This window comes from Stenotrophomonas sp. YJH_SMC_57 (genome assembly GCF_059369755.1).
On sequence record NZ_JCAFSZ010000008.1, the window covers coordinates 1 to 113,381 of the forward strand.

At 67.4% G+C, this 113,381-nt stretch carries 95 protein-coding genes, 1 other RNA gene, 1 pseudogene and 2 riboswitches (1 of these 99 running past the window's edge); of the genes and pseudogenes, 35 read left to right on the plus strand and 62 right to left on the minus strand.

Annotated elements, in window-relative coordinates; all coding sequences use genetic code 11:
* Nucleotides 1-518 precede the first annotated feature (518 nt).
* From AC5P7U_RS11980 to AC5P7U_RS11990, 3 genes are all read right to left on the minus strand, one after another.
* Nucleotides 519-1,679 (minus strand): MFS transporter, encoded by a 1,161-nt coding sequence (locus AC5P7U_RS11980; RefSeq protein ID WP_414554980.1) that lies wholly within the window; start codon nucleotides 1,677-1,679, stop codon nucleotides 519-521.
* Nucleotides 1,680-1,875: 196 nt separating this feature from the next.
* Nucleotides 1,876-2,625 (minus strand): TerC family protein, encoded by a 750-nt coding sequence (locus AC5P7U_RS11985; RefSeq protein WP_004154280.1) that lies wholly within the window; start codon nucleotides 2,623-2,625, stop codon nucleotides 1,876-1,878.
* A 33-nt stretch (nucleotides 2,626-2,658) separates the two neighbouring features.
* Nucleotides 2,659-3,054 carry a diacylglycerol kinase gene (locus AC5P7U_RS11990; protein ID WP_197564380.1) on the minus strand — a complete coding sequence of 132 codons (396 nt, stop codon included), beginning with the start codon at nucleotides 3,052-3,054 and terminating at the stop codon, nucleotides 2,659-2,661.
* 214 nt (nucleotides 3,055-3,268) lie between these two features.
* On the opposite strand from AC5P7U_RS11990, the gene AC5P7U_RS11995 reads away from it, so the two are divergent.
* A complete protein-coding gene (locus AC5P7U_RS11995) occupies nucleotides 3,269-3,970 on the plus strand; it encodes an SGNH/GDSL hydrolase family protein (protein ID WP_004154277.1) in 702 nt (233 codons plus the stop codon).
* 116 nt (nucleotides 3,971-4,086) lie between these two features.
* On the opposite strand, the gene AC5P7U_RS12000 is transcribed toward AC5P7U_RS11995, so the two are convergent.
* From AC5P7U_RS12000 to AC5P7U_RS12010, 3 genes are all read right to left on the minus strand, one after another.
* Complete coding sequence (locus AC5P7U_RS12000) at nucleotides 4,087-5,358, minus strand: sensor histidine kinase (RefSeq protein ID WP_004154275.1); 1,272 nt, start codon at nucleotides 5,356-5,358, stop codon at nucleotides 4,087-4,089.
* Nucleotides 5,359-5,514: 156 nt separating this feature from the next.
* On the minus strand, nucleotides 5,515-6,228 hold the full coding sequence (locus AC5P7U_RS12005; protein ID WP_002811889.1) for a response regulator transcription factor: 714 nt from the start codon (nucleotides 6,226-6,228) through the stop codon (nucleotides 5,515-5,517).
* A gap of 87 nt (nucleotides 6,229-6,315) precedes the next feature.
* Nucleotides 6,316-6,975, minus strand: coding sequence for an arylesterase (locus tag AC5P7U_RS12010; protein WP_308308959.1), 660 nt, complete (start codon nucleotides 6,973-6,975; stop codon nucleotides 6,316-6,318).
* A gap of 61 nt (nucleotides 6,976-7,036) precedes the next feature.
* On the opposite strand from AC5P7U_RS12010, the gene AC5P7U_RS12015 reads away from it, so the two are divergent.
* On the plus strand, nucleotides 7,037-7,684 hold the full coding sequence (locus AC5P7U_RS12015; RefSeq protein WP_414555003.1) for an ABC transporter ATP-binding protein: 648 nt from the start codon (nucleotides 7,037-7,039) through the stop codon (nucleotides 7,682-7,684).
* Nucleotides 7,681-10,197, plus strand: coding sequence for an ABC transporter permease (locus AC5P7U_RS12020; protein ID WP_495221144.1), 2,517 nt, complete (start codon nucleotides 7,681-7,683; stop codon nucleotides 10,195-10,197). Before AC5P7U_RS12015 ends, AC5P7U_RS12020 begins: the two co-directional genes overlap by 4 nt.
* Nucleotides 10,198-10,547: 350 nt before the next feature.
* Here the strand turns inward: AC5P7U_RS12020 and AC5P7U_RS12025 are convergent, their stop codons facing one another.
* From AC5P7U_RS12025 to AC5P7U_RS12045, 5 genes are all read right to left on the minus strand, one after another.
* Nucleotides 10,548-11,483 carry a DUF6607 family protein gene (locus AC5P7U_RS12025; protein ID WP_414554982.1) on the minus strand — a complete coding sequence of 312 codons (936 nt, stop codon included), beginning with the start codon at nucleotides 11,481-11,483 and terminating at the stop codon, nucleotides 10,548-10,550.
* Between the two features lie 68 nt (nucleotides 11,484-11,551).
* A complete protein-coding gene (locus tag AC5P7U_RS12030) occupies nucleotides 11,552-12,151 on the minus strand; it encodes a ChuX/HutX family heme-like substrate-binding protein (protein WP_004154268.1) in 600 nt (199 codons plus the stop codon).
* Nucleotides 12,152-12,155: 4 nt separating this feature from the next.
* Nucleotides 12,156-14,348 (minus strand): TonB-dependent hemoglobin/transferrin/lactoferrin family receptor, encoded by a 2,193-nt coding sequence (locus tag AC5P7U_RS12035; protein WP_414554983.1) that lies wholly within the window; start codon nucleotides 14,346-14,348, stop codon nucleotides 12,156-12,158.
* A gap of 153 nt (nucleotides 14,349-14,501) precedes the next feature.
* Nucleotides 14,502-14,696 (minus strand): hemin uptake protein HemP, encoded by a 195-nt coding sequence (gene hemP / locus AC5P7U_RS12040; protein ID WP_005412278.1) that lies wholly within the window; start codon nucleotides 14,694-14,696, stop codon nucleotides 14,502-14,504.
* A 217-nt stretch (nucleotides 14,697-14,913) separates the two neighbouring features.
* On the minus strand, nucleotides 14,914-15,885 hold the full coding sequence (locus AC5P7U_RS12045; RefSeq protein WP_414554984.1) for a potassium channel beta subunit family protein: 972 nt from the start codon (nucleotides 15,883-15,885) through the stop codon (nucleotides 14,914-14,916).
* 193 nt (nucleotides 15,886-16,078) lie between these two features.
* Here AC5P7U_RS12045 and AC5P7U_RS12050 point away from each other — a divergent pair, with 193 nt between their 5' ends.
* The 5 genes from AC5P7U_RS12050 to AC5P7U_RS12070 all read left to right on the plus strand — a co-directional run bounded on the left by AC5P7U_RS12050 (nucleotide 16,079) and on the right by AC5P7U_RS12070 (nucleotide 21,060).
* Complete coding sequence (locus AC5P7U_RS12050; RefSeq protein WP_004154263.1) at nucleotides 16,079-17,377, plus strand: NupC/NupG family nucleoside CNT transporter; 1,299 nt, start codon at nucleotides 16,079-16,081, stop codon at nucleotides 17,375-17,377.
* Between the two features lie 25 nt (nucleotides 17,378-17,402).
* Nucleotides 17,403-18,368, plus strand: a complete 966-nt coding sequence (locus AC5P7U_RS12055; RefSeq protein ID WP_049456910.1) for a ribokinase — start codon at nucleotides 17,403-17,405, stop codon at nucleotides 18,366-18,368.
* Nucleotides 18,369-18,548: 180 nt separating this feature from the next.
* A complete protein-coding gene (locus AC5P7U_RS12060; RefSeq protein WP_197564383.1) occupies nucleotides 18,549-18,980 on the plus strand; it encodes a hypothetical protein in 432 nt (143 codons plus the stop codon).
* A gap of 147 nt (nucleotides 18,981-19,127) precedes the next feature.
* The gene (gene dusB / locus AC5P7U_RS12065) at nucleotides 19,128-20,123 is read left to right on the plus strand and encodes a tRNA dihydrouridine synthase DusB (RefSeq protein ID WP_197564384.1); all 996 of its coding nucleotides are present in this window, start codon (nucleotides 19,128-19,130) and stop codon (nucleotides 20,121-20,123) included.
* Nucleotides 20,124-20,232: 109 nt separating this feature from the next.
* Nucleotides 20,233-21,060: a methyltransferase domain-containing protein gene (locus tag AC5P7U_RS12070; RefSeq protein ID WP_004154258.1), complete on the plus strand. Its 828-nt coding sequence runs from the start codon at nucleotides 20,233-20,235 to the stop codon at nucleotides 21,058-21,060.
* Between the two features lie 96 nt (nucleotides 21,061-21,156).
* Here the strand turns inward: AC5P7U_RS12070 and AC5P7U_RS12075 are convergent, their stop codons facing one another.
* From AC5P7U_RS12075 to olsF, 3 genes are all read right to left on the minus strand, one after another.
* Nucleotides 21,157-22,224, minus strand: a complete 1,068-nt coding sequence (locus tag AC5P7U_RS12075) for a metal-dependent hydrolase (protein ID WP_495221145.1) — start codon at nucleotides 22,222-22,224, stop codon at nucleotides 21,157-21,159.
* A gap of 96 nt (nucleotides 22,225-22,320) precedes the next feature.
* A complete protein-coding gene (locus AC5P7U_RS12080; protein ID WP_004154249.1) occupies nucleotides 22,321-23,121 on the minus strand; it encodes a UDP-2,3-diacylglucosamine diphosphatase in 801 nt (266 codons plus the stop codon).
* Nucleotides 23,118-24,833, minus strand: coding sequence for a bifunctional ornithine lipid synthase OlsF (gene olsF / locus AC5P7U_RS12085; protein ID WP_197565103.1), 1,716 nt, complete (start codon nucleotides 24,831-24,833; stop codon nucleotides 23,118-23,120). The genes AC5P7U_RS12080 and olsF overlap by 4 nt, the downstream gene beginning before the upstream one ends.
* A gap of 325 nt (nucleotides 24,834-25,158) precedes the next feature.
* Between olsF and metK the strand changes: the two genes are divergently transcribed.
* Both metK and AC5P7U_RS12095 read left to right on the plus strand, forming a co-directional pair.
* Entirely contained in the window at nucleotides 25,159-26,370 is a 1,212-nt protein-coding gene (gene metK, locus AC5P7U_RS12090; protein ID WP_004154246.1) for a methionine adenosyltransferase, read from the plus strand.
* Between the two features lie 140 nt (nucleotides 26,371-26,510).
* Nucleotides 26,511-27,017 (plus strand): acyl-CoA thioesterase, encoded by a 507-nt coding sequence (locus tag AC5P7U_RS12095; RefSeq protein WP_004154245.1) that lies wholly within the window; start codon nucleotides 26,511-26,513, stop codon nucleotides 27,015-27,017.
* Between the two features lie 67 nt (nucleotides 27,018-27,084).
* On the opposite strand, the gene ppc is transcribed toward AC5P7U_RS12095, so the two are convergent.
* Both ppc and AC5P7U_RS12105 read right to left on the minus strand, forming a co-directional pair.
* A complete protein-coding gene (gene ppc / locus AC5P7U_RS12100; protein WP_495221146.1) occupies nucleotides 27,085-29,796 on the minus strand; it encodes a phosphoenolpyruvate carboxylase in 2,712 nt (903 codons plus the stop codon).
* Nucleotides 29,797-29,968: 172 nt separating this feature from the next.
* Nucleotides 29,969-32,485, minus strand: a complete 2,517-nt coding sequence (locus tag AC5P7U_RS12105; RefSeq protein ID WP_197563812.1) for a prolyl oligopeptidase family serine peptidase — start codon at nucleotides 32,483-32,485, stop codon at nucleotides 29,969-29,971.
* Nucleotides 32,486-32,605: 120 nt separating this feature from the next.
* Nucleotides 32,606-32,689: riboswitch (S-adenosyl-L-homocysteine riboswitch) on the plus strand.
* Between the two features lie 36 nt (nucleotides 32,690-32,725).
* Here AC5P7U_RS12105 and ahcY point away from each other — a divergent pair.
* The 3 genes from ahcY to AC5P7U_RS12120 all read left to right on the plus strand — a co-directional run bounded on the left by ahcY (nucleotide 32,726) and on the right by AC5P7U_RS12120 (nucleotide 35,294).
* Complete coding sequence (gene ahcY, locus AC5P7U_RS12110; RefSeq protein ID WP_004154241.1) at nucleotides 32,726-34,171, plus strand: adenosylhomocysteinase; 1,446 nt, start codon at nucleotides 32,726-32,728, stop codon at nucleotides 34,169-34,171.
* Between the two features lie 164 nt (nucleotides 34,172-34,335).
* Complete coding sequence (gene ybaK, locus AC5P7U_RS12115) at nucleotides 34,336-34,809, plus strand: Cys-tRNA(Pro) deacylase (RefSeq protein ID WP_414554988.1); 474 nt, start codon at nucleotides 34,336-34,338, stop codon at nucleotides 34,807-34,809.
* Nucleotides 34,809-35,294, plus strand: coding sequence for a hypothetical protein (locus tag AC5P7U_RS12120; RefSeq protein ID WP_004154239.1), 486 nt, complete (start codon nucleotides 34,809-34,811; stop codon nucleotides 35,292-35,294). Before ybaK ends, AC5P7U_RS12120 begins: the two co-directional genes overlap by 1 nt.
* Nucleotides 35,295-35,398: 104 nt before the next feature.
* Here AC5P7U_RS12120 and AC5P7U_RS12125 read toward each other — a convergent pair whose 3' ends face one another.
* Entirely contained in the window at nucleotides 35,399-35,956 is a 558-nt protein-coding gene (locus tag AC5P7U_RS12125; RefSeq protein ID WP_004154238.1) for a DUF3228 family protein, read from the minus strand.
* A gap of 135 nt (nucleotides 35,957-36,091) precedes the next feature.
* Here AC5P7U_RS12125 and AC5P7U_RS12130 point away from each other — a divergent pair, with 135 nt between their 5' ends.
* Complete coding sequence (locus AC5P7U_RS12130) at nucleotides 36,092-37,609, plus strand: amidohydrolase family protein (protein WP_004154237.1); 1,518 nt, start codon at nucleotides 36,092-36,094, stop codon at nucleotides 37,607-37,609.
* A gap of 6 nt (nucleotides 37,610-37,615) precedes the next feature.
* On the opposite strand, the gene AC5P7U_RS12135 is transcribed toward AC5P7U_RS12130, so the two are convergent.
* The 3 genes from AC5P7U_RS12135 to AC5P7U_RS12145 are packed head-to-tail and all read right to left on the minus strand — an operon-like array spanning nucleotide 37,616 to nucleotide 40,347.
* Nucleotides 37,616-38,347 carry a LytR/AlgR family response regulator transcription factor gene (locus AC5P7U_RS12135; RefSeq protein ID WP_004154236.1) on the minus strand — a complete coding sequence of 244 codons (732 nt, stop codon included), beginning with the start codon at nucleotides 38,345-38,347 and terminating at the stop codon, nucleotides 37,616-37,618.
* Nucleotides 38,344-39,390: a histidine kinase gene (locus AC5P7U_RS12140; RefSeq protein ID WP_197563819.1), complete on the minus strand. Its 1,047-nt coding sequence runs from the start codon at nucleotides 39,388-39,390 to the stop codon at nucleotides 38,344-38,346. Before AC5P7U_RS12140 ends, AC5P7U_RS12135 begins: the two co-directional genes overlap by 4 nt.
* Nucleotides 39,391-39,414: 24 nt before the next feature.
* Nucleotides 39,415-40,347 (minus strand): alpha/beta fold hydrolase, encoded by a 933-nt coding sequence (locus tag AC5P7U_RS12145; RefSeq protein ID WP_004154234.1) that lies wholly within the window; start codon nucleotides 40,345-40,347, stop codon nucleotides 39,415-39,417.
* A 202-nt stretch (nucleotides 40,348-40,549) separates the two neighbouring features.
* On the opposite strand from AC5P7U_RS12145, the gene metF reads away from it, so the two are divergent.
* Together metF and AC5P7U_RS12155 are read left to right on the plus strand one after the other, a co-directional pair.
* A complete protein-coding gene (gene metF / locus AC5P7U_RS12150; RefSeq protein WP_004154233.1) occupies nucleotides 40,550-41,377 on the plus strand; it encodes a methylenetetrahydrofolate reductase [NAD(P)H] in 828 nt (275 codons plus the stop codon).
* Nucleotides 41,378-41,417: 40 nt separating this feature from the next.
* Complete coding sequence (locus tag AC5P7U_RS12155) at nucleotides 41,418-42,002, plus strand: DUF4124 domain-containing protein (protein ID WP_495221148.1); 585 nt, start codon at nucleotides 41,418-41,420, stop codon at nucleotides 42,000-42,002.
* Between the two features lie 89 nt (nucleotides 42,003-42,091).
* On the opposite strand, the gene AC5P7U_RS12160 is transcribed toward AC5P7U_RS12155, so the two are convergent.
* From AC5P7U_RS12160 to AC5P7U_RS12170, 3 genes are all read right to left on the minus strand, one after another.
* The gene (locus AC5P7U_RS12160; RefSeq protein ID WP_197563822.1) at nucleotides 42,092-43,048 is read right to left on the minus strand and encodes a Nudix family hydrolase; all 957 of its coding nucleotides are present in this window, start codon (nucleotides 43,046-43,048) and stop codon (nucleotides 42,092-42,094) included.
* A 102-nt stretch (nucleotides 43,049-43,150) separates the two neighbouring features.
* Complete coding sequence (gene secA / locus AC5P7U_RS12165; protein ID WP_197563823.1) at nucleotides 43,151-45,883, minus strand: preprotein translocase subunit SecA; 2,733 nt, start codon at nucleotides 45,881-45,883, stop codon at nucleotides 43,151-43,153.
* Nucleotides 45,884-46,246: 363 nt separating this feature from the next.
* Nucleotides 46,247-47,203 carry a M23 family metallopeptidase gene (locus tag AC5P7U_RS12170; protein ID WP_004154230.1) on the minus strand — a complete coding sequence of 319 codons (957 nt, stop codon included), beginning with the start codon at nucleotides 47,201-47,203 and terminating at the stop codon, nucleotides 46,247-46,249.
* A gap of 12 nt (nucleotides 47,204-47,215) precedes the next feature.
* Here AC5P7U_RS12170 and AC5P7U_RS12175 point away from each other — a divergent pair, with 12 nt between their 5' ends.
* Entirely contained in the window at nucleotides 47,216-47,665 is a 450-nt protein-coding gene (locus AC5P7U_RS12175) for a DciA family protein (protein WP_495221149.1), read from the plus strand.
* Nucleotides 47,666-47,947: 282 nt separating this feature from the next.
* On the opposite strand, the gene lpxC is transcribed toward AC5P7U_RS12175, so the two are convergent.
* From lpxC to mraZ, 15 genes and pseudogenes are all read right to left on the minus strand, one after another.
* A complete protein-coding gene (lpxC, locus tag AC5P7U_RS12180) occupies nucleotides 47,948-48,859 on the minus strand; it encodes a UDP-3-O-acyl-N-acetylglucosamine deacetylase (protein WP_004143722.1) in 912 nt (303 codons plus the stop codon).
* 206 nt (nucleotides 48,860-49,065) lie between these two features.
* A complete protein-coding gene (gene ftsZ / locus AC5P7U_RS12185) occupies nucleotides 49,066-50,301 on the minus strand; it encodes a cell division protein FtsZ (protein WP_197563824.1) in 1,236 nt (411 codons plus the stop codon).
* Between the two features lie 169 nt (nucleotides 50,302-50,470).
* Nucleotides 50,471-51,706, minus strand: coding sequence for a cell division protein FtsA (ftsA, locus tag AC5P7U_RS12190; protein WP_005408083.1), 1,236 nt, complete (start codon nucleotides 51,704-51,706; stop codon nucleotides 50,471-50,473).
* A 68-nt stretch (nucleotides 51,707-51,774) separates the two neighbouring features.
* A pseudogene (locus AC5P7U_RS12195) lies at nucleotides 51,775-52,452 on the minus strand (cell division protein FtsQ/DivIB); the annotation flags it as partial.
* Nucleotides 52,449-53,411 (minus strand): D-alanine--D-alanine ligase, encoded by a 963-nt coding sequence (locus AC5P7U_RS12200; RefSeq protein WP_495221151.1) that lies wholly within the window; start codon nucleotides 53,409-53,411, stop codon nucleotides 52,449-52,451. The pseudogene AC5P7U_RS12195 and the gene AC5P7U_RS12200, both read right to left, overlap by 4 nt.
* Entirely contained in the window at nucleotides 53,408-54,844 is a 1,437-nt protein-coding gene (gene murC / locus AC5P7U_RS12205) for a UDP-N-acetylmuramate--L-alanine ligase (RefSeq protein ID WP_004154222.1), read from the minus strand. The genes AC5P7U_RS12200 and murC overlap by 4 nt, the downstream gene beginning before the upstream one ends.
* 40 nt (nucleotides 54,845-54,884) lie before the next feature.
* The gene (gene murG / locus AC5P7U_RS12210) at nucleotides 54,885-55,973 is read right to left on the minus strand and encodes an undecaprenyldiphospho-muramoylpentapeptide beta-N-acetylglucosaminyltransferase (RefSeq protein ID WP_197563827.1); all 1,089 of its coding nucleotides are present in this window, start codon (nucleotides 55,971-55,973) and stop codon (nucleotides 54,885-54,887) included.
* On the minus strand, nucleotides 55,970-57,289 hold the full coding sequence (gene ftsW, locus AC5P7U_RS12215; RefSeq protein WP_004154220.1) for a putative lipid II flippase FtsW: 1,320 nt from the start codon (nucleotides 57,287-57,289) through the stop codon (nucleotides 55,970-55,972). The genes murG and ftsW overlap by 4 nt, the downstream gene beginning before the upstream one ends.
* Nucleotide 57,290: 1 nt before the next feature.
* On the minus strand, nucleotides 57,291-58,376 hold the full coding sequence (gene mraY, locus AC5P7U_RS12220; RefSeq protein ID WP_004154219.1) for a phospho-N-acetylmuramoyl-pentapeptide-transferase: 1,086 nt from the start codon (nucleotides 58,374-58,376) through the stop codon (nucleotides 57,291-57,293).
* Nucleotides 58,366-59,760: a UDP-N-acetylmuramoyl-tripeptide--D-alanyl-D-alanine ligase gene (locus tag AC5P7U_RS12225; protein ID WP_197563828.1), complete on the minus strand. Its 1,395-nt coding sequence runs from the start codon at nucleotides 59,758-59,760 to the stop codon at nucleotides 58,366-58,368. Before AC5P7U_RS12225 ends, mraY begins: the two co-directional genes overlap by 11 nt.
* Nucleotides 59,757-61,265, minus strand: a complete 1,509-nt coding sequence (locus AC5P7U_RS12230) for a UDP-N-acetylmuramoyl-L-alanyl-D-glutamate--2,6-diaminopimelate ligase (protein ID WP_312560099.1) — start codon at nucleotides 61,263-61,265, stop codon at nucleotides 59,757-59,759. Before AC5P7U_RS12230 ends, AC5P7U_RS12225 begins: the two co-directional genes overlap by 4 nt.
* Nucleotides 61,262-63,106, minus strand: a complete 1,845-nt coding sequence (locus AC5P7U_RS12235) for a peptidoglycan D,D-transpeptidase FtsI family protein (protein ID WP_004154216.1) — start codon at nucleotides 63,104-63,106, stop codon at nucleotides 61,262-61,264. The genes AC5P7U_RS12230 and AC5P7U_RS12235 overlap by 4 nt, the downstream gene beginning before the upstream one ends.
* Nucleotides 63,103-63,366, minus strand: coding sequence for a cell division protein FtsL (ftsL, locus tag AC5P7U_RS12240; RefSeq protein ID WP_005412242.1), 264 nt, complete (start codon nucleotides 63,364-63,366; stop codon nucleotides 63,103-63,105). The genes AC5P7U_RS12235 and ftsL overlap by 4 nt, the downstream gene beginning before the upstream one ends.
* Nucleotides 63,363-64,331 (minus strand): 16S rRNA (cytosine(1402)-N(4))-methyltransferase RsmH, encoded by a 969-nt coding sequence (gene rsmH, locus AC5P7U_RS12245; RefSeq protein WP_495221152.1) that lies wholly within the window; start codon nucleotides 64,329-64,331, stop codon nucleotides 63,363-63,365. Before rsmH ends, ftsL begins: the two co-directional genes overlap by 4 nt.
* A 14-nt stretch (nucleotides 64,332-64,345) precedes the next feature.
* Complete coding sequence (mraZ, locus tag AC5P7U_RS12250; RefSeq protein WP_004143635.1) at nucleotides 64,346-64,792, minus strand: division/cell wall cluster transcriptional repressor MraZ; 447 nt, start codon at nucleotides 64,790-64,792, stop codon at nucleotides 64,346-64,348.
* 323 nt (nucleotides 64,793-65,115) lie between these two features.
* Between mraZ and AC5P7U_RS12255 the strand changes: the two genes are divergently transcribed.
* Complete coding sequence (locus tag AC5P7U_RS12255) at nucleotides 65,116-65,868, plus strand: NRDE family protein (RefSeq protein WP_308308412.1); 753 nt, start codon at nucleotides 65,116-65,118, stop codon at nucleotides 65,866-65,868.
* Between the two features lie 101 nt (nucleotides 65,869-65,969).
* Nucleotides 65,970-66,449, plus strand: a complete 480-nt coding sequence (locus AC5P7U_RS12260) for a DM13 domain-containing protein (RefSeq protein WP_312560098.1) — start codon at nucleotides 65,970-65,972, stop codon at nucleotides 66,447-66,449.
* Between the two features lie 75 nt (nucleotides 66,450-66,524).
* Here AC5P7U_RS12260 and rnpB read toward each other — a convergent pair.
* Nucleotides 66,525-66,876: RNase P RNA component class A (gene rnpB / locus AC5P7U_RS12265), an RNA gene on the minus strand.
* 161 nt (nucleotides 66,877-67,037) lie between these two features.
* Between rnpB and AC5P7U_RS12270 the strand changes: the two genes are divergently transcribed.
* On the plus strand, nucleotides 67,038-67,640 hold the full coding sequence (locus tag AC5P7U_RS12270; protein ID WP_271260874.1) for a type IV toxin-antitoxin system AbiEi family antitoxin domain-containing protein: 603 nt from the start codon (nucleotides 67,038-67,040) through the stop codon (nucleotides 67,638-67,640).
* Nucleotides 67,637-68,512: a nucleotidyl transferase AbiEii/AbiGii toxin family protein gene (locus AC5P7U_RS12275; protein WP_495221153.1), complete on the plus strand. Its 876-nt coding sequence runs from the start codon at nucleotides 67,637-67,639 to the stop codon at nucleotides 68,510-68,512. Before AC5P7U_RS12270 ends, AC5P7U_RS12275 begins: the two co-directional genes overlap by 4 nt.
* A gap of 153 nt (nucleotides 68,513-68,665) precedes the next feature.
* Here the strand turns inward: AC5P7U_RS12275 and rsmI are convergent, their stop codons facing one another.
* Complete coding sequence (rsmI, locus tag AC5P7U_RS12280; RefSeq protein ID WP_049458141.1) at nucleotides 68,666-69,484, minus strand: 16S rRNA (cytidine(1402)-2'-O)-methyltransferase; 819 nt, start codon at nucleotides 69,482-69,484, stop codon at nucleotides 68,666-68,668.
* A gap of 81 nt (nucleotides 69,485-69,565) precedes the next feature.
* On the opposite strand from rsmI, the gene AC5P7U_RS12285 reads away from it, so the two are divergent.
* From AC5P7U_RS12285 to AC5P7U_RS12295, 3 genes are all read left to right on the plus strand, one after another.
* A complete protein-coding gene (locus tag AC5P7U_RS12285) occupies nucleotides 69,566-71,287 on the plus strand; it encodes a penicillin-binding protein activator (protein ID WP_312560097.1) in 1,722 nt (573 codons plus the stop codon).
* Nucleotides 71,277-71,645: a YraN family protein gene (locus AC5P7U_RS12290; protein ID WP_197563832.1), complete on the plus strand. Its 369-nt coding sequence runs from the start codon at nucleotides 71,277-71,279 to the stop codon at nucleotides 71,643-71,645. Before AC5P7U_RS12285 ends, AC5P7U_RS12290 begins: the two co-directional genes overlap by 11 nt.
* Before the next feature lie 304 nt (nucleotides 71,646-71,949).
* The gene (locus tag AC5P7U_RS12295) at nucleotides 71,950-73,335 is read left to right on the plus strand and encodes an FAD-binding oxidoreductase (protein WP_197563833.1); all 1,386 of its coding nucleotides are present in this window, start codon (nucleotides 71,950-71,952) and stop codon (nucleotides 73,333-73,335) included.
* 183 nt (nucleotides 73,336-73,518) lie between these two features.
* On the opposite strand, the gene AC5P7U_RS12300 is transcribed toward AC5P7U_RS12295, so the two are convergent.
* Nucleotides 73,519-76,788 (minus strand): autotransporter family protein, encoded by a 3,270-nt coding sequence (locus AC5P7U_RS12300; RefSeq protein ID WP_495221155.1) that lies wholly within the window; start codon nucleotides 76,786-76,788, stop codon nucleotides 73,519-73,521.
* A 315-nt stretch (nucleotides 76,789-77,103) separates the two neighbouring features.
* Here AC5P7U_RS12300 and AC5P7U_RS12305 point away from each other — a divergent pair, with 315 nt between their 5' ends.
* The 4 genes from AC5P7U_RS12305 to AC5P7U_RS12320 all read left to right on the plus strand — a co-directional run bounded on the left by AC5P7U_RS12305 (nucleotide 77,104) and on the right by AC5P7U_RS12320 (nucleotide 81,761).
* Nucleotides 77,104-79,524, plus strand: coding sequence for an autotransporter family protein (locus AC5P7U_RS12305; RefSeq protein ID WP_495221156.1), 2,421 nt, complete (start codon nucleotides 77,104-77,106; stop codon nucleotides 79,522-79,524).
* Between the two features lie 354 nt (nucleotides 79,525-79,878).
* The gene (locus AC5P7U_RS12310; protein WP_414554997.1) at nucleotides 79,879-80,427 is read left to right on the plus strand and encodes a hypothetical protein; all 549 of its coding nucleotides are present in this window, start codon (nucleotides 79,879-79,881) and stop codon (nucleotides 80,425-80,427) included.
* Between the two features lie 117 nt (nucleotides 80,428-80,544).
* Nucleotides 80,545-80,937, plus strand: coding sequence for a DUF805 domain-containing protein (locus AC5P7U_RS12315; RefSeq protein ID WP_414554998.1), 393 nt, complete (start codon nucleotides 80,545-80,547; stop codon nucleotides 80,935-80,937).
* Between the two features lie 422 nt (nucleotides 80,938-81,359).
* Nucleotides 81,360-81,761 (plus strand): hypothetical protein, encoded by a 402-nt coding sequence (locus AC5P7U_RS12320; protein ID WP_414554999.1) that lies wholly within the window; start codon nucleotides 81,360-81,362, stop codon nucleotides 81,759-81,761.
* Between the two features lie 62 nt (nucleotides 81,762-81,823).
* On the opposite strand, the gene AC5P7U_RS12325 is transcribed toward AC5P7U_RS12320, so the two are convergent.
* Genes AC5P7U_RS12325 through AC5P7U_RS12340 form a run of 4 tightly spaced genes read right to left on the minus strand, consistent with a single transcriptional unit; the run spans nucleotide 81,824 to nucleotide 86,901 of the window.
* Nucleotides 81,824-82,846 (minus strand): fimbrial protein, encoded by a 1,023-nt coding sequence (locus AC5P7U_RS12325; protein WP_414555000.1) that lies wholly within the window; start codon nucleotides 82,844-82,846, stop codon nucleotides 81,824-81,826.
* A 28-nt stretch (nucleotides 82,847-82,874) separates the two neighbouring features.
* Entirely contained in the window at nucleotides 82,875-83,843 is a 969-nt protein-coding gene (locus AC5P7U_RS12330; RefSeq protein WP_495221157.1) for a fimbrial protein, read from the minus strand.
* Between the two features lie 5 nt (nucleotides 83,844-83,848).
* Nucleotides 83,849-84,355 (minus strand): fimbrial protein, encoded by a 507-nt coding sequence (locus AC5P7U_RS12335; RefSeq protein WP_004154198.1) that lies wholly within the window; start codon nucleotides 84,353-84,355, stop codon nucleotides 83,849-83,851.
* A complete protein-coding gene (locus AC5P7U_RS12340) occupies nucleotides 84,352-86,901 on the minus strand; it encodes a fimbria/pilus outer membrane usher protein (protein ID WP_414555002.1) in 2,550 nt (849 codons plus the stop codon). Before AC5P7U_RS12340 ends, AC5P7U_RS12335 begins: the two co-directional genes overlap by 4 nt.
* A gap of 302 nt (nucleotides 86,902-87,203) precedes the next feature.
* On the opposite strand from AC5P7U_RS12340, the gene AC5P7U_RS12345 reads away from it, so the two are divergent.
* From AC5P7U_RS12345 to AC5P7U_RS12355, 3 genes are all read left to right on the plus strand, one after another.
* A complete protein-coding gene (locus AC5P7U_RS12345) occupies nucleotides 87,204-87,713 on the plus strand; it encodes a fimbrial protein (RefSeq protein WP_308309341.1) in 510 nt (169 codons plus the stop codon).
* 53 nt (nucleotides 87,714-87,766) lie between these two features.
* Entirely contained in the window at nucleotides 87,767-88,480 is a 714-nt protein-coding gene (locus AC5P7U_RS12350; protein ID WP_004154194.1) for a fimbrial biogenesis chaperone, read from the plus strand.
* Between the two features lie 172 nt (nucleotides 88,481-88,652).
* Entirely contained in the window at nucleotides 88,653-89,012 is a 360-nt protein-coding gene (locus AC5P7U_RS12355) for a DUF805 domain-containing protein (protein ID WP_495221158.1), read from the plus strand.
* A 382-nt stretch (nucleotides 89,013-89,394) separates the two neighbouring features.
* Here the strand turns inward: AC5P7U_RS12355 and thiL are convergent, their stop codons facing one another.
* The 5 genes from thiL to AC5P7U_RS12380 form a co-directional block, all read right to left on the minus strand.
* Nucleotides 89,395-90,357: a thiamine-phosphate kinase gene (thiL, locus tag AC5P7U_RS12360; protein WP_312560085.1), complete on the minus strand. Its 963-nt coding sequence runs from the start codon at nucleotides 90,355-90,357 to the stop codon at nucleotides 89,395-89,397.
* Nucleotides 90,358-90,477: 120 nt separating this feature from the next.
* Nucleotides 90,478-90,957 carry a transcription antitermination factor NusB gene (gene nusB / locus AC5P7U_RS12365; RefSeq protein WP_008266434.1) on the minus strand — a complete coding sequence of 160 codons (480 nt, stop codon included), beginning with the start codon at nucleotides 90,955-90,957 and terminating at the stop codon, nucleotides 90,478-90,480.
* The gene (ribH, locus tag AC5P7U_RS12370) at nucleotides 90,954-91,421 is read right to left on the minus strand and encodes a 6,7-dimethyl-8-ribityllumazine synthase (RefSeq protein ID WP_008266794.1); all 468 of its coding nucleotides are present in this window, start codon (nucleotides 91,419-91,421) and stop codon (nucleotides 90,954-90,956) included. Before ribH ends, nusB begins: the two co-directional genes overlap by 4 nt.
* A gap of 148 nt (nucleotides 91,422-91,569) precedes the next feature.
* Nucleotides 91,570-92,670 carry a 3,4-dihydroxy-2-butanone-4-phosphate synthase gene (gene ribB, locus AC5P7U_RS12375; RefSeq protein WP_414555566.1) on the minus strand — a complete coding sequence of 367 codons (1,101 nt, stop codon included), beginning with the start codon at nucleotides 92,668-92,670 and terminating at the stop codon, nucleotides 91,570-91,572.
* On the minus strand, nucleotides 92,667-93,293 hold the full coding sequence (locus tag AC5P7U_RS12380; protein WP_014035963.1) for a riboflavin synthase: 627 nt from the start codon (nucleotides 93,291-93,293) through the stop codon (nucleotides 92,667-92,669). Before AC5P7U_RS12380 ends, ribB begins: the two co-directional genes overlap by 4 nt.
* Nucleotides 93,294-93,367: 74 nt before the next feature.
* Nucleotides 93,368-93,512: riboswitch (FMN riboswitch) on the minus strand.
* Between the two features lie 230 nt (nucleotides 93,513-93,742).
* Here AC5P7U_RS12380 and AC5P7U_RS12385 point away from each other — a divergent pair.
* A complete protein-coding gene (locus tag AC5P7U_RS12385; RefSeq protein ID WP_004154189.1) occupies nucleotides 93,743-94,363 on the plus strand; it encodes a hypothetical protein in 621 nt (206 codons plus the stop codon).
* 152 nt (nucleotides 94,364-94,515) lie between these two features.
* A complete protein-coding gene (locus AC5P7U_RS12390; protein ID WP_495221159.1) occupies nucleotides 94,516-95,400 on the plus strand; it encodes a hypothetical protein in 885 nt (294 codons plus the stop codon).
* A gap of 86 nt (nucleotides 95,401-95,486) precedes the next feature.
* On the opposite strand, the gene ribD is transcribed toward AC5P7U_RS12390, so the two are convergent.
* From ribD to AC5P7U_RS12430, 8 genes are all read right to left on the minus strand, one after another.
* Nucleotides 95,487-96,572 (minus strand): bifunctional diaminohydroxyphosphoribosylaminopyrimidine deaminase/5-amino-6-(5-phosphoribosylamino)uracil reductase RibD, encoded by a 1,086-nt coding sequence (ribD, locus tag AC5P7U_RS12395; protein ID WP_197563859.1) that lies wholly within the window; start codon nucleotides 96,570-96,572, stop codon nucleotides 95,487-95,489.
* Nucleotides 96,573-96,689: 117 nt separating this feature from the next.
* Entirely contained in the window at nucleotides 96,690-97,211 is a 522-nt protein-coding gene (nrdR, locus tag AC5P7U_RS12400) for a transcriptional regulator NrdR (RefSeq protein WP_004154186.1), read from the minus strand.
* Between the two features lie 94 nt (nucleotides 97,212-97,305).
* Nucleotides 97,306-97,737, minus strand: a complete 432-nt coding sequence (locus AC5P7U_RS12405) for a hypothetical protein (protein ID WP_495221160.1) — start codon at nucleotides 97,735-97,737, stop codon at nucleotides 97,306-97,308.
* Between the two features lie 113 nt (nucleotides 97,738-97,850).
* A complete protein-coding gene (locus AC5P7U_RS12410) occupies nucleotides 97,851-98,288 on the minus strand; it encodes a hypothetical protein (RefSeq protein WP_308308448.1) in 438 nt (145 codons plus the stop codon).
* Nucleotides 98,289-98,384: 96 nt separating this feature from the next.
* Entirely contained in the window at nucleotides 98,385-98,807 is a 423-nt protein-coding gene (locus tag AC5P7U_RS12415; protein WP_004154182.1) for a hypothetical protein, read from the minus strand.
* 27 nt (nucleotides 98,808-98,834) lie between these two features.
* The gene (locus AC5P7U_RS12420) at nucleotides 98,835-99,251 is read right to left on the minus strand and encodes a hypothetical protein (protein ID WP_004154181.1); all 417 of its coding nucleotides are present in this window, start codon (nucleotides 99,249-99,251) and stop codon (nucleotides 98,835-98,837) included.
* Between the two features lie 67 nt (nucleotides 99,252-99,318).
* Nucleotides 99,319-100,572 carry a serine hydroxymethyltransferase gene (gene glyA, locus AC5P7U_RS12425; RefSeq protein WP_197563861.1) on the minus strand — a complete coding sequence of 418 codons (1,254 nt, stop codon included), beginning with the start codon at nucleotides 100,570-100,572 and terminating at the stop codon, nucleotides 99,319-99,321.
* A 173-nt stretch (nucleotides 100,573-100,745) separates the two neighbouring features.
* Entirely contained in the window at nucleotides 100,746-101,219 is a 474-nt protein-coding gene (locus tag AC5P7U_RS12430; RefSeq protein WP_008267952.1) for an RcnB family protein, read from the minus strand.
* A 256-nt stretch (nucleotides 101,220-101,475) separates the two neighbouring features.
* Between AC5P7U_RS12430 and ettA the strand changes: the two genes are divergently transcribed.
* Nucleotides 101,476-103,140, plus strand: a complete 1,665-nt coding sequence (ettA, locus tag AC5P7U_RS12435) for an energy-dependent translational throttle protein EttA (RefSeq protein WP_004154177.1) — start codon at nucleotides 101,476-101,478, stop codon at nucleotides 103,138-103,140.
* Between the two features lie 84 nt (nucleotides 103,141-103,224).
* Nucleotides 103,225-104,541, plus strand: coding sequence for an NCS2 family permease (locus tag AC5P7U_RS12440; RefSeq protein WP_004154176.1), 1,317 nt, complete (start codon nucleotides 103,225-103,227; stop codon nucleotides 104,539-104,541).
* A gap of 39 nt (nucleotides 104,542-104,580) precedes the next feature.
* Here the strand turns inward: AC5P7U_RS12440 and bcsZ are convergent, their stop codons facing one another.
* The 4 genes in view from bcsZ to bcsA are tightly spaced (each overlapping or abutting the next) and all read right to left on the minus strand, a layout consistent with a single transcriptional unit that may run on beyond the window.
* Nucleotides 104,581-105,723 carry a cellulose synthase complex periplasmic endoglucanase BcsZ gene (bcsZ, locus tag AC5P7U_RS12445; protein ID WP_004154175.1) on the minus strand — a complete coding sequence of 381 codons (1,143 nt, stop codon included), beginning with the start codon at nucleotides 105,721-105,723 and terminating at the stop codon, nucleotides 104,581-104,583.
* On the minus strand, nucleotides 105,707-109,288 hold the full coding sequence (bcsC, locus tag AC5P7U_RS12450; protein ID WP_004154174.1) for a cellulose synthase complex outer membrane protein BcsC: 3,582 nt from the start codon (nucleotides 109,286-109,288) through the stop codon (nucleotides 105,707-105,709). Before bcsC ends, bcsZ begins: the two co-directional genes overlap by 17 nt.
* The gene (bcsB, locus tag AC5P7U_RS12455) at nucleotides 109,288-111,657 is read right to left on the minus strand and encodes a cellulose biosynthesis cyclic di-GMP-binding regulatory protein BcsB (protein WP_004154173.1); all 2,370 of its coding nucleotides are present in this window, start codon (nucleotides 111,655-111,657) and stop codon (nucleotides 109,288-109,290) included. The genes bcsC and bcsB overlap by 1 nt, the downstream gene beginning before the upstream one ends.
* Nucleotides 111,654-113,381: the 3' portion of a UDP-forming cellulose synthase catalytic subunit gene (bcsA, locus tag AC5P7U_RS12460; RefSeq protein ID WP_495221161.1), read on the minus strand. Its footprint extends 897 nt past the window's final position; only the last 1,728 of its 2,625 coding nucleotides appear in the window; the start codon falls outside the window, past its right edge; it ends in the stop codon at nucleotides 111,654-111,656. The genes bcsB and bcsA overlap by 4 nt, the downstream gene beginning before the upstream one ends.

The window sequence follows — 113,381 nt, forward strand, 5'->3', positions numbered from 1 at the left end:
ACATCCACGGCTTCTACAATCCAGCCCGGCTACACTCGGCGCTGGGCTACCACTCGCCTAACAACTATGCCCGGCAGCTCCGGACTGCCGCCTGAAACGGCTTCATGGCGTCCGTTTTCAGGGGGCCAGATCAGATACCCCCGCCACGCCCACCCGCCCGGCCTCATACGGTTTCCTGCGCACCGCGGGAAGATCAAAAGAAAAAATCAAAAGCAAAAGCCGGTTCTTCAGGCATTCGTGTCGACCAAGGTCGACACCTACCAAAGCGGAACGCCGATGCGACAGAACGCGGGAATCTGTCGCAGGCGGGGTGGGTCCGGTTGAGGGGGCGTGAGCCGCATGGATGCGGCGACCGAGCTTACATGGACGTACTTGCAGCGCCCCCCTCAACCGGACCCACCCCGCCACCCCACGGAATGCCAGCTGTTGCTGTTGCTGTTGCTGTTGCTGTTGCTGTTGCCGTTGCTGTTGATTGCAGCGGGTGCAGGGCTGCAAGCCCTGCCGGAACCCCACACCCCTCAGCACGCCTCGACCACCGCAGCGCGCGGACGCCCCAGCCACGCCAGCAGCAACCCCGATGCCGCCAGCAACCCACCGGCCACCGGCACCGCCGCATACCCCAGCCCCGAGCTGATCACCGCGCCACCCAGCGCGGCACCCACTGCATTGCCGAGGTTGAACGCACCGACATTGATCGACGACGCCAGGCCGGGCGCCTCGCTGGCCGCCTCCATCACCCGGATCTGCAGCGGCGGCACGATCGCGAAGGTCGCCGCGCCGAACAGCAGTACACCCAGCGCCGCCGTGGCGTGGCTCATGAAGGCCAGCGGCAGCACGAACATCAGCACGGCAAGGACCGCCAGCAGGATCCGGGTGGCGCCATCCAGCGACCAGTCGGCCATGCGCCCGCCGATGCCGTTGCCGAAGGTGAAGCCGATGCCGATCAGCGCCAGCGACATCGCAATGAAGGCGTTGGAAGCACCGGTCAGCTCGGTCAGCACCGGCGCCACGTAGGTGTACAGCGTGAACATCGCACCGGCACCGAGCACCGTGGTGGCCATCGCCAGCAGCACCTGTGGCTGCAGGATCGCCTTCAGTTCCCGGCGCACGTCCGGACGGGGCCCGGGGGCCGACGCCGGCAGCGCGAAGCCCAGCGCGGTAATCGCGACCAGGCCCAGCACGGCGGTGCCGGCGAAGGACAGTCGCCAGCCCAGCTGCTGGCCGACCCAGGTCGCCAGTGGCACGCCGCCGATGTTGGCGATGGTCAGGCCCATGAACATGGTGGCCACGGCGGCAGCCTGCTTTTCCTTCGGCACCAGGCTGGCGGCAACCACCGCGCCGATGCCGAAGAAAGCGCCGTGGTTGAGGCTGGTGACCAGCCGCGACAGCAACAGCAGGCCGTAGTTCGGGGCCAGCGCCGACAGCAGGTTGCCGACCACGAAGATCGACATCAGCAGCATCAGCGCGGTGCGCCTGCCGAAGCGTCCCATCAGCAGGGTCATCACCGGCGCGCCCAGCATCACGCCCACCGCATAGGCCGTGATCAGCATGCCGGCGGTGGGGATGTTCACGCCGACGCCGTCGGCAATGACCGGGAGCAGGCCCATCGGGGCGAACTCGGTGGTACCGATGGCGAAGGCGCCGACGGCAAGGGCCAGCAGAGCGGCTCGGGAATTCATGGCGGGTTCCTGCGTGCGGCAGGCCTTGGGAAGAGAGCGCGTAGCCTGCGCGCATCGTCCTGCCGGATTAAGCCCCGCGGCGGGGAAACACTGTTGCCTCCACTTCACAGATGACGCGTGGCGCTCCGCCGGGTATGCCCCGACAAGCCCTGCAACGCAGAACCCCCGGCAGTGCCGGGGGTTCTGGATCACGCGCTTACCAGTTGCCGGCGCCCGGCACGTTGTGTTCGCGTGCGCGGCGGCGCATCAGCAGGTTCAGCCACTCCACCAGCACCGAGAAACCCATCGCTGCATAGATGTAGGGCTTGGGCACGTGCACGTCCAGGCCGTCCAGGATCAGCACTGCGCCGATCAGCAGGATGAAGGCCAGCGCCAGCATCTTCACCGTCGGGTTGGCGTCGATGAAACGGCCCAGCGGGTTGGCGGCCAGCAGCATCACCAGCACCGACAGCAGGATGGCGGCCACCATCACCGGGATGTGGTCGGCGATGCCGACGGCGGTGATCACCGAGTCCAGCGAGAACACGATGTCGATCACCGCGATCTGCGCGATGACGTAGCCGAACACGGCCGAGGCCTTGGTCGTGCTGGGATCTTCATCCTCGCCGCCGCTGATCAGTTCCTTGATCTCCATGAAGCCCTTGATGATCAGGAACAGGCCACCGACGATCAGCACCAGGTCGCGGATGGAGATGCCCATGCCGGCCACGGTGAACAGGTTGGCGGCCATGTGCGCCAGATAGGCCAGCGACACCAGCAGCGCGATACGCGTGATGCACGCCACGGCGATACCAAGCTTGCGTGCGAACGGGCGGCGCTCTTCCGGCAGCTTGCTGACCGCGATGGAAATGAACACCAGGTTGTCGATGCCGAGCACGATTTCCAGCGCACTCAGGGTGAACAGGGTCACCCAGGCATTGGGGTCGGCGAGGAACTCAAAGGACATGGAAACTCTTCAAGGCAGTGGGGGAATGGGGTTTCAGGCGTAGCTGCCGGCCAGCACGTGCGGAACCACGACCAGCGCCCAGCACAGCAGTACGTTCATCATCAGCACGAACACCGCCGCCGAACCCATGTCCTTGGCGCGGCCGGCCAGTTCATGGATTTCGCTGCCGTAGCGCTCGATCACCGCCTCGATGGCCGAGTTGGCCAGTTCCATCGCCAGCACCAGCAGCATCGAGCCGATCATCAGCGCGCGTTCGACCGGGGTCTGGCCCAGCCAGATCGCGACCGGGGTCAGCACGATCAGCAGGTAGACCTCCAGCCGGAACGAGGACTCGTGCAGCCAGGCCGCGCGAAGGCCCTGCCAGGACCAGCGGGCGGCCTGGAAGATGCGGCGCGGGCCGCGAGGCAGATGGCCGAACTGATCAGCCACGGGAGAAAGATCCAGCAACAGGAGCGCGGCGCAGCGACCGCTCAGACGCACGGCAGGGAATCATGGGTGCACAAGGAATAGGCAGATGGCGGCCATTTTGCCACAAGGCCGCCAGCCATACCCCCGGCGGCCCGGCCGAATGGCCTGCCAACGGCAAGCACCCGGCCGGCCCCTGCTCCTATGATGGAGGCTTCCTTCCCCGCTGGAGCGCCTGATGTCCCGTCGCCGTACCTGCCTGCTGATGCTGGGCCTGCTGACCGCCGCACCGCTGGCCCAGGCCCTGAGCCCGGCCAAGCCGCCCCAGGTGCCCGGACAGGTCTCGAACGTGGCCTGGGCGGGTGACATGGCGCGCTTCGCCAGCGCCGACCAGGCCAATCCGCCGCCGCGCGGCGGCATCGAGTTCATCGGCAGCTCCTCGATCCGCTTCTGGGAGAGCCTGGCCACCGACTTCCCCGGCCAGCCGGTGTTCAACCGCGGCTTCGGCGGCTCGGAAGTGCGCGACAGCACCTGGTACGCCGACCGCATCGTGGTGCCGTATGCGCCATGCAAGCTGTTCTTCTACGCCGGCGACAACGACCTCAACAGCGGCCGCAGTGCCGTGCAGGTGCGGGACGATGTGGTCGCCTTCGTGCAGCGCGTGCATCGCGACCTGCCGAAGACGAAGGTGGAATACCTGTCGATCAAGCCGAGCCCGTCGCGCGCGCACCTGCTGCCGGCGATCAACGAAGCCAACACGCTGATCAAGGCTGCCTTGGCAAAGCTGCCCAACACCGGCTTCACCGACGTCTACACGCCGATGCTGGGGGCCGACGGCCAGCCGGATGCGACGCTGTTCCGCGAAGACATGCTGCACATGACCCCGGCCGGCTACGCGATCTGGACCAAGGCGCTGGCGCCGAAGGTGAAGTGCGATTGAAGAAGGCTGAGGAAGCGCTCCGGTAGATGCCAACCTTGGTTGGCATGGGGCTCCGGCGTGAATCCTGTTGAAAGCGCCGACCAAGGTCGGCATCTACCGAGGCCGCGGGTGCCGCGTCAGCGGAAGATCACCGTGGCCTCGGTGCCCTGCCCCGGTTCGCTGGCCAGGCTGACCTTCCAGCCGAAGCGGTCGCACAGCCGGCGCACGATCGACAGGCCCAGCCCGGTGCCCTGCGGGCGGCTGGGCTCGGCGCGGTAGAACGGCTCGAACGCCCGCGACAGCGCCTCGGCGGACATGCCGATGCCGGTGTCGCGCACCACCACCCGGTCGTTGAGCACATGCACGTCGATGCGCCCTTCGTCGGTGTAACTGCAGGCGTTGCGCACCAGATTGCTGACCACCACCTGCAGCACCCGTGGCGGCGCGTGCAGCTGCACCGGACCATCGCTGTGCAGATGCACTGCTACCGGGCGCGTTCCCAACAGTTCGTTGGCGTTGTCCACTTCATAGCGGACGATGTCGTTGACATCGAACAGCTCGATCTGCGGCTCGACATCGGCCTCGCGGGCCAGGATCAGGAAGGCATCGATCACCGCTTCCATGTCACGGCCGGCGCGCTGGATGCGCTGCAGGCTGCGGCGCAGGCGCGGCTGCAGCGTTTCATCGCCCAGCGCCATGTCACTGGCCACGCGGATCACGGTCAGCGGTGTGCGCAGTTCGTGGCTGGCATCGCGGGTGAAGTTGCGCTCGCGCGCCACATGCGCGCTGACCCGGTTGGCCAGCGAATGCAGTGCTGCGGCCAGCTGCCGGGTCTCGCCCTGCATGTCGGCCGGCAGCTTGTTCGGCTCCAGATCGGCCGCCTCGGGGTGGCCAGGGTCCCAGCGCGACACGCGCCGCGCCAGCCAGTTCACCGGCGATACCAGGCGCTTGGAGGCGCGATAGGTCACCCAGCTGGCGCCATACACCGCCAGCAGCGTCAACAGCACCGGCACGATGCCGAACCAGAACGCCAGCATTTCCGCACGCGAGCGCAGGAACACCAGGTACAGGCGGCCGGCCGGGCGCACGTCGACCAGCACCAGCTGGTCGTCCTTGGGCAGTTCGTGGAAACCGGGTTCCAGGTTGCGCAGGTTGGCCGGCAGCGACAACGCCGACTGCCCGCTTTCCAGCAGGTAGCCACGGATGTTCTGGGTATTGGGCGGCGGCTGCACGGGCGAGGCCTCGTGCAACGTCCAGTAGTACGCCGCTTCCTCGCGCAAGGCGGCGCCGACCAGGCTGTGCTTGATCACCAGCGAGACCAGCCAGGCACCGAGCAGGATGCCCAGGCTGGCCAGCACTGCCTGCAGGATGAAGGCGATACGGATCTTGCGCGGCAGGCCGTGCGGCATTGCGGGGTCCCGGTCAGAGCGCTGCGATTATAGGCAGCGCGCCGCGCCGTGCGGGTGCACGGGCGATGACCGGCGGCAATGCCAGCCGGTCATCCCCTGCCCTCGTTCATGGCCATGCCCCGGCCGGGCCTGCTGCTGCACCGGCACGGGCCCCGATCAGGCCATCGGCTGGGCGATATCGGCAATGCGGTAGCCGGCACTCTGCACGGTATGCAGCAGCGGACGGTCGAACGGCTTGTCGATGATCTTGCGCAGGTTGTACAGGTGACTGCGCAGCGTGTCCGAATCCGGCAGGCCATTACCCCAGATCTCGCGTTCGATCTCCTGGCGGGTGACCACGCGCGGCGATTCGCGCATCAGGATGGTCAGCAGGCGCAGGCCGATCGGCGACAGCTGCAGCTCGGTGCCGGCACGGGTGGCACGCATGCTGACCGGATCGAGCACCAGGTCGGCGACCTTGAGCACTTCCGAACCGACCTGGCGACGCTCGCGGCGGATCAGCGCGCGCAGGCGGGCCTCCAGTTCCTGGATCGCGAACGGCTTGGTCAGGTAGTCATCGGCGCCGAACCCGAGGCCGGTGAGCTTGTCGTCCAGCGTGTCGCGTGCCGTGAGCATCAGCACCGGGGTGGACTTGCGCGCATCGTTGCGCAGGCGACGGCACACTTCGATGCCATCCAGGCGCGGCAACATCAAGTCGAGCACCACGACGTCATAGCTGTTTTCCGCCGCGAGGCGGTAGCCATCCAGGCCGTCCTGTGCATAGTCGACTTCGAAGCCGCGACCTTCCAGGTATTCCCCGATCATCTCGGAGATGTTGCGGTTGTCTTCGACCACCAGCACCAAGCCGGAGGTCTCCTTCGTCTGACGCATGTGATTCCCTCTAACTTCAGCTTTGTGAAACATGCCGGATCGACGGTGGACGCGATGTGAAGTTCCGTCAAGAGGTCATCAATCGGTTCAGAGCAGCGGCCTGAGTAGTGGCCAGACGTTGTCCAGCACCTTCGGCTGCGCCTGCGCCGTGGGGTGCAGGCCATCGGCCTGCATCATGCCCGGCTGCAGGGCCACGCCCTCCAGCAGGAACGGCAGCAGCGGCACCTTGTACTGCGTGGCCAGCGCCTTGTAGGCCGCCGCCAGGCGCTGGCGATAGGCCGGCCCGTAATTGGGCGGCACGTCGATACCCAGCAGCAGCACCCTGGCGCCCGCCTTCTGGCTGGCCTGCACCATTTTCTCCAGGTTGCCCTGTACCTGCGCCGGGGTCAGCCCACGCAGCGCGTCGTTGCCGCCCAGCGCAATCACCACCACGGTCGGCTTCTCCTTCGCCAGCAGGCCCGGCAGGCGGGTCAGCGCGCCGGCGGTGGTCTCCCCGCTCATGCTGGCGTTGACGATGCGTGCCGGGGTTTTCGACTGCTGCCTGACCCGCTGCTGCAGCAGGCTGACCCAGCCGGCATCGGCGGGGATATTGTGGGCAGCACTGAGGCTGTCGCCGAGTACCAGCACGGTACCCGCCGGACCTTTGGCACAGGCCAGCCCCGGCAACAGCAGGAACCCTAGCAGCAGCACCATCATCGCGCCGGCTCGCCGGCTCCATCCCGTCTTGCGCATCTGGAGTCTCCTCATCGACAGCCTGTCCCCCCGCAGCGCGCCCGTCGCCATCGCCGTCGACCAGGTCGGCAAGTCCGTGCAGGGCCCGGAGGGTGAAGTCCACATACTGGACAACATCACCCTGACCGTCCATGAAGGCACCAGCGTGGCCATTGTCGGTGCCTCCGGTTCCGGCAAGACCACCCTGCTCGGCCTGCTGGCCGGGCTGGACCTGCCCAGCCGCGGCAGCATCGCGCTGGCCGGCCAGGATCTGGGCCGTCTCGACGAGGAAGCCCGCGCCCAGCTGCGCGCACGCGAGGTCGGCTTCGTGTTCCAGAGCTTCCACCTGCTGCCGGCGCTGACCGCCGCCGAGAACGTCGCGCTGCCACTGGAGCTGGCCGGCCGCGAAGACCGGGTGCGGGTGGACCAAGTGCTGGCGCAGGTCGGCCTGGGCCATCGCGCCCGTCACTACCCGCGCCAGTTGTCGGGCGGCGAGCAGCAACGCGTGGCCCTGGCACGTGCCTTCGTCACCCGCCCGCGCATCCTGTTCGCCGACGAACCGACCGGCTCGCTGGACCACGCCACCGGCCAGCACATCAGCGACCTGCTGTTCGAACTCAACGCCGGCAGCGGTACCACGCTGGTGCTGGTCACCCACGACCTGCGCCTGGCCCAGCGCTGCCAGTACATCCACCGCATCGACGACGGCCGCCTGCTGCCGGTCGAGCGCGGAGCCGCAGCATGAACCTGCTGCGCCATGCGTGGCGCGCGCTACGCCGCGAGGCGCTGGCCGGCGACCTGCTGACCGTGTTCGCGGCCTTGGTGCTGGGCGTGGCGGTGATGACCGCGGTCGGCACCCTGGTGAACCGGGTCAACCTGGCCCTGACCGGCAGTGCGGCGGAAATGCTCGGCGGTGACCTCGGCATCGCCGGGCGCGACGACCCGCCGCAGGCCTTCGCCGAAGAAGCACAGCGGCGCGGACTGGCCTACACCCGCATCGCCAGCTTCGGCAGCGTGCTGTTCCACGGCGAGGCCAGCCAGATGGCCAGCATCAAGGCGGTGCAGGCCGGTTATCCGCTGCGCGGCGCGCTGCGGGTGCGGGCCACGCCCGGCGGTGCGCTGATCGCCGACGCCGGCATGCCAGCCAAGGGCCAGGCCTATGCCGATCCGCGCCTGCTGCAGGGGCTGGGGCTGAAGGCCGGCGATGACCTCGAGTTCGGCGCCGGCACGCTGCGCATTGCCGGCGTCATCGAGGCCGAGCCGGATGCCGGCGGTGACCTGCTCACCCTCTCGCCCACCCTGCTGGTCAACCGCGCCGATGTGGAGGGCACTGGCCTGCTCGGCCCGGGCAGCCGCATCAACTACCGGCTGATGTTTGCCGGAGCGGCCGATCAGGTGGCCGGGCTGCGCCAATGGCTGCTGCCGCAGGTCAAGGGCCTGCGCCTGCTGAGCGTGGACGACACCCAGCGTGGCGTGCGCCAGGCGTTCGACCTGGCCGGGCGCTTCCTCGGCCTGAGCGCGCTGCTGGCGGTGCTGCTGGCCGGCGTGGCCACCGCGCTGGCGGCCAACCGCTTCGCCCTGCGCCGCATCGACCAGGTGGCGATCCTGCGCTGCCTGGGCGCGCGCCAGCGCGACATCCTGGCCGGCCTGGCACTGCAGCTGCTGATGCTGGCGGTGCCGGCCTGTGCGCTCGGCATCGGCCTGGGCATGGCCGCGCAGGAGGGCCTGGTGCAGGTGCTGGGCAGCCTGGTGCCGCAGCGCCTACCGCTGCCCGAAGCGATGCCGGCGCTGACCGGTGCCGGCATCGGCCTGTTGCTGCTGTTCGGCTTCGGCCTGCCCCCACTGCTGCGCCTGCGCGGAGTGCCGCCGATGCGCGTGCTCAACCGTTCCTTCGCCGCGCTGCCACCAGCATCGCTGCTGGCCTATGTCGCGGCGCTGGCGGCCAGCCTGCTGCTGGCGGTGCAGGTCACCGGCGACCTGAAGCTGGCCCTGTGGGTGCTGGGTGGGCTGGCCGCACTGGCAGTGGCCGCCGGTGTGGTCGGCTTCGTGCTGCTGCAGCTGTTGCGCGGCCTGCAGCACCGCCTGCATGGCAACTGGCGACTGGGCCTGGCCGCGCTGACCCGGCGCCGCATGCTGGCGGTGATGCAGCTGATCGGGCTGTCGCTGTCGCTGTGCGCGCTGTTGCTGCTGGCGGTGACCGGTCCTGGCCTGCTGCAGCAGTGGCGCGAGCGGCTGCCTGCGGATACGCCGAATTACTTCCTGATCAACATCCAGCCCGAACAGCGTGACAGCGTGCTGGCCGCGCTGCGCGGACTGGGCGCCAACGACGCCAGCATCGAACCGATGGCCACCGGCCGCCTGATCGCGATCAACGGCAAGCCGCCGCTGCGCGTGGACCGCACGCCGGAACAGAACGGGCAGCCGGCATCCGGCGAAGCCCAGCGCGACGACGATGACGAGAACCGGCCGTTGAACTTCAGCTGGCGCAGCAGCTTCCCGCCGGCCAACACGCTGGTCGACGGCACGTTCTGGACGGCCGACAGCACGGCGCCGGAAGCGTCGGTGGAGATCGGCTGGGCCAAGCGTTACGGGGTGGCCAGCGGCGACCGCATCAGCATTGCCGTCGGTGAACAGGAGCGCGAATTCACCGTCACCAGCGTGCGCAAGGCGGACTGGAACACGTTCCGACCGAACTTCTTCGTGCTGCTGAACCCCAACGCGGTGGGCGACACCCCGCACAACCTGCTGTCGGCGTTCCATCTGCCGGCCGGCAGGGCGGCCGGGCTGGGTGAACTGGTGCGCGCGCAGCCCAACCTGTCGGTGCTGGACGTGGATGCGGTGATCTCGCAGGTGCGCGATGTGATGGAGCGGGTGGCGCAGGCGGTGCAGCTGGTGATGGTGTTCAGCCTGCTGGCCGGCGTGCTGGTGCTGCTGGCTGCACTGCAGGCCACGGCCGGCGAGCGCCGCTATGACAGCGCGGTGCTGCGCACGCTGGGCGCGACCCGGCGCCAGCTGCGCGGTGCGGTGCTGGTGGAATTCGGCGCCCTGGGCACGCTGGCGGCGCTGCTGGCGGTGGGCGCGGCCGCCGCCATCGGCGTGGCGGTCTCGCAGAAGGTGTTCGAGCTGCCGTTGCTGCCGCCGTGGCCGGGGCTGCTGCTGGGCGGCGTGGTCGGCATCGGGCTGAGCCTGCTGGCCGGCTGGTGGGGTACGCGGCGCATACTGCATGCGCCGCCGGCCCTTGCCTTGCGCGAAGCTTGACGCGGCGTCGGACCGGAGAGCGTGCCGAGCAAGCTCGGCACCTACCAATGCGAAGGACCGGTAGATCCATGCCATGCGTGGATGCGGGAAAGAGCGTGCCGAGCAAGCTCGGCACCTACCAATGCGAAGGACCGGTAGATCCACGCCATGCGTGGATGCACGGAGGAGCGTGCCGAGCAAGCTCGGCACCTACCAAAGCGAAGGACCGGTAGATCCATGCCATGCGTGGATGCACGGAGGAGCGTGCCGGGCAAGCTCGGCACCTACCAATGCGAACGACCGGTAGATCCACGCCATGCGTGGATGCGGTGCCGGGCGCGGCCGGCACCTCACCGGAACCGCGGCGGCGATCAACCTTCCTTCGGCGCCTTTTCCACGTACTTGGCGAAGACTTCGTCGATCTGCTTGTCCTTCACCTTCTTGCCGGCCTGGATCTCTTCGGCCTGGGTGAACAGCGGGATGATCATCGCCATGCCGTCGATCTTGGTCTTCAGGTGCACGCCCGGCGCCTGGCCGAGGAAGCCGTCCCAGCGCTGGCGCACCTTGGCCCAGTAACCAGCGGTGGCCTTCCAGTAGTTGCGGGCCGGGGTGAAGTCGATCTCGGTGGTCTTCACGTAGTCGTTGAAGCCGAACTCGCGCGCGATCTCCACCTGGCTGCCATCGGCATTGCGCTGCACCTTGGTGTTGAACTGCTCGTGGGTCCAGCCGTTCGGGGTCAGCGTGTGGCGGTTGATCACGGCCAGCGCGTTGTAGTCGCTGCGCTTGGTGTACTCACGGCGCGGCAGCGGGCGCCAGCTCAGGTCGCTGGTCCAGCTCGGCACGTTGTTGGTGTAGGTCCACTTGCCGGTGCCGCAGTAGCGCGGCGCATCGCTTACTTCATACACGCACTGGGTCCACGCCCCCTGGTTGGTCGCCGCCGGGATGCTGCGCACCTGCCAGGTCTGGTCGGCACTGAACTCGAAGCGGTTCGGCGCTTCGTACACCCAGTCCTGGCGCCAGTGCTTGGTGATGTGGCCGCTCTTCTCGTCCAGCAGCAGGTGCTGCAGCACGATGCGCTTCGGCGTGTCTTCCACCACGATGACCATTTCGTTGCCGCCGCTGCGCATCGCCGGCGCGCGCTCGTAACCGGGCTTCAGCAGCACGGTCTCGTCGAAGGCGAAATCCACGGTGTACTCGCCCTGCATGGCGAGGATGCTGTCGTGGTCGCGGGCGATGTCGGAGGGCTGCGCGCTGGCCACGCCGCTGGCGGCGAGCAACAGCAGGGCGCTGGCTGTCTGGAACTTCATCGGGGTCTTCCTTCAGGGTTGCAGGTTTGTTGAGAGGCCATCCGTGGCCGACAGGCGTTCCATCAGGTTCAAAGACGGATCAGCGGCAGGTCGCCGGGTATCCGCGGGGCCGGTCGCCGTGCGGCGTCGGCGCAGCAGCAGTCATCGATCGCCAGCTCGCCTTCGGCGCCTTCCAGGCGTGCGATGCGGCGCGCAGTGGCGGCGCCCAGCGAGGACAGGGTCGACAGGCTGGCGGCCAGGGTGCGGCCATCGTCGGCCGCATGCAGGCGCAGCGCGCACAACCGCCAGCGCTGGCCCCCGAGGTGGCCGGCCAGGCGTCGCCACAGCCGCTCGCCGACACTGCCGTCGCTATCGTGTTCCGGGCCGGGCGGCAGCGCGGCCACCAGCCGGTCCCAGGCCAGGAAATCGCTGTCCGGCAGCAGGTACAACCGCCACACGCAGCGGCCGCGGCCATCGAGGAAGCACAGGCTTTCGCGCAGGCCCTCGCTGTCCACGCCCTGGCAGGCATGCACGCGCACCGCCTGGCGCCAACCGCCCAGTTCGTTGCCGTCGGCGTGGTACAGGCACAACACGGTGCCGAGCGTGGCCAGCTGTGCCGGGGTCGGCCAGGCCGCACCGTTCGGTGCGGCGATGGAGTCGTTCCTGCGTGCGGACAATGCTCGGCTCATGAGGTCACCAGGAAACGGCAAGGCTGGCGGAGAAGGTGCGGCCCGGGCTGGTATAGCGGTCCAGCACACGGCTGGTCGGCAGCAGCGTCGAACCGACGTTGGACCAATCGATGTAGCGCTTGTCGGCCAGGTTGAACACGCCGACGTTGAAGGTCGCGCCCGGCGCGAAGTTCCAGTGCGCCATCAGGTCGGTCACGCCGTAGCCCGCCGGGCGATAGGCCGTGGTGCTGGCCAGCCGGTCCTTGCGCTTGACGAAGGTGCCAGCCAGCTCGACACCCCAGGTCTCGGTGTCGTACATCAGGCCGACGGTGCCGCGCAGCGGGTCGACCGAATCCAGCGGCGTGTCTTCGGTCTTGTTGTCGCCACGCGACCAGGCCACCGCACTGCGCAGCGCCCAGCCCTGCAGGGCCGGGCTGATCTGCCCGAAGTCGACACCGGCCTTCAGCTCGGCGCCGTAGATGCGCGCATCGGCGATGTTGCGCGACTGGAACACCATCAGGCCCTGTGCGTTGGTACCGACCAGCGACTGCGACTCGATGAAGTCCTTGTATTCGTTGTAGTAGCCACTGACGCTGACGTAGGCGGCCGGCGACAGGAAACGCAGGCCCAGCTCCATGCCATCACTGGTTTCCGGCTTCAGGTCCGGATTGGGAATGGCGGTGTAGCCGAAGGCGAAGTTGGTGAAGCCAAGGTTGACGTCGTTGTACGGCGGCGAGCGGAAGCCATGCGAGTAGCCGGCGAACAGCGACCACTCATCGGTGAAGCGATAGACCATGCCCAGCTTCGGCGAAACGCTGGTCTTGGTCAGCTTGGCCACCGGCACGCCGGGATTGTCTTCGGCGAAGATGCTGTCCACCTCCGGCTTCAGCTCGTAGCGGTCAACGCGCACGCCCGGCACCAGCGACAGCTTGCCGCCGGCCATGCGCATCTCATCCTGTGCGTAGAGGCCCAGCTCGGTGGTCTTGCTGATCGGGAAATCGCGCACTGGGAATGCATCGGGCAGGATGGTGGTGCTGGTCTGGCCGTTGGCCAGCACCTGGAAACCATCGCGCTTCTGGCGGATTTCGGTGCGTGCGCCCTCGAAGCCGTAGGTCAACGCGTGTTCGACGCTGCCGGTGCTGAAGGCCTTGTTGAACTGCGCCTGCAGGCCGTACACGCGCTGGTCGAAATTGAACTCGCGATGGCGACGGCTGCGGTTGGCGCGGTCCTCGTCGGTGACCTGGGTGGTCTCGCTGTGCTGGGTGTAGACCTGCCAGTGCAGGCTGTCGGCGAAGCCCTTGTCCAGCGCATCCATTTCATGGGCGAACGACACGCGGGTGCGGTTCTGCTTGTCGCGCGCCTTCATGCCGGTGGTGGTGGTGCGGTCGATCGACGACAGCACGTTGGTCTTGGTCTTGTCTTCGTTGCCTTCCACGGTCAGGCGGAAACGCTGGTCCTCGCTCGGCGCGTAGACCAGCTTGGCCAGGCCGCTGCGACCATCGCGGTCCTGCGGATTTGGCGCAGTGCGGGTGTTGTCGAGGCTGCGCACGTCACCCTTGTTGTCGGTTTCCTGGCCCTGGCGATGGTTGATGTTGACCATGCCGCTCCAGTGCTCGCCACCGAAGGCGGTGGTGACGCCGCCGAGCAGCCCCTTCCACTCGCCGTCATAGCCGAACTTCAGGCCGACGTAGCTGTCCTTGCCGTCCTTCAGGTAGTCGGCCGGATCCTTGGTGACGAACGCGACCACGCCGCCGAGCGCGTCCGAGCCATACAACGAGCTGGCCGGACCGCGCACGATCTCCACGCGCTTGAGCGTGTCCAGGTCGGTGAAGTTGCGGTTGGCATTGGAGAACGAACCAATGTTGAAGCTGGTCGGCATCGCGATGCCATCGGTCTGCACGCGCACGCGGTTGCCGTCCAGGCCACGGATGCGGATGCTGCCGAGGCCGAAGCGGGCCGCGCTGCGGTTGACCGAGAGGCCCGGCTCGTAGCGCAGCAGATCCTTGATGTCCTGCACCAGGTGCCGGTCCATCTGCTCGCGGTCGATCACATCGACCGTGGCGGCCACATCACTCACCGCACGCTCGGTGCGGGTGGCGGTGACCTGCACGCGATCAAATTCGCGCGCGTCGGGCGCGGCGGTGCCAGCGGCGGCGGCATGGGCGGACAGCGGCAGGGCCATCCAGACAGCAAGGCAAAGGGCGGTATGGCGGGTCATCGGTTTCGTTCGGTCAGGCAAGGGAACCCCCGGTTACCGGCACACCCGGAGGGTGCACGCGATAGACCGAGGGGGAGAGAGCGGGCGCGGACGGGTCGCCCACCCTGTCGGCGTTGCCGGCAGGAGGGAGGGAGGCGGGCGACCAGGCCGCGGTTACTTGGTCAGGATCAGCTTGTCGTTGCTGGTGTGCCGCAGGCGATAGAAGCGGTCGCCGTGCTGGATCAGGATTTCACGACGGCCCTTGAGCAGGGCTTCGCTGTCGATGACCTCTTCCGGCGGAACGACGCGGACCGGACGATCGCGGAGGGTCAGCGTTTCGGGGCGCAGCAGTACAGGTTGAGCATTCATGAGCATCTGGACTCGTGCGAGGGACGAGTTAAATGATAATGATTCTCAGTTGACAATCAACAACCATTCTCAATTTGATTGATGGGATTAATGATCGAATCCGCGAATTCGATAGCTGTTATCAATCGAAATGGCGTGGCGCCGTTGTAGAGTCGAGCCCTGCTCGACTGCTCTCCCAGGGGCGGAGTCGAGCACGGCTCGACTCTACAAAGGGCAGTCAGGCGAACGCGGCTTCGACCTGGGCCCAGCCGGCGGCATCGACCTGCTCCAGCACCTCCAGCGCCTGCAGGTTCTGCAGCAGCTGGCTGACCCGGCTGGCGCCGAGGATCACGCTGGAAACGTTCGGGTTGCGCAGGCACCAGGCAATGGCCAGAGTGGCCGGGGACTGGCCCAGCGCACGCGCCACCTCGCTGAAGCGGCGCACCTGGCCCAGCCGGGCCTCGGCGTCCGCCCCCAGCACCATGTCCTGCAACCACTCCATGCCCGGGCGGCCCAGCCGCGCATCGGCCGGGATGCCCTGGTCGTACTTGCCGGTCAACAGGCCCGAGGCCAGCGGCGAGAAGATGGTGGTGCCCAGGCCGGCACGCGCATACAGCGGTGCGTACTCCACCTCTACCCGCTCGCGGTGCAGCAGGTTGTACTGCGGCTGCTCCATCGACGGTCCCTGCAGGTTGTGCGCCTCGGCGATGTCCAGCGCCTGCTGGATCTGCGCGGCCGACCACTCCGAGGTGCCCCAGTAGAGGATCTTGCCCTGCCGCACCAGCGTGTCCATGGCGTGCACGGTCTCGGCGATCGGCGCGTCCGGATCCGGGCGGTGGCAGTAATAAAGGTCCAGGTACTCCACGCGCAGGCGCTTGAGCGCGGCATGGCAGGCATCGGTCACATGCTTGCGCGACAGGCCGCGCTGGGTCGGCCGCGGGTCCTTGGCACTGCCGAAGAACACCTTGCTGGACACGCAGAAGCCATCGCGCGGCAGGCGCAGGTCGCTGATCACGTCGCCCATCACCTGTTCGGCACGGCCGTTGGCATAGCCCTCGGCATTGTCGAAGAAGTTGACGCCATGGTCCCAGGCGGCCGCCACCAGGTTGCGCGCCTCGTCGCGTGGAATCTGGTCACCGAAGGTCACCCAGGCACCGAAGGACAGGGCGGAAATCGGCAGGCCGGTGGAGCCCAGGCGACGGTATTGCATGCGAATCTCCTGCTGCGGGCCCGCATCCGGGCCGGGATCGAGCCTCATTCTACCTGCCGCTGCCGGCCGCAACCCCTTGCCGTTGCTGGCCTGATCGGTACCGATGGACGCCTGCACGTTGCTTTTCCTTGCCCCGGCCCCGGCCCTGCACTAGGCTTCCCGTTTTTCGCGACGCCCCAGGGGAGTCACTCACATGGTCGAAGGTTTGGGCAGGATCGGCTTCGGCCTGTTCGGGTTGGCGGTGCTGATCGGCATCACCTGGTTGTTTTCCAACAACAAGCGCGCGGTTGACTGGAAGCTGGTTGCCACCGGTATCACCCTGCAGATCGCCTTTGCGGCGCTGGTGATCCTGGTGCCGGGCGGGCGCGACGTGTTCGATGCGCTGGGCCATGGCTTCGTCAAGGTGCTGAGCTTCGTCAACGAAGGCTCGGGTTTCATCTTCGGCTCGTTGATGGACACCAAGAACTACGGCTTCATCTTCGCCTTCCAGGTGCTGCCGACCATCATCTTCTTCTCGGCGCTGATGGGCGTGATGTACCACCTGAACATCATGCAGGCGATCGTGCGCGTGATGGCGTGGGCAATCACCAAGGTGATGCGCGTGTCCGGCGCGGAAACCACCAGCGTCTGCGCCAGCGTCTTCATCGGCCAGACCGAGGCGCCGCTGACCGTGCGCCCGTACATCGCCAAGATGACCCAGTCCGAACTGCTGACCATGATGATCGGCGGCATGGCCCACATCGCCGGCGGCGTGCTGGCGGCCTACGTGGGCATGCTCGGCGGCGGCGACCCGGTGCAGCAGGCGTTCTACGCCAAGCACCTGCTGGCGGCCAGCATCATGGCCGCACCGGCCACCCTGGTCGTGGCCAAGCTGCTGATCCCGGAAACCGGCACCCCGCTGACCCGCGGCACGGTGAAGATGGAAGTGGAGAAGACCTCCAGCAACATCATCGATGCGGCCGCGGCCGGCGCCGGTGACGGCCTGAAGCTGGCGCTGAACATCGGCGCGATGCTGCTGGCCTTCATCGCCCTGATCGCGCTGCTGAACGCCCCGCTGACCTGGCTCGGCGATGTGACCGGCCTGGCCGCCGCGATCGGCAAGCCGACCAACCTGTCGACCATCTTCGGTTACGTGCTGGCCCCGATCGCCTGGGTGATCGGCACGCCGTGGGCTGATGCCACCACCGTCGGTTCGCTGATCGGACAGAAGGTCGTGATCAACGAATTCGTCGCCTATACCGAGCTGTCGCAGATCGTGAACGGCCAGGTGGCCGGCGTGAGCCTGTCCGACGAGGGCCGCCTGATCGCCACCTACGCGCTGTGCGGCTTCGCCAACTTCAGCTCGATCGCGATCCAGATCGGCGGCATCGGTGGCCTGGCCCCGGAACGTCGCCACGACCTGGCCAAGTTCGGCCTGCGCGCGGTGCTGGGCGGTACCATTGCCACCTTCATGACGGCGACCATCGCCGGCGTGCTGACGCACTTCAGTTGAACCCTTGGTTGAGAAAAGATTCCCTATGAGCAGCAGTGTCGTTGTCGTCGGTTCCTTCAATGTCGATCACGTGTGGCGGTGCGAGTCGCTGCCGGCACCGGGTGCGACCATTGCCGGCCGCTACAGCACCGGCCCCGGTGGCAAGGGCTTCAACCAGGCCGTGGCGGCCTGCCGCGCCGGCGCCGACACGCACTTCGTGTGCGCGCTGGGCGATGATGCCGGTGGCGCCACGGCACGCGAACTGGCCGCGCACGATGGCTTCGGGCTGATCGCCGAAGCCAGCAGCGAGCCGACCGGCACCGCGGGCATCTACGTCGACGCCCGCGGCCGCAACACCATCGTGATCGGCCCGGGCGCCAATGCCGCGCTCAGCACCGACTTCCTGCACCAGCAGCAGGCGCTGCTGACCGGCGCCAAGGTGGTGCTGGTGCAGCTGGAATCGCCGGTGCCGACCATCGAAGCGGCGCTGGCCACCGCGCGCGAGGCCGGTGTCACCACCGTGCTCAACACCGCGCCGGCCGATGCGCCCTCGACCATCGGCCTGCTCAAGCTGGCCGATGTGATCACCCCGAACGAGACCGAGTTCGCCGCCCTGCTCGGCCGCCACGTCGGTGAGCGCGTGGACGCCAACGACGTAGCCGCGCTGGACGGCGCCAGCCTGCACGCGCTGTGCCGCAAGCTGGTCGGCAACGGGACGGTGGTGGTGACCCTGGGCTCGGTGGGCGTGTTCGTCTCGCATGCCGAAGAAAACCTGCGCGGCGATACCCAGCCGTACTACCGCGTGGGTGCCGAACAAGTGCAGGCGATCGACACCACCGGTGCCGGCGATGCCTTCAACGGTGCGCTGGCCGCGTCGCTGGCGCAGGTGGCCGATGCCCCGTTCGCGCGCCATGTGCGCTTCGCCAACCAGTTCGCTGGCCGTTCGACCGAGAAGGAAGGCGCCGCTGCGGCGATGCCGCGCTTCACCCCGGCCGACGCAGAAGTGAAGTAGATCCACGCCCTGCGTGGATGAACGAGCCCGGGCATGCAGATGCCCGGGCTTTTTTGTTGGCCACCCATCGCGGCGCGGCGTGGTCGCCGGCCGATCCGCGGCCCCCTGCGGCCACCTGTCGCATTGCCCATGCAGCGCCCCTCGCCCACCATCCGCCCAGCGTCGTTTCTCGGGAAGGACATGGACGGATTCCCCTGGTTGCTGGCTGCCGCCGCCGGCAGCGCCCTCGCGGCCCTGTTGCATATCGGCTGTATCGCCTTCGGCGCCCCCTGGTACAGATGCTTCGGTGCTGGCCCGCGCATGGTCCGGCTGGCCCAGGCCGGGCACTGGTGGCCGCCGCTGATGACCGCCGGCATCACTGCCATGCTGGTGGCCTGGACCCTGTATGCCCTGGCCGCCGCCGGCTGGCATTCACCGTTGCCGGCCAGCCGCTGGGTGCTGCCCGGCATCGCTGCAGTGTTGCTGCTGCGCGCGGCGATGGGCCTCGGCCTGGCGCTGTTCCGCCCCGGCTACAACGGCGCGCGCTTCTGGGCGATCAGCTCGCTGGTCTGCCTGGGCCTGGGGCTGGCCTTCGCCGTGGGTACCGGCCAGGCCTGGCAGAGCCTGGGTTAGCCAGCCACGATCACCCGCCCCTGGGGGCGGCGGAAGCAACCGTCAAGCATCTGCTGATGCCGGTACGGCATGAGGTCGGTGCCGATCGGCCTGAACCGGACCGCGCCCGACACGGCCGTACCGCCGCCCGCGCCCTACAATGGGCGCATGCAGATCGGCCCGTACACCATTGCCCCCAACGTCGTGCTGGCGCCCATGGCCGGCGTCACCGACAAGCCCTTCCGCCTGCTGTGCAAACGGCTGGGTGCGGGACTGGCCGCCTCGGAAATGACCATCAGCGACCCGCGCTTCTGGAACACGCGCAAGTCGATCCACCGCATGGACCATGACGGCGAACCGGCACCGATCAGCGTGCAGATCGCCGGCACCGAGCCGCAGCAGCTGGCCGAGGCCGCGCGCTACAACGTCGATCATGGTGCGCAGATCATCGACATCAACATGGGCTGCCCGGCCAAGAAGGTATGCAACGCCTGGGCCGGCTCGGCACTGATGCGCGACGAGCAGCTGGTGGCACGTATCCTCGAAGCCGTGGTCAGCGCGGTGGATGTGCCGGTCACGCTGAAGATCCGCACCGGCTGGGACTGCGACCACCGCAATGGCCCGCTGATCGCCCGCATCGCCGAGGACAGCGGCATCGCCGCGCTGGCCGTGCATGGCCGCACCCGCGACCAGCATTACACCGGCCAGGCCGAGTACGCCACGATCGGCGAGATCAAGGCCGCGCTGCGCATTCCGGTGATCGCCAACGGCGATATCGATTCGCCGCAGAAGGCCGCCTTCGTGCTGAAGCAGACCGGCGTGGATGCAGTGATGATCGGCCGCTCCGCGCAGGGCCGGCCGTGGATCTTCCGCGAGGTGGCGCACTTCCTGGCCACCGGGCAAGAACTGCCGCCGCCGTCGCTGGCCGAGGTGCGCGACATCCTGCTCGGCCATCTGCATGCGCTGCATGCGTTCTATGGCGAACCGCAGGGCGTGCGCATCGCGCGCAAGCACCTGGGCTGGTACGCCAAGGACCGGCCGGAGAACGCCGCCTTCCGCGCAGTGGTCAACCGCGCCGAAGACCCGCAGAGCCAGATCGCGCTGACCACCGAGTACTTCGATCGCCTGATCGCCGGGGAACCGGCGTTGTCGTCTGCTGCCTGACTGCGCCAGCCGCCTCGTAACCTGCCCGCCTGCCTTGATCCGTAGAGTCGAGCTTGCTCGACTGGCTTTCCCGAACAGTCGAGCAAGCTCGACTCTACAAGAGCACACAATGACCCCGCCGATTTCCTCCCCGACCTACCTGCACGGATTCTCCGGCACCGAACAGCAGCGCCTGATGACCCAGGCGCGCCTGCTGGAATCGAGCATCTTCGGCCAGATCGACTACGGCGGTGCGCGTCGCCTGCTGGAAGTGGGCAGCGGCGTCGGTGCGCAGACCGAGATCCTGCTGCGCCGCTTCCCCGAGCTGCACGTGACCGGCGTGGACCTGAGTGAAACGCAGCTGGCCACCGCACGCGAGAATCTGGCGCGCACGCCGTGGTGCAGCGACCGCTACACCCTGCAGCAGGCCGATGCCGGCGAACTGCCGTTCGACGCCCGCACCTTCGATTCGGCGTTCCTGTGCTGGGTGCTTGAGCACGTGCCTTCGCCGGCGCGCGTGCTGAGCGAGGTGCGCCGCGTGCTGGCGCCGGGGTCCCCGGTGTACATCACCGAGGTGATGAATGCCTCGTTCCTGCTCGATCCGTATTCGCCCCACATCTGGCGCTACTGGATGGCCTTCAATGACTTCCAGTACGACCACGGCGGCGACCCGTTCGTCGGCGCCAAGCTGGGCAACCTGCTGCTGGCCGGCGGTTTCCGCGACGTGCACACCGAGATCAAGACCATCCACCTGGACAACCGTGAGCCGGCCCGTCGCAAGACCATGATCGCGTTCTGGGAGCAGCTGCTGCTGTCGGCCGCAGACCAGCTGCTGCAGGCCGGCTCGGTGGACGAGGACACCGTGGACGGCATGCGCCGCGAGTTCCGCCTGGTGCAGAACGACCCGAACGCGGTGTTCTTCTATTCGTTCGTGCAGGGCCGTGCCACGGTGTACTGAGCCGGCGTTCTACTGCCGATTGAGCCCGTAGAGCCACGCCATGCGTGGCTGCCGCCGCCGCTGCACCGCCATCCACGCATGGCTTGGATCTACGGATCAGTGCACGGCGGTGTGGTCGACCGCACCCGGCGATGTCGCCGGCTCCTGCCAGATCCGCTGCCACATCGCGGCCAGGCGGCGACCGACGTCAGCGCGCGCGGCAGGGCTGCTGTAATCCACCCGCACCTGCTCGGGCGTGATCTCCCGCCACTGCCCATCAGCCTGCTCGGCCACCGCGAAGTTGAAGGTGTAATCCGGCTCCAGGCCCATGCGCAGATCGCTCAGCACCAACCGGCCGTCCACCACCTGCGCGCGCATGAAACCACGGTTGAACCACTGCAGCTGCTGCACCGCCGGCATCGATTGCGCCTCCCGCAACGCCTGCACGTTGGACGCATGGCCTTCGAACCGCATCGGTCCGTGGTCTGCCACCAGCGAGCGGTCGCCGACCACGTAGCCATTCGGGGTCATTGCCACCACCCGCCACAGCAGGGTGTTGAACGGCATCGGCACCGAGAAGCGCGGCGCATCGCCCAGACCCATCGCGGCCAGGCTTTGTTCGGCGGCACGATCGACCTGCGCCTTGGCCAGCAGGCCCCAACCCAGGTAACCGCTGCTGATCAGCAGGGCCACGCCCAGCACCTTGCCCGCCCACGGCCGCGCGCGGCCGAACCAGGCCAGCACGCAGCCCAGCAGCAGCCACACCGTGTAACCGGGATCGATGATGAAGACGCTGGAGCCCATCGTCGGGTGCGGCCGCAACGGCCACCACAGCTGCGTGCCGTAGACGGTGAACGCATCCAGCAGCGGGTGGGTGACCAGCGCCAGCTGCATCGCCCAGAACCAGCGCACCGGAGACTGCGCGACCCGGCCGTTGCCGAAGCGCTTGAACAGCCACCAGAGCAGCGCCGCCACCCACGGCAGCACCAGCAGCGAATGGCTGAAGCTGCGGTGCTCGATCATGTTGGCCACCGGGTCGGCCGCAGTGAAGCCCAGCCACAGGGCATCAAGGTCCGGCAGGGTGCCGAGCGCGGCACCGGCCAGCAGGGCCGCACGGCGATGGCCGGGCGGTGCGATGGCAGCGGCGACGGCGCCACCGAGCACGATCTGGGTCAGGGAATCCATGGACCGATGCTAGCGCGATGGCCGCGCGTTTGTAGAGTCGAGCTTGCTCGACTGCGGATAGAGCAGTCGAGCAAGCTCGACTCTACAAGAGCAGGTTCAGGCCGCCTGCGACAGGCGCGCGCCCGGCAGTTCCACCAGGGTCTGCCCGTTGTGGTCGAGCAGGCGCAAGGCGCCGTCATGATCCTCGACCAGCGCGGTCAGGCTCTCCACCCAGTCGCCATCGTTGGCGTAAACCAGGCCATCGCGTTCAACCAGCGCCGCGCGATGGATGTGGCCGCAGACGATGCCATCCAGGCCACGCCGCCGCACGTCATCCAGCCCGGCCTGCACGAAGCGCTCGATGTAGCGCTCGGCCGCGCCACTGCGCTTCTTCAGGAATTCCGACAGCGACCAGTAGCGCATGCCCAGCCGGCGACGCACGGCGTTCAACGCCTGGTTGCCGGTCAGGATGCGGTAGTACAGCCAGTCGCCGAACTTTTCCTGCAGGCCGCCGAAGTGGGTCACACCGTCGTAGTCGTCGCCATGCGCCACCAGCAGCCGGCGGCCGTCGGCGGTCACGTGGATGGCGCGTCGGCGCACCTGCATTGCCGGCAGCATCAGCCCGCACACCTGGCGCAGCGAAGCATCGTGGTTGCCGGGAATGTAGATGATCTCGGTGCCGGCCCGGCGCAGCGCATGCAGGGCCTGGACGACTTCGCTGTGCGACTGCCGCCAGTTGGCGCGGCGATGGGCCATCCACCACAGATCGATGATGTCGCCGACCAGGTACAGGCGTTCGCAGCGCAGCTGCGAGAGGAACCGCGCCAGCTCGCTGGCATGGCAATGACGTGAACCCAGGTGCACGTCCGAGACGAACACTGCACGCCGGCGCGGCGACAGGTTCGCCAGCATGCTCATGCCGGCGTCCCCGCGTCGCGCAGGTAGCGTTTGCGCTTGTTGGGCCGGATCGCGCACAGGTCCACTTCGATCAGGCCGTCGATCGAGTCGCTGAAATCCGGGTCGACACCGAAGGCAAGGAAGCGCGCACCGCCGGGTTCGCACAGATCGGTGTACTGCCGGTACAGCGTCGGCACGCCGGTGCCGAGTGCGGCCAGGTTGGCCTTCAGCACATCGAACGCGGCGCCAGCATCCAGTTCGCCGAAACTCGGCGGCGCGGCGAAGTACTGGAACGGCCGGTTGGATTCGGCCAGGCCGGCGGTACCGCTGTAATAGCGCTGGTAGTACGCCACCAGCTGCTCGCGCGCATCACGCGGCAGCGCGGCGCTGATCGATACGGCGCCGAACAGGTAGCGGATGCCCGGCCGGCACTGCAGGTAGGCACCAATGCCCTGCCACAGGTAGTCCAGGCTGCGGCTGCCCCAGTAGTCGGGCACCACGAAGCTGCGCCCCAGCTCCAGGCCCTCGGCGATATGGGTGATGGCGTCGTCGGAGTAGCGGAACAGCGACGCGCTGTAGAGCCCGGACAGGCCGTGCCGGGCCAGTGCCTGCGCACCGCGCATGATCCGGTAGGCGCCGGCGATGCGCTGCGCGGCGGCGTCCCAGATCACGATGTGCTCGTACTGCGGATCGTAGTCGTCCAGGTCGCGGCTGCGACCGGTGCCCTCGCCCACCTGGCGGAAAGTCAGCTCACGCAGGCGGCCCAGCTCCAGCAGCAACGGCGAATCGGCGGTGCAGGTCGCCAGCAGGATCTGCTTGCCATCGGCGGTCTGGCCCAGCTGGGCGGCGGCGGCGATGCCGGCAGCGACCTGCGAAGGGGGCACGGGCGCTGCCAGCGGCTCGGGGCCGGCGCAGGCAACATCCCCGCCGGTCGCGCCATTGCGGCCCAGCGCATACAGCGCGCGGCGCACCGCCAACAGCTGTGCCCCGGGATCGCCCGCCTTGGCCAGCTGCATCGGCTCGCCGATGCTCAGCCGCAGCGGGCGGCCACGACGGGTGAACATCTCGCGTGCCAGCAGCGCGGTGCCAGCCGGCTTGAACAGGGTCGAAGCGCCGTAGAACAGCGCCGAATTGCGCGCCTCCACCCGCACCGGCAGCACTGGCGCGCCCGCAGCGCGGGCGAAGCGCACGAACCCGCGCTGCCATCGACCATCACGGATGCCGCGCAGCGACAGCCGCGAGACTTCGCCGGCCGGGAACACGATCACGCACTGCTCGGCAGCCAGCGCCTCTTCAACCGCATGCAGGCTGCCACGCTGGGCCTTGCCACCGAGGATGCGCACCGGCAGCAGCAGATCCTGCAGCGGCGCGATCGCGCCCAGCAGGTCGTTGGCCACGATCCGCACGTCGCGGCGGATGCGGCCGACCGCGTCCAGCAGGGCCAGCGCGTCCAAAGCACCGGAAGGATGGTTGGCGACGATCAGCAGGCGGCCGGTGGCCGGGATCTTCGCCAGTGCGGCCGGGTCCACCTGGTACTGGCCGTCGATGAATTCCAGGCCGGCGGCGACGAAGCCGAACCCGCGCAGGCCTGCGCTGCGCTGCAGGAAGGCTTCGATCTGGTCCAGCCGCGACCAGCGGCCAACGCTGCGCAGCAACGGCCGCGCCAGCTGGCCACGGCGGCCATGGAACCAATCGGGGAAGCGTTGCTGAAGGCGCTGTTCGAGTTCCTGCATGGCGGTTCCATTCATGCCCGGCGGCCGGTTTGGCCGACAGCCTGCGCCCGGCAGGCGGCAGCCAGATGGCGGTTTCGGGGCAGAACGATGACGGCAGGGCGGGCGTCGCAGGCAGCGCGGTCGGAGCGGTCAGGCCCCCAGCCCGTTGTCACGCTGGTGGAACACTGGGCACCGAGGCTGAGCCCCAATCCCCGCCGGACGGCCCTTGCCGGGCCTACGCGGCCTTAACCACCGCCAACCGGTACAGGTTCACAATGCACAGGCGGCGCACCCCGTGTATCATGCGCGCCCATCTTTCCATCCGAATCAAGGGATATACCGCCTGATGTCCAGCTATCTCTTCACCTCCGAGTCGGTCTCTGAAGGCCATCCGGACAAGGTTGCCGACCAGATCTCCGATGCGGTGCTGGACGCGATCCTGACCCAGGACCAGCGCGCCCGCGTGGCCTGCGAGACCATGGTCAAGACCGGTGTTGCCATTGTCGCCGGTGAGATCACCACCAGCGCCTGGATCGACCTGGAAGCGCTGACCCGCAAGGTCATCACGGACATCGGCTATGACAGCTCCGAGGTCGGCTTCGACGGCGCCACCTGCGGCGTGCTGAACCTGATCGGCAAGCAGTCGCCGCACATCGCCCAGGGCGTGGACCGCAAGAAGCCGGAAGAAATGGGCGCGGGCGACCAGGGCCTGATGTTCGGCTATGCCACCAACGAGACCGACAGCTACATGCCGGCCGCGATCCACCTGTCGCACCGCCTGGTCGAGCAGCAGGCCAAGATCCGCAAGAAGCGCAACTCGCCGCTGTCGTGGCTGCGCCCGGACGCCAAGAGCCAGGTCACCCTGCGCTATGAAAACGGCGTGGTCTCGGCCATCGACGCCGTCGTCCTGTCGACCCAGCACGCCCCGGGCATCAAGCAGAAGGACCTCATCGAGGCCGTCCGCGAAGAGATCATCAAGCCGGTGCTGCCGGCCAAGTGGCTGCACAAGGGCACCAAGTTCCACATCAACCCGACCGGCAAGTTCGAGATCGGCGGCCCGGTGGGCGACTGCGGCCTGACCGGCCGCAAGATCATCGTCGACACCTACGGCGGCTGGGCCCGTCACGGTGGTGGCGCGTTCTCCGGCAAGGACCCGTCCAAGGTCGACCGTTCGGCAGCCTACGCGGCCCGCTACGTCGCCAAGAACGTGGTTGCCGCCGGCCTGGCCGACCGTTGCGAAGTGCAGGTCTCCTACGCCATCGGCGTGGCTGAGCCGACCTCGATCTCGGTCACCACCTTCGGCACCGGCAAGATCAGCGACGACAAGATCGAGAAGCTGATCCGCAAGCACTTCGACCTGCGCCCGTACGGCATCATCAAGATGCTGGACCTGGTGCACCCGATGTACCAGCAGACCGCGGCCTACGGCCACTTCGGCCGCAAGCCGAAAGAGTTCAGCTACCTCAACGGCGAAGGCGAGACCGTCAACGCCACGGCCTTCTCCTGGGAGAAGACCGACCGCGCCGCCGCCCTGCGCGCCGATGCGAAGCTGAAGTAAGAAACACGAAGGGCCGCGCAAGCGGCCCTTCTGCTTCTGGTAGAGCCGGCCGCTGGCCGGCTTTTTCATGGCGTCCGGAAACCATCGCGTGGGTGCCGGCCAGCGGCCGGCACGACCCGGTAACCGATACAATCCGGCGCATGTCGACCGAACTGAAAACCCACCAGCTGTCCATGACCGTGCTGATGTCGCCGGAGATGGCCAATTTCTCCGGCAAGGTCCATGGCGGTGCGATCCTGCGCCTGCTCGACCAGGTCGCCTACGCCTGCGCCAGCCGCTACGCCGGCAGCTACGTGGTCACCCTGTCGGTGGACCAGGTGATGTTCCGCCAGCCCATCGCGGTGGGCGAGCTGGTCACCTTCCTGGCCTCGGTGAACTACACCGGCACCTCATCGATGGAGATCGGCATCAAGGTGGTGGCCGAGGACATCCTCAAGCGCAGCGTGCGCCACGCCAACAGCTGCTTCTTCACCATGGTGGCGGTGGACGAGGAAGGCCGGCCGACGCCGGTGCCGACCCTGCAGCCATCCACCTCCGACGAGAAGCGCCGCCTGGCCGCCGCGCAGATCCGCCGCCAGCTGCGCCAGGAAATGGAACAGCGGCATCTGGAACTGCTGGCGTCGAATCCGCCGTCGCCGGAGGAGTGAGGGCGTGCGGGGCAAGCCCCGCACCCACCGAGGCAGGTAGCGCCGGGTCATGCCCGGCGGATGCGGATCAACCCGTGTTCTGCACGCCCTGCGAAACACCGTTCACGCAGGCCACCAGTGCGCGCAGCAGGTCGTCATCCTCGCGCCCGCTGGCCCGCCAGCGCTGCAGCAGGTCCACCTGCAGCACGCTGATCGGATCGACGTAGGGATTACGCAGGCGGATCGACAACGCCAACCGCGCGTCGTGGTCGAGCAACGTCCGCTGATCCATCAACGCCAGCAGCCAGTGCCGGGTCAGTTCCAGTTCGCGCTGCACCTGCGGGAAGAAACGCCCGTGCAACTCACCGGACAGCTTCGAGAACTGCTCGGCGATGGTGATATCGCCCTTGGACAGCACCATCGCGATGTCATCCAGGAAGGTGCGGAAGAACGGCCAGTCGCGTGCCATCGCGCGCAGGGTCTGCTCGTGGCCGGCATCGACCGCGGCCTGCAGGCCGCTCCCCACGCCGTACCAGCCGGGAATGACCGCGCGCGCCTGGCTCCAGGCAAATACCCACGGAATCGCACGCAGGTTGCCCAGTGCTGCGTCCTGGCCGAGCCGGCGCGACGGCCGCGAGCCCAGCGTCATCCGCTCGATCACGTCGATCGGCGTGGCAGTGCGGAAGTAGTCCATGAAACCTGGCTGGGCAACGAAGGCTCGATACACCTCGCTGCTGGCCGAGGCCAATGCGTCCATCACCGGCCGCCAGTCGTCCTCGCGCGGCTCAGGTGCGCGTGGCCGCAGGCTGGCGCGCAGCACCGCGCCGGTAGCCTGCTCCAGCGAACGCAGGGCCAGCGCACGGATGCCGTACTTGCGGTGGATCACCTCACCCTGCTCGGTCACCCGCAGGCGGCCATCGATGCTGCCACGCGGCGAGGCATCCACGGCGTGGGTGGTCTTGCCGCCACCGCGGCTGATCGAGCCGCCACGGCCATGGAAGAAGGTCAGGCGGATGCCGGCCTCGGCCGCCACCTCCAGCAGTTCCACCTGCGCGCGCTGCAGGCCCCAGCGCGAGGCGGCGATACCACCGTCCTTGCTGCTGTCCGAATAGCCCAGCATCACCATCTGCACGTCGTCGCGTGCTTGCAGGTGTGCGCGATAGATCGGGTCGGCCAGCAGATCACGCAGGGTCGCTGTGCCGCGCTTGAGGTCATCCACGGTCTCGAACAGGGGGGCGATGTCCAGCGGCACCGAACCGCCCTCTTCCACCAGGCCGCCACGGCGTGCCAATGCGAGCACCGCCAGCACGTCACTGCGGTCATGCGCCATCGAGATGATGTAGCTGCCCAGCGCATCACCACCGTGGCGTGCGCGCGCATCGGCCAGTGCGGCGAATACCGCATCCAGCCGCTGGTTGCCCTCGTCGTCACTCTTCGGCAGCGCGGCTTCACCACTGGCATGCGGCGCCAGCAGGCGCGCGCGGCCCACTACGTCCAGGCCGTACCAAGCGCTTTCCCCGCCCAGCACCGCCGCCAGCGCGCGCGCATGCACGCTCGATTCCTGGCGCACGTCCAGCCGTGCCAGATGGAAGCCGAAGGTCTTGACCCGCCACAGCAGGCGCTGCACGGCAAAGCCACCGGCATGCTCGCCGCGGTTGGCGCGCAGGCTGTCGAGGATCAGTTGCAGGTCGTCGATCAGTTCGTCCGGGCCGGCATAGGCACCCTCGCCGTCGTCCAGCGTGGCCTGCAGGCGCGCGCGCATGCGGTCGTTGAGCAGGCGGTACGGCATGTCGGCATGGCGCGGCCGTGACTGCACCTGCGGCAGCAGCTGCTGGTAGTGCGCCACGCGCGCCTGCAATGCATCGCTGACCCCCACCCGCTCGGTGGACTGGCTGAGCAGGCTGGCCAGCTGCAGCAGTTCCTTCTGGTAGCGCCCCAGTACCGCCTGGCGCTGCGCATCCAGCGTGTTGCGGATGGTGCTGGCATCCACGTTTGGATTGCCATCCATGTCGCCACCCACCCAGGTGCCGAAGCGCAGCAGTCGCGGCAGCGGCAGCTCTTCGCCGTAGGTATCGCGCAGCGCCTGCTGCAGCGATTCGTACAGCACCGGGATGACCCGATACAGCACCTGCACCAGGTAGAAGCCGACGTGCTCGCGCTCGTCATCGACGGTGGGCCGCACCGGCGAGGAATCGGTGGTCTGCCACGACGCGGTCAGCGCCATGCGGAAGCGCGCGGCATCGGCCGCGGCTTCGCCCGGCGTGCGCTGGCCGTCGAGGTTGTCGACCAGGCTGGCCACCATCAGCTGCTCTTTCTCCAGCAGCGCGCGGCGCACGGCTTCGGTGGGATGCGCGGTGAACACCGGTTCGATATCGATGCGCGGCAGCCACTGCGCCAGTTCGTCCAGGCCCACGCCCTGCGCCTTCAGGTGCTGCAGCGCGTCCTGCAGGCCATCGGGCTGCGGCGCAGCGGTGCCGGCCCGCTGGTAGTCACGCCGGCGGCGGATGCGATGCACGCGTTCAGCGATGTTGACCACCTGGAAGTAGGTGCTGAACGCCCGCACCATGGTTTCGGCCTGCTGCGGCGTGCGCCCGGCCAGCCCTCCGGCCAGCTCCGACAGCGGCGCCTGGTTCTCGCGGCGGGCGATGGCGCGGGTGCGCACGTCCTCGACATCGTCGAGGAAGGCGGCGGACACCTGTTCCACCAGCAGGTCGCCAACCAGTGCGCCGAGCCGGCGCACGTCATCGCGAAGCGGAAGATCGGGAGAAGCGAACTCGATGCTGCTGCGGTACTCGTTCATCGGCGACGCACAGGCCTCGGTCAACGGATCCAGACCCCAAGCCTATCCCAGATCGGGCGTCGTGCTGCGATGCAAAAATGGTTTCATCTGGTAGTGCCGGCCGCTGGCCGGCAACCTCAGGTTGCGTGGGTCCATGAGGTTGCCGGCCAGCGGCCGGCACTACCAGGTCCGGTCAGCGCTTCTTCTTCGCCTTGCCCTGCTCGGCCGGGCCGATGGTCTGCTCCAGCCAGCGCTCGCTCTCGGCCAGCATGGTCATGATCGATTCGCGCGCGCGGTAGGCATGCGATTCGTTCGGCAGCATCACCAGCCGCGCGCTGCCACCCAGGCCCTTCACCGCAGCGAACATGCGCTCGCTCTGGATCGGGAACGTGCCGGAGTTGTTGTCGTCCACGCCGTGGATGAAGAGGATCGGATCCTTGATCCTGTCGGCGTAGTTGAACGGCGCCATCTTCTGGTAGACGTCCTGCGCCTGCCAGTAGTTGCGCTCCTCGGCCTGGAAGCCGAACGGCGTCAGCGTGCGGTTGTAGGCACCGCTGCGCGCGATGCCGGCCTTGAACAGGCGGGTGTGCGCCAGCAGGTTGGCGGTCATGAACGCGCCATAGGAATGGCCACCGATGGCGATGTGATCGCGGTCGGTCACGCCACGCCGCACCACTTCATCCACCGCCGCCTGCGCATTGGCCACCAGCTGTTCGATGTAGGTGTCGTTGGGCTCCTTGTCGCCCTCGCCGATGATCGGCATCGACGGGCTGGCCAGCACCACGTAGCCCTTGGCCAGGAACGCCTGCGGGCCCCAGTAACTGATCGCGTTGAATCGGTACGGCGAATCGGTGACCTGGCTGGCCGCGGCCGCGCTCTTGAACTCACCCGGGTAGGCCCACATCAGCAGCGGGCGCGGGCCGTCACGCTTCGGGTCGTAGCCCGGCGGCAGCAGCAGGGTCGCGGTCAGATCCACGCCGTCCTTGCGCTTGTAGCGGATCTGCTCCTTCTGCACGCCCTTCAGCTGCGGCAGCGGGTGGGCAAAGTGGGTCAGTGCGCGCGGGGCGGCGCCGGCATCGGCCAGCGACTGCACGTAGAAGTTGGCCGGCTCGTCCGGGCTTTCACGGCTCAGCAGCAGCGAGCTGCCCTGTTCGTCCAGCAGCGCAACCGGCAACGAATAGCTCGGTGCCTGCGAGTGGAACAGGCGCGTCGCCTTGCCCGTGGCGATGTCGAAGCGATCGACGAACGGGCGGTCGCCTTCCGGCGAGGCACCGGCACCGGCCAGGTACAGGCTGCTGCCATCGGTGCTGGTCTGCAGCAGCGAGCGGCCGCGGTCGTCGCTGGACATCAGCGGCCGGCCCGGATCGGCGTAGCGGTCCTGCGCATCGCGATCCCACAGCAGGCGCGGCTCGGCACCGGCGTTGTCCGGGGCGATCAGCCAGGTCTTGGTCTTGCGGGTCTTCCACCACGATTCGGTCAGCAGGGCCAGGTCGCCACGGCCCCAGCTGATGCCGGCCAGGCGGCTGCCGAGCTGGGCCAGGGTCACCGGCGGTTTGTCGAACGGTGCGGCCTGCATCAGTACCGCATCGCGCACCTTGGCCTCCCGGTTCGGGTCGCCGCCGTCCTGCGCCTCGGCCCACACCAGGGTGGCATCGGCATCACCGCGCCAGCGGATGTCACGCACGCCGGTCACCTCGGCATCGTTGCCGGTCGGCAGGCCTTCCACCAGCGGGCGTACCGCTACGGTGTGCACCAGCGTGCCGCTGGCACGGTCGATCACTTCGATGCGGCGCGGGAAGCTGTCCACCGGCACCACGTACGAGTACGGGCGCTGCACCGGCTGGCGCAGCACGTAGCGGCCATCCGGCGAAACCGAGAAGCCCATGAAGATGCCGGCCGCGCCGATCGGGCGGGTGTTGCCATCCAGGCTGACTTCCACCGGCTGTGTGGTCGCGTAGTAATCGAACTGGCGCGCGTCGGCCTCGTTCTTCAGCAGGTCCTGGTAGGTGCGGATCGAGACGACGCCGCCGCCCTGGCTGGTCTGCTGCACGGCCGGGCCGGTCGGGATGCCATCCGCGGCGGGGGCGGCGCCCAGGTTGGCCGGGCGGGTGAACACCACCAGCCCACGGCTGTCCGGCAGCCACTGGTAACCACTGCCCATCACCGTGTTCAGGCCGGCGACCAGGCGGCGGGCGTTGCCGGCAGCCACATCCACCAGCCACAGTTCATTGGCACCGCTGGCGGCGTCCACCTGGTTGAAAGCCAGCCACTTCTGGTCCGGCGACCACATCAGGCTGGCGATCGACAGCGTGCCCGGCAGGCCGCTGATCGGCCGCTCCTTGCCGTCGGCCACGTTCATCAGCCACAGCTTCTGGCCGAAGCTGAAGCGGCTGTCGGAGAACGTGCGCGGGTTGATGCGCTGGCCGGCCAGCTTCAGTTCCGGCTGCGCCACCACCTGGATCGACGGCAGCGACGGCATCTGCATCAGCGCGGCCACGTCGCGGCGCGGCGACAGGAACAGCGACGGCGCGCGCGGCGCGTCGACCACCGCCTGCAGCGCGGCCGAGGGCAGTTCGTAGGCCGTGACGCCCTGCGCCTGCGCCGCAGCCGGCTGCGGGGTGGCCGAGAAGGCCAGCGGGGCCACTGCCAGCAGCCCCATCGACAGGACCAGGCCGGTCCAGCGCCGTGCGCGGCGCGTGTGCATGCTCATCGTTCCACCTGTGTGATGCGTGAAAACACCGACCTTAACAGGCCGTGCATGCCTGCCCATCTGCCGATGGTTGGGTCATCCCTGTGTCATGACGGTGCCGCGATATAATGAGGGTTCTCCCCTGCCGAGGGGCGCTGCGACCGGATCCCACGAGGCCCGGCCAGGCTCGGTAAGGTGGCTATGCAACAACGGCGCCCGGCCAGATGCGAGCACCCGCTCGCCCACAACCGGAGCACACGAATGAACGCTGTTGCCAAGACCTTCTCCACCGAAGGTGATTACAAGATCCGCGACATCACCCTGGCCGACTGGGGCCGCAAGGAACTGGACATCGCCGAGCACGAGATGCCGGGCCTGATGTCGATCCGCCGCAAGTACCAGGCCGAGCTGCCGCTGAAGGGCGTGCGCGTGACCGGCTCGCTGCACATGACCATCCAGACCGCGGTGCTGATCGAGACCCTGAAGGACATCGGCGCCGACGTGCGCTGGGCCTCGTGCAACATCTTCTCGACCCAGGACCACGCCGCCGCCGCCATCGCCGCCACCGGCACCCCGGTGTTCGCCTGGAAGGGCGAGACCCTGGAAGAGTACTGGGACTGCACCCTGGACGCGCTGACCTTCACCCTGGCCGACGGCACCCTGACCGGCCCGGAGCTGGTGGTTGACGACGGCGGTGACGTGACCCTGCTGATCCACAAGGGCTACGAGCTGGAAAACGGCAGCGACTGGGTCAACACCGCGTCCTCCTCGCACGAAGAACAGGTCATCAAGAACCTGCTCAAGCGCGTGGCCAAGGAGCGCCCGGGTTACTGGGGCCGCGTGGTCAAGGACTGGAAGGGCGTCTCCGAAGAGACCACCACCGGCGTGCACCGCCTGTACCAGCTGGCCCAGGCCGGCACCCTGCTGATCCCGGCGATCAACGTCAACGACTCGGTCACCAAGAGCAAGTTCGACAACCTGTACGGCTGCCGCGAGTCGCTGGCCGATGGCCTGAAGCGCGCGATGGACGTGATGCTGGCCGGCAAGGTCGCCGTGGTCTGCGGCTACGGCGACGTCGGCAAGGGCTGCGCCGCGTCGCTGCGTGCCTATGGCGCGCGCGTGATCGTCACCGAGATCGACCCGATCTGCGCCCTGCAGGCGGCGATGGAAGGCTATGAAGTCAACACCATCGAATCGACCCTGGGCCGTGCCGACCTGTACGTCACCACCACCGGCAACAAGGACATCATCCGCATCGAGCACCTCAGCGCGATGAAGGACCAGGCCATCGTCTGCAACATCGGCCACTTCGACAACGAGATCCAGGTCGATGCGCTGGTGTCGTTCGCCGGCATCAAGCACGTCAACATCAAGCCGCAGGTGGACAAGTACATCTTCCCGAACGGCAACGCGATCTTCCTGCTGGCCGAAGGCCGCCTGGTGAACCTGGGCTGCGCCACCGGCCACCCGAGCTTCGTGATGTCCAACAGCTTCGCCAACCAGACCCTGGCACAGATCGACCTGTGGGCGAACAAGGACAGCTACGAGAAGAAGGTCTACCTGCTGCCGAAGAAGCTGGACGAGGAAGTGGCCCGCCTGCACCTGGAAAAGATCGGCGTGAAGCTGACCACCCTGAGCCAGGAACAGGCCGACTACATCGGCGTGCCGGTGGAAGGCCCGTTCAAGCCGGACCACTACCGCTACTGATGCGTGTGGTGTGCCGGCCTGCGGCCGGCACACCCGGTGCATGCAACACACGGAACGGGCGCCTTCGGGCGCCCGTTCTGCGTCTGCATGCAGCCATGCACCCCGCATCCACCCGCAATAGCCTCGGTCAAGGCAACGCCTCCGCCCCGCGCTACGATGCCTCCATGACACCGGCCATCAACCTGCTCAAGCGCGAGAAGATCGCCCACACCGTGCGCAGCTATGTGCACGACGCCCATGCCGAGTCCTATGGCGGCGAAGCCGTCGACAAGCTCGGCCTGGACCCCGCCCAGGTGTTCAAGACCCTGCTGGCCAGCACCGAAACCCACGAACTGCTGGTAGCAATCGTGCCAGTGGCCGGCCAGCTGGACCTGAAGGCGCTGGCCGAAGCCGCCCGCTGCAAGAAGTGCGAAATGGCCGCAGCCGATGCCGCACAGCGTGCGACCGGCTACCTGGTCGGCGGCATCAGCCCACTTGGGCAGAAGAAGCGCCTGCGCACCTTCCTCGATGCCAGCGCCGAAGTGCTGCCCATGCTGCATGTCAGCGCCGGGCGGCGTGGCCTGGAAGTGGAACTGGCGCCGGACGACCTGCTGCGGCTGACTGCCGGCCACTACGCGGCCATCGGCAAGGCACGCTGATGCGCTGGCCGTGGTCCGCCGCACCGTCACCCCGGCTTGAAGATCCACAGGCCGATGTACTGCTGCAGGACCTGCTGTCACGCGACGGTGCACGCATCACCGACGCGGCACGCACCATCGCGCGGCTGTTCAGCGCGTCGTCGCTGGACGCCCTGGCGATGCATGCGGCCTTGATTGAACATCGCTGCCAGGGCATCGCACTGGGTGGCATGCTGATCAGCAACCAGGCGCACCTGAAGGCGGCGCTGCAGCGGCTGCGCTACTGGCAGGCGCGCCAGGGCTGCCTGTGCGCGCTCAATCCCGGCTATCCGTTCTTCGATCCCCGTCGCCTGCTTGAACAGGGGCAGATGCAGCTGCTCTCGGTGCAGGACGCCGAGGATGGATGGGGCGACTGCCACACCGTTGCCTGCGTGCAGTGCGGCCAGCACTGGCAGGCGATCGACCGCGAATACCATTACCCCTGGTGGGAGTGGAAGGCCATCTGACAGGGACGCAGCCACGCATGGCGTGGCTCTACTGCAACAACATCGCCCGTGGATGGCATCACCACGCCCCGCACGCCAACGGCCTCACCACAGGCCGAGGCCGCCTACGGCCGCCAGTTGGCGTTGCTCTCCCAGAACGCCACCGCGCGCTGGTAGGCCTCGCGGTCCAGCGGCACGCCGGAACCGCCCTCCTCCACGCCCAGCGCATTGCGCATCATGGTGATCGGCGCCATCGGCACTTCTTCCGGTTCGGCGGTGTAGATGCAGCCGACGATGCCCCAGTCGGCCTCGATCGGCGAACCTTCCTTGGCGAGCTGCTCGGCGCTGTACAGGATCACCACCAGGTAGTTCGCGCGCGGCGACTCCACGCCTTCGAACCAGCGCACCAGCACCGGCAGCTCGTCGCGGTTGCGCGCTTCATAACCGCTACGCAGCAGGTGCCGGTTGGCGTCGGTCACCGGCACCGTCAGGCAGCGCGTGCTGGTCCAGTTCTCGTAGACGAACAGCTTGCAGAATGGCGCGTAGCCGTCCAGCACCTTCATCGGCGCGTGCGCATTGAGGTAGGCCTCGAACTGCTCGGCGGTGCAATCCTGGATGGTGTTGCCGCGCGGCACGCGCGGGAACAGGCGGGGACGGGCGAAATCGGTGAGGACGATGGACATGGCGCGATGTGATCAGGAGTTCTGCCGCACAGGGTAACCGCCCCGCAGGCGGCAGGGGCGGATACCGATGCCCACTGGCATCCAATCCAGGTTTGCCGCACCCTGCGCAGGACCCACCGCAAGGATCGCCGGCTCATGGAAGCAGCACGCGCGTTGCCCCGTCCCGCCCCCCGTCGTCGCTGGCTGAAGGTGCTGGCCGTACTCCTGCTGGCGCCGCCACTGCTGTTCGCCGCCGCCCTGTTCTGGCCGCTGCCGGCACCGCCGCTGCCCGAACCCGGCAACAGCCGCGTGATCGTCAATGCCCGGGTGGTAGACGTCGTACGTGGCCAGGTCAGCGAACCGACCACGGTGACGCTACGCGACGGCATGATCACCGCCATCGGCGAAAGCGTTGCCGATGCAGCGTTGCCGGTCTTCGACGCCGGTGGCCGCTGGCTGCTGCCGGGCTTCTGGGACATGCACACCCATGCACTGCAGTTGTCGCCGCAACTACAGTTCCCGCTGATGCTGGCCAACGGCATCACCGGCACCCGCGACATGATGGACTGCCCACAGGCCACCGATCCGCTGATCGCCTGCGTGGCCGACAAGCGCCGCTGGACCACACAGGCCATCGCCGGGCAGCAGGTTGCGCCGCGTTTCGTGCAGATCGCCAGCTTCTACTTCGAAGATCCGTTACTCGCGCCGGAAGCCGCCGCTGAGCGTGCCCGCGCGTACAGCGCGCGTGGCGTCGACGCGTTGAAGGTCTACAACCGGCTGCGTGCCGATACCTACCAGCGGCTGGCCACCGAGGCGCAGCAGCTGCGCCGCCCGCTGGTCGGCCACCTGCCCAGGGCCGTGCCACTGGAAAGCGCATTGCAGGCCGGCCAGCGCAGCTTCGAGCACGCCCATCTGTTCGTACGCCACTGCTTCGACAACGCGGCGGCGTGGCGCGGTGGCACGCTCGATGGCGAAGACCCGACCGCGCTGGCCGAACGGATGGTCAGCGGCTACCAGCCAGCGCTGTGCAGCGAAGCGTTCGGATTGATGCAGGCCAGCGCTGCGGCGTTCGTGCCGACCCACGTCACCCGCGAGGAAGACGCACGCGCACGCGATCCGGCGTTCATCAACGATCCGCGCCTGGCCTATCTGGACCCGCTTTCGCGCTGGGCCTGGCGTGACGATCTGCAGGCCACGGTGGAGCGCTACCCTGGCCTGCGCGGCGAAGACGTGCTGAAAGCCTACTTCGAGCATGGACTGGCGCTGACCGGTGCCGCGCATCGTGCGGGCGTCACCGTGCTGGTCGGCACCGATACCGGCCTGGGCGGTTTCCGCTACCACGATGAACTGCAGTGGCTGCGACGGGCGGGCCTGAGCCAGGCCGAGGTACTGCGTGCCGCCACGCTGCAGGCCGCGCGTCATCTGGAGTTGCAGGCATCGCACGGCAGCATCGAGGTCGGCAAGGCCGCCGACCTCGTCCTGCTCGATGGCAACCCGCTGCACGCCACCGCCAACACCCGCCGCGTGCACGCCGTGCTGCTGGCCGGCCACCTCTACGACCGCCCGCGACTGGATGCCCTGCAGGCCTATGCCCGTGCACAGGCACGATCGCCCGCGGTGATGGCACGCCTGCTGTGGGGCTTCGTCACCAGCCCGGTCAGTGCCGAACTGTAGCGGCGGCTACAACGCCATCCGCTCGCGCAGCTCACGCGCCTGCCGCCGCGATACTTCCACTTCGCTGTCGTCATCCAGGGCCAGGTCGTAGCCATCGCCGATGCTCGGCGTCACCGCGCGGATACGGCGCAGATTGACCAGCGTGTTGCGGTTGGCCCGGAAGAACAGCTCCTGCGGCAGGCGTGCTTCCAATGCGCTCAGGCTGCGGGTCAGCAGCGCGTTCTGGTCGCGGAACCACAGCCGCGTGTAGTTGCCATCCACCACCAGCCGACGGATCTCCGAGACCGCGACGAACCAGCAGCGCTCGCCCTCGCGAACGAACACCTGGTCCTGCGCCCCCAGCGTGCTGCGCGGCTCCGGGGTTTCGCCTGCCACCATCCCGCGCTGGCGCGCCCGCTGCAACGCTTCCAGCAAGCGGGGTGCCTCGACCGGCTTCACCAGATAGTCCAGCGCGTTGGCCTGGAACGCGCGCACCGCGTAGGTGTCGTAGGCAGTAACGAAGACCACCGCCGGCACGGATTCCAGCCCCTCCAGAACGTCGAAGCCACTGCCGGAGGGCATCTGCACATCCAGCAGCACCAGATCCGGCGCCAGTGTGGCGATTGCCTCGCGTGCAGCGGGCACATCGTCGGCCTCGCCCACGCACTGCACCCAGGGCAGCGCCGACAACAGCGTGCGCAGCTCCTGCCGCGCCAGCCGTGCATCATCAACGATCAACACACGCAGCACGCCACTCATTGCGGAATCTCCAGCAGGGCCTGCATGCGCTCGCCGACCGGCTGCAGGGTGAAACGACCTTGCGTACCGAGCTGCGCACGCAGATAGGCCAGGCCGACGCCATGCCCATGGGTGGGCTCGTTGGCGCTGCCCAGCGGATTGTCCACCTGCAGGCGCAGCACGTCATTGTCCAGCGTGACACTTATCTGCACCACGCCACCGCCCGGGCGGCTGGCGATGCCGTGCTTGATCGCATTCTCGACCAGCAGCTGCAGCGCCATCGCCGGCAACTGTGCCTGCGTGGCATCGGCATCAATCTGCTGCCGCACCTGCAGGCGCTGTTCGAAGTGGATCGCCTCGATCGCCAGATAGTCATCCACCACCGCCAGTTCCTCGGCCAGCGTGACCTGCTCGCTGCGGTTGTGCGCCAGCGCCTGGCGCAGGGTGCGCGACAGGCGGGTGACCATGTCGCGCGCGCGCTCGGGATCTTCCAGGATCAACGCACGCAGGTTGTTCAGCGCATTGAACATGAAATGCGGATTGAGCCGCGCGCGCAGTGCATCGCGCTCCAGCGCGCTGCGCTCGGCTTCCGCGCGCAGCCGGGCCAGCTCCGCACCCCGTATCCGGCGCAGGCCGTGCAGGCCCGCCCACAGCGCGGTCCACAGCGCCAGCATCACCGCCGTGGTGTACCAGTAGAGCAGCAGCGCCTTGGGGCTGAAGTCGGCCACCTGGCGGCCGGCATCCACCCATCCCAGAGCCAGTGCCGTGTGCAAGGCCATGTTCACCAGTGCCTGCGCCAGCGCCGCGCCGAGCGCCACCGACACGGCCAGCCGCAACAACAGCCCGGCGGTACCGCGCGACCACCAGCCGGCGCGCAGGGCCAGCGCACGAATGCCACCGCTGCAGCCGAACAGGCTGACCGCCAGGCCGACCGTGATCAGCACGCCCGCGCTTCCGGCGTCAGCCAGATAGGCATGCCGCAGCGCGAGGCCGGCGGCCGCGTAGAGTGCCCACACCAACGCATTGAGCAGCCAGAAGCGTACCGACGAAGAGGAGTCCGGCATGTCCATTCCGAGGCGTGTTGAAACTCAGGGGTGACGGTCGAGGAAGGCCTGCACCTGCCCGCGCAGCCAGCTCGGATCATCCCACATCAGGAAGTGGAAACCCTGCGCGCTCATCGCGACCTGCACGTCGTGCAGCTTCGCGTACTGGGCCTGGAACACTGCCCGCGTGCTCGCTTCGGTGCCGCCCATCGGCTGGTAGCCGGCCCAGCTGCCCAGCACCAGTGTCGGCGCGTTGATCGAGGTGATGCTGTCACGCAGGTCGGTGGTCATCACCGCGTGCATCGCATCGGCCGTGGTCTGGCGGTCACTGCATTCACCCCAGCGGCCCAGCTCGTCCTGCCGCTGCGGGTCACGGGTCATGCCCGGCAGGCCGGCCTTCAGCTGCGCCTGCCACTGCGCAGCGTCGGCGGCGAGCATGCCCTTGCGCAGCTGCTCGGCCATCGGCCGCACGCTGTCCGCGGTGGCATTCGGGTCGCGTGCCGCCGGCAGGAACGGCAGCGCGTCCACCACCACCAGCGCGCTGACCGCCTTCGGCTCGGCCTGCGCCATCTGCAGGCCCAGCAGGCCACCCAGGCTGTGGCCGACCACCGCCACCGGGCCCAGATGCTGGTCATGCAGGTAGGCCAGCAACTGCGCGCGCATCGCCGGCAGGAACCCGGCCGGGCGCGGCTCGGCCGGCGCGGCGCCGGCAAAACCCGGCAACTGCACCAGATGGCATTGCACGTCCTTCAGGGCCAGGCAGGTCTCGCGCCAGACCTCGGCGCTGCTGTTCAGGCCGGGGATCATCAATAGCGGGCGGCCCTTGCCGACCACCTCGACCTGCACCCTGCCGGGGGCCGTGGCGCCGGTCGGGGCAGCATGCGCCGATCCGGAACCCAGCACGGCCATCGCCATGCCGATCATCGCCAGCCGTGCCAGCGCCTTCATTGCGTACCAGAGTGCCAGGAAGATCTTCATCGTCTGCTCCTTCATCGGGTGGGTGTTGCCGGGTTGGGCTCAGCGTGCCGCCAGCCACGGCGCCGCTGTTGCGAATCCGGAGCAACGGCCGGACACCCGGGCGAACGGTCGCCGGCGAGGGACGGCGCCCATCACATCGCACGTACACATCCATCTTGATGAAGCGATATACTTACCCGTACCTGCCGCCGCCGCCCGCGCCATGACCGCCATCAGCTTCGAGTTCTATCCACCCAAGACCGACGAACAGCGCAGCCAGCTCGACCGCGCCGCGGACAAGCTGAAGGACTACGGGCCCGAGTACGTGTCATGCACCTTCGGCGCCGGTGGATCGACCCTGAGCTACACCTCCGAAACCGTGCGCCACCTCAACCAGCACCATGGCTTCGAAGCGGCCCCCCACCTGTCCTGCGTTGGCGGCACCCGCCAGGAAATCCGCGAACTGCTCAAGCTGTACCGCGCCATCGGCTGCGACCGCCTGGTCGCGTTGCGCGGCGACCTGCCCTCCGGCATGGGTTTCCCCGGCGACATGCGCTATGCCGCCGAACTGATCGCCTTCATCCGCGCCGAGCACGGCGACGCCTTCCGCATCGAGGTTGGCGCCTACCCGGAAACCCATCCGCAGGCCTCCGATGCATTGGCCGACCTGAAGCACTTCAAGGCCAAGATCGATGCCGGTGCCGATGCGGCGATCACCCAGTATTTCTACAACCCGGATGCGTACTTCCATTTCGTCGACGCAGTGCAGCGGCTCGGCGTGCAGGTACCGATCACGCCCGGCATCATGCCGATCGCCAACTTCAGCCAGCTGCGCCGCTTTTCCGAGCAGTGCGGCGCGGAGATCCCACGCTGGATCAGCCGCAGGATGCAGGCCTATGGCGATGACGTGGATTCGGTGCGTGCATTCGGCACCGAGGTGGTGGCCCGGCTGTGCCAGCGCCTGATCGAGGGCGGTGCACCCGGCCTGCACTTCTACACGTTGAACCTGGCCAAGCCGACCACGTCGGTGCTGAAACTGCTGCAGCTGTGAAAGCGCGCCGCGCGAAGCGGAACGGCGTTACCCTGCGCGGATGATCCGGCTCTCCTTCCTGCTGTTGCTGCTGCCGCTGTGGTCTGCCACCAGCGTCGCCCACGCGCAATCCACGCGCCTGAACCGCTGCACCGATGCACAGGGCCAGAGCGTGTATACCGACCGCCCCTGCGACAGCCTGGGCGCGCAGTCACGGCTGCCATCGCCTGCGCCCACCGGCAGCACCCTGCAGCGCGACACCCTGGGTGCACGCTGCCCACGGCGGCTGAGCGAGCTGGTGGAAGCGCTGCGTACCGGCATCCTCAGCAACGACGTGAACCGGCTGTCCTCGCTGTACCTGTGGGGCGCGGTCTCCGACGCAGGCGCGCAGCGCATCCTCGGCCAGCTGGAATCATTGGCGCGGCGGCCGCTGGTGGACGTGGTGCCGGTGTATCCGCGGCAGGAACAGGACGCCTCGCAGGCGCTGGAGCAGGGTGATCCGGTGCCGGACTCCGAGCCCGGACCGCCTGCCGCACGGCATCCGGTCGGCCTGCGCCTGGAGCAGACGTTGCCGGGCAGCGTGGCGCGTGCCTCCACCGTGCTGGGATTGCGGCGGCAGTACGGGTGCTTCTGGATCACGTTGTGATCGCAGGGGTTCATCCACGCATGGCGTGGATCTACTGCAACCGGTGAGGGGTCAGCGCCGCACGTTGCGGGAAACTGCCCCTGTTGGCATCACGCCGGCCACAGCCCGCGGATGGCGGCGATGCCCTGCCCGCCATGGCGGCGCGCCTCGGTGATGTGGCCGCTGCCCATGCCCCCCAGCGCGTAGATCGGCAGTGACACCTGCGCACGCAGCTCGGCGAATGCATCCCAACCCAGCGGTGCGGCGTCGGGGTGGCTGGCAGTGGCCTGCACCGGGCCCAGCACCGCGAAGTCGCAGCCCAGCTGTTGTGCCGCCTGCAACTGCTGCAGGTCGTGGCAGGACGCCGCCACCAGCTGCCCCTCGGGCAACGGGCGCTGCGACAGCTGCTGCAGCTGTTCGCTGCCCAGATGCACGCCCACGCTCAGCGCGCGTGCCAGCTCGATATCGCGGTTGAGCAGCCACTGCACACCGCTGCGACGATGCGTACGCATCACTTGCTCGACCATCGCCTGTCGCTGCGGATGCGCCGGTGGCAGGCGCAGCTGGATGCGCTGCTGGCCCGCCGCCACCGCGCGCTGCAGCTGGTCATGCCACTGCTGCACGCTGCCGGCATCATCGGCCGGCGCCGGGGTGATCAGGTAGCTGTCAGGCTGGCGCAGGGCCGCCACCACCGGCAGGTCGGCCGGCGGCATCGAATAGCGGCCCAGCTTGTCCGGCGCCACCCAGGTGATCGCCTGGCCCTCGCGCCCGCGCGGCGTGCCCTTCCAACTGCGCACATGGCGCACTTCCAGGGTCAGGTGCTTGTCCGGATAGCGCTGCGGAACATCCATCAGCCACTCACCGACATCGGCCTCGATGCCCAGTTCCTCGCGCAGCTCGCGTACCAGCGCCTGTTCGGAGGTCTCGCCGGATTCGCGCTTGCCGCCGGGGAATTCCCACAGGCCGGCCATATCGCGGTTCTCGGTACGACGGTTGAGCAGCACGCGGCCACGGGCGTCGGTGATGACGGCGGCCACGACGTGGATCGATCGGGTGGGAGGAGCCATGCACAGAGCATGCCCAGAACAGGGGGACCGGCGCAATCGCGGATCCACCCTGGGTCACCCGCCCGAAATGAAAAGCCCCGCTTTCGCGGGGCTCTCCGGAGGTCAGCTCAGCTGGCCGTGGCAGTGCTTGTACTTCTTGCCACTGCCGCAGGGGCACGGGTCGTTGCGGCCGATCTTCGGCTCATCGCGCTGCAGCTGCGCGACGCCCTGGCGTTCGGCCTCCACCTGCGCCGCTTCCTCGTCGGCGCTGTAGCCGCCCGCGTCCTGGTGCTGGAACTGCGACTGGCTCAGGCGTGCCTGGGCCTGCTGGCGCTCTGCCGCTTCCAGCGCCTGCACCTCTTCGTCGCTGCGGATGCGCACGCGCGACAGCAGGGTCACCACTTCGCGCTTCACGTTTTCCAGCATGTCGGAGAACAGTTCGAAGGCTTCCTTCTTGTACTCCTGCTTCGGCTGCTTCTGCGCATAACCACGCAGGTAGATGCCCTGGCGCAGGTAATCCATGCGTGCCAGGTGCTCCTTCCAGCTCTGGTCCAGCACGGTCAGCATCACGTGCTTCTCCAGCGCGCGCATGGTCTCTTCGCCCACCCCAGCTTCCTTCTCGGCGAAGTGCTGGTTGACGCGCTCCTGCACCTTGGCGGCGATGGCCTCGGCGTCCAGTTCCTCGTGGTCCTTGACCAGGTCGGTCAGCGACATCTGCAGGCCGAAGTCCGACTCCAGGGTCGCCTCCAGGCCACGCAGGTCCCACTGCTCGTCGATCGAATTCGGCGGCACGAAGCGGGCCACCACGTCGAAGATCACGTCGTCGCGGATGCCATCGACGTTGGCCTTCACCGACTCGGCGTCCAGCAGCTCGTCGCGCTGGGCGTAGATCACCTTGCGCTGGTCGTTGTTGACGTCGTCGAAGTCCAGCAGGTTCTTGCGGATGTCGAAGTTGTGGGCCTCGACCTTGCGCTGCGCCTTCTCGATCTGGCGGCTGACCAGGCGGTCCTCGATGACGTCGTCTTCCTTCATGCCCATCATGCGCATGGCCTTCTGCACCCAGTCGGAGGCGAAGATGCGCATCAGGTTGTCTTCCAGCGACAGGTAGAAGCGGGACGAACCCGGGTCACCCTGTCGGCCCGAACGGCCACGCAGCTGGTTGTCGATACGGCGCGACTCATGGCGCTCGGTGCCGACGATGTGCAGGCCGCCGGCCGCCTTGACCGCCTCGTGGCGCTTCTGCCATTCGGCCTTGACCGCGGCCTTCTGCGCGTCGGTCGCGTCCTCGCCCAGCTCGTGGATTTCCGCTTCCAGCGAACCGCCCAGCACGATGTCGGTACCACGGCCGGCCATGTTGGTGGCGATGGTCACCGCCGCCGGGCGACCGGCATTGGCAACGATGGTCGCTTCGCGGTCATGCTGCTTGGCATTGAGCACTTCGTGCTGCACGCCGGCCTTGCGCAGGTGCTCGGACAGCATTTCCGAGGTTTCGATCGAGGTGGTACCCACCAGCACCGGCTGGCCGCGCTTGGCGCACTCTTCGATGTCGGCCAGCACCGCATTGAACTTGCCCTTGCGGTTGAGGAACACCTGGTCCGGGCTGTCCTTGCGGATGGTCGGGCGGTTGGTCGGGATCACCACCACTTCCAGGCCGTAGATGCTCTGGAACTCGAATGCTTCGGTATCGGCCGTACCGGTCATACCGGACAGCTTCTTGTACATGCGGAACAGGTTCTGGAAGGTGATGCTCGCCAGCGTCTGGTTCTCGCGCTGGACCGGCACGCCTTCCTTCGCCTCCACGGCTTGGTGCAGGCCATCGGACCAGCGACGGCCGGACAGGGTACGGCCGGTGAATTCGTCGACGATGACCACTTCGCCATCGCGCACGATGTAGTCCACGTCACGCTGATAGATCGCGTGCGCGCGCAGCGCGGCATTGAGGTGGTGGACCACGGTCAGGTTCTGCGGCGCGTACAGGCCTTCGGTCTCGCCGTCGAGGATGCCGGCCTCGACCAGCAGCTGCTCGGCGTGCTCCATGCCCGCTTCGGACAGGTGCACCTGCTTGCCCTTCTCGTCGACCCAGAAGTCGCCTTCGCCGTCTTCCACTTCCTGCTTGACCAGGTTGGGCACGACGCGGTTGACGCGGATGTACAGCTCCGGGGAATCATCGGCCGGGCCAGAGATGATCAGCGGGGTACGCGCTTCGTCGATCAGGATCGAGTCGACTTCGTCGACGATGGCGTAGTGCAGGCCGCGCTGGTAGCGGTCGGCCTTGGACAGCGCCATGTTGTCGCGCAGGTAGTCGAAACCGAATTCGTTGTTGGTGCCGTAGGTGATGTCCGAGGCATAGGCTTCGCGCTTGTCGCTGTGCGGCATGCCCGGATACACCACGCCCACGCTCAGGCCCAGCCAGTTGTACAGCTTGCCCATCTGCGCGGCATCGCGGCGGGCCAGGTAGTCGTTCACGGTGACCACGTGCACGCCCTTGCCTTCCAGCGCGTTGAGGTACACCGGCAGGGTCGCCACCAGGGTCTTGCCTTCACCGGTGCGCATTTCTGCGATCTTGCCCAGGTGAAGCACCATGCCGCCGATCAGCTGCACGTCGTAGTGGCGCATGCCCAGCACGCGGCGGCCGGCTTCGCGGCAGACCGCGAACGCTTCCGGCAGCACCTTGTCCAGGGCTTCGCCGCCGGCGATGCGCTGCTTGAACTCCGGCGTCTTGGCCTGAAGCTGCTCGTCGGAAAGCTTCTCGATCTCCGGCTCCAGCGCATTGATCTTGGCGACGATGCGGTTGAGCTGGCGCAGCTGTCGTTCGTTACGACTGCCAAATACGCGGGTAAGCAGGCTGTTGATCATTGAAGGAACCGGGTTGGATGGACACGACGCCCGGCCTCCCCCTTGGGATCCGTCCGCCGCAAACGAAACAGGGCGCCTGGCGCCCTGTCGATGGCAACACCCATTGTAGCTTGGGACGGCCGCAAGGGGTTTCAACCCCGTGGGTAGTGCCGGCCGCTGGCCGGGTACGCATCAGCGCGTGCGCGCTGGCGCTCCCACGCTTCGCTGCGCGAACCGCGGGCCCCGCTTACCTGGCCTCCACACCCCCGCGCCTACGGCGCTGCCCCCGTACTCCGGGGGCGGTAGTGCCGGCCGCTGGCCGGCAACCTCTTTCTGTCGCATCAAGGGTTTGCCGGCCAGCGGCCGGCACTACCCAGAGCGGGATCAGCCGCGGCTGATGCGGCCGACCGGCGTGTTGCCGCCGTCGCCGAGGAACTTGCGCGGGTTGACCACGTTGCCGTTCTCCCACACTTCGAAGTGCACGTGGGCACCGGTCGAACGGCCGGTGGAACCGGCCTTGGCCACTTCCTGGCCGGCACGGACCAGGTCACCGGCCTTCACCACCAGGCGCGAATTGTGCGCGTAGCGGGTGACATAGCCGTTGCCGTGATCGACGTCGACCACGTTGCCGTAGCCGCCCTTCACGCCGGCAAAGCTGACCACGCCTTCGGCCACGGCCATCACCGGGTCGCCGACCCTGGCGTGGAAGTCCATGCCCTTGTGGGTGGCGGCACCGCGGCCGAACGGGTCGGCGCGGGTGCCGAAGCCCGAGGTCACGTAGCTGTTGCGGATCGGCATGCGCGAAGGCACGGCGTTCTGCTGCAGCTGGTGGTCGAACATCAGCGATTCCATCACCGACAACTGGCGGCCTGAAGCAGCGAAGCGCTGCTCCAGCACCTGTAAGTCGGCGTTGACGTCCTTGACCGGGATGTCGCTGGTCGGGCCGCCGGCATCGCCGTCACCGAGACCCGGGGTCTCGTTGAAGTCGAACTCGCCGTCTTCCAGCTTGCCCATCTGGGTCAGCCGTTCGCCAAGCGCATTGAGGCGGGTGGCCTGCGCCTGCAGCTCGCCCAGGCGTGCCGCCAGCGCGTTGACCTGGGTCTGCGCATCGCGCTTGACCTTGGCCAGCTCCGCATCCTGGCGCTCGACCTTGGCCTGCAGCCGGGAATCATTCAGCGCGCTGGCGCCAATGCCGCCGGCAAGGCCGATAATGCAGCCTACCCCGAGCACGCTGCCCAGCAGGGCGCGGGGGCGGTCCTCGAAATAGAACCGCAAACGCGTGATCGGCGACGCTTTGGCCTGTCCTTCACGCGTTTTGATTACGATCTTTTTGAATGCCATCAGTGAGTTTTCATGTCTGAGCCGAAATCCAGCGTTCGCCCCGCGTTAGTGCCGAAACCGGCGCTGGATGCGGTGATGGCGGACAAAAGCGGGAACCCGCTGCGGCGTGCCTTGTGGCTCGACGCGCTGGACCGTCAGTTGCGCCCCCAGTTGCCGCCACCTCTGCGCAGCCGTTGCCGGCTGGCCAATGTGGACGGGGAACACCTCGTTTTTCTCGTCGAGTCCCCGGTCTGGCATGCCAAGGTGCGGCTTGCCGAAGCCCAGTTGCTCGACGCGGCCCGTTCCATCGGGCTGAAGGCCACCAGAGTGACCATCAAGACTGCGTCTCCCACTCCCACGCGCTCCCCAGCGCTCGACAACCGGAATGGACCCCACGCAGTTTCAGCCGCCACGCACAAAGGGCTACGCGACGCCTTGGCGTGCCTGCAGGACGTTCCCTCGAAGCCGAAGAAGCGGTCCTGACGACAACGGAGCATCCGGCTCCGCTCCCCGTCGCACGTGTCACCACGGCGTGAAACATTTCGGGGGCCGGGTCGCATCCTAGCTGCCATCCGGGGGCCTGTCGTTAGATTGGAGTTAAAACTTCGTTAAATTCAGGCTTTCGATCCAACAGGTTCACAAAACCGTGACCTCGAACCGCGCTTGACGCACCTCAAGCACGCTGAATGCGCCGCAGCCGCCACGAACGACAACGCCGCCCTTTCAGGCGGCGTTTTTGTCTTCAAATTCAACAACCTGCGGCAATCAGGCGTAGGCCGGAGTGGCGTACTCCACCGGATCCGGGGTCGCCGGCGAGTCGAAGCTGACCCATTCCCAGGCCGTGGCGTCGGCCATCAGCGCGCGCACCAGCTTGTTGTTGAGCGCGTGGCCCGACTTGAAGCCCTCGTAGGCCCCCAGCACCTGGCCACCGGCCAGATAGAGGTCGCCGATGGCGTCGAGGATCTTGTGGCGCACGAATTCGTCGGCGTAGCGCAGGCCGTCTTCGTTGAGCACGCGGAACTCGTCCAGCACGATGGCGTTGTCCATCGAACCGCCCAGGCCCAGGTTGCGCTCGCGCATGTATTCCAGGTCGCGCATGAAGCCGAAGGTGCGCGCGCGGGAGATTTCCTTGGTGTAGGCCAGCGTCGAGAACTCGATTTCCTGGCGCGACTGCTTGGCCGGAATCATCGGGTGGTCGAACTGGATGGTGAAGCCCAGCTTGTAGCCCTCGTACGGGGTGAAGCGGGCCACCTTGTCGCCCTCGGTCACTTCCACGGTCTTCAGCACGCGGATGAAGCGCTTGGGCGCATCCTGTTCCACGATGCCCGCCGACTGCAGCAGGAACACGAACGGGCCGGCCGAACCATCCATGATCGGCAGCTCGGCCGAGGACAGTTCGACGATGATGTTGTCCACACCCAGCCCGGCCAATGCCGACATCAGGTGTTCGACGGTCTGGATCTTGGCGTCGTTGCAGGTCAGGCCGGTGCACAGGGTCACTTCGGTGACCAGTTCGGCCTTGGCCGGCACTTCCACCACCGGGTCCAGGTCCACGCGGCGGAACACGATTCCATGGTTGACCGGTGCCGGGCGCAGGGTCATGTAGACCTTGTCACCGCTGTGCAGGCCAACGCCGGTGGCGCGGATCGTGTTCTTGAGGGTGCGTTGCTGGATCATGGGGGATGGACCGGAAGTGACACATTAGATTAACACGCACGCTCCCCTACCCTGGCTGAAAGGCCAGTAAAAGCAGCCGGCAGCACACACCGGCACGCCAGCAGGACGGGCGTGAAGCAGGGCGGCCGGGCCCATCCTGGCCCGGCGCCCGCGTTTTCAGGACATGGTGGCGCAACCCGGGGAGGACAAGCCCCGGGCTACCCCGCTCAGTCCGCCTGGCGGCGCAGGAAGGCCGGGATGTCCAGGTAATCGTTCGGCAGTTCCGCCGCTGCCGGGGCCGAAGCGGCCGGCGCCGACGGGGTGGAGGCCGCCGTGGTATCGCTGCTGGCACGACGCAGGCCCAGGCCCATGCCGCCGACGGCCTTGGACACCGCGTCGCCACCGTTGTCGAAGTCGCCGAACTCCGGCTGGCCGGTGGTCGCATTGCGCACCAGCTTGATCGGTGCACGCTCGCCCGGGCGCTGGGTCTTGCTGGCCGAGACGCGGTTCAGGCCGGTGGCGACCACGGTCACGCGCACTTCGTCCTGCATGTCCGGATCGAGCACGGTGCCGACCACCACGGTGGCGTCTTCGGAAGCGAAGCCATCGATGGTGCGGCCGATCTCGTCGAACTCGGCCATGGTGAAGTCGGCGCCGGCGGTGATGTTGACCAGGATGCCGTTGGCACCGGCCAGGTTCACGTCGTCCAGCAGCGGGTTCTGGATTGCCGATTCAGCAGCGGCCTGCGCGCGGTCGTCGCCGCGGGCGGTGCCGGTACCCATCATCGCCAAGCCCATTTCGGACATGACGGTGCGCACGTCGGCGAAGTCGACGTTGATCAGGCCCGGACGCACGATCAGGTCGGCGATGCCCTGCACGGCGCCCTGCAGCACGTCGTTGGCGGCACGGAAGGCCTGGATCATGGTCGCGTTGCGGCCCAGCACGGTGATCAGCTTTTCGTTGGGGATGGTGATCAGCGAGTCGCAGTGCTGGCTCAGTTCCTCGATGCCCTTCAGCGCCACCTGCATGCGGCGACGGCCTTCGAACGGGAACGGCTTGGTGACCACGGCCACGGTCAGGATGCCCATTTCCTTGGCCAGCTGGGCCACCACCGGCGCAGCGCCGGTGCCGGTGCCGCCGCCCATGCCGGCGGTGATGAACACCATGTCCGCACCCTGCAGCGCGTCCATGATGCGCTCACGGTCTTCCAGCGCGGCCTGGCGGCCGACTTCCGGGTTCGCGCCTGCGCCCAGGCCCTTGGTCACGTTGGTACCCAGCTGCAGCTGCAGCTTGGCACCGCAATTCTTGATGGCCTGCGAGTCGGTGTTGGCGGTGATGAATTCCACGCCATCCACTGCCGAGTTGACCATGTGCGCCACGGCATTGCCGCCGCCGCCGCCCACGCCAACCACCTTGATCACCGCATTGGGTGCCATCTTTTCGATCAGTTCAAAATGCGCCATGTCCGTGTCCTCGTTGTATCCGCTTGTCGGTGGCATGGACGGTCGGGCCTCCTGCCTTCGCGTGTCATGTTGCCGATGCGGCTGTGTGGGTTGTGTGTTGCGTTGCTGCGTCTGTGATGCGGGTGTTGCAGGTGTTGCCCGGGCATCGCCCGGTGTTGCGGGTTCCGCGTCAGAACTCGCCGCGGAACCAGGTCTTGAGTTTCTTGAACATGCTTCCGGCGCGGCCGGTCGGCAGCGACGGACGCCGCGGATGCTCGATCTGGCTGCCCATCAGCAGCAGGCCCACGCCGGTGGCATGCACCGGGTTGCCGACCACTTCGCCAAGCCCGGTGACGTGCTGCGGAATGCCCACGCGTACCGGCATCTGCAGCATTTCCTCGGCCAGCTCGACCACGCCTTCCATCTTCGAAGCGCCACCGGTCAGCACCATGCCGGCGCGCACCAGTTCCTCGAAGCCGGAGCGGCGCAGTTCGGCCTGCACCATCTCGAAGATTTCCTCGTAGCGGCCCTGCACCGCCTGCGCCAACGAATGTCGTGGCATGCGGCGTGGCGGGCGGTCGCCCACCGACGGCACCTGGATGCTTTCCTCGGCGGTGGCCAGCTGGGCCAGGGCGCAGGCGTAGCGCACCTTGATCTGCTCGGCTTCCGGGGTCGGCGTGCGCAGCATGTGCGCGATGTCGTTGGTCACGTGGTCGCCCGCGATCGGCAGCGAAGCGGTGTGACAGATCGCACCCTGCACGAACACCGCGATGTCGGTGGTGCCGGCGCCCATGTCGACCAGCACCACGCCCAGCTCGCGTTCGTCAGCGGTCAGCACCGCCACGCTGGAGGCCAGCGAGGACAGCACCAGGTCGTCCACCTGCAGGCCGCAGCGCTGCACGCACTTGCTGATGTTGGCCGCGGCCGACTGCGCGCACACCACCAGGTGAGCGTGCACTTCCAGGCGCACGCCGGTCATGCCGACCGGGTTGCGGATGCCTTCCTGCGAATCGTCCAGCACGTACTCGCGCGGAATCGCGTGCAGGATCTTCTGGTCGGCCGGGATCGCCACCGCCTTGGCCGCGTCCAGCACGCGATCCAGGTCGCCCCAGGTCACTTCACCGTCGCGGATCGGCACGATGCCGGGCGAGTTCTTGCACTGCACGTGGTTGCCGGAGATCGAGGCGTACACCGAGCGGATCTCGCAGCCGGCCATCAGCTCGGCTTCTTCCACCGCGCGCTGGATCGACTGCACGGTCGATTCGATATCCACCACCACGCCGCGCTTGAGCCCGCGCGACTCGTGCGAGCCGATGCCGATCACTTCGATCGGGTTGCCCGGCGAATACTCGCCCACCAGCGCCACCACCTTGGAGGTGCCGATGTCCAGGCCAACGATCAGCGATTTGTCACCCTTGCGATTCATGTCCTTTCCTGCGTCCTGCTGGCCGGGGTCGCCGGCGTTTTCGCCGGCGTGGCCGGGGTACCCCAGCTCAGCGTGAAACCATTGGTGTAACGGAGGTCGGCGCGCTCGATCGGCGCGTCCTGGCGATTGAGCTGCGGCAGCACCTTGACGAAGCGCTGCATGCGCGAGCGCGCGTCGTCACGGCCGACCACCACTTCGGTGCCGTTGCTCAGCACCAGCGACCAGCTGCCACGCGCATCCATCGTCACCCGGCGCACATCGACGCCGGCCGGTGCGAACAATGCACGCGAGTCGCTGTACAGCTTCATCACTTCTTCGGTCTGGCTGTCCGGGCCGTCCAGTTCGGGCAGCGCCAGGTCGGCCAGCTTCTTCGGCGTGGGGAACAACTTGCCCTGCTCGGAGACCAGGCGGTCGTTGCCCCAGCGCGCGAACGGCTTGTGCTCGACCAGGGTCACTTCCAGCACGTCCGGCCACTGCTTGCGCACCTGCGCGCTTTCCACCCACGGCAGTTTTTCCAGGGCGTCCTGGGCGTCCTGCAGCTTGACCGCGAAGAAACCGGCGTGCGCATACGGCAGCAGCACCTGCTGCAGCTGTTCGGCCGGCACCCGCTTGAACTCACCGTGCACGCGCAGCTTCGCCAGCGGCCAGCGCTCGGCGCCGACCCAGCCATTGACCACGGCCACCACCGGCAGTGCAACCACCGACAGCGCCAACAGCCAGACGAAGATGCGCAGCACCGCGTTCATGCGCGCGCGGCCTCCAGGGTCTGTTCCAGCACGCGCCACACCAGTTCCTCGAAACCGATGCCGGCCTGTGCGGCCGCCTTGGGCACCAGCGAGTGGCTGGTCATGCCCGGTGCGGTGTTCACTTCCAGCAGGAAGAAGCGGCCGCTGGCGCGGTCGCGCATCACGTCCACGCGGCCCCAGCCGCGGCAGCCGGCGGCGCGGAATGCAGCCAGCGCGATGCGGCGGATCTCGTCTTCGTCAGCACCGTCCAGGCCCGGGCACAGGTACTGGGTGTCCTCGGCGATGTACTTCGCGTTGTAGTCGTACCACTGGCCCTTGGGCACGATGCGGATCGACGGCAGCGCCACGTCGCCGAGGATGGCCACGGTCAGCTCGTCGCCGACCACCATCTGTTCCATCAGCAGCTGGCCGTCGTAGCGCGCGGCCAGGGCCACCGCCTCGTCCAGGCCGGCGTCGTCGGTGACCCGGCTGATGCCCACGCTGGAGCCTTCATTGGCCGGCTTCACCACCACCGGCAGCCCCAGTCCGGCGGCATTGGCATGCACGTCCTCGGCCGTGACCTTGCGGTACTGCGGGGTCGGCAGGCCCAGCGACAGCCACACCTGCTTGGTGCGGATCTTGTCCATGCTCAGCGCCGAACCCAGCACGTTCGAGCCGGTATACGGCACGCCGAAGGCGTCCATCAGGCCCTGCACGATGCCATCCTCACCGCCACCGTTGTGGCCGTGCAGGATGTTGAACACGCGGTCGACACCGCCGGCGGCCAGCACCTTGGCCAGCGCCGGAATGCCGTCCACGGCGGACGCATCGATGCCGCGTGCCTGCAGTGCTTCCAGCACGTTGCGGCCGGAATCCAGCGACACCTCGCGTTCGCTGGAACTGCCACCGAGCAGCACGGCGACGCGGCCGAACACGGCCGGGTCGGTCACGCGCAGCGGCGGGAAGGTCAGCGTGCTCACGCCTCGCCCTCCGCCTTGAACCCTTCCACGGCGATGTGGCTGGCCACCGCGCCGATGTCGCCGGCTCCCATCATCAGCAGCAGGTCACCGTCCTGCAGCACGTCCGGCAGCACGCTGGCCAGTTCGGCCGCCTTGCCCACCACCACCGGCTCGCTGCGGCCGCGCGCACGGATGGCGCGCGCCAGCGCGTGCGAATCGGCGCCGGCAATCGGCTCTTCACCGGCCGGGTAGACCTCGCTCAGCACCAGCGCATCGACGCTGGACAGCACTGCGGCGAACTTGTCGAACTGGTCGCGGGTACGGCTGTAACGGTGCGGCTGGAAAGCCACCACCAGGCGCTTGTCGGCCCAGCCACCGCGGGCGGCGGCGAACACCGCTTCCAGCTCGCTCGGGTGATGGCCGTAGTCGTCGATGATGCGCACCTTGGCACCGCTGGCGGTGGTCACTTCGCCCAGATCGTTGAAGCGACGGCCGACGCCGGCGAAGCCTTCCAGTGCGCGTGCGATGGCGTCCGGGGCCACGCCCAGCTGCCAGCCCACTGCCGCGGCGGCCAGTGCGTTCAGCACGTTGTGCCTGCCCGGCAGCGCCAGCACCACTTCCTGGCTGGTGCCCTGCGGCAGGCGCAGGGTGAAGCGCATGCGCGACCCTTCCTGCACCACGTTCTCGGCACGCACGTCGGCCTGCGGGCTCATGCCGTAGCTCATCACGTGGCGCGGGGTCTTGGCAGCCAGTGCCGCCACTTCCGGATCATCGATGCACAGCACCGCCAGGCCGTAGAACGGCAGGCGCTGCAGGAACTCGGCGAAGGCCGCCTGCACGCGGGCGAAGTCGTTGCCGTAGTTCTCCAGATGATCGGCATCAATGTTGGTGATGATCGACATCAGCGGATTCAGGCGCAGGAAGCTGCCATCGCTTTCATCGGCCTCGGCCACCAGCCACTGCCCACCACCCAGCTTGGCGTTGGCACCGGCAGCCAGCAGCTGGCCACCGATCACGAACGTCGGGTCCAGGCCACCTTCGCTCAGCACCGCGGCGGTCAGGCTGGTGGTGGTGGTCTTGCCATGGGTACCGGCCACGGCGATGCCACGGCGGAAGCGCATCAGCTCGGCCAGCATCGCCGCGCGCGGCATGATCGGAATGCGCTGGCTGCGCGCTTCCATCAGTTCCGGGTTGTCTTCGCGGATGGCGCTGGAGACCACCACGCAGTCGGTGCCCAGCACATTGGCCGCGGAGTGGCCGCGCATGATGCGCGCACCCAGGCTGGCCAGGCGGCGGGTCGCGCCGTTGTCGGCATTGTCCGAGCCGGACACTTCGTAGCCCAGCGTCAGCATCACTTCGGCGATACCGCTCATGCCGGTGCCACCGATGCCGACGAAATGCACGCGCGGGAACGCGCGCACCAGGTCGTTGGTGTCGTGCAGGCGACGGATCATGCGCGGCCTCGCGCAGGGCAGGCGCGGTGGCATGCCTTCTTCATACAGCTTCCTCAAGAATGATATCGGCGATGCGCTCGGCGGCATCGACCTTGGCCAGGGCACGCGCGGCTTGCGCCATCTGCATGCGGCGGGCCGGATTTTCGGACAGATCGCGCAGCAGTGCGGCAATGCCGTCGGCCAGCGTTCCGTCCTGCTTCAGCAAAACCGCCGCGCCGCGCTCGACCAGGTACTCCGCATTGCGGGTCTGGTGATCGTCGACGGCGGCGGGGAATGGCACCAGCACGCTGCCGACACCGACCGCGCACAGTTCGGCCAGGGTCGACGCGCCGGCGCGGCACACGACCAGATCGGCCCAGGCGAACGCGTCGGCCATGTCGGCGATGAACGGGGTGATTTCAGCCTGCACGCCGGCCTTGGCATACGCCTCGACCGCTTCGGCATGCATCTTCTCGCCACTCTGGTGGCGCACCTGTACCGGCAGGTCCGCGCCCAGCGCGGCAATCGCCTGCGGCACACCGGTGTTGAGTGCACGTGCGCCCTGGCTGCCACCGACCACCAGCACGCGCAGCGGACCGTGGCGGTCGGCGAAGCGCTGTTCGGGCGGTGCGATGGCGGCAATTTCCGAACGCACCGGGTTGCCGACGAATTCCTCGCGCTGGGCGAAAGTGCCGGGGAAGCCGGTCAGCAGGCGGCGCGCATAGCGCGACAGGATGCGGTTGGTCAGGCCCGGTGCGCGGTTCTGCTCATGCACGATCAGCGGCAGGCCGTGCAGGCGCGTGGCCATGCCACCCGGGCCGGAGGCGAAGCCACCGAATGCCACCACCGCACGCGGCTGGCGCTTGCGGATGATCATGCCGGCCGCGCGCAGCGCGCGCATCAGCCGCCATGGCGCGGCCAGCAGGGCCAGCTTGCCCTTGCCACGCAGGCCGGTGATCGCCAGCGTGTCGATCGCGATGTCGTGCTGCGGCACCAGGCGGGTTTCCATCGCGCCGTCGGCGCCCATCCAGGTGACCGGCACGCCGCGCTCGCGCAGCACGCGGGCCACGGCCAGGCCGGGGAAGATGTGGCCACCGGTACCACCGGCCAGGATCATCACCGGGCGTGCAGCGTCGTGGGCTGCGCTCATGACAGCCTCCCGAAGGTCGGTTCGACGCGCGACTGAAGGCGGCTGGTGCCACGCGCGGCGTTCGGCGCAGCGGCAGCCACCGGCTGGGCGCTCATCGGTACGCTGGCAGCCACCGGCGCAGCCGGCTCGTCCATCGGCTCGGCAGCGGCGTCTTCGGCGCCACCGATACGCACGGCCTGGCGGCGCTCGGCGCGCTTGAGTTCATAGGACACGCGCAGCAGCAGGCCCATCGCCACGCAGGTCATCAGCACCGACGAACCGCCGGAGGAGATCAGCGGCAGGGTCAGGCCCTTGGTCGGCAGGATGCCCAGGTTCACGCCGATCGAGACGAAGGTCTGCATGCTGATCCACAGGCCGATGCCGAAGGCGATGTAGCCGGAGAAGTGGCGCTTCATTTCCACGCAGCGCATGCCCAGCCAGAAGGTGCGGCCGACCAGCAGCGCATACAGGGCCACGATCACGCAGGTGCCCAGGAAGCCGAATTCCTCGGCGGTGACCGAGAAGATGAAGTCGGTGTGCGCTTCAGGCAGGTAGTACAGCTTCTGCACCGAATTGCCCAGGCCGACGCCGGTCCACTCGCCACGGCCGACCGCCATCAGCGCGTTGGACAGCTGATAGCCGTCACCCTGCTGGTCGGCCCACGGGTCCAGGAAGGAGGTGATGCGGCGCATGCGGTACGGCTCGATGATCGCCAGTGCGCTCATGCCGACCAGGCCGATGATCACCGGCATCGACATGCGCGGCATGTTGACCCCGCCCAGCACCAGCATGCCAGCGGTGATCGCCAGCAGCAGGGTCGAGGAACCGAAGTCCGGCTGCAGCAGCAGCAGCACCACCAGCGCACCGGCCACGCCCAGCGGCTTGAGCATCGCTGGCCAGGTCGCGTTGACCTCGTCGCGGAAGCGCACCAGATAGCTGGACAGCCACACGATGTAGAGGACCTTCACCGCTTCCACTGTCTGGAACTTGGAGATGCCCAGGTTGATCCAGCGGCGCGCGCCGTTGACCGTGCTGCCCAGGCCCGGCGTGAACACCGCCAGCAGCAGCACGAAGCAGCCCAGCAGCAGCATCTGGTTGTACTGCTCGATCGACTTCAGCTCGGTGCGCGCGGCAATCACCGCCAGCACGATGCCGACCGCCAGGAAGATCAGGTGGCGGTTGAGGTAGTAGAACGGGCTGCTCATCAGCGCGATCGAGCTGGACGCCACCATCACCACGCCCACACCGGTGAGCGCGATGATCGCGCCCAGCAGCCACTTGTCGTAGCTGCCTTCGATGGCTTCAAGGCGTGTTGCCTGGCGGGACAGGTCGTTCATCTCAGCGCACCTTCAACGTGGCCAGGCCGATCAGTACGAGCACGACGGAGATGATCCAGAAGCGCACGATCACGCGCGGCTCGGGCCAGCCCTTCAGTTCGAAATGGTGGTGGATCGGCGCCATGCGGAACACGCGCTTGCCGGTCAGCTTGAACGAGGCGACCTGGATCATCACCGACAGCGTTTCGATCACGAACACGCCGCCCATGATCACCAGCACCAGTTCCTGGCGGGTGATCACTGCGATCGTGCCCAGCACCGCGCCCAGCGCCAGCGCGCCGATGTCGCCCATGAAGACCATGGCCGGATAGGTGTTGAACCACAGGAAGCCCAGGCCCGCGCCCGCGATGGCCGCGCAGATGATGACCAGCTCACCGGCGCCAGGAATCTGCGGGATCTGCAGGTAGTTGGCGAACACCACGTTGCCCGAGGCATAGGCGAACACGCCCAGCGCGCAGGCCACCAGCACGGTCGGCATGATCGCCAGGCCGTCCAGGCCGTCGGTCAGGTTCACCGCGTTGGAGAAGCCGACGATCCAGAAGTAGGCGATGGCCACGAAGCCGATGCCGGCCAGCGGCAGCGCCACCGACTTGAACATCGGGATGTAGAAGGTCAGCGCGGCCGGCACGTCGGCCGTATAGAACAGGAACAGGCCCGCAGCCAGGCCGAAGATCGACTGCAGCAGGTACTTCCAGCGCGACTTCAGGCCGTTCGGGTCGCGACGGACGATCTTGATCCAGTCGTCATACCAGCCGATGGCGCCGAAGCACAGCATCACCGCCAGCACCAGCCACACGTAGCGGTTGCGCAGGTCGGCCCACATCAGCACCGACAGGGTGATGGTGAGCAGGATCAGCGAACCGCCCATGGTCGGCGTGCCGGCCTTGGAGAAATGGGTCTGCGGACCGTCCTTGCGGATCGGCTGGCCGCCCTTGAACTGGGCAAGCTTGCGGATCATCGCCGGGCCGAGCCACAGCGACAGGAACAGGGCCGTCAGCGCGGCAAGGATGGCGCGGAACGTCTGGTAGTTGAACAGCCCGAACAGGCTCTCCAACTGCTGCAACCATCGAGCCAGTTCATACAACATGCGGGGATTCCTCTCCTTGCGCCAGCAGCGCTTTGACAATCGTGTCCATGGCGCTGCCACGGGAACCCTTGACCAGGCAGCGCACGCCGGGGTGCAGCTCGTCCTTCAGCGCCTGCGACAGCGCGTCATGGGTGGTGAAGTGACGGCCGCCCTCGCCGAAGGCGGCGGCAGCGGCGGCGCTGAGCGGACCCAGCGCGTACAGGCGCTTGAGACCGGAAGCACGTGCACGCAGCCCGGCCTGCGCATGCAGCGCCTCGGCATCCGGGCCCAGCTCGCGCATGTCGCCCAGCACCAGCCAGCCCTCTTCCGGGGCAGCGGCCAGGGCATCGATGGCGGCGGCCAGTGAACCGGGGTTGGCGTTGTAGCTGTCATCCACCAGCACCGCGCCATTGCGCAGCTGGTGGGCGATCTGGCGGCCCGGCACCGGCTGCGCCTCGGCCAGACCAGCCGCGATCAGCGCCAGGTCGACACCGGCAGCCAGCGCCAGGCTGGCCGCGGCCAGCGCATTGCTGACGTTGTGGCGGCCCGGCAGGCCCAGCACCACGCGGGCTTCGCCCATCGGCGAAACCAGGGTGAACTGGCTGCCCTGGGCACCGGCACGGATGTCGCGCGCGGTGATGTCCGCGGTGTGCTCCAGGCCGTAGCGCAGCACGCGGCAGCGCGCCGGCGTGCCGACGAAATGCTGTTCGAACCAGCGGCCGTAGGCATCGTCGACGTTGATCACCGCCACGCCATCGGCCGGCAGCGCCGCGTAGATAGCGCCCTTGGTGACGGCCACGCCGAGCAGGCTGCCCATCCGCTCCAGATGGGCCGGTGCGATGTTGTTGACCAGTGCGTAGCGCGGGCGGGCGATATCGGTCAGGTAGGCGATGTCGCCCGGCTTGCCGGCGCCCATCTCGTAGACGGCGTAGTCGGCATCTTCCGGCGCGTCGATCACTGCCAGCGGCAGGCCGATCTCGTTGTTGCGGTTGCCCGGGTTGGCGTAGACCACTTTATGCGCGTGCTGCGCCACCTGCTGCAGGATCGACAGCAGCAGGCTCTTCACGCTGGTCTTGCCATTGCTGCCGGTAATCGCGAACACCTCGGTGTCGCGGTCGCGCTGCATGCCGGTGGCGATCTTCGCCAGCGCCAGCTCGCTGTCGGCCACCAGCACCTGCGGCAGCTCGATCGGCAGCAGGCGCTCGACCAGCAGCGCACTGGCGCCGCGCACCTGCGCATCGGTGGCGAAATCATGGCCGTCGAAACGCTCACCGCGCAGTGCCACGTACAGGCTGCCCGGGCCGAGGCTGCGGGTGTCATTGCTGACCGCATCGATGGCCACGTCGTCGCCATGGATCTCACCGCCGGCCCAGTGCGCGATCAGCGAAAGCAGGGTGCGCTTCATGCGATGCCCTCCCCGGCCTGCGCGGCCAACACGCCAGCCTTGGCAGCCAACGCAGCGGCAGCCACTTCGGTGTCGTCGAAGTCATGGCGAACGCCATTGACCTCCTGGTACGGCTCGTGGCCCTTGCCGGCGATCAGGATGATGTCGCCGGCACCGGCACGCTTCACCGCCAGGCCGATCGCGCGCGCGCGGCTGCGCTGCACGGTCACGGCATCGGCATTCTGGAAGCCGGCCAGGATGTCGGCCACGATCACGTCGCCGTCCTCGCCACGCGGGTTGTCGTCGGTGACGATGACCTGGTTGGCCAGGCGCTCGGCAATGGCGGCCATCTGCGGGCGCTTGCCGGTGTCACGTTCGCCACCGCAGCCGAACACGCAGAACAGCGCGCCGTGCAGGTGGCCGTGCAGGCTGTCCAGCGCCTGTTCCAGTGCGTCCGGGGTATGCGCGTAATCCACCACCACGGTCGGCAGGCCGTCTTCGCCGCCCAAGCGGTTCATGCGGCCACGGATCGGCTGCAGCGCCGACAGCACTTCGGCGATGCGCGGCAGCGGCTGGCCCTGCGCGTACAGGGTGCCGGCCACGGCCAGCAGGTTGTCCACGTTGAAGCGGCCCAGCAGCGGCGACTGCACCGCGGCACGCTGGCCATCAATGACCAGTTCGAAGGCGATGCCACGGCCGTCCAGCTGCAGCGCTTCGGCGCGCACGCTGGCGTCGGTGGCACCGCGCGAGCTCAGGCCGATCGGCTGCACGCCCGCCGGCAGGCCAGCGAACAGCTGGCGACCGAACGCATCATCCAGGTTGACCACTGCCGCCTTCAGGCCCGGGCGATGGAACAGCCGCGCCTTGGCCGCGCCGTAGCTGGCCATGTCGCCGTGGTAGTCCAGATGGTCGCGGGTGAGGTTGGTGAACACCGCCACGTCATAGTGCACGGCATCCACGCGGCCCTGGTCCAGCGCATGCGAGCTGACTTCCATCGCCACCGCACGTGCACCGGCATCGCGCAGCTGCGCCAGCAGCGCATGCATCTGCAGCACCAGCGGCGTGGTGAAGCCGGTCGGTTCGACCGCACCATAAAGTCCGGCACCCAGCGTGCCGATACTGCCACTGGGCGTACCGAGCAGGTGCCAAGCCTGGGCCAGCAGCTGCACGGTGGAGGTCTTGCCGTTGGTGCCGGTCACGCCGACCATCGCCATCGCCCGCGACGGCGCGCCATGGAACTGGTCGGCCATCGCACCCATGCGCGCGCGCAGGCCCGGCACGGCGATCGCATCGGCCGGTGCCGGCAGCTCGGCAGGCGCCGGCGGCTCGAACAGGATGGCGCTGGCACCGGCCGCGCGGGCCTGCTCGACAAAGCCCAGGCCATGCGCGCCGAACCCGGCGATGGCAACGAAGGCATTACCGGGGCGCACGGCGCGGCTGTCCAGCACCAGGCCGGTCAGAACGGGGTCATGGCCCGCCAGGGCCACGTCCGGAAGCAACTGCGAAAGCAACATCGAAGGACTCATTGCGTGCCTCCCGTAGCGGGCGGCGTCTGGGCATGCGCGCTCGGCAGCGCAGCATCGAATTCAGCGGCGGCATCCACCGGCAGTGCGGCTTCGGCCGGCGGCGCAGGCAGGATCGAGGCCGAATGGCCGACCTTGCCGGACTGCTGCGCGGCCAGCCACGACTGCAGGTCGTCCAGCGGCACGTCCATCAGGCGCAGGGTGCCTTCCATCACGTTGTGATAGACCGGCGCCGACACCAGGCCGCCGTAGAACTTGCCGGCCTGCGGGTCGTTGATGACGATGACGGTGGCGAAACGCGGGTTGGTGGCCGGCACCACGCCGGCGAACAGCGCGTTGTAGTGGCCGCGCTCGTAACCGCCGGGGCCGGCCTTGCGCGCGGTACCGGTCTTGCCAGCCACGCGGTAGCCCAGCACCGCCGCCTGCTTGGCGCCGCCCTGGGTCACCACCGTTTCCATCATCGCCACCACCTGCTTGGCGACGTTCTCGTCGATGATCTGCTGGCCTTCGTTGCGCTGGCCCTTGACGAAGGTCGGCGCGATCAGGCGACCGCCGTTGGCCAGCGCCGAGTAGGCCGTGGCGATCTGCAGCGGGGTGACGTTCAGGCCGTAGCCGTAGGACATGGTGGTCTTGGTGGTGCCCGACCAGCGCGCCGGGCGCAGCACCACGCCGCCGGATTCACCCGGGAAACCGCTGTGCGGCACCGAGCCGTAACCGAAGCGGCGCACGCCGTCGTAGAACACCTGGTCCGGCATCTTCGCCGCGACCTTGGCCGCACCCACGTTCGAACTGCGGGTGATCACGCCGGTCACGTTCAGCACGCCGTTGTTGCGCGGCACGTCGCGGATGGTGAAGCGGCCCAGGGTCATGTAACCCGGGTTGGTGTCGATGATGGTGTCCTTGGTCACCGCACCGGCCTGCAGCGCAGTGGCGATGGTCAGCGGCTTCATCGTCGAACCCGGCTCGACCAGGTCGGTCACCGCACGGTTGCGGCGCGCATCGGGCAGCGCGCCGGTCAGCGAATTCGGGTTGTAGGTCGGCAGGTTGACCATGGCCAGGATCTCGCCGGTGGTCACGTCCATGATCACCATCGAACCGCCGGCTGCCTTGTTGGCCACCAGCGCGTTGCGCAGCTCCTTGAAGGCCAGGTACTGGATGCGGCGGTCGATGCTGAGGGTCAGGTCCTTGCCCGGTTCGGCGGCGCGCAGCAGATCGCTCTCGACGGTCTCGCCCTTGCGGTTGCGGATCACCCGCTTGGCGCCGGCCTTGCCGCGCAGCCATTCGTCGAACGCCAGCTCCAGGCCTTCCTGGCCGCGGTCGTCGATGTTGGTGAAGCCCAGCACGTGCGCCATCGCCTCACCCTGCGGGTAGAAGCGGCGGAACTCGCGCTGCGCGGCCACGCCCGGAATCTTCAGCGCGACCACCTTCTCTGCTTCGTCCGGATTGATCCGGCGGCGCAGGTACATGAATTCCTTGTCCGACTTCTGCGACAGGCGGCTGCTCAGCTCATCCACCGACATGCCGACCGCCTGGGCCAGCTCGGGGATGCGCTCGGGCGAACGCAGCAGGTCCTGCGGGTTGACCCAGATCGAGGCAACCGGCGTGGACACCGCCAGCGGCTCGCCGTTGCGGTCGGTGATCATGCCGCGCGAGGTCTTGATCGGCAGCTCGCGCAGATAGCGGGCCTCGCCCTGGCGCTGGTAGAAGTCGCTGTTGATGATCTGCACGTAGGCCGCGCGGCCGACCAGCGACACCGAGCACAGGCCCAGCGCCAGCGCGACCCAGCGCAGGCGCTGGCGCAGGTTGAAGGCGTTGCGCGGGCGGTTGCGGCCGGTCTTGCTCATGGCCGCACCACCACGATGTCGGCGGCCTCGGGGAACTTCATGCCGAGCTTTTCGCGGGCGATGCGATCGACACGGTTGGCTTCGGCCAGGGTGGCCTGTTCCAGCTGCAGGCGGCCGAACTCCAGGTTGATGTCATCGCGCTTGCGCTCGGCGCGCGACAGCTCGATGAACGTCTGCCGGTGACGGTGACGCACGAACACGACGCCGATCGCCGAGGCCACGGTCGAGGCCAACAGGATGATCAGCAGCAGCCGGCTCATGCATCGGCCTCCCGCTTCTGGGCCACGCGCAGCACGGCACTGCGGGCACGCGGGTTGGCCGCCAGCTCTTCGTCGGTGGCCTTGATGGCGCCGCCGATCAGGTCCAGGGTCGGCACGAACACCTCCGCCTCGGGCAGGCGGCGGTTGGCCGGCGGCGCCTTGGCCAGGCGGTTCATGTACTGCTTGACGATGCGGTCTTCCAGCGAATGGAAGCTGATGATCGCCAGGCGGCCACCGGGCTTGAGCCGTTCCACTGCCGCATCGAGCCCGGCTTCCAGATCGGCCAGCTCGCGGTTGATGTGGATGCGGATGGCCTGGAAGCTGCGCGTGGCCGGGTGGATCTTGTCCTTTCCACGTGGCATCACCGAGGCGATCAGCTCGGCCAGTTCGGCGGTGCGGGTGAACGGCTGCTTCTCGCGGCGGGCCACGATGGCACGCGCGATGCGGCGGCTCTGGCGCTCTTCGCCGTAGGTCCACAGCACATCGGCGATCTCGCGGTCTTCGACGCGGTTGATCCACTGCGCGGCGCTTTCGCCGCTGTCCGGGTCCATGCGCATGTCCAGCGGGCCGTCCTTGCCGAAGCTGAAACCACGCTCGGCCACGTCCAGCTGCGGCGACGACACGCCCAGGTCGAACAGCACGCCGTCCAGGCCGTCGGCCGTCGCATCCCACTGCAGCAGCTGGGCGAAGCTGCCACGGAAGATGGACACGCGCGGGTCCGGCGCGAAATCGCGCTCGGCAACGGCGATGGCTTCCGGATCCTTGTCCATGACCAGCAGGCGCCCCTCGGGACCCAACTGGGTGAGCACGCCACGTGCATGACCGCCACGACCGAACGTGCCATCCAGATAACGTCCGTTTTCGATCACCCTCAGGCCTTCAAGGACCTGGGTGTACAGGACCGGCAGGTGCACCGCCGGCGACTGCGACACCGGAAGGTGACCGGCCTGCGCTTCTGGGCGCATCCGGGCACCCCGGCTCACAACTTCAGGTCGAGCAACCCATCACCCAGATCCTCGTCAGACAACGTCTGCTGGATCAGGGCCCGATGCGCCTGCTCGCTCCACAATTCGAACTTGTCGCCCATACCGAGCAATACCGCCTTCTTCTCAATGCCCACCGCACCGCGGTGGCTGGCGGGGATGCTGATGCGACCGTTGCCGTCCAGCTCCAGATGGGCGGCCGAGCCGACCAGCTTCTGCTGCAACAGGCGCACGACGCGCTGGGTGTTGGGCTTGGACATCACATCGTCGCGGACCCGCTCCCATTCCGACTCCGCGTACAGCCACAGGCAGCCGGCTTCGAACGGGTTGTAGGTCAGTACGAGACGGTTGTTGCTGGCGCGCGCGACGAGGTCGCGGTAAGCGGTGGGAACCGCCATGCGCCCTTTATCGTCAACTGTGATGGCCGTCTCGCCCTGGAACACGACGCGTGCACCTATCCTTCGCCCGGTGAAACATTGAACCACGAAAACCCACAAAACACCCGGATTTCCCTCTGATGCCCACCTTAGCAGCGGGCCGAGGGTTGTCAACAACTTTTCAGCAGGGAAATCGCCAGCCGCATCAATGGCTTGCAACAACCTTTAGAGAATTGTTCAAGGCTTATCCACAAGTTGCTGATCCGTCTCAATTTTTGAGATTGAACGGAAGTTCAGGGGTGTGGAAAGGGCGTGAAACATCGGCCGCGCATTCATCCAGAGCGGGCCAAAAACGGCGCCGGACTGCGCAAACCGTGCACAATGACGCCATGTGCCTGCTCGCTCTTGGCTGGATGCACCACCCGCGCTGGCGGCTGGTGATGACCGGCAACCGTGATGAGTTCCACGCCCGCCCGACGGCGGCGCTGGCCCCCTGGCAAGATGAGACCTCCGTCATCGGCGGGCGCGACCTGCGCTCCGGTGGCGGCTGGGCCGGGGTGGGTGCCTCGGGCCGGATGGCGGTGGTCACCAATGTCCGCGATCCGCTGGCCGCCCAGACCGGTCCGTCGCGCGGCGCGCTGGTGGCTGACTTCCTGCGCGGCCGCGACCCGGCGGCCGTGCACATCGACCGCCTGGCGGCCGTGGCCGGCGCCTATGCCCCGTTCAACCTGCTGCTGGCCGACGGCAACAGCCTGGAGTACCTGGGCAACCACCCGGCCGAGCGCCAGACCCTCGGCCCCGGTGTACACGGCATGTCCAACGGTGCATTGGACGCCCCCTGGCCCAAGACCCGGCGGCTAATGGCGGCACTGTCGGCCTGGCTGCAGTCCGGCGATGGCGAGCTGGCCCCGCTGTGGACCGCGCTGGCCGACGAACATCGCCCCGCCGACGGCGAGCTGCCCGATACCGGCATCGGCCTGGAACGCGAACGCTGGCTGAGCCCGGCCTTCATCCGCGGCGACGACTACGGCACCCGCGCCAGCACCGTGCTGCTGATCGATGCCGACGGCCACGGCGAGATCCACGAGCGCCGCTTCGGTCCGCAGGGCGTCGCACTCGGCCAGAGCCGCGTCGCCTTCTGACCCTGTACCCGTTTTCTGTGTCTATAAATGTCTAGCTGCACGCCACACGATGACTGGGCGCGGTCCTGCCGCGCACCCGACCGATCCACAGGGAGTCTTCGATGCGCCGTGTTCTTGTTCTTGCTGCCACCCACCTGCTTACCCTCGGCCTCGGCTTTGGCCTGGGCGTCTACCTGCTGCCGATCCTGATCGCCCCCGACGATCCGCCCGCCGCGCAGGTGCAGGACGCCATGGGCAAGGCCGCCTACCACACCACCTTCCGGCGCGACCTCAAGGGCAGCGATGCGGTGCACTGGGCCGAAGGCAAGGTCAGCGTCAGCCCCACCCAGGTGGCCTTCGACGGAAAGATGGGGCCGGGGCCGGACTACAAGGTCTACCTGGTGCACGGCTTCGTCGACAACAAGGCCGACTTCCTGAAGGTCAAGGCACAGTCCCGGCGCATCGGCGAGGTGAAGACCTTCAGCCGTTTCCTGGTCGATGTCCCTGATGACGTCAACGTGGACGACTACACCACGGTCGTGGTGTGGTGCGAGCGCTTCTCGCAGTTCATTTCCGCCGGGCAGTACCGCACGCCGGGCTGACGACGGCATGGCGCCCTGGTAGTGCCGGCCGCTGGCCGGCATTGCCGAGGCGCGGTGTGCGCCGATGAAGAAAGGAGGCGGAGCCGGCCGATAAGCCGGGTTCTGTCGTGGACAGTCATTCCTCTAGGCGTTACGTCACCGCAACGCTCAAGCAACCTACCCGGATCCAACGCGGGCCGCGCCAAAGGATCCCTATTTGGTCTTGCTCCAGGTGGGGTTTGCCGTGCCGGTCTGTTGCCAGACTCGCGGTGCGCTCTTACCGCACCATTTCACCCTTACCGGCCTTCCGAAGAAGACGTAGGCGGTATCTTTCTGTTGCACTTTCCGTCGGCTTTCGCCGCCCAGGCGTTACCTGGCACCTTGCCCTATGGAGCCCGGACTTTCCTCGGCACCCCCGAAGGGATGACGCGACTGTCTGGCCGGCTCCGCCAGCGCGCATTCTAGCGCAAATGCCAACACCACCGCGCGCCACCCTTCCGATTCAACTGCCTGGGCGCTTCGGTCCGCACGATCCACCCGCAACAGACGGTGATGTTCCATTTTGTCGGTTGATATTCAAAACTACCAACATTATGGAACAATGCCAACATGACCGCTGCCGAGGCCAAGGCCCGAAAACTGCTGCGGCGTGCAGGCAGCCTGCGCGCCCGCGAACTGGTCGCCGCAGGCATCGCCCGCGTCCAGCTGTCCCGTCTGGTCGAGGCCGGCGCGCTGATCCGGTTGTCGCGCGGCGTCTACGCGCTGCCGGGCAGCAACAACGGCGAGGCCGATGAAGGGCTGCGGATCATTGCCGAGCGCATGCCGAAGGTCCGCCTCTGCCTGTTGAGCGCCCTGCGTCTGCATGGCCTGACCACCCAGGCACCGTTTGAACTGTGGGTGGCCATCGGCAACAGCGACCGCCCGCCCCGGATCGACTGGCCGCCGCTACGCGTGGTGCGCATGTCGGCAACGACACTCCAGGCGGGGCTGGAAGAGCGCCGCGTAGGCGCACGCCGCATATACGTCAGCAACGTTGCGAAAACCGTCGCCGACTGCTTCAAATTCCGCAATCTGGTGGGTCTCGATGTCGCTATCGAGGCCCTGCGTGACGCGCTTGGCAACCGCGCCACCACCCCGGATGCGTTGATGAAATATGCACGGCTCTCCCGCGTTGCCAGACTGATGAGACCGTATCTCGATGCCCTGGCGTGACCCCCTCTTCCCTGCTTCCTCTTCCCCACCGCGTGGCCTCGATCCGGCAGCGACTGCTCGATCACGCGCGCACTCGCGGCGACGACTTCCAGTTCGTGCTGGACAGGTTCGCCGTTGAACGTCTGCTCTACCGGCTCTCCACCTCCACGTTCCGCGACCAGTTCCTGCTGAAAGGCGCCATGCTGTTCGCGGCGTGGTTCGATGCGCCGCACCGGCCCACACGGGATGCCGATTTCCTGGGATTCGGAAGCGCTGAGCCACGCCACCTGCTGCACATCACGCGCTCGCTCTGCGCAATGCCTGGTAACGACGGGCTCCGCTTCGATGCAGAGACCATCACCCTCGACGCCACCCGCGAAGAGGCGGCATACGAGGGCCTGCGCATGCGCCTGGTAGCCTATCTGGGCCGTGCACGCTGCCATGTGCAGTGGGACATCGGGTTTGGCGACGCGGTGATCACCCCACCGCCGGAAATCATCTATCCGGTCATGCTGGATGAACTTCCCGCCCCCTGCCTGCGCGTCTATCCGCGCGAAACGGTGTTCGCCGAGAAGCTGGAGGCCATTGCCGCGCTGGGTATTGCCAACAGCAGGATGAAGGACTTCTTCGACCTGCTGGCACTGGTACGTGAGGACGCCATGGATCGCGCCAGCCTCGGAGCCGCCATAGAGGCGACGTTTGATCGACGCGGCACCCCTGCGCCGCCACCTCCACCCTATGGGCTGACCCAGGCATTCGCCGCAGATACCCAGAAGCAGGCTCAGTGGCGCGCGTTCCTGCGCAGGAACCGCCTGCCCGCACCAGACCTTTCCACGGTGCTGACCGAGATTGCCGACTATCTGGACACCCTCGACACAGCGGTAAAGCCCTGACGCCGCAAGGCCCGGCGCTATCGGTTCCGCCCGGGTGGGTGCAGACCTGGGCGCGACCCGTTCATCCACGCATGGCGTGGATCTACCGATGCCGCTGCTCCGGTGGGTGCGGATTCTGCCCTGGTGGGTGCGGACCTTGGTCCGCACGATCCATCAACTGCCGTACAACGCCTTGCGCGGTGCACCGGTCAGTTCGGCGGCCAGCTTGGCGGCCGTCGACGGCGGCAGGTGTTCGCTCAGCGTGGCGTAGACGCGGCGGCCATGCGCCAGCTGCGCCTCCTCATCATCACCAGCGCCCTGCACCATCACCACGAACTCGCCCTTGCGCTGGTTCTCGTCGCCTTCCACCTTCGCCAGCAGACCCGCCAGGTCGCCATCCAGCACGGTCTCGAACAGCTTGGTCAGCTCGCGCGCCAGCACCGCCGGGCGCTCGCCGCCGAAGATCGCGGCCATGTCGGCCAGCGACTCGGCGATGCGGTGCGAGGATTCGTAGAACACCATCGTGCGCACTTCACCGGCCAGCAGCTGCAGGCGGTCACGGCGGCCGCTGGCCTTGGCCGGCAGGAAGCCCTCGAAGCTGAAGCGGTCGCTGGGCAACCCGGCCACGCTCAGCGCGGCGATGGCGGCGCAGGCGCCTGGAATCGGGCTGACCTTGATGCCGGCCGCGCGCGCGGCACGCACCAGGCGGAAACCGGGGTCGCTGACCAGCGGGGTGCCGGCATCGCTGACCAGGGCCAGCGATTCACCGGCCTGCAACCGCGACACCAGGCGCTGCGACAGCGCTTCCTCGTTGTGTTCGTGCAGGGCCACCAGCGGCTGCTGGATGCCGAAATGGGACAGCAGCTGGCCGCTGCGGCGGGTGTCCTCGGCACAGATGGCGGCCACCGAACGCAGCACCTCCTGCGCGCGCGGGCTCAGATCGGCCAGGTTGCCGATCGGGGTGGCGACGACGTACAGGGTTGGCACACTCATTTCAGCGGTACTCACGGGGCAAGGGTAGAATCGTAGCGTGTACCCGGCCAAGGCCGCTGCCCTCATCGCATGGACCCGATCATGAACAAGCCCGCCGCACGGATCTCCGCCCTGTCGTTGTCGCTGATGCTGTTGGCCGGCTGTGCCACCACCAGCCTGACCAGCACGCCCGATTCGCCGGCCCAGAGCCAGGCGCTGGCGCTGATCGAACAGGGCAAGCCGCGCGACGCCGCATTGCAGCTGGAAGGCCTGGCCGCCACCCTGCGCGGGGGTGCCCGCAGCAACGCCTTGGCCGACGCGGCCTGGGCCTGGCACCTGGCCGGCGACAGCGCCCGCGCGCGCAGCCTGCTGGGCCAGCTCACCGCCCGCCAGCTGACCGGCGCCAGCCTGCAGCGTTACCAGCTGACCGGTGCCGAGCTGGCGCTGGCCGACAAGCAACCGGCGCAGGCGCTGGCGCTGTTGAAGGATCATTCCGACAGCGTTGCGGTCGGCCTGCGCACCCGCTGGCTGCTGGCACGCGCCCAGGCACTGCAGGGCACCGGTGATGCCTTCGGTGCCGCCGCCGAGCGCGCCCGCGCCCATGCCAGCCTGACCGGCAGCGCCCGCAGCGACAACCAGGCGGCCATCGCCGGCCTGCTCGGCACCCTCGACGATGCCACCCTGCGCAGCCGTGCCGCCGCGTTGCCGGCCAACGACCCGCTGTACAACTTCGCAGGCCGTGCGCTGATCGCGCGCGGCCTGCCGCTGCCGCGCCCATTCGATCGCGATGGCGCGGCCCAGTTCGATACCAGCAAGCGCCCGCCGGCGCTGAGCGATGGCTACCGCCCGCCGGTCAAGCTGGCCGTGCTGCTGCCGCTCAGCGGCCGCCTGGCCACCGCCGCGCAGCCGGTGCGTGATGGCCTGCTGGCCGCCTATTACGGCGAGACCCGCCGCCGCCCGGACATCAACTTCATCGACACCGCCGGCACCCCGGCCGGCGCACTGGCCGCGTATGACAAGGCCGTCGCCTCCGGTGCCGACTTCGTGGTCGGCCCGCTGGGCCGCGACGAAGTGGACGCGGTGTACGGCCGCCAGCAGCTGCAGGTGCCGGTGCTGGCGCTGAACCGCGGCAAGGATGCACCGCCGGCCGGCAGCGCCGGCTTCTCGCTGGCCCCGGAAGACGACGGCATCGTCGCCGCCGAATACCTGCGTGGCCGCGAGCGAGGCAAGGCACTGGTGATCAACAGCGCCGACGACACCGGCCGCCGTGCCGCCGCCGCCTTCGCGCAGCGCTTCGCCCAGCGTGGCGGCCAGGTGGTGGCCACGATCGGCGTGACCGATGCGGTCGGTGATGTGGGCGCGCAGGTGCGCAATGCCGGCCAGGTCGATGCCGTGTTCCTGGCCGTGCGCGCCCCGCAGGCGCGACTGCTGGCGCCGCAGCTGGCACTGGCCGGTGCCGGTGGCGCCACCCGTGTCGGCACTTCGCAGCTGACTGTCGGCAGCGGCAAGGTGGAAGAAGACGTGGCGCTGGACGGCATCGTCTACCCGAACGAAGCCTGGAACGTGCGCAGCGTGTCCGGCCTGCCGTCGTCCAGCCAGGTCGCCAGCACCCTGCCCAGCGCACGCGGTGCGGCCGGCCGCCTGTTCGCCTTCGGCGCCGACGCCTGGAAGATCACTGCCTACCTGGACAAGCTGTCCAACGAAGGCGGCCTGGACGGCGCCACCGGCACGCTGTTCCTGGACAGCAACGGCAACATCCTGCGCCAGCCGGCGTGGTCCACCTTCAATGGCGGCCGGCCGATGCCGATCGTCGGTGGTCGCTGAGCGCAGCCAACGTGGCTCGGCGGTGGAAGCCGCCGCCGAGCAGCATCTGCAACAGGCTGGCCTGCAGCCACGTGCGCGCAACGTGCGCTATCGCGGCGGCGAACTGGACCTGGTGATGGACGACGCCGGCACCGTGGTGTTCGTGGAAGTGCGTTACCGCGCGCGTTCGGACTTCGGTGGCGGCGCCGCGTCGGTGGATGCGCGCAAGTGCCGGCGCCTGGCGCATGCCGCGCAGCTGTACCTGCAGGACCACCCTGCGCTGGCCAGTGCACCTTGCCGCTTCGATGTGGTCGAAGCCAGTGGCGAACCGCCACAGCTGCACTGGCTGCGTGATGCGTTCCGGTTGGACGACTGCTGATGGCAACCCTTCGTTTCGGTAGAGGCCGACCTTGGTCGGCGCCCACATGCTCTGGTAGTGGCCGACCTTGGTCGGCGCTTCTGTGCCAACCAAGGTTGGCACCTACCAAGAGCGCGCAGCCCAGCGGAGGCCGACCCTGGTCGGCGCCCACATGCTCTTGTAGTGGCCGACCTTGGTCGGCGCTTCTGTGCCAACCAAGGTTGGCACCTACCAAAAGCGCGCAACCCGGCGGAGGCCGACCGTGGCCGGCGCCCACCAGGGCGCGTCTCCCCGTTGATACCCCTGTTTCCCCACGAGATCCGTCATGAGTACCGCACTGCCCGCCGCACTGGTTGCCGAACTGTCCGCCCTGCTGGGCGCGGAGGGCTGGCGCATGGACGACAGCGCGCTGGAGGCGAACGCGCAGGACAACTCATGGCGCCACCAGCGCCCAGCGGCGGTGGCGCTGCCCGCCGATGTGGAACAGGTACAGGCGCTGGTGCGTGCCTGCCGCGCGCATGGCATCGCGTTGGTCGCGCGTGGCGCAGGCACCGGCACCACCGGTGCGGCGGTGCCACTGCCGGGCAGCATCGTGCTGTCGTTCACCCGCATGGACCGCATCGTCGAGATCCGCGCCGGTGACCGTTGCGCAGTCGTGCAGCCGGGCGTATTGAACGGCACGCTGCAGCAGGCGTTGGCACCGCACGGCCTGTTCTGGGCGCCGGACCCGTCCAGCGCAGATATCTGCAGCGTGGGCGGCAACCTGGCCTGCAATGCCGGCGGCCCGCGCGCGGTGAAGTACGGCACCAGCCGCGACAACGTGCTGGGCCTGGTGGCGGTCACCGGCACCGGCGAGGTGATCCGCTGCGGCGGCGCCTACACCAAGGATTCCACCGGCTATGACCTCACCCACCTGCTGGTGGGCAGCGAGGGCACGTTGGCACTGATCGTGGAAGCCACCTTGAAGCTGACCCCGCTGCCGGTCAGCCAGGCCGGCCTGCGCGTGCTGTACCGCGATGCCGATGCCGCCGCCGCCGCAGTATCGCGGCTGATGTCGCAGCCGGTGGTGCCCACGCGCCTGGAATTCATGGATGCACGCAGCCTTGAACTGCTGCGGCTCAACGGCGCCGAAGTACCCGAGGCCGGCGCGATGCTGCTGGTCGAAGCCGATGGCGACCACGACACCCTGCCCTACCTGCTGCAGGCACTGGCCAGCGCCGCTGAAGGCGACGGCATGATCGCGCTGGACGTGGCGATGGAAGGCCGCGCGCGCGATCAGCTGTGGGCCGCACGCAAAGCCCTGTCGCCGGCACTGCGCAGTGTCGCCCCGGGCAAGATCAACGAAGACGTGGTGGTACCGGTATCGCGCATTCCCGATCTGGTGGCGGGCGTGCAGGCACTGGCACGTGACTACACGCTCACCATCGTCACCTTCGGCCATGCCGGCAACGGCAACCTGCACGTCAACATCCTGTACCACCCGGACGATGCCGACGAGAACACCCGTGCGCATGCCGCGTTGCCGAAGATCTTCGAACTGACGCTGGCGCTGGGCGGCACGTTGTCGGGCGAGCACGGCATCGGCCTGGCCAAGCGCGATTTCATGGCCAAGGCCTTCAACGCGGAAACGCTGGCAGCGATGCGCGCGATCAAGGCCGCGCTGGACCCGGATGGCATCCTCAACCCCGGCAAGGTGCTGCCGCCGGCGTGAGGACGCGCAACGCTTTCGTAGAGTCGAGCTTGCTCGACTGCCTTTGCGCCAGGCGTAGAGTCGAGCTTGCTCGACTGTTGTCGGCCGCAGTCGAGCAAGCTCGACGCTACGAAGAGCAGCCGCACGCGCGTGGTGGGGTCAGACCCCGTTGCCGTGGCAATGGGCTCTGACCCCGATCCTGCATTACCAGGCCAGGCGCACACCCACCTGCCCGCCCACATCGCGGTAGCCGTGGTCACCGCGCTGCACGTTCAGGCCACCCCACGCCCCCAGGCGCTGGCTGATCTTCAACTCGGCACCGGCCTGCACCTCATAGCGGTTGCGCGGCAGATCGGCCCGCAGCGTTTCACCGCGGAAGTCGATGGCATTGCGGCCACTGCTGCGCAGCCAGTTCACGCCCAGGTACGGCTGCACCAGCGTGCCCATGCCTGCGTGCTGGCCGAACGCGCGCACACCCACGCGTCCGGACAGCCCGCCGGCCGCTGCGCCATCAACCACCGTGCCGTTGCTTTCCACGTGTCGGTCGGCGCTGTAGTCGGTGTAAGTCAGCTGCATCTGCGGCTGCACATACACGTTGCTGGACGCGCCCTGCCAAACGTTGAGGGTGTAACCCGCCTCCAGCGAGCCGCTGCGCATGCGCGAATCGTAGCTTTCCTGCTCCAGCGCAACGCCGTGCACGCGGTTGCTGAAACGCCCGTACTGCAGCTGCGCATCCACGTACGCGCCTTCGCTGCCATCTGCCTGCTGAAGCCAGGTGCCGTACACCCCCACTGCCGTGCCGCGTACGCGACCCTTGGCGCTGTAACCGGTCAGGTCGGAGACCACCGTATTGTCTGCACGGCCGCTGCCCAGCATCACACCCAGTGCGGCATCGCCGCGCCGCCACACATCGGTGCCGATCTGCATCACAGACGTGTTTCCATCCACCGACAGCTGCCCGCCCACCGCGGTGAAATCCGCATTGCTGCGGGCCACGCGCGCCCAGGCGGCACGTTCCTCGCTCATTGCCACTGCGCCCATGCGGTCGCTCAAGCGGTGCGCGAACATGTTCACTGCCGCCGACTGGTTGGCCAGATAGGCACCCGCTTCCGGGCGCAGCACCGGCGGCGGGGTGACCGGATCTACCGGATCTACCGGATCTACCGGATCTACCGGATCTACCGGGTCGATCGGGTCGATGGGATCCACCGGGTCCGGGTCAGGGTCCGGGCCGGGGTCCACCACACAGCCCGGTGCGTTTGGATCCTCTTCGCAGATATCGAACCACTGCGAACGCAGGTACCAGTTGCCATCATTCGGGTCCAGCAGGCCGCCCTTGAACAGGAAGTACTCGTAGGCACCGCCCACGGCGCGGCCGACCAGCGAATAGTCCGCCAGTGACGCACCGTCGATGCGGATCAGCGAAATGCCGTCGAAGGTGGCTGCACCCACGCCGCCGATATTGTTCACCACGATGGACGCATTGCCACTGGCATCGCCGCGCACGTGCAGGCGATCGATGTCCGAAGTGTCACCGGCCAGCGCGCCATTGAACAGGAAGGTGGAGCCTTCGCTGTGCAGATCGCCGTCCACCGTCAACACGTTGAAGCGGCCGCTGCCATCCGACAGGGCCAGCGTGCTGTCGCGCAGTGCAAGTTCCTGCACGGTGGCATTGCCATTGAGTATCCACTGGCTGCCGCCATCCAGTGCCATGCCCTGCACAAGATGGGACGAACCATGCCAGCCCGCGTTGTTGGTCAACTGCACATGCACTTCAGACTGCGGCACCAGGCCGGCGTCTTCGTCCTCGGCGGTGATCACAATGTCGCCGATCATCACCGCGCCACTGTCCAGCTTCACATCAAAGCGCCCGGCCACGGCCGCATCCAGCGCCAGTGCAATGCCATTGCCGCCGGAAACCACTGCGCCATTGGCCAGGGTCAGGCCGGGCTCGCGGCTGCTGCGCATCCAGATGCCACCGTGCTGTTCACTCATCAGTGAACCGCCATCGATGGAGAGCTTGCCATCGTTGTTCACCACCGCCGCCCACGCGCCCTCGCCTTCGGTGCGCACGTGGGTGTTGGTCAGGCTCATCTCGCCCGTACCACCGGCCAGAACACCGTAGGAACTGGCACCGTGCGTCGTTACCCAGCTGTCAGCCAGATTGACGGTAGCACCCTCCCGCGAGATGACACCGATACCGCCCTCGCCGTGGGTCGTGATGACCGCATCCTGCGCGTCCACCACCGGGCGCAGCATGAGCGAACCTTCGGCAAACAAACCATGGCTGTTGTAGCCGCGAGCGGTCAGTTGGCTGGACTGCAGCAACACCCGGCCGCCTCGGGTGTACAACGCGTTGTTCTGCGTGCCGTCACTCACCACGGAGGAGCCACCGCGAAGCGTAAGCGTTGCGTCGTCCATCATGCGGATGCCATCACCTGCAGAGGCCTCGATGTGCGAGCCCTCCAGCAGGGCGTTGGAGCCGCGCTGATTGATATCCAGCCCTACGCTGGTGGCCTTGACCACACTGTTGCGCAGAGTCAACTCGGAGTCCTCGCTCATGAAGATGCCGTAGTGCCCGCTCACCTGCGTGCCATCCAGGGCTACCTTGCCACCGCGGGAGGCAAAGCTGATGGCCGTGCTGTTGCTGCCGGCGGTGTGGATGCTGCCGCCTCGCATGTCCACCTCACCGGCTACGTTCATTCCCGGCCCGGAGCGCGCGTGGTTCAGCTGGATATCCACATTGTCCAGGCTGACGCTGCTGCCCGCCGCAACGCCCACGCCGCTCGATCCCGCACCCGTGCCGTTGATCTGCGAATTGGCCATGCTGACCTTGCCGCCGTTGATGGCCGAAATGCCCTCACCGGCGGCGGTCATTTCAATGCGCACGCGCTCGGCCACGATCTCGCCGCCCGAGGCGTCCAGACCCTTGCTCGACGTGCCCAGCATCTCCACCACGCTGTCGCGCAGTTCGATGCGGCCGGCCTGTGCGCTGACACCCTTTCCCAGGGCGCCATGCATCGTGATGTGGACGTTGGATGCGTCGATCAGGCCACCGTCGGTCAGCAGGCCTGCGCCTTCGCCGGCATGAATGTCGATGCGGGTGCCTTCCAGCTGCGCCTTGCCCCCCGTGCCCACTGAGACGCCGGCAGCACCGTAGCCCTGGGTGGTGATGCTGCCGCCACTCAACATCAGGACACTGCCCCTGCCTTCAACGCGCGCAGCGGTGGCCCTCATGCCCTCGGTATGCAGGTTCACCTCACCCAGCGGAATGATCGAGCCGCCGTTGAGCACATGGAACGCGTGGCCAGCCGGGTTGCCCGGTTCAACCGGATCGGTGGTGCGGTAGTCGCCTGCGGCGGGTGTCTGCTCGTCACCGTCGGCCACGACCTGCTGTGCATGGGCGGGTGCGGCCAGCGCGACGGCCAGGGCGAAGGCCAGCGCGCAGCGGCGGGGGTGCATTGGGTGGGTCATTGCATGTCTCCAGAAAACTACGAAACATGCTGAATGTGCGCATCTGCGGGATGAATCGAATAGGTTGCAACAGCGGGTGCGACCCGTTGTCGCAGTACTGTCCGCGCCCTGAACTACGCCCAGGGCAAAGCACGCTTTGCAACTTATTGCATGGGATGTGGGCAGCCGCAGGCGGACACTGCAGGCCGAAAGAGACATTCCACATCGCCATTAAACAGATGTAATCACATCTGCTTCACATAACAGGCACGTATACACCACCTGCCTGAACAGCTTGGCGATGGCAGTTTCCATTTCAATCGAGAGGAACTTCCGATGATCCGCCGTATGCCCTGCCGTACCCCCTCCCCTTCGCTGCGCCCGCTTGCACGCAGCCTGCTGCTGGCTCTGGCCGCGCTGCCGACTGCTGCTGCCCTTGCCGGCGAGTTGGACGGTACCAACCACACCGTCGTTGCCGGTGACCCATCCGAAGACTGGCGGGTACGCAACGGCGGCGAGCTGACGCTGGCTTCGGGTGCGCAGGCCGGCTACATCCAGGCCGATGAGGATTCGCGTCTGGTGATGGATGGTGCAACCGTCACACGCCCGCTCAGTGGCTCGAACCACTCTGTCCGGATACTGGACGACGCTGTGCTGGAAGCACGCAATACGACCTTCCTGGGCGGCGGCGTTCTCGTCGACGGCGCCAGCGCGTCGGCGCATCTGGTGGACAGCCGCATCTTCGTTTCCACCGCTGATGGCAGTGCGGGGTTCACCACCGGTATCGACATCAGCAGACTGATCGGCATGGGCTCCATCACCAACCCGTCGATCACGATCGAAGGTACGCAGGTGAAGGTCGAAGACGCCAGCGCCCCCTTCCACCCGCTGACCAGTGGCATCGGCGCACGACTGGCGTATGGCCGCATGAGCATCCTCAATGGCTCCCATGTGGAAGGCGCCAACGTAGGCGCATTGATCCTGGGCCTGCTGGGCAGCGAAGGCCCAGGCACCACGCCCCCGCAGTTGCGGATCGACAATTCCACCCTGAAGTCGGGCCGGGGTGCTGCGATCCGCGTTGCGCCGCGCGGTGGAACGTCGGACGCCCAGATCACCGTTGCCAACGGCTCCAACCTGATCGGTGGTGATGGCAACCTGCTGCTGGTGGAGTCCTACGATGGAAGCCAGGCCGCCGGCGCGGCCAACGTCAACTTCACCGTCGACGATTCGCGCCTGGCTGGCAACATCACCCTCGATCAAGCCACCGCCGCCAACAGCAGCCTGGACGTCATCCTGCGCAACAAGGCGCAGATCGATGGACGCTTCACCAACGTCACCTCGGCCGACATCAGCAGCGACAGCACCTGGCTGATGACCGGCGACAGCAACGTCGGCGCTCTTACCCTGGGCAGCACCGGCATCGTTGCGCTGGGCAACGGCAGCACCTTCAACACCCTCAACGTCGATACCTTCACCGGCAACGGCGGCACGCTGCTGTTCAACACCCAGCTGGGCGATGACACCTCGGCCACCGACAAGCTGATCGTGGCCGGCGACACCAGCGGCCAGGCCAACGTGCGTGTGGTCAATGCCGGGGGTGCCGGCGCCAAGACCGACAAGGGCATCGAGCTGATCCGCGTGGGCGGTGCCTCCAACGGCCAGTTCGACCTGCAGGGCCGCGCGGTGGGTGGGCAGTACGAGTACTTCCTGTTCAAGGATGCCGCCAACGGCGGCTGGTACCTGCGCTCGGAACTGGCTACCGTGCCGGACCCGTGCGTGGTCGACCCGACGCTGCCGGAATGCGGGCCGATCATTGACCCGGTCGATCCGGTGGACCCCACCCCGGTGCTACGCCCGGAAACCGGTGCCTACCTGGCCAACCAGTTTGCGGTGGACCAGCTGCTGCGCCACGGTTGGCGTGACCGCCAGGGCGGCAGCTTCAGCGACGACGGCGTGCGTGGTTGGGCGCGTGTGGACAGCAACCAGAGCAAGCTGGGCGCGGTGAATGACCAGCTGGACCTGCGTGTGGACCGCTCGCGCGTGCAGCTGGGTGCCGACATGGGCGTGTTCGACAACGGCCGTGGCCGCCTGGGCGTGATGGCAACGCTGGCGCAGTCCAGCGCTACCTCGCGGTCCGAGCTGACCGGCTACAGCGCCAAGGGCAAGGTGGAAGGCGGTGCGCTGGGCGTGTACGGTAGCTGGAACAGCGATGCCCTGTACGTGGATGCCAGCGTGCAGCGCGGCCAGTTCCGTAACCGCGTGCAGGGCGAAGGCCTGGCCGAAGAACGCTACGATTCGGATATCTGGCAGAGCGCGCTGGAAGCCGGTTACCGCATCGGCATCGGCCAGATCGGCAGCACCGCCGTAAGCCTGCAGCCGGAGCTGCAGCTGATCTACACCAACACCAGCACCGACCGCCACGAAGAAACCAACGGCACCGTGGTGCGTGCGCTGGACAACAACGGCCTGTCCGGCCGCCTGGGCCTGCGCCTGCAGGGCGAAGGCCACAGCACCGCCGGCGCTTCGGTCAGCCCGTACGTGGTGGCCAACTGGTACCGCGATGGCGCCAACAATGGCATCGCCTTCGATGATGAAGTGCTGAAGGCCGGCATTCCGCGCAACCGCTATGAACTCAATGCCGGTGCGCGCGTGCAGTTCCGCAGCGGGCTGAGCGCGTGGGGTGGCTTCGGTGTAATGCGCGGTGACCAGGGTTACCGCGAAGCCACTGCCAACCTGAGCGTGGCTTACAAGTGGTGAAGTAGATGAAGAAGCGGCGCCGGAGAGAGCCGGCGCCGTTTTGCTTTCTGTAGCGTCGAGCCATGCTCGACTACACAGGCTTGCCATCGACACTTGTGCCGATGAACACCCGTCCGCGCCAGGTTCGAGCCGTAGTCATCTCCATCTCCACCAATCGGTCGGGGGTGAGAGGGTACAGGCTCCAGCCGACGCGACAACACCCCGTTGTCGCCTTTGACCTTGAGCGTCGTACATCGGCACTCCTAGACTCACGGCCCGCTGGATGCCCGAGCACCGAATCGAGCACCACAGCACCACTTGGTCCATCTGACCACGCCAGGCTAAAGCCATCCTCCCCAGCCATCGGTATCTCACATGAAATGCGCTATCCGTCTCCTTCTGCTCCTGTCCATTGGCCTTCTCGCGGCATGTGATGCCATCCCAGATACGCGCGGCTACATCTATCCAAACGACCGCTATCTGGAAGAGAACGTAGCGAAGTGGAACAGCATGGTCGACACGGTGAACACCTGGAACGACAGCCCATGGGCAGAGGAATTCTATGAGGCAGTTGATAGCGGGGATGATTTATCCAGGTTTCGCTTTCGACTGCAGAATGCACACAAGGACGCCGTCGAGCGGCGAGTATCTGCAGCGCGCATGACACATCGCTCCGAGGCAGCTGATCTGCACCAGCATCTACTTGCATCGCTGCAGAGTACTGAAGACATGTTCTCCATCATGGTGAGCATGACAGAGCTTCCGGCGGGCTACACCACAGAGCAATCTGCATCGATTCTGGCGCGTTTGGAACCCGCCATTGATCGCATGGATGCAGATCTCCAAAGGCTGAGTGATGCCCAGGACGCCTTCGCCAAGTCAGAGAAGATCAAGCTCACGACCAGTGATCCCACCCGTCGTTAGAACAGACTTGCCGGTCCACGCGACCGCATTGCAGGCGGGGCAACCTGCAACTTGTTGTATCGCATACGACAAGCACGGTCGATACGATCGGTGCCCCGCCCATCATCCATCTTCAACATGATCAATCTTGCGCTGCGCCCCTTTCGCCTATTCGCCTGTTTCAAAGGACGATCATCGAGGCGAGAGTTCTGGCTCTTCTTCCTTCTTCAAATCCTGGCGAACATTCTGATCGTTGGGGTAATCGCATACGCCTCCCGCCGCGTACCGCCCACCGCGCCCGCAGAAGGCGTGCGATTGAACGATCTGCTTGCATACGTTTGGTTTGGCTACATGCTGTTGAACGTCGTCCCGTTCTATGCGCTTGTCGCTCGCCGGTTCCGCGATCTCGGCCAATCCGGGTGGATGTGCCTTACGTTCATGATCCCAGCACTTGGACCCGCCTTTGTGCTGTGGCAGATGCTTCTTCCCGGCCAAGACGGCGATAACCTCTATGGACCTGCGCCACGCTAGACCCGTCTTCATATCTTGTAGAGCCGAGCGCAGGTTCGGCTCTACAAAACATGTCGCGATCTGCACGCATTGACGGCTTTCGCCACGTCGCTGCAAATCTTCGTACTTTTTCTACTTTCCAACTTTTCTCATTGGCAGCACGGGCGCTGCATGCGAATCATGTACGGCCACCGACAACGGGTGGCACGGGCTTCCAATCCCGTTTTGCAACTCTGCTGTATACGCTTGTCTGCCGGCGTCGCTCATTCCCTGTGGGTGGCGCCGGCAGGCATTCTGCCCGCGCACCTATGGCGGGCGGTGCGTGGGGGCCTCGTGCCCGCCGGCGTTTCGCAGAGTTGCCACCGGTATTGGAACCACGCATCGTCCGCCGCCCTTGCTATCAAGCAGGGCGGCTCCTTCGCGTAACGCATAAGGAAGCTGCCATGAGCGCCAATCGCTACCCGTTCCTGTTCGCCACCCTGGGCGATCTTGCCAACCAGCTGCCCGCCGAGATTGCCGAGCCGCTGGAAACCACCCTCGCCGCCAACCCTGCGGCCAACGGCATCAACCTGCTGGATTGCCTGCAACGCATTCGCGAAGTGGAGGCCGCCGATGGCCAGCCTTTGCAGCGGAAAGGTCGCTCATCCGGACAGTGCATGGCGCTGGCACGCATCAACCGGGCCAATGCCGGGCTGACGGTACTGCTGGAACTGTTGCACGCCAGCGAGCGCGTGCGCGTGGATGGCGAGGAAGCGCAGCAGGTCGGCAACGACGTGCGCGAGGGCCTGCTGCTGGCGTGCAGGGGCTTGTCGGAATACGTGGATACGCAGGTCTACGCGGCCTGACCAATGCCGCTGGGTAATCGCTTTTGTAGAGTCGAGCTTGCTCGACTCTACAAAAGCGGGCCTCAGCGGTAAGTGGCGGTGATGATCGCCTGGCCTTCCACCACGCCGCCATGGAACGTGCCGGCTTCGCGGTAGTAGCGCGCCGCCAGGCGAATGTTCTGGCGGCCCACCTGGGTGAGCGGAATCGTCCAGGCCTGGCGCAACACCACGGGTGCGCCCTCGCGCAGCAGTTCCACGCGCACCGCCCCAGCGGTGGCATTGCGGGTGGGCGCCAGGCGGCTGCCCGTATTCCCCGGCGCGTTGGCATCGGTCAGCACCATCTCAACGGGGAACGCACCATTGCAATCCATGGCCACATCGAAGCTGCGCTCACCCGCAGAACGGCCGCTCGCGGGAAGATCGGCCGCCACCACATCCACCAGAGTGACGGGCGTGTCGGTCAGCGTGCAGGTGGGCACTTTGAGGTTGGCTGTGACGGTGTAGGTGTCGGTCTTGACGAAGCTGGGGTAGAGCGGGGACCGTCGCGAAATCGGCCCCAGATAGGTCGAAGGCACCGGCTGCATGATGCCACCTCGTGAAACTGCCGCGACGTTCACCACTGACCCTCGCCCTGGGCTATCCAGTGCCTTGGAGGGATCGTGAAACACAGTCCGGATATCCAGCGGAACGGGCTCATCCTTGATGCTTCCGGATGCAGTCCACACATAGTGCTGGAAGATCAGCAGAGGCGAACGTGGATAGGCGATCAAGCCAAAGGCTGGGTAGGTCTTCCCATCAATGTTCACATTGCGGACAAATTCCAACCCGGACAGCGATGGCGTCACGTCCATCGGTATGACCGCATTTACCGTGCATCCGTTCAGAAACTGGGCGTTGGCACCGGCACCGCTTTGCCACCTCGCAATCAGCTGATCCTGCTCGGCGTCATCCCACGCATCGATGACCAGGTTGACGGGCGCGCCGGCATTGTGCTGACTGGTGCAGGCGGCGGCACTGGCCGAGGCCAGCAGGCCCAGCATCATGCAGATGCTGCCATTGCGCGCGCCGTGCCGCTGGCGCCGTGAATGTGAAAGTTGGATTGCCATGGTGATATCTCCTTGTCCGCAATGAGGACTACCGGTACGTCACAGTCATTACCGCCTGCCCTTCCACCAGACCGGCACCGAACGCACCGGCCTCGCGGTAGTAACGCGCGGCCAGCGCCACCGGCTCACGGCTGAGCTGGCTCCAGGTGCTGCCCAGTGCAACCGGGCTGCCGCCGCGCAGCAGCTCGACGCGAACACCCTCGGCGGTAGCATTGCGGGTCGGCGTCAGACGGCTGCTGGTACTTCCTGGCGCGTTGGCATCGGTCAGTGACAGATACACCGTATAGGTGCCGTTGCAGCTCATCGTTACATTGAAATCGCGCGCACCGGCCGAGGAGCCCGCGCGCGGCAGGTCACCGCTGTGCACGTCCAGCAGCGCCACGGGGGTGTCGGTCAGCGTGCAGGTCTTGCTGCGCAGGTTGGCGGTGACGCTGAAGCTTTCCACCTTGGACAGCGAAGGATTGGGCGGGTAGACATGTCTGGCACTGCCAACCGAAGTAGTGGGCAACGCTTCCATCTGGCCGCCCCGCGATACCGCCGCAATCTGTAGTACCGACCAGCGAAAGGCGCCGGCTGCGCTGCCACCCGATGAGTTCAGGGTACGGCTGGCATCGAAGGGCTGGTTCAGCACCGCACTGCCGTTACCAAACACGTACCGGAATATGAACAGAGGGGTGCGTGGCATTCCCGCCACCGAATACGCGGGGTATCTCTCGCCATCGATGACAACATCATGCTCGAAGGTCAAGTTCGGCATGGTTGGGGTGACATCCACCGGACTGGGGCTGCTGGCGGAGCAGCCGTTGAGAAAATTGGCATTGCCCGCCATCGTCCAGTTGCTGATCAGAACATCGGGAACGGTGTCATCCCAGGTGTCGATGACAAGGTTGGCATCGCCACCCGCATAGGCAACCGTCGTGCATGCCTGCGCGGCTGCCACTGCCAGCAATGCCAGCGACAGCGCGCAAACGCCCCCGAGCAGGCGTGGCAGCGGCAAGGCACTCACTTGTAGGCAGCCGTTACGGTGATCTGGGTGCTGACTGCGCCTGCGACCAGCGGCGTGCCGGCCTTGCGGTAGTAGCCGCTTCGCATATCCAGCTTGGCCGTGGCAGCGCCATTGACGGCGATGGTTTTCTTCGCGGCCTTCTTCAGGAATGCAGTGCCGGTAGTGCCATCCAGCAATACCACGGCCACACCGGTCGCGCCGCCCGTGGTCGCGCCGTTCTTCCAGTGCCCATCCTGTGCGGCGTCATCGGTGCCGTCAAAGCTCAGTTCGATACTACCCACACCCACGCAACCGGTGAAGTTGAGCGTGGCCGTCTTCAGGCCGTTCTCGTGCCCTGCCTTCAGATCGGTGGCGTCGATATCGGCCAGCGCCACCGGCACATTGGCCATGGTGCAGGTGCCGGGCAGCACCTTGCCGGTAACGGTGATGCTGGCGGTCTGGGCATGGGCCAGCGGCGCAGCGCTGAACAGCAGCGCGGCAAGCAGCACGTGCGACGTTTTCATTGGGAAGCTCCGGTAGTTGAAGAGGAAACATCGTCGGCCAGCCCTTCCTCGGCCGGCGCCAGACAGCGCGCCTGGGCCCAGTACTGGCCGTGCGCATCAGGGGTTTCAGGCATGGCGTAGTGCAGTCGGCAGGCGATGCCGTCTTCGGTCTGCACGTGCACAAGCCCGGTGTTTTCCAGGCCACGCAGGGCCACCACACCACCCTGCCCCACCTGGCCCAGCACGCGCCCATCGGGGTGGGCAATCTGCGCGCCGTAGGGCAGCGGCTGGCCGTCGGCATCGCTGGCGTCGATCAGCCACAGGCGATCGTTGCGGGTCTGGAAGCTGACCTTGACGATGCTGCCGGCGCTGGGCGCCACGCGCTGCGAGCTCGCCTGCACTTCCACGTCCAGCGGCAGTGCGGCGGTATCCAGCTGCACCTGGTTCCAGCGGTAAGGGCTGATGTACGGCAGCACGGCATAGCCGTTGCCGGCCACCGTAACGGTGCGGCCACTGCCCACCTTCGCGCCCTGCGCGCCCTGCGCTTCCACCAGCGCGAAGCTCTCGCCCAGCGACGGGCCGAAGTTGATGCCGCCGTGGTGCAGCACCACGCTGCCGGTGGCCCCGGCATTGAAGCTGCTGCTGCCGTTGGCGTGGCTGTAGCCGGCGCTGAGATCGGCATGGCTGCCCTGGTAGCTGGCGTAGGCGTTGTAGCCGCTGCTGCTCTGGCCGCGGTTGCCGGACAGGCTGTAGGACAGCGCGCGGTCTTCGCCCAGGTTGCCGTTGATGCCCAGCTGCTGCTGGCTGCCCAGGCGGCTGTCGTTGTAGGTGGCGGTGGCACGCGGCGCGTGGGTGCTGCGGCCCAGCGGCACGCTCAGCATGAACGACAGGCGCGTATCGGGCGCGCCGTTGGCCATGCGGTAGCGCGTTGCTGAAAGGGTGTAGTTGGCACTGCGGTAGCTGCTGTGGAAGCCCAGCTGCAGGTCGTTGTGCTTGCCGGGGCGGTTCCAGTAGGCCACGTGGCCGCCGCTGACATACAGCTGGCTGCGCTGACCGATACGCTGCGAAAAATTCACCTGGAAGCGCTGGCGGGTGCGCATGACGAACGCATCGGCCGCCTGCGGGCGATGGAACGACAGCTGCGACACATCGGTGAGGGTGAGGAAGCCTTCGGTGCTGTAGCGGTATGCGGCCAGGCCGAGGTTGGTGCCGGTGCGCGCCACGCTGCGCTGGTAGTTCAGGCGATAGCTGCGGCCGCTCTGCGCAGGCAGGCCCGGCACGGTGGCGCGGGCGTGGGTGATATCGGCACCGATGGCGCCGAACGGCGTGTTGAACGCCGCACCGGCCAGACCGGCCTGGTAATGCTCGGCTACCTGCACGCCGCCCAGCAGGGTCATGCGGTTGCTGACGCCGCGCGCGTAGGTGCCTTCGGTGAAGCGCAGCGCGTTCTGCGCCAGGCCGGTATTGCGCAGTTCGCCTGCGGTGACGCTGAAACGCTGGCTGCCTTCGCGCAGTGCCTGCGGCACCGCCGAGAACGCGACGGTGAAGCGTTCTTCGCGGCCGTCGGCCTCGGTGACGGCCACTTCCAGATCGCCGCTGCCGGCGTTGGGGTACAGATCATCAATGGCGAACGGACCCGGCGCCACCGTGGTTTCGTACAGCACCGCCCCGTTCTGGCGGATGGTGACGCGCGCGTTGCTCTGCGCCACGCCACGCACCACCGGTGCATAGCCGCGTAGCGAATCGGGCAGCATGCGTTCGTCGGTGGCCACGCGCACGCCGGTGAAGCCGACGCTGTCGAACAGTTCGCCACCCGTGTTGGCCTGGCCCAGCGTGAGCTGGCTGTTCCAGCGCGGAAGATCACGCTGCAGCGTGCTGTTGAGCGTGGTGAAGTGCGTGCCCCGCGGGCTATGGCTGAGCGAACTCCGGTGGCGGAGCCGCCATGCCCCCAGGTTGAGGCCGGTGGTGATGCCCGCGTAGGTGTTCTGCTGGCCCTGGTTGCGGTAGTGGTTGACGCTGTAGCCGAGGAACGCGGCGGTGATGCCGTGGTCGCGCAGTTCCGGCGCAACGAAGCCGCGCGCCTGACGCTGCAGCGCCACCTGCGGCAGCGAGATATCCAGCCGCAGCTGGCTGTCGTCGTAGCGCACGCGTGCGCCTTCAATCGCGGCCTCTACATCGACGCACTCCGGTGTTTCTGACGCTTCCACGGCCTGCCGGGCGGCATCGCTGAGGCCCAACGCCAGCAGCAGGTGTGCTGGCACGCAGGGCTGCGCGACATGCGGTGTATCCGAGGCCACCAGGTCGATGTCATCGCGGCGGACGAACTCGCCGTTGAGATGGATATCAACGTTGTAGCGCCCCGGCTCCACCGGGTTGCCCATGCTGAAACGCGCCAGGTCTTCGCCGACGAAGCCGCTGGCGAAGCCTTCGCTGAATTCCACTTCGCCACCCGGTCGCGCGTGCGCCTGCAGCACAGCTGCAAACACCAGCGCGGTGCTGATGGCTGCGGCCAGTGCGGTATGGCGCAGCGAATACTGCGTGGCGCTTTGGAGGGAAGAAGAGGACAAGCGCATGGCGTCGACGCGGCCGCAGTGCAGCCCCGGTAGTAGTGGGAGGCGTGCAGACTAGGGCGCGGCCCTGCTGGCGGACATGCAACTAGTTGCAGTTTTCGAGGCATGGGGGCGTTTGCAACAAGTTGTATGGCCTGCCGCGGACATCAGCCCGAACATGCGCCGGGCAGAAGACGGGCGTGCCTCGTCCTGCGTCGACAAGGGATCTGTCGACAGACACCACGCCTCCTGCACCGGCCACCCTTCGCATAGATGACGGGTGGCGTTCCCGATTCCATCACTTGTTGAAGAGCACACCCATGAAGAACCTGAAGACCCCGATGGCGCTGGCCATCCTGCTGGCTGCTGCCCCGGCCGTGAATGCTGCCGATCTGACCATCAGCGGTGAGATTGTTGAAACCACCTGCACGGCCACCATCAATGGCGGCGTGGCGGTGACGATGGGCAAGATGGATCTTGAAGACCTGAAGGGTAATGATCGCATTGGCCGCCGCGATCTGGATGTGGCCGTGGCCTGCCCGGGTGCCACCGGTTCGCACGACGTGGCGGTGAAGTTCAGCGGCCCGGCTACCGCCGACGGCGCGCTGGAGCTGACGGCCGGTGGCGCAGCAGGCGTGGCTTACAAGATCTTTGACACCACCGATACCCAGCTGAAGATCAACGCTGCTCCGACCCAGTTCGTCAACGTCACCGATACCGCACCGAATACCGTCAAGCACAGCGTCTGGTACACCAAGACCGGCGCTGCTGCCGACGTGGTGGCTGGCGTGGCAAACGCCACTGCGCAGATGGACATCATCTACAAGTAAGCGCACACCGCCCGGCGGCGTGCTGCCGGGCGGCTCTTCCCGAGGAGACCTCCATGAACCTTCGCGCATGCGCGGCAGTGCTGGCCCTGGCCGGCGCTTCCGCAGTACTTCCGGCCTCTGCGGCAGTGACGCTGCAGGGCACGCGGGTGATCTACGATGGCAGCAAGGGTGCGGTGACGGTGAACGCCAACAACCGTGGCGACAATGTGGCCCTGGCGCAGGTGTGGCTGGACGATGGCGATGCCAGTGCCAAGGCGGGCAGCCAGAAACTGCCGTTCGTGCTGACGCCCACCACGCGCCGCATCGATGCCGGGCATGCGCAGGCGTTCCGGCTGACCTATGCACCGATGGCCGGTGCGGCGCTGCCAGCGGACCGCGAATCGCTGCTGTACTTCAACCTGCTGGATATTCCGCCCAAGCCGGAGAATGTGGAAGGCAGGAACCTGCTGCAGTTTGCTGTGCGCACGCGAGTGAAGCTGTTCTACCGACCTGCCGGCCTGCCGGGCCATGCGCGCGATGCGGCAGCGGCGCTGGAATGGCGCGTTGAAGGCGGGGCATTGCAGCTGCACAACCCTACCGCCTACCACGTGACGCTGGCGAACCTGGTACTGGCTGATGGCAAGACCATCGAGGTAGACATGGTGCCGCCGGGTGAGCGGATCAGCTTGGCCGTGCCGGCTGGCGCCACGGTACCGGCCACGCTGAAATTCCAGTGGCTGGACGACTACGGTACCGCGCGCGATGCCGAGGCGAAGATCGCCCGTTGAAGATGTAGAGCCGAGCCTATGCTCGGCTTTTTCTTTGCGCCAAGCAGCCGAGCGTGGGCTCGGCTCTACTGAGATGCGCGTTGCGATTGCAATAAGTTGCATGGAATACCGTTACCCCGGCAGCGATAGTGCGCGCTTCCTTTTTTGAGAGAGAGTGCCGATGCACAAGATGATGACTCCGCTGACCCGCTATGCGCAGTTCAGCGGGCGCGCCAGCCGTAGTGAGTTCTGGTGGTTCCAGTTGTTCATCGTGATCGTGTTCATGCCGCTGCATGTACTGAGCTTCATTGCAGGCTATACCGGTTCGGAAACGCTGGCATGGGTATCGACGGGCCTGGGCGTGGTGGTGTGGCTGGCGCTCCTGGTGCCGCTGGTTTCGGTGACCGTGCGTCGCCTGCATGACACCGACCGATCCGGCTGGTGGTACCTGCTGCTGCTCGTACCGTTTGCGAACCTGGCGGTGCTGGTGTTCATGCTGCTGCCAAGCTCGCCGGGCGGCAACCGTTTCGGCGCGCCGGTTCCGCACGTGTAATTCCCGCGCTTTGGTAGGTGTCGACCTTGGTCGACACGGTGTTGGTTCGAACGCCTGACATATTCGTGCCAACCAAGGTTGGCACCTACCAGAGCAATTCTGGTACGCCCCGCATGGGTGGGTGTCGACCTTGGTCGACACGGTGTTGGCATGGACGCCGGACACATTCGTGCCAACCAAGGTTGGCACCCACCAGAGCAATTCCGGCACGCCGCGCATGGGTAGGTGTCGACCTTGGTCGACACGGTGTTGGTTCGAACGCCTGACACCTTCGTGCCAACCAAGGTTGGCACCTACCAAAGCAGATTGCAGGCAGCCCATGGCCTTGGCCTGACACATTCGTGCCAACCAAGGTTGGCACCCACCAGAGCAGGTATTGCTGCTACACGAAGTGCTGGTAACCGCCGCTGGCGGCTTCGCCGTCCACGTGTACGCCCTGCCCTTCGGCAATGCGGCCGATGCGGGTGAGCGGCAGATCCAGCGATTGCGACAGGTACATCAGCGCGTCGCGTTGATCTGCGGCGGCGGTGAAGCACAGTTCGTAGTCGTCGCCGCCACGCAGCGCGCACTCACGCGCTTCCTCGCGGCCCAGCAGTTCGCGTAGCTCGGGCGAGATCGGCAGCATGTCGGCATCCACATGCACGGCCACGCCACTGCGTGCGGCGATATGGCCGGCGTCGGCCAGCAGGCCGTCGGATACATCCACGGCCGCGTGTGCGAAGGCCCGCAGTCGCAGGCCGAGGGTTACACGCGGCGTGGGCCGCAGCAGGCGCAGGCGCAGGTGTTCGTAGTCGGCCAGCAGCGTGGCGGCGGCCACGTTCAGCGCGCCCTGCTGCCAGAGCTTCAATGCGCCGGCGGCATCGCCCAGCGTGCCACTCACCCAGAGGTCGTCGCCCACCTGCGCGCGATCACGACGCAGCGCCTGGCCCCGGCCCACCTGCCCCATCGCAGTCACCGACAGCGACAGCGGGCCGCGCGTGGTATCACCGCCAATCAGCGCGATGTCGTGCTGGTCGGCCAGTGCGAAGAAACCATCGGCAAAGGCTTCGATCCAGTCTTCGGAAGTTTCTGGCAGCGACAGCGCCAACGTGCACCAGGCCGGGCGCGCGCCCATCGCGGCCAGGTCGGACAGATTGACCGCCAGCGTCTTCCAGCCGATGTCGAATGCGGGAGTTTCCACCGGGAAATGCACGCCGCTGTTGAGCGTATCTGCGGTGACCACCAGCTGTTCGTTGGCACGCGGCTGCAGCAGCGCGGCATCGTCGCCGATGCCGAGCAGGATGTCGTCGCGCTCCAGAGTGCGGGCGCGGATGCGGTCGATGAGGGCGAATTCGGCCAGGGACATGGGGCATTCCCGCTGTTGTACGTGCCGCGCAGTGCGCGGTGGGCGGTAGTGCCGGCCGCTGGCCGGCAACCTCAGGATCCCTGCAGCTGCCGGCCAGCGGCCGGCACTACCACAGGCGGGTCAGTGACCCGATTCGACCTTGCGCCATTCCACGGCGGCACGATCCAGCACGCCGTTGACGTAGGTGTGGCCGTGCTCGGAACCGAAGCGCTTGGCCGATTCGATGGCTTCGTTGATGACCACGCGGTACGGCACGTCCAGGCGGTAGCGCAGCTCGTAGCCGGCCAGGCGCAGCACGGCGCGCTCGATTGCGTCCACTTCTTCGATGCCACGGTCCAGGTACGGGCCGAGCGCTTCGTCGATGTCGCGGCGGTTGTCCAGCACGCCATGCACCAACGCTTCGAAATAGGCCAGATCGGCAATCTCACGGGCCTGCTCGTGGGCAAACTGGGCAATCAGCGATTGCGCGTTGCCGCCGGAGATCTGCCAGGCATACAGCGCCTGCACGGCACGACGGCGGGCGCGCGAGCGCAGCACCGGGTCGACGCCATCACGGCGGACGGGTTTACCGGAGGGCTTGCCCTGGGTGTTCTTGTTCATGGCAGTTGCTCCAGCAGGTTGACCATTTCCAATGCGGCGAGTGCGACTTCTTCGCCCTTGTTGCCGTGGCTGCCGCCGGCACGGGCCTCGGCGTCTTCAGCGCGTTCCACCGCCAGCACGCCGTTCAGCACCGGCACGCCGAAATCCAGCTGCACGCGCATCAGGCCTTCGGCGCAGCGGTCGGCCACGTGTTCGTAGTGGCGGGTATCGCCACGGATGACGCAGCCCAGGGTGAGGATGGCGGCGTGTTCATGCGCGGCGGCCAGGCGTGCGGCCACCAGCGGCAGTTCCCAGGCACCCGGCACGCGGATCACGTCGATGTTGGCTTCGCTGATGCCGTTGCCGGCCAGGCTCAGGCGGGCGCCCGCGACCAGCGCGTCGGTGATGCGGGCATTCCAGCGGCTGGCCAGGATGGCGAAGCGCGCCGACTCGGGAGTGCGAAGATCGCCTTCGTAGTGGCTCATATGCGGCTTGGGGGACTCGATAAGGGGGTGATTCTACCGTGGATGGGCCCTGGGGCGCCCGTGGGTAGTGCCGGCCGCTGGCCGGCAAACCCGGGGAATGTGGTTGCCGGCCAGCGGCCGGCACTACCGTTGGTGGGTGCCAGGCGGCTTACAGGGCCACCGTCTCCACCACTTCCAGGCCGTACCCGGCCAGGCCGACCTGGCGGCGCGGGGTACCCAGCACGCGCAGCTTGCCCAGCCCCAGGTCGGACAGGATCTGCGCGCCGGCACCGTTGCGGCGCCACTGGCCCACATCCTTGTCCTTGCCCGGCACCAACGGCGCCGGCTGCTGGCGCAGGCGGGCCAGCAGGGCCTCGCCATCGCGCGGGGCCGACAGCACCACCATCACGCCCGCGCCTTCGGCATCGATCGCACGCAGGGCATCGGTGGCGGCCACGCCGAAATCATCACGGCGCCAGTGCAGCAGGTCGGCCAGCGGGTTTTCCACCTGCACGCGCACCAGCGTGGGGCTTTCCGCGTCCGGGGTGCCACGGACCAGGGCGAAATGCAGGTCGTGGGCGATGCGGTCGCGGTAGGTGACGAGCTTGAATGGGCCGAATTCGGTGTCGATGTCGCGCTCATCGACGCGCTCGACGGTCTTTTCGGTGGCCAGCCGGTAGGCAATCAGGTCGGCGATGGAGCCCATCTTCAGGCCGTGCTCGCGGGCGAACACTTCCAGCTCCGGGCGGCGCGCCATGCTGCCATCCGGGTTCAGGATCTCCACGAGTACGCCGGCCGGCTCCAGCCCGGCCAGCATGGCCAGGTCGACGCCCGCTTCGGTGTGGCCGGCACGGGTCAGCACGCCACCCGGCTGGGCGATCAGCGGGAAGATGTGGCCCGGCTGGTGCAGGTCGGCCGGCTTTGCATTCGGCTTCACCGCAGTGCGGATGGTGTGAGCGCGGTCGTGTGCCGAGATGCCGGTGGTGACACCCTCGGCGGCCTCGATGCTGACCGTGAAGTTGGTCTGGAACTGTGCGGTATTGGCCTGCACCATCGGCGCCAGGCCGAGGTCGGCGGCGCGGGTGCGGGTGAGCGGCAGGCACACCAGGCCACGGCCGTGGGTGACCATGAAGTTGATGTCCGACGGCTTGACCAGCTCGGCGGCCATGATCAGGTCGCCTTCGTTCTCGCGGTCTTCGTCATCGACGATGACCACCATGCGGCCCAGGCGGATCTCTTCCAGGATTTCCGGAATCGGGGCGAAATTCATGCGGCATCTCCATGTGGGTGCTGACCGTTGGTCGGCACACCGATCAAACGCTCGACGTAACGGGCCACCAGGTCGATTTCCAGGTTCACCGCGCTGCCCACGCCCGAAGCAGAGAAGGCGGTGTTGGCCACGGTGTGCGGGATCAGGGCGACTTCAAAACCTTCATCATCCACTTCGTTGACGGTGAGGCTGACGCCGTCCACGCAGATCGAGCCCTTCTTGGCGATGTAGCGGCGCAGCGAGGCCGGCGCGGCAAAGCGCCAGCGCTGGGCGCGCGCGTCTTCGTGGATGGACAGCACCTGGCCGAGGCCATCGACGTGGCCGCTGACCAGATGGCCGCCGAGGCGGTCGGTCGGGCGCATGGCGCGCTCCAGGTTGATGACCGCGCCCTCGCCCAACTGGCCCAGCGTGGTCAGGCCCAGGGTCTCGGTGGAGGCATCGGCCTGGAAGCTGCTGGCGTCGAATGCGATGACGGTGAGGCAGACGCCGTTGATGGCGATGCTCTCGCCCATCTGCACGTTGTCGAACGGCAGATTCCCGACATTGAAGGTGAAGCGGACATCGCCGCCGATGGATTCGCGTGCGGCCAGACGGCCGACGCCTTCGATGATTCCAGTAAACAAGTAACGTTCTCCGCGAAAAGTGAGCGAAAAACGCCGCAAGGCAAACAGGCGCACGCAGGGCAAGAGCCCTGTGGCACCGTCTTCTTTCATCCGGACTATGACCGTCGGCTCCGGCATTGGACCGGATCTGCTGACCCCCGGCGTAGGCCGGGGCGCTCGCGGGCTCGTGCTTGCGCACCTACCGCCGGTGGGGAATTGCACCCCGCCCTGAAGACGTTTGTGTACCGGCGAACCGGCCTGGGTAGTGTACCAGCCGCTTTGCCGGGGTCGCGCAGGGCCGGGCCATCCCACGTTCAGCTGTGACCGGCGTCGCGTTGCTGGCCATGCCTTCGCCCCGCGGCTCGCATTCTGTAAAATTTTCATTAAAATCCGTCGCCGGACGACATGAGGTCGCCACGGGCCGCCCGCAGGGCCGGCTCGCCAATGGACTGAAATTCACAGGAATTCCCATGCGCAAGATCCTGATCGTGGCCGCTCTGCTGGCCGCCGCCCCCTTCTCGGCTTCGGCCGACGCCCTGAGCTACACCTACGTGGAAGGCGGCTGGACGCAGGTCAAGGTTGACGACAACGCACTGGACGACCCCAAGGTCGACGGCGCCTATCTGCGCGGTTCGTTCGCACTCTCCGAGCAGGTGCACGTGTTCGGCGGCTGGTCGCGTACCCGCAAGACCTACCACTACAACGACGGTTCGCTGAAGCTGGAACTGGACCAGCCGGAGCTGGGCATCGGCTACCACATGCCGTGGACCGACCGCGTCGACTTCACCGCCGACGCCGCCTGGGTGCGCCAGAACGTTGAGCTGACCGATCGCTACTACGGCTACTCCGAGCGCCTGAAGGACCACACCAACCTGGGCCGCGTCACCGTGGGCCTGCGCGGCAAGCCCTCGCCCATGACCGAAGCCTGGGTCAAGACCGGCTACATGGATGGCGGCAACAACTTCAAGGGCACCTGGGTGGGCACCCTGGGTGGCCAGATCAACTTCACCAGGACCTGGGGCCTGGTGGGCGAGATCTCCGGCTACCGTGACGTCACCCAGTATTCGGCCGGCGTGCGCGCCAGCTTCTGATCCAACGATCGCTCCTCGTCGTGCGATCGAACGGGCCCCCGCAAGGGGCCCGTTTTTTTTGCCCACGCACACCCGCGCGTGACCCCCTGCCGCCATCGAACCTGCGCGAAGATGCGCTAGGCTTGCGCGCCTCTGGAACAGGAAACTCCGTCATGAAGACCCCTATCCGCACGCTGCTGGCCAGCGCCCTGCTGTGCGCCCCTGCGTTCGCCACCGCCGCACCGGCCACGCTGTCGCCCGAGCAGGCCTTCGACCTCTATGCACGCGTGCTGCTGGAGGACGACGCCGCCGCCACCCGCAGCCTCAACGACGCGCTGAAGCCCGCTTTTGAAGGCAAGGACGCCGTGACCCCGACCCAGGGCGCGCTGGCCAAGGCACTGGCCGAACCCTGGCAGACCGTGCTGGCCAGCACCGGCGCCAAGGTGGACGCTGCCGCCACCGAAGCGCTGTACGCCAAGGCCCTGCGTGATTCGAAGTGCCGCGCCACCCAGAGCGTGATTGAAGACAACGAATACGTGGAAGACCAGAAGCTGGCGCGGATCAGTTTCAGCTGCCAGGTGCCCAATCTGGACAAGGTGCGCCCGCTGTTCGCCGCCAGCCTGGCCGCCGATGCCAGCCCGGCCGTGCGCAAGCAGTTCACCGATGCCTACACCCAGGCACTGCAGACGGGCGCGCGCGTGCCGGTCAGTGGCACCTTCACCCTGTACCCGGCCAAGGAAAACGGCTACTGGTACAGCGGCAATTTCGATGATCTGGTCGGCACCGTGGCCGGCGCGCTGGCGCCGTTCGAGGACTGGATGCAGGACGCGCAGGCGGCCAGCGCACCGAAGGTGACCGGCGTGCCGGGCTGCGACCTGCTGCTGCAGCAGCATCGTGCCTGCGTGGCGAAGATCGCACCGGAACAGATCAGCGGCGTGGATGCGATGGCCGAGGAACTGAAGGCCAAGGCGCAGGTGCAGTCGGCCGAGGAGATGACCCAGGAGTGCAAGGCACTGCGCCCGATCGCCGAGATGATGTGGACCGACGCGTGCGCGTGAGCCGGTAACGATGCAGGCTGGGCCATCATCCACATCATGCGTGGATGATGGCCCAGCACCGACCCAGGCCGTCCTCTACCAGAGCATTACGCGCGCAGCAGCAACCGCAGGTCCTCGCCCACCTGGCGCTGATCGACCACGCGCAGGCGGCGCTGCTGGTCCATCGCGTCGATGCCGAGGCCAGCCAGCAACGGGCGGCCACTGTCACCCAGCAACGTGGGCGCCAGGTACAGCAGCAGTTCGTCTACCCAGCCACCGCGCAGCAGCGCGCCGGCCAACGTTGCGCCCGCTTCGGTGTGCACTTCGTTGATGCCGCGCTCGGCCAGCAGCGCCAGTACCGCGCCCAGATCGAGGTGCCCATGGCGCAGCGCCACGCTGGCAAATGCGGCGTCGGCTGCGTCGGGGGGACTGACGACCGCGTTGTGCAGGTACAGCGTCGGCGCCCCACCCTCGCGCACACGACTGCATTCCAGCGACCGCAGGCGAGAGTCGAGCACGACGCGCAGCGGTGGCATCACTTCGGTATCGGCCAGGCGCACGGTCAGCATCGGGTCATCGGCCAGCACGGTGTCGGCGCCGGTGAGGATGGCGCCCGCACGCGCGCGCCAGTGCTGCACGTCTTCGCGCGCCGCCGCGCCGGTGATCCACTTCGACGTGCCGTCGGCCATCGCGGTGCGGCCGTCCAGGCTGGCGGCCAGCTTCACCCGCAGCCACGGACGGTTGCGCTCCACGCGCGACAGGAAGCCCTTGTTGAGCTCGCGGGCCTGCGTGGCCATCAAACCCTCGGCTACGTCGATGCCGGCCTCGCGCAGCAGATCGAAGCCACCACCATCGACCTTCGGGAACGGATCGCGCATCGCCGCGACCACGCGCGATACGCCAGCCTCAATCAGGGCCAGGGCGCAGGGCGGTGTACGCCCGTAGTGCGCGCAGGGTTCCAGCGTGACGTAGGCGGTGGCACCGCGCGCTTCGCTGCCGGCCTCGCGCAGCGCGAACACTTCGGCATGCGGCCCACCGGCACGCTGGTGCCAGCCCTGCCCGACCACGCGTTCGCCATGGGCGATGACGCAGCCGACCATCGGGTTGGGGCGAGTGGTGTAAGCACCGCGCTCGGCCAGACGCAACGCGTTGGCCATGTGCAGGTGGTCAAGGACGGAGAACGGGGTGGTCATGCCGCCATGGTAACGCCGCCAGCATGGATGCATGCCATGCCGTCTCTGTGCCAACCAAGGTTGGCACCCACCGAGGCAGATATCTTTGCCAACCAACGGTTGGCACCCACCAGGGCGTCAGCCCTTCTTCTTCTTGGTCAGGGCGATCACATCGCCCAGCAGCTGCAGCTGTTCGGTGCTGGAAGGCAGTTCGCGTTCCAGCTTCTCGATCTCCTCGCGGAAATCGGCCACATCCTCGAAGCTGCGGTACACCGAGGCGAAACGCACGTAACCCACATGGTCGAGCTTGCGCAGTTCGTTCATCACGAACTCGCCGACCTTGATGGAAGGCACTTCGCGTTCGCCACTGATGCGCAGCTGGTGGACCACGGCGCGCACCGCTGCTTCGATTTTCTCTTCGGGCACGGCGCGCTTCTGCAGCGCGCGGTCGAAGCCGGCACGCACCTTGCGCTGGTCGAAGGCCTCGCGGGTGCCATCACTTTTGACAATGGCCGGCAGCTTCAGCTCGACCGTCTCCAAGGTGCTGAAGCGTTCGTTGCAGGCCTCGCACTCACGCCGACGACGGATCGTCGCGCCGTCTTCGGAGACGCGCGAGTCGATGACCCGGGTATCGGCATGCTGGCAGAAGGGGCAATACATGGAACGCCTGGCTCGCGAGAAGACCTGCGGCCACGGTCGTGGCAGCGTCGCAAAGGTACCTGAGAAGGGGCGCAGCAGCAATCTCCGCGCTTCTTCACTCAGGCCCGCCGCCCTTTGCCAGCCATCGGAAGTGGCAGGCAAGGCTGAGCCAGGGAGCTCCCCAACCCATCGCCAACACCAGCAGAATCGGCTCCCATCCAAAGCCCGGGACCGTCATGATCGATGCGGACACAACCTGAGCGGCAGACAGCAGAAACAGCGCCATCAGCATTGGCGCGGCCGCTTTCAATCCGTCCGGTCCACGCGTCTGCCATGTATTTGCCAGCCAGACAACAAGAATGCACGCTGCCACGGACAGCACACCCCAAGCCGCACCCCATGCGAGAAACGCTCCATTACCGCTGCCATGTGCCCATCCCCACAGCAGCACCAGCAGGCCCGCCAGGCCAGCCAATGCGCAGGGAATGGAGAAAAACAGGCTATGAAGAAGCAGATAGAGGCCGTGTCGACGGCGTACGGTGCGCATTGAGGTGTCCATGCAGGAAACCTAGGCCGGCTTTCCCCAGCAAACCATGCAATTTCTTTGAAACCGCGGGTCGTGCCGTCCCAGCGGCAATGACGACATGTGCCCCGAAGGCTTTACTCCTCCTGCCTTGAAAGCCACCGCATATGCCAGCTCAAACTGGCCCATGGAGCGCAGATAGTCATCAGGAAGGGGGTATACAGCAGAGCTGCTGGCTCCCACCCAATGGCCGTGAACAGCATCGCCACCGCCGCAGTGGCCTGGAACGCAGAAACGATGGGCAGCGCCGCCAGGCAGCCCGCATGCGAATGTAGCCCTTCCATACCCGCAGTCCGCCAGCTGTCGCCCAGCACTACAGCTGCATAGGCGCTCCAGACCGACATCACCACCCAGTTGGCGGCAGCCATCAGGAACGCTTCGGATGGCTGCGGCCTGGCGAGCCACACCATGAAGAGCGCGCATGTGGCCAGCACGCCAACCAACGCGCACGGAATGGAAAACAGCAACAGATGCCACCGCAACCTGACGTGCGTAAGGCGACCCAGCGGATTCATGCGGTATCCCAACCGTGAAGACCGCTGGGAGCTTAGGCAGGGCGCGCGCCCACTACCATGCAACTTGTCTTAAAAATCAGCGCACGGATAACCGGCTCACGTCCCCCAGCGCAACCACGCCAGGTGTGCGGCCGGCAACAGGAACGGCGGTCCCAGGCCCAGGTAGCTCAACAGCGCGAACTCGCCGTCCTTGAACACCAGATGCAGCGTGACGGCGACCACAGCCAGCGCGGCCAGGACGCCCAGCAGCAAGCCCACCCACGCCGCCGGCGACGATTGCCGCAGGCCATCACGGCCGCGCCGCAGGAATACACCGCTCAGCCACAGCCATGACAGCAGGCCGATGATCCCGCCCAGCGACCACAGCAGCAGCAACGTGGGTTCGTTGCCAGACAGGTACTTGCCGTCCATCGCGACCATCAGCCCCAGCACCGCGACGGTTCCGCCGGCAGCAAGTGCAGGCAGGCCGAGCACGAGACCGCCCACCGCAACCATCCGTTTGTGCAGATGCTCATCCATGCATCCGGTTTCCTTCCATGGGCCGCGTCATGGGCGGCGTTTGAGCCACAGCAGCATCGCGGCCGGTACCAGCAGTGGCGGGCCGAACAGCAACAGGCCAAAGCCCTCCGCGCGTTCGGTCAACCCGACCACCACGCCCAGTACAGCGATGGACAGGGCAACCAGCGCACCCAGCAGCAGACCCCACCACCCGATGCGGCTCACGGCCCGCAGGCCCGGCCGGCCGTGCAGCAGAAAATCGACGCTGATACGGAGCCAGACAACGATGCCTACCGTGCCGACAGCGCCCAGCAGCACCATCAGCAACCGGCTCAGCAGCCGGTTTTCCTGCGTCAGGCCGCCGTACACGCCCACCAGGGCGACAATGCCGCCCAGCAGCGCTCCCGGCAGGCCGAACACCACCGCAAGAGCGGCATACAGGTACTTGAGGCGGCGCTCGTCCATGCGCGGGGGCTCCGATGCCGGGGTCAGAGCCCTTCCCGCGGGAAGGGTTCCGACCCCACGGGACCGGTCAGCCGTAGACCGGATACTTGCGGCACTGCGCGCTGACCGCGTCGCGCACGCGGGCGATGACGGCGTCATCGGCCGGCGCATCGAGCACGTCGGCGATCCAGTTGGCCAGGTCCACGCAGTCCTGCTCGACGTAACCGCGGGTGGTCACCGCCGGGGTACCCAGGCGCAGGCCCGAGGTCACGAACGGCGAACGCGGATCGTTCGGCACCGAGTTCTTGTTGACGGTGATGTGGGCCTTGCCCAGTGCGGCTTCCGCATCCTTGCCGGACACGTCCTTGCCGATCATGTCGACCAGCATCAGGTGGTTCTGGGTGCCGCCGGAAACGATCTTGTAGCCACGTGCGATCAGCGTGGTGGCCATCGCCTGGGCATTCTTCACCACCTGCTGCTGGTAGGCCTTGAAGCCCGGCTCCAGCGCTTCCTTGAAGGCCACGGCCTTGCCGGCAATGACGTGCATCAGCGGACCGCCCTGGATGCCCGGGAACACGATCGACTGCAGCTTCTTGACCAGGTCTTCGTCGGCGCCCTTGGCCACGATGATGCCGCCGCGCGGGCCGCGCAGGGTCTTGTGGGTGGTCGAGGTGACCACGTGGGCGTGTTCCAGCGGGCTCGGGTAGACGCCAGCGGCGACCAGGCCGGCCACGTGGGCCATGTCGACGAACAGGTAGGCACCGACCTTGTCGGCGATGGCGCGGAAGCGCGCCCAGTCGATCACCTGCGAGTAGGCCGAGAAGCCAGCCACGACCATCTTCGGCTTGTGCTCCAGCGCCAGGCGCTCGACTTCGTCGTAATCGATCAGGCCCTGATCGTTCACACCGTACTGCACGGCGTTGAACAGCTTGCCGGAAGCATTCACCTTGGCGCCGTGGGTGAGGTGGCCGCCGTGGGCCAGGCTCATGCCGAGGATGGTGTCACCCGGCTGCAGCAGGGCGAAGTACACGGCCTGGTTGGCCTGCGAGCCGCTGTGCGGCTGCACGTTGGCGTAGTCCGCGCCGAACAGCTGCTTGAGGCGGTCGATGGCCAGCTGCTCGGCGATGTCCACGTATTCGCAGCCACCGTAGTAGCGCTTGCCCGGGTAGCCTTCGGCGTACTTGTTGGTCAGCTGGCTGCCCTGGGCTTCCATCACCGCCGGGCTGGTGTAGTTCTCGCTGGCGATCAGCTCGACGTGGTCTTCCTGGCGCTGGGTCTCAGCGGCAATGGCCTTGGCCAGTTCGGGATCGTAGGATTCGATGCGGACGTCACGCGGGAACATCGGGTACTCCAGCAGGCAGGGAAAGGGGGTACGACTCAGCCCTCGATTGTAGCCCCGCACCGGCCTGCTGGGGCCGAAACGGACGGGGCCGGCATCCCCGAAGGAATCCGGCCCCGTATGGTTTCGCCTGCCGCATCAGTAGCTCCACGCCATGCGTGGACCAGACCGCCGGCTCAGCGGCCGCTGAGCACGTACTGGGCGATCACGCCGGTGGCGATGGCCACCAGCAGCATGTTGCCGCGGTCATCGCGGATCCAGTGGTGGCCATACGGCGGGCGGCGCAGGTGGTAGCGCGGGTAGTCATTCACCACGTAGACGGGGCCGGAGTAGTAGTTGCGATAGGGCGAACCGACGCGCCAGCCGTAGCTGCCATAGCGCGGCGGCGGTGCCGGCCGATAGACCACCCGCGGCGGTGCCGGGCGGTAGTAGCGGTCGTGGTCGCGGTGCCAGTCGCGGCGGTCACGCTCCCAGTCACGCCGGGCCTCGCGGCGGTCGCGTTCCCAGTCACGGCGGTCCTGGCGCCACTCGCGGCGGTCTTCGCGCCACTCACGGCGGTCGCGGTGGTCGTTGTCGGCGAAGGCCGGGGCGACGGCACCCAACGCCAGCACAGAGGCCACGGCGCCGGCCATTACTCGATTGATGCGCATGTCAGACCTCTGCTTGAGTGGGTGGTGGTGAGCCCATATTGCGCATTTGATCTGAACCGTTTCCAGCTGGAAACGCTTCCCGTTTCAGGACTGTGACCGGGTATTCAGGCGATAGCCAGCCCGGCGCCCCCTGCCCGGCGCGGCCCGGAAGCGGTTCCGGCTATAATTGGCAGTACACCTTTTCAGTCTGTGCCCGCTGCCGCAACGGGATGTTCCCGTGACGGAGCGGGCGCAGGGCCGCGCCTACGGAGACCTCATGTCCTCGCAATACATCTACACCATGAACCGCGTGTCCAAGGTGGTCCCGCCCAAGCGGCAGATCATCAAGGACATCTCGCTGTCCTTCTTCCCGGGCGCGAAGATCGGCCTGCTGGGCCTGAACGGCGCCGGCAAGTCCACCGTGCTGAAGATCATGGCCGGCGTGGACACCGATTTCGAGGGCGAGGCCCGCCCGCAGCCGGGCATCAAGGTCGGCTACCTGGCGCAGGAACCGGAACTGGACCCGACCAAGACCGTGCGTGAAGCGGTCGAGGAAGGCGTGGGCGAAGTGCTGCAGGCCCAGGCCGCGCTGGACGCGGTCTACACGGCCTATGCCGAGGAAGGCGCCGACTTCGACGCGCTGGCCAAGGAACAGGAACGCCTGGAGGCGATCCTGGCCGCCGGCGACGCGCACACCCTGGAAAACCAGCTGGACGTGGCCGCCGATGCGCTGCGCCTGCCGCCATGGGATGCCGTGGTCGGCAAGCTGTCCGGTGGTGAGAAGCGCCGCGTGGCGCTGTGCCGCCTGCTGCTGCAGAAGCCGGACATGCTGCTGCTCGACGAACCGACCAACCACCTCGACGCCGAGTCGGTGGAGTGGCTGGAACAGTTCCTGGCGCGCTACACCGGCACCGTCGTGGCGGTCACCCATGATCGCTACTTCCTGGACAACGCCGCCGAGTGGATCCTGGAACTGGACCGCGGCCGCGGCATTCCGTGGAAGGGCAACTACACCGACTGGCTGACCCAGAAGGACGAGCGCCTGAAGCAGGAAGACAACCAGGAAAAGGCTCGCCAGAAGGCGATCCAGAAGGAACTGGAGTGGTCGCGCCAGAATGCCAAGGGCGGCCGCACCAAGGGCAAGGCCCGTCTGGCCCGCCTGGAAGAGCTGCAGTCGGTCGATTACCAGAAGCGCAACGAGACCAATGAAATCTTCATCCCGCCGGGCGAGCGCCTGGGCAATGCGGTGATGGAGTTCAAGAATGTCTCCAAGAAGTTCGGCGACCGCCTGCTGTTCGACAACCTGAGCTTCCTGGTGCCGGCCGGCGCCATCGTCGGCATCATCGGCCCCAACGGTGCCGGTAAGTCGACCCTGTTCAAGATGATCACCGGCCAGGAAAAGCCGGATACCGGCGAGATCGTGGTCGGCCCGACCGTGAAGCTGTCCTACGTGGACCAGAGCCGCGACGCGCTGGAAGGCAACCACAACGTCTTCCAGGAAATCGCGGGCGGCCTGGACATCCTCAACATCAACGGCATCGAGATCCAGTCGCGCGCCTACATCGGCCGCTTCAACTTCAAGGGCCAGGACCAGCAGAAGATGGTCGGTTCGCTGTCCGGTGGTGAGCGTGGCCGCCTGCACATGGCCAAGACCCTGCTGCAGGGTGGCAACGTGCTGCTGCTCGACGAACCGTCCAACGACCTGGACATCGAAACCCTGCGCGCGCTGGAAGATGCGCTGCTGGAGTTCCCGGGCAACACCTTCGTCATTTCGCATGACCGCTGGTTCCTGGATCGCATCGCGACCCACATCCTGGCGTTCGAAGGCGACTCGCACGTGGAGTTCTTCCAGGGCAACTACCGCGAGTACGAAGAAGACAAGCGCCGCCGCATGGGCGACGACGCTGCGCCGAAGCGCCTGCGCTTCAAGGCGCTGAAGTAAGGCAACAGGAAAGGCCGCGCTCGCGCGGCCTTTCTTCTTCTGTGGGTCGCCCGCTTGCTGGCGACACCTTTGCGAGATTTCCCCATGCCCCTGTTCGAACGCCTGTTCCAGCTGCAGCAGCACGGCACCACCGTGCGCACCGAGCTGCTGGCCGGTGTCACCACCTTCCTGACGATGTCCTACATCGTCTTCGTGAACCCCGAGATCCTCGGCACCACCGGCATGGATGCCGGTGCGGTGTTCGTGGCGACCTGCCTGGCCGCGGCGCTGGGTTCGGCGGTGATGGCACTGGCCGCCAACTTCCCGGTTGGCATGGCGCCGGGCATGGGCCTGAACGCGTTCTTTGCCTTCACCGTGGTCGGCGCCGCTGGCCTGCCGTGGCAGCAGGCGCTGGGTGCGGTGTTCATTTCCGGCCTGGTGTTCCTGGTGCTGTCGCTGACCGGCGTGCGCGCATGGCTGGTGTCGGGCATTCCGGCATCGCTGCGTTCGGCCATCGTGGCCGGCATCGGCCTGTTCCTGGCGATCATCGCGCTGCAGAAATCCGGCGTGATCGTCGGCAATGAAGACACGCTGGTGGCGCTGGGCCCGTTGAACACGGCGCCGCCGCTGCTGGCACTGGCCGGCTTCCTGCTGATCGCGGTGCTGGAAGCACGCCGCATCCGTGGCGCGATCCTGATCGGCATCCTGGCGGTGACAGCTGCAGGCTGGGCCCTGGGTGATGTGCAGTACCAGGGCCTGGTGTCGTTGCCGCCGAGCCTGGCCCCGACCTTCCTGCAGCTGGACCTGCCTGGCCTGCTGCACCACGACGGCGGCGCGCCGATCGCGGTGCTGCTGCAGGTGGTGCTGGTGTTCGTGCTGGTGGAAGTGTTCGATGCCACCGGCACGCTGTATGGCGTGGTCGGCCGTGCGGGCCTGCTGAAGCTGCCGGGCGCGCAGAAGCGTTTCGGCCGCGCACTGCTGGCCGACAGCACGGCGATCGTCGCCGGTTCGTTGCTCGGCACCAGCAGCACCACCGCCTTCGCCGAAAGCGCCTCGGGCGTGCAGGTGGGCGGCCGCACCGGCCTGACCGCGCTGGTGGTGTCGGCGTTGTTCCTGGCCGCGCTGCTGTTCTCGCCGCTGGCGGCGATGGTGCCCAGCTATGCCACTGCGCCGGCGCTGCTGTTCGTGGCCGGATTGATGCTGCGCGAACTGGTGGAAGTGGACTGGAGCGACCTGACCGAATCGGTGCCGGCCGCGCTGTGTGCGCTGGCGATGCCGTTCACCTATTCGATTGCCAACGGCCTGGCGTTCGGCTTCATCGCCTACGCCGCGCTGAAGGCGGGCACCGGCCGCTGGCGCGAAGTGCACCCGGCGGTGTGGCTGGTGGCGGTGCTGTTCACCCTGCGCTACGCGCTGGAGTAAGCGGCGCCGGCATGCACCCGGCCCTGCAGCGCGCGCGGCTCACCAGCGCGGCTGCAGCCTGCCGTCGGCGTTGAAGCGCCAGCGCCCTTCGGCCCAGCCCAGCCCGAACAGGCTGAGCATCTGCGAGTAGTACGCCGGGGCATCGGCGCGCTGCTGCTCGGCGCTGGGCAGGCTGGCCTGCAGTGCACGGGCGCGCTCGTTTTCTCCCTGGGCCAGCAGATACGGCAGCAACGCCGCGCGGAAGCCGTAATTGCCTTCGCCCTGCCCCTGCCCGCTGCGGGTGTCGATCTTTTCCCACATGGCGGCGCCGCTGCGCAGCCGCTGCAGCGGGCCGGACAACGCAGCCAGCTGCGGCCGGAACAGCGGATCGCGCGGCGCCGTCATGCCGGCCCAGGCGTAACAGCGGATCGCATCGTAGCTGCCGACCGCCCCCTTCACCGGGTCGGCCACGAAACTGCCGGCCTGCCAGGCCGTCCAGTCCGGCGCGAAACCGTGCGGGCTGCTCTGCTGCAGCATCCGCACCGTGTTTGCCGCCAGTGCCGGCCACGGTCCCTTGCGGTCAACCGATGCAAACCGCCGCAGCAGCGGCAACGGCAGATAGCTGGGGTTGATCCGGGTCGCATCGCCTTCGACGAAGCCCTGCGGGCCGGGCAGCAGCATCGGCCCCAGCCCCGGCAACTGCACGATCTCGCGCGCGCGCACCTGCTGCAGCATGCCTTCGGCGATGGCCTGCAACGCCGGACGCCGCCACAGGCGCGCACCTTCCAGCAGCGCGTAGGCCAGCCACAGATCCGAGTCAGAGGCGGGGTTGCTGTCCAGTACCTGCCAGCCCCCCTTGGCATCCCGTCCCCACAACCAGGCCGGCAGGTGCTGGCGCATGTCACCGCCGGCCAGGTTGTCCTGCGTCCAGGCCAGGATGCGATCGAACAGGGCCTGGTCATTGGCCACCAGCGCAAAGAACAGTGCATACGACTGCCCTTCGGAGGTGCTGCGCTGATCGTCCTGGCTGCGATCGATCATGCGCCCATCGCGGCTCAGGCTGCTGTCGAGCAGCACCTGCCACGCAGGCCAGCGCGATGCCGATGGCGCCGGTTGCGCCTGCGCGGCACCCCAGCCGAGCAACGGCACGGCCACGGCCGCCTGCAGCAGGCGCCGGCGGTGCAGGTCAGCGGAATTCGCCATAGGGCACCAACGGAGAGACCGGCAACGGCAGGTTGCCCTGCCAGGGTTTGAAGGTATAGCGCAGGTAGAGCTGGAACGAGTTCGGCGAGAAGTCGCGGCTGCGCTGCAGGGTACCGGCGGCGCCCAGCACGAAGTGGTCACCCAGCCGGCGCTCCACCGCACCGTACAGGCGGTAGCCGGTGCCGGTGCTCTTGCTGTCGCCGGTGTACAGGCCCGCCTGGTCCAGTGTCAGCGGGCCGTACTGCGGTTCCAGCTGGGCGATCACGCGTTCGATCAGTGCCTGGTCCGGGTAACGGCTGATCGAGGACGTCCGCGCGCTGGACACGCTGACCGATCCGTCCAGGCGTACCGACCAGTTGTCGTTGCGCCAGGCGAAGCTCACCGGCAGGCTCAGCGATGCGTAGCGCTGCGGGCTGTAATAGCCGCCCTGGCCCAGCGAGTAGCCGCCCAGATCCTTCTGGTAACGCCAGTACATCGCGGTGGTACCGACATCCAGGCGCATGTCGGTGCGCTGGATCAGCTTGTGGTACCAGCCAACCATCGCACGGGCGCGCGTGTTGTCCACCACGTTCTCGCCGGTCAGGCGATGCCAGCTCCAGTTCGACCAGACGCCATTGCGGCCGCCCTGGTCGTAGCCCAGGCTGAAGGTCAGGCCATTGGCGGTGACACCGCCCCAGCGGATGCCGCTGCGCGGATCGTATGCACCGGCCTGCGACAGCAGCGAATTGGTCATCGGCCGCCGCGATACGGTGGCTCCCCAGCCGAAACGGCCCAGGTCTCCATTGACGGTAAGGCCGCCGAGCCAGTTGCCGACCGCATAGTTGGACGGCGTATGGCCGATATCGAAATTCCAGCGATCGTCCAGCGTGCGCCAACCGACCGCGAAGCCAGCACCGGACGTGCGTTGCTGATGCACGAACCGGGTGCAGCCCGGTGCACGCAGGCGCGTGCCGTCGGCCTGGACCAGGTCCAGATCGCAGCTGCCGAAGTCTTCGTCGTAGGCGCCGTTGGCATCGGTCTGGAAGCGCCCGGCATCGAACTGCACCTGCTCGATGCGCGCCCAGCCCAGCCCACCCGCGAACGGCGCGTCGAGGTGCGCGATGCGGGTATCACGCGACAGCCGCGAGATGCCCGGCGTGCCATCGCTGCGGCGACCCGTATCCTGCATCACGGTCAGGGTGGGATTCTCCTGCTGGTACAGGGTTTCGACATCACTGCGCAGGCTGCGACGCAGCCAGTCGTCGCCTGCGGTCTCGCGGCTGGCCAGCGTCAGCGCGCGGTTGTCGCGCGGTGCTGCCTGTGCCGGTGCCAGCAGCCCGTTGTCAGCCATGGCCTGCGCGTACATGTCCAGCGCCTGCTGCGGATCGTCACGGCGGACCAGCCGGGCCGCGTCGCGCCAGGACTGTGCATCGGGCGCGGTCCTGCGTGCCAGCAGCGCACGCAGGATCGCAAGCGCCTTCGCATCCTCGCGCAGGTCGGTCCAGATGGTGGCGAGCTGGCGCTGCTGCCCCGTCGCCTCATCGGCAACCTGGGGCGGTGCATCCTGCATCTGGCGGCGTGCGCTGGCCAGGTCGCCGCTGCCGATCCAGGCCTGGATCCTTCCCAGCTGCGCATCGACGTTGTCCGGCTGTGCGGCCAGCACGCGCTGGTAATAGTGCAGCGCCTGCGCGTGATCACCGCGCAGGCGGGCCCACTCGGCCAGCAGCATGTCGTTGTCGGTGCTGGGCGGTTGCCGCAGCAACAGGGCGATGGCCTCGGCCTCCCTGCCCTGCGCGCGCAGCTCCCACAGATGGTCGGTCAGCTGCTGACGGTGCAGGCGTGCCGACAGCGCACGGATGTCATCGTCCCACTGCGCCTGGGGCAATGCATCGAGCACGGCCAGTGCCTGCGGCAGGCGATCGGACCCGGACAGGTACAGCGCCTGCGCATAGCGCGCCTCTGCACTGCCGTTGCGCCGCGCCATGTCGGCCACCACGGCGTCGGCATCCTGTTCCCGGCCTGCCGCACGCAGCTCGTTGCCGAGGCCATAGGCCAGCCAGGCATCATCAGGCAGTTCCGCGCGCAGCTGCGTTCCCAGTTCGATGGCCGTGGCGGCGTCTCCGGCGGCCAGCGCCTGCTCGCGGCGCTCGCGCAGCCGCATGATCTGCAGCTGGCGCAGGTCTTCGGCATACAGCTTGCGCTGTGCGGCGGGCAGCGCGTTGATGAAGGCCTCCAGCCGCTGCGGATCGGTGCGACCATACAGCTGCACGAGCTTGCGCACCACGTTGGCATCGTTGGGCGCGATCCGCCGCGCGCTCTGCAGCTGGCGTTCGGCGGCCGCATCGTCACCGCGCGCGACGGCGACGTCGACCAGCCCCAGCGCAGCATTGACGTCGCGCGGCTGCTGCCGCCGTGCCTGCGCGTACAGGCGCTCGGCCTCGTCCAGGCGGCCTGCCTTCAGCGCGGCATCGGCCTGGTCCAGCTGCAGCCAGTAGCGGGTGCTGGCGATCAGGTCGCGCCACTTGTCATTGCTGTCGCCGGCCGGTGTTGCCTGCACCGCGCGCTGGAAGTAGGCGATGGCCTGCTCGCGGCGGCCCTGGCGCATCAACGCCATGCCCAGCCCGCCAAGCAGGCCTGGCTCGCGTGGATAGCCTCGCAGCGCCTGCAGGAAGGCGCGCTCGGCGTCTTCATTACGGCCCGCGTCCAGCAGCTGCTGGCCGCGCAGCCCGGCGCGCCAGGCCGGGTCACTGACCCGCTTGTGCTGGTCCGCGTAGCGCTCGCGCACCAGTGCGATGTCGGCAAATGTGGGATTGCGGGTGATGAAGTCCTGCAGGCGGCGCACGCTGCGTTCGTCGGCAGCCTGATCCTTCAGATAGGCCCATTCGGCGTCGGCGGCCATGCCGCGCGCTTCCGGATTGCGCCCCATGCGCTGCAGCGCCGCCAGTGCCTCGCTGTCGCGTCCCGCAGCGAACAGCAGCTGCGACAGTGCCTGCAGCAGGGTGACATTGCCCGGGTAGCTGCGATCGAGCTCGGTGAGCGCACGGATCGCCGGTGCACGGCCTTCGGCCTGGGTACCGCGAAGCCGCCAGTATTCCAGGCCCAGCTGCAGGCCCGGCGGGTCGTCGTTGAACAGGCGCCGGTAGATCGCCAGTGCCTCCTCGCTGCGACCACCGGCGGCGAACAGGCGGGCCTGCTGCAGTTCCTGCTGCAGGTCGCCGCGATAGGCCTGCCACAGGCGTTCGCCGGCCGCCAGCTCGCGACTGCCTGCGCCGATCTGGCGCAGCCGTGCCAGCGTGGCTTCGGCATCGTCCAGCTTCTGCTGCGACAACTGCACTTCCAGGATCGCCACCAGCGTGCCGCGATCATCCGGTGCCAGCATCCGCAGCCGCGCCAACGCGTCTTCGATCAGGCTCTGGCGGCCGGTGGCCTCGCCGATGCGCACCTGCTGCAGCAGCCACTGGCGTTGCTCGGCCACCGTGCCTCCCGGTGTGGCCGGCAACGCCTGCGCCGCGCACGGGCCGGCACCGGCCAGTCCCAGCAGGACCAGCCCCGATGCCGTCACCAGCGGGTGCCGCGTGCGCGCCATCAGTGCCCCGGATCCAGGCGCTTGGCGGCCACCCAGCGCAGCGTGCGCCACAGCAGGAAGGCGAACATCAGCACCACCAGCGTGGCCAGTACCGCCAGCAATGCGGGATGGTCGGCCAGGTGGTACCACAGCAGCAGCCACCACGGCAGCGCGCCAACGTAGTAGTGCTCACCCACGAACTGGCTGTGGATGCCGGATGTGCGCAGGATCGCCACCGAGCCGGCAATCGCCTCGCGCTTGCCGGTATCACTGAGCGCGTCGTCGAGCAGGCCATAGTCCGCGGCATTGCTGGCGGCCAGCGAGACGATGCTGCGCTGGGCATGATGCGGCGACTGCATGCCGATGATCGCGGCAAACGGTGCCTGCGCCGTCACCGCAACCTCGGTCACCGCCGGGTCGCCATCGCGGCTGCCACGCCGTGCCTGCTCCATCGCCTGCTGCGGCGAAGGCGACTGGCCGTTCAGCAGCCGCGTGCGCTGGTCATCGATCAGCAGCGAGAGCTGCTGGCTGCCGCGCAGCTCGGCCGGCAATGCGCCCAGCATCAGCAGGTCCGCATCCAGTGCGCTGGCCTGCTTCCAGTCATCGGACAGGCGCAGGCCGTAGGCGGGGTAGCCGGTCTGCACGCCCAGGCCGCCCACCAGGTTCAGCAGCAGGCTGACCTGCGCCTCGCTGGCAGCAGGCGGCACCAGCACGACGGTCTCGGACAGGTCGGCCATGCGGGTGAAGGGGAAACCGCTCAGGGCGAATGCAGACAGGTCCGGCAGGCCCATGTAGTGATGGAAGCCGGAGAAGTCGATGGTTGAATCTTCCTCGATCGCCGCCTGCAGGTTCGGTGGCAGCACGGTCTGGCAATGATCGCGCTGCGCACTGCCCATCACGCTGGCGAAGTTGAAGTCGAAGCGCAGCTGGTTGCGGTCACCCAGCTTCAGTGCAGGAATCAGCAGGCGGCCATCATCGGCACCGGCATCACCGGCCAGCACCGGCAGACGGATCTCTTCCAGGCCCTGCTTGCCGGTGCGCCGCACCAGCGGGAAGCTGGAAATGAACTGATCGTTGATCGCAACGCCCAGCCGCGACTCGTCGCTGCCGAAGGGCGGCGTGTAGCGGTAGCGCAGGTTCAGCGGAATGCCCTGGTTGCGCCAGATGAACAGATCCGGCGGCAGGTTGAGGTTGACCGTGATCGGCTGCGGCGACACACCGTTGGCATGCAGCTGCTGCGGATAGTCCAGCAGTTCGGCCAGGCGCACGGCGCGGTCGGTGCGCACCCAGTTCGGGGCGTCGTACGGCTTGCGCGGGGCCAGCGGCTTGATCTCGTCAATGCTGACCTGGCGCCCGCGGAACAGCACGTTGCCGGCCGCCATCGCGGCCACTGCCTTCTGCAGGTCGTCATCGTTGCGGCCCAGCACCAGCAGCAGCTTGCGCTGCGGGTCGTCCGGCAGTGCCATCAACTCGATCACCGGGCCCTTCACCGGCGCGTGGTTGCCGATCACCGCGGGGAATTTCCCGTTCACGGCCAGCACCACCGCGTGGCCCTTCCCGGGCAGCGCGCCGAAGCTCACCGGGAACCGCGCCTGCCGCCACCAGCCGGCGAGGCTGCCGAAGTACGACGACATCACCGCCGCCGCGCGCTGCTGCGCCAGGCTCGGGGTGCCGGCGAACACCACCGGCAGTTCGAGCCGCGCGGTGTCGCGCGGATCGAAGAACGGCAGCGGGAAGTTCGCCAGGTCGTCCTGCATCGCCAGCGGCTGCCCACCCAGGCGCAGGGTGCTGTTGCTGGACAGGTTGACCCACAGCGAACTGTGCGTGGGTTCTTCGCAGATGTCGGTGTAGTGGCCGACGAACTCCAGCCGCACCTGGTTGAAGTCGGCGATCAGCCGCGCATCCAGCGGCAGCTTGGCCTGCACCGGGCGACCCAGCTGATCGTTGCTGATCGGCACCACGCCCATCATCGCGTCGTTGAGGTAGACCCGCAGATGCGACAGGGTCGGCAGCAACGACGGCGAAGGCGTGAAGCTCAGGTCCAGTTCCGCATCGCGCACCAGGCGGTCGCGGCGGACCTGGAACTCGAACGTGGTGGCGTTGCGCACGCCGGACAGCAGGGTGTCCTGGCGTCGCCCCAGCTGGGCGAACGTGCTCTGCCGCTGCCAGGGCCAGGCGCTGCCGGCCCAGGTCTGTGTCAGCGCCGCTGCCTCGGCCGGAACCGCGGCGGTGGCCGAGGTCGCGGGCAGCGCAGGCGGCGCTGCCACCGGCGCGGCATTCGCCGGTGCGGGCGGCGGCACCGGAACCGGAGCGGGAGCGCTGTTGCCGGATGCCACCGGCAGGGCCAGCAGGGGCAACAGCAGCCAGCGCAGAGAAGACGGAATGCTCATGGACGAAGCCCTGGATCAGCGGCTGGGTCAGCCGGGTGGGAAGGAAGCGAACGTTGCGGGGCAAAGCTGGCGAGCCATCGCAGCAGGCGACGATTCCAGTGTGCCGGGCGGTCGAGGTCGAACGGAGTGAAATCGCCCATCCGGCGGTAACCGCGCCAGCCCAGGACCAGCACGCTCCACAGGCTGCGCGGCAGGCTCTTGGGTTGATAGCCGGCATGCCAGTCGAGCCACGCGTCCGCGCGTGCGAACGTGCACTGGGCGAACTCCACGCGCTGGCGCTCGTCCTCGAACAGCAGCAGCAGGCCCAAGCGGTGGCCGACGGTGCGCTGCACGCGCGCCGGGAAAGCGAATTCACGCCGGCCACGCCCCAGCAGCACCTGTACCTGCTGGCCTTCGGCGAGCTGGGCATCTTCGCCCAGCTCGACGCCAACGCCATCGTTGGAGTAATCCTGCAGCACGCCACGCAGGCGCCGGCCATCGGGAATCTCCAGCGCCATCGGCAGGCGGGTGGTGACGCGATGGGTGCGCCGCACCTGCTGCACCTCGGCGGCCACGGCCAGCGCTCCGCCGATGATCAGCAGGTTGTACAGCACCCACAGCGAGCTGACGACCACCGTGCCGCGTTCATCGGCCGGCCCGTGCATGAACCGCCACACGGCAAAACAAAGGCCCAGCACGTTCAGCAGTGCCAGCACCAGATAGGGCCGCGCCACCCGCCAGTCGAAGCGGTCACAGGCCTGGGTGCCGCCCTTGTCGGTGACGTTGAACTTGCCGCGCCCCGGGCTGAACAGTGCCACCGTGGTGGGCCGCGCGATGTACCAGGCCAGCACGGTCTCATACACCTCGCCCCAGAACGGGCGGCGGTACTTGCCCTGGATGCGGGCATTGGTGAGGCTGGCATGGGCCATGTGCGGCACCACGAACAGCAGGATGGCCAGCGCCGGGGCGTAGATGATGTAGACGTGCAGCAGCAGGAACGCCAGCGGCGCGGTCAGGAACACCAGCCGCGGGATGCCGGCAAGGAAATGCAGCATGGCGTTGGCATAGCAGAAGCGCTGGAACAGGCTCAGGCCCTTGCCCAGCAATGGGTTGTCGATGCGGAAGATCTGCACCATGCCGCGCGCCCAGCGGATGCGCTGGTTGACGTGCGCGCCGAGGCTGTCGGTGGCCAGCCCGGCCGCCTGCGGGATGCGCAGGTAAGCCGAGTTCCAGCCCTTGCGGTGCAGGCGCAGGGCGGTGTGCGCATCTTCGGTGACGGTCTCGGTGGCGAAGCCGCCGATCGCATCGATGGCCTCGCGCCGCAGTACCGCGCAGGAGCCACAGAAGAACGCCGCGTTCCACAGATCGTTGCCGTCCTGCACCAGCCCGTAGAACAGCTCGCCCTCGTTGGGATCGCTGCGGAACACCTGCAGGTTGCGCTCGAACGGGTCGGCGGAGAAGAAGTGATGCGGGGTCTGCACCAGTGCCAGCTTCGGGTCACGCAGGAACCAGCCGCAGGTGATCTGCAGGAACGAGCGCACCGGCAGATGGTCACTGTCGAAGATCGCCACCAGCTCGCCATCGATCAGGGTAAGCGCATGGTTGAGATTGCCGGCCTTGGCGTGTCGGTTGTCGGTACGGATGATGTAGTTCACCCCGGCGCGCTCGGCGAAGGCACGGAACTCCTCGCGCTTGCCGTCATCGAGGATGTGGATGCGCAGTTTGTCCGCAGGCCAGTCCAGGCC

What these genes read in the sequence shown, in the direction of transcription:
- AC5P7U_RS12120 (WP_004154239.1), top strand. Translation starts at nt 34,809, where the DNA reads ATGCGCTGGCCGTGGTCCGCCGCACCGTCACCCCGGCTTGAAGATCCA.
- ribD (WP_197563859.1), bottom strand. Translation starts at nt 96,572, where the DNA reads ATGACCACCCCGTTCTCCGTCCTTGACCACCTGCACATGGCCAACGCG.
- AC5P7U_RS12080 (WP_004154249.1), bottom strand. Translation starts at nt 23,121, where the DNA reads ATGAGCATGCTGGCGAACCTGTCGCCGCGCCGGCGTGCAGTGTTCGTC.
- AC5P7U_RS12175 (WP_495221149.1), top strand. Translation starts at nt 47,216, where the DNA reads ATGTCTGAGCCGAAATCCAGCGTTCGCCCCGCGTTAGTGCCGAAACCG.
- AC5P7U_RS12075 (WP_495221145.1), bottom strand. Translation starts at nt 22,224, where the DNA reads ATGGATTCCCTGACCCAGATCGTGCTCGGTGGCGCCGTCGCCGCTGCC.
- ppc (WP_495221146.1), bottom strand. Translation starts at nt 29,796, where the DNA reads ATGAACGAGTACCGCAGCAGCATCGAGTTCGCTTCTCCCGATCTTCCG.
- AC5P7U_RS12310 (WP_414554997.1), top strand. Translation starts at nt 79,879, where the DNA reads ATGAAATGCGCTATCCGTCTCCTTCTGCTCCTGTCCATTGGCCTTCTC.
- AC5P7U_RS12315 (WP_414554998.1), top strand. Translation starts at nt 80,545, where the DNA reads ATGATCAATCTTGCGCTGCGCCCCTTTCGCCTATTCGCCTGTTTCAAA.
- AC5P7U_RS12130 (WP_004154237.1), top strand. Translation starts at nt 36,092, where the DNA reads ATGGAAGCAGCACGCGCGTTGCCCCGTCCCGCCCCCCGTCGTCGCTGG.
- AC5P7U_RS12320 (WP_414554999.1), top strand. Translation starts at nt 81,360, where the DNA reads ATGAGCGCCAATCGCTACCCGTTCCTGTTCGCCACCCTGGGCGATCTT.
- AC5P7U_RS12030 (WP_004154268.1), bottom strand. Translation starts at nt 12,151, where the DNA reads ATGAGCCGAGCATTGTCCGCACGCAGGAACGACTCCATCGCCGCACCG.
- ftsW (WP_004154220.1), bottom strand. Translation starts at nt 57,289, where the DNA reads ATGAACGACCTGTCCCGCCAGGCAACACGCCTTGAAGCCATCGAAGGC.
- AC5P7U_RS12135 (WP_004154236.1), bottom strand. Translation starts at nt 38,347, where the DNA reads ATGAGTGGCGTGCTGCGTGTGTTGATCGTTGATGATGCACGGCTGGCG.
- AC5P7U_RS12325 (WP_414555000.1), bottom strand. Translation starts at nt 82,846, where the DNA reads ATGGCAATCCAACTTTCACATTCACGGCGCCAGCGGCACGGCGCGCGC.
- AC5P7U_RS12355 (WP_495221158.1), top strand. Translation starts at nt 88,653, where the DNA reads ATGACTCCGCTGACCCGCTATGCGCAGTTCAGCGGGCGCGCCAGCCGT.
- glyA (WP_197563861.1), bottom strand. Translation starts at nt 100,572, where the DNA reads ATGTTCCCGCGTGACGTCCGCATCGAATCCTACGATCCCGAACTGGCC.
- ribB (WP_414555566.1), bottom strand. Translation starts at nt 92,670, where the DNA reads ATGAATTTCGCCCCGATTCCGGAAATCCTGGAAGAGATCCGCCTGGGC.
- AC5P7U_RS12430 (WP_008267952.1), bottom strand. Translation starts at nt 101,219, where the DNA reads ATGCGCATCAATCGAGTAATGGCCGGCGCCGTGGCCTCTGTGCTGGCG.
- murC (WP_004154222.1), bottom strand. Translation starts at nt 54,844, where the DNA reads ATGATCCGTCGCCTGCACGACACCAACGACCTGGTGCGCGCGTTCCCG.
- AC5P7U_RS12410 (WP_308308448.1), bottom strand. Translation starts at nt 98,288, where the DNA reads ATGAATCCGCTGGGTCGCCTTACGCACGTCAGGTTGCGGTGGCATCTG.
- AC5P7U_RS12225 (WP_197563828.1), bottom strand. Translation starts at nt 59,760, where the DNA reads ATGAAGCGCACCCTGCTTTCGCTGATCGCGCACTGGGCCGGCGGTGAG.
- AC5P7U_RS12170 (WP_004154230.1), bottom strand. Translation starts at nt 47,203, where the DNA reads ATGGCATTCAAAAAGATCGTAATCAAAACGCGTGAAGGACAGGCCAAA.
- AC5P7U_RS12285 (WP_312560097.1), top strand. Translation starts at nt 69,566, where the DNA reads ATGAACAAGCCCGCCGCACGGATCTCCGCCCTGTCGTTGTCGCTGATG.
- AC5P7U_RS12050 (WP_004154263.1), top strand. Translation starts at nt 16,079, where the DNA reads ATGGTCGAAGGTTTGGGCAGGATCGGCTTCGGCCTGTTCGGGTTGGCG.
- AC5P7U_RS12055 (WP_049456910.1), top strand. Translation starts at nt 17,403, where the DNA reads ATGAGCAGCAGTGTCGTTGTCGTCGGTTCCTTCAATGTCGATCACGTG.
- AC5P7U_RS12025 (WP_414554982.1), bottom strand. Translation starts at nt 11,483, where the DNA reads ATGAAGTTCCAGACAGCCAGCGCCCTGCTGTTGCTCGCCGCCAGCGGC.
- ahcY (WP_004154241.1), top strand. Translation starts at nt 32,726, where the DNA reads ATGAACGCTGTTGCCAAGACCTTCTCCACCGAAGGTGATTACAAGATC.
- AC5P7U_RS12255 (WP_308308412.1), top strand. Translation starts at nt 65,116, where the DNA reads ATGTGCCTGCTCGCTCTTGGCTGGATGCACCACCCGCGCTGGCGGCTG.
- AC5P7U_RS12335 (WP_004154198.1), bottom strand. Translation starts at nt 84,355, where the DNA reads ATGAAAACGTCGCACGTGCTGCTTGCCGCGCTGCTGTTCAGCGCTGCG.
- secA (WP_197563823.1), bottom strand. Translation starts at nt 45,883, where the DNA reads ATGATCAACAGCCTGCTTACCCGCGTATTTGGCAGTCGTAACGAACGA.
- AC5P7U_RS12045 (WP_414554984.1), bottom strand. Translation starts at nt 15,885, where the DNA reads ATGCAATACCGTCGCCTGGGCTCCACCGGCCTGCCGATTTCCGCCCTG.
- AC5P7U_RS12295 (WP_197563833.1), top strand. Translation starts at nt 71,950, where the DNA reads ATGAGTACCGCACTGCCCGCCGCACTGGTTGCCGAACTGTCCGCCCTG.
- AC5P7U_RS12095 (WP_004154245.1), top strand. Translation starts at nt 26,511, where the DNA reads ATGTCGACCGAACTGAAAACCCACCAGCTGTCCATGACCGTGCTGATG.
- bcsZ (WP_004154175.1), bottom strand. Translation starts at nt 105,723, where the DNA reads ATGGCGAATTCCGCTGACCTGCACCGCCGGCGCCTGCTGCAGGCGGCC.
- AC5P7U_RS12260 (WP_312560098.1), top strand. Translation starts at nt 65,970, where the DNA reads ATGCGCCGTGTTCTTGTTCTTGCTGCCACCCACCTGCTTACCCTCGGC.
- AC5P7U_RS12010 (WP_308308959.1), bottom strand. Translation starts at nt 6,975, where the DNA reads ATGAGGAGACTCCAGATGCGCAAGACGGGATGGAGCCGGCGAGCCGGC.
- metF (WP_004154233.1), top strand. Translation starts at nt 40,550, where the DNA reads ATGACCGCCATCAGCTTCGAGTTCTATCCACCCAAGACCGACGAACAG.
- nrdR (WP_004154186.1), bottom strand. Translation starts at nt 97,211, where the DNA reads ATGTATTGCCCCTTCTGCCAGCATGCCGATACCCGGGTCATCGACTCG.
- AC5P7U_RS12145 (WP_004154234.1), bottom strand. Translation starts at nt 40,347, where the DNA reads ATGAAGATCTTCCTGGCACTCTGGTACGCAATGAAGGCGCTGGCACGG.
- AC5P7U_RS12125 (WP_004154238.1), bottom strand. Translation starts at nt 35,956, where the DNA reads ATGTCCATCGTCCTCACCGATTTCGCCCGTCCCCGCCTGTTCCCGCGC.
- rsmI (WP_049458141.1), bottom strand. Translation starts at nt 69,484, where the DNA reads ATGAGTGTGCCAACCCTGTACGTCGTCGCCACCCCGATCGGCAACCTG.
- AC5P7U_RS12105 (WP_197563812.1), bottom strand. Translation starts at nt 32,485, where the DNA reads ATGAGCATGCACACGCGCCGCGCACGGCGCTGGACCGGCCTGGTCCTG.
- AC5P7U_RS12160 (WP_197563822.1), bottom strand. Translation starts at nt 43,048, where the DNA reads ATGGCTCCTCCCACCCGATCGATCCACGTCGTGGCCGCCGTCATCACC.
- lpxC (WP_004143722.1), bottom strand. Translation starts at nt 48,859, where the DNA reads ATGATCCAGCAACGCACCCTCAAGAACACGATCCGCGCCACCGGCGTT.
- thiL (WP_312560085.1), bottom strand. Translation starts at nt 90,357, where the DNA reads ATGTCCCTGGCCGAATTCGCCCTCATCGACCGCATCCGCGCCCGCACT.
- ribH (WP_008266794.1), bottom strand. Translation starts at nt 91,421, where the DNA reads ATGAGCCACTACGAAGGCGATCTTCGCACTCCCGAGTCGGCGCGCTTC.
- AC5P7U_RS12155 (WP_495221148.1), top strand. Translation starts at nt 41,418, where the DNA reads ATGATCCGGCTCTCCTTCCTGCTGTTGCTGCTGCCGCTGTGGTCTGCC.
- AC5P7U_RS12420 (WP_004154181.1), bottom strand. Translation starts at nt 99,251, where the DNA reads ATGGACGAGCGCCGCCTCAAGTACCTGTATGCCGCTCTTGCGGTGGTG.
- AC5P7U_RS12060 (WP_197564383.1), top strand. Translation starts at nt 18,549, where the DNA reads ATGGACGGATTCCCCTGGTTGCTGGCTGCCGCCGCCGGCAGCGCCCTC.
- ettA (WP_004154177.1), top strand. Translation starts at nt 101,476, where the DNA reads ATGTCCTCGCAATACATCTACACCATGAACCGCGTGTCCAAGGTGGTC.
- ftsA (WP_005408083.1), bottom strand. Translation starts at nt 51,706, where the DNA reads ATGAATCGCAAGGGTGACAAATCGCTGATCGTTGGCCTGGACATCGGC.
- ybaK (WP_414554988.1), top strand. Translation starts at nt 34,336, where the DNA reads ATGACACCGGCCATCAACCTGCTCAAGCGCGAGAAGATCGCCCACACC.
- AC5P7U_RS12405 (WP_495221160.1), bottom strand. Translation starts at nt 97,737, where the DNA reads ATGCGCACCGTACGCCGTCGACACGGCCTCTATCTGCTTCTTCATAGC.
- AC5P7U_RS12345 (WP_308309341.1), top strand. Translation starts at nt 87,204, where the DNA reads ATGAAGAACCTGAAGACCCCGATGGCGCTGGCCATCCTGCTGGCTGCT.
- AC5P7U_RS11995 (WP_004154277.1), top strand. Translation starts at nt 3,269, where the DNA reads ATGTCCCGTCGCCGTACCTGCCTGCTGATGCTGGGCCTGCTGACCGCC.
- AC5P7U_RS12005 (WP_002811889.1), bottom strand. Translation starts at nt 6,228, where the DNA reads ATGCGTCAGACGAAGGAGACCTCCGGCTTGGTGCTGGTGGTCGAAGAC.
- AC5P7U_RS12385 (WP_004154189.1), top strand. Translation starts at nt 93,743, where the DNA reads ATGCGCAAGATCCTGATCGTGGCCGCTCTGCTGGCCGCCGCCCCCTTC.
- AC5P7U_RS12140 (WP_197563819.1), bottom strand. Translation starts at nt 39,390, where the DNA reads ATGCCGGACTCCTCTTCGTCGGTACGCTTCTGGCTGCTCAATGCGTTG.
- AC5P7U_RS12440 (WP_004154176.1), top strand. Translation starts at nt 103,225, where the DNA reads ATGCCCCTGTTCGAACGCCTGTTCCAGCTGCAGCAGCACGGCACCACC.
- AC5P7U_RS12300 (WP_495221155.1), bottom strand. Translation starts at nt 76,788, where the DNA reads ATGACCCACCCAATGCACCCCCGCCGCTGCGCGCTGGCCTTCGCCCTG.
- AC5P7U_RS12230 (WP_312560099.1), bottom strand. Translation starts at nt 61,265, where the DNA reads ATGAGTCCTTCGATGTTGCTTTCGCAGTTGCTTCCGGACGTGGCCCTG.
- AC5P7U_RS12035 (WP_414554983.1), bottom strand. Translation starts at nt 14,348, where the DNA reads ATGACCCGCCATACCGCCCTTTGCCTTGCTGTCTGGATGGCCCTGCCG.
- murG (WP_197563827.1), bottom strand. Translation starts at nt 55,973, where the DNA reads ATGAGCGCAGCCCACGACGCTGCACGCCCGGTGATGATCCTGGCCGGT.
- ftsZ (WP_197563824.1), bottom strand. Translation starts at nt 50,301, where the DNA reads ATGGCGCATTTTGAACTGATCGAAAAGATGGCACCCAATGCGGTGATC.
- mraY (WP_004154219.1), bottom strand. Translation starts at nt 58,376, where the DNA reads ATGTTGTATGAACTGGCTCGATGGTTGCAGCAGTTGGAGAGCCTGTTC.
- bcsB (WP_004154173.1), bottom strand. Translation starts at nt 111,657, where the DNA reads ATGAGCATTCCGTCTTCTCTGCGCTGGCTGCTGTTGCCCCTGCTGGCC.
- metK (WP_004154246.1), top strand. Translation starts at nt 25,159, where the DNA reads ATGTCCAGCTATCTCTTCACCTCCGAGTCGGTCTCTGAAGGCCATCCG.
- nusB (WP_008266434.1), bottom strand. Translation starts at nt 90,957, where the DNA reads ATGAACAAGAACACCCAGGGCAAGCCCTCCGGTAAACCCGTCCGCCGT.
- ftsL (WP_005412242.1), bottom strand. Translation starts at nt 63,366, where the DNA reads ATGAGCCGGCTGCTGCTGATCATCCTGTTGGCCTCGACCGTGGCCTCG.
- AC5P7U_RS11980 (WP_414554980.1), bottom strand. Translation starts at nt 1,679, where the DNA reads ATGAATTCCCGAGCCGCTCTGCTGGCCCTTGCCGTCGGCGCCTTCGCC.
- AC5P7U_RS12390 (WP_495221159.1), top strand. Translation starts at nt 94,516, where the DNA reads ATGAAGACCCCTATCCGCACGCTGCTGGCCAGCGCCCTGCTGTGCGCC.
- AC5P7U_RS12415 (WP_004154182.1), bottom strand. Translation starts at nt 98,807, where the DNA reads ATGGATGAGCATCTGCACAAACGGATGGTTGCGGTGGGCGGTCTCGTG.
- bcsC (WP_004154174.1), bottom strand. Translation starts at nt 109,288, where the DNA reads ATGGCGCGCACGCGGCACCCGCTGGTGACGGCATCGGGGCTGGTCCTG.
- AC5P7U_RS12235 (WP_004154216.1), bottom strand. Translation starts at nt 63,106, where the DNA reads ATGAGCAAGACCGGCCGCAACCGCCCGCGCAACGCCTTCAACCTGCGC.
- AC5P7U_RS12000 (WP_004154275.1), bottom strand. Translation starts at nt 5,358, where the DNA reads ATGCCGCACGGCCTGCCGCGCAAGATCCGTATCGCCTTCATCCTGCAG.
- AC5P7U_RS12270 (WP_271260874.1), top strand. Translation starts at nt 67,038, where the DNA reads ATGACCGCTGCCGAGGCCAAGGCCCGAAAACTGCTGCGGCGTGCAGGC.
- hemP (WP_005412278.1), bottom strand. Translation starts at nt 14,696, where the DNA reads ATGAATGCTCAACCTGTACTGCTGCGCCCCGAAACGCTGACCCTCCGC.
- rsmH (WP_495221152.1), bottom strand. Translation starts at nt 64,331, where the DNA reads ATGCGCCCAGAAGCGCAGGCCGGTCACCTTCCGGTGTCGCAGTCGCCG.
- dusB (WP_197564384.1), top strand. Translation starts at nt 19,128, where the DNA reads ATGCAGATCGGCCCGTACACCATTGCCCCCAACGTCGTGCTGGCGCCC.
- AC5P7U_RS12350 (WP_004154194.1), top strand. Translation starts at nt 87,767, where the DNA reads ATGAACCTTCGCGCATGCGCGGCAGTGCTGGCCCTGGCCGGCGCTTCC.
- AC5P7U_RS12305 (WP_495221156.1), top strand. Translation starts at nt 77,104, where the DNA reads ATGATCCGCCGTATGCCCTGCCGTACCCCCTCCCCTTCGCTGCGCCCG.
- olsF (WP_197565103.1), bottom strand. Translation starts at nt 24,833, where the DNA reads ATGCAGGAACTCGAACAGCGCCTTCAGCAACGCTTCCCCGATTGGTTC.
- AC5P7U_RS12020 (WP_495221144.1), top strand. Translation starts at nt 7,681, where the DNA reads ATGAACCTGCTGCGCCATGCGTGGCGCGCGCTACGCCGCGAGGCGCTG.
- AC5P7U_RS11985 (WP_004154280.1), bottom strand. Translation starts at nt 2,625, where the DNA reads ATGTCCTTTGAGTTCCTCGCCGACCCCAATGCCTGGGTGACCCTGTTC.
- AC5P7U_RS12070 (WP_004154258.1), top strand. Translation starts at nt 20,233, where the DNA reads ATGACCCCGCCGATTTCCTCCCCGACCTACCTGCACGGATTCTCCGGC.